This window comes from Mycobacterium novum, assembly GCF_010726505.1.
Lineage (GTDB): Bacteria > Actinomycetota > Actinomycetes > Mycobacteriales > Mycobacteriaceae > Mycobacterium > Mycobacterium algericum.
Map to the genome: position 1 here is coordinate 634,388 of NZ_AP022562.1, position 115,343 is coordinate 749,730.

100 protein-coding genes and 1 pseudogene (2 of these 101 running past the window's edge) are annotated in these 115,343 nt (G+C 69.3%); 41 read left to right on the forward strand and 60 right to left on the reverse strand.

The window, feature by feature from the left end:
- On the forward strand, positions 1–1,077 hold the 3' portion of the coding sequence (locus G6N19_RS02855; RefSeq protein WP_013828227.1) for a PPE family protein. It extends 15 nt beyond the left edge of the window; 1,077 of the gene's 1,092 nt are visible here — the last part of the coding sequence; the start codon falls outside the window, past its left edge; it ends in the stop codon at positions 1,075–1,077.
- Between the two features lie 7 nt (positions 1,078–1,084).
- On the opposite strand, the gene G6N19_RS02860 is transcribed toward G6N19_RS02855, so the two are convergent.
- Entirely contained in the window at positions 1,085–2,524 is a 1,440-nt protein-coding gene (locus G6N19_RS02860) for a DUF4185 domain-containing protein (protein ID WP_013828226.1), read from the reverse strand.
- Positions 2,525–2,761: 237 nt separating this feature from the next.
- On the reverse strand, positions 2,762–3,658 hold the full coding sequence (locus tag G6N19_RS02865) for an LLM class flavin-dependent oxidoreductase (protein WP_193466288.1): 897 nt from the start codon (positions 3,656–3,658) through the stop codon (positions 2,762–2,764).
- Between the two features lie 46 nt (positions 3,659–3,704).
- Between G6N19_RS02865 and G6N19_RS02870 the strand changes: the two genes are divergently transcribed.
- Positions 3,705–4,094, forward strand: coding sequence for a VOC family protein (locus tag G6N19_RS02870; RefSeq protein ID WP_013828224.1), 390 nt, complete (start codon positions 3,705–3,707; stop codon positions 4,092–4,094).
- A gap of 110 nt (positions 4,095–4,204) precedes the next feature.
- Here G6N19_RS02870 and G6N19_RS02875 read toward each other — a convergent pair whose 3' ends face one another.
- The 5 genes from G6N19_RS02875 to G6N19_RS02895 form a co-directional block, all read right to left on the reverse strand.
- A complete protein-coding gene (locus tag G6N19_RS02875) occupies positions 4,205–4,675 on the reverse strand; it encodes an Rrf2 family transcriptional regulator (protein WP_193465715.1) in 471 nt (156 codons plus the stop codon).
- A 37-nt stretch (positions 4,676–4,712) separates the two neighbouring features.
- Positions 4,713–5,441 carry a 3'(2'),5'-bisphosphate nucleotidase CysQ gene (locus tag G6N19_RS02880; RefSeq protein WP_013828222.1) on the reverse strand — a complete coding sequence of 243 codons (729 nt, stop codon included), beginning with the start codon at positions 5,439–5,441 and terminating at the stop codon, positions 4,713–4,715.
- Positions 5,438–7,291 (reverse strand): adenylyl-sulfate kinase, encoded by a 1,854-nt coding sequence (gene cysC / locus G6N19_RS02885; protein WP_193465716.1) that lies wholly within the window; start codon positions 7,289–7,291, stop codon positions 5,438–5,440. The genes G6N19_RS02880 and cysC overlap by 4 nt, the downstream gene beginning before the upstream one ends.
- Positions 7,291–8,238, reverse strand: a complete 948-nt coding sequence (gene cysD / locus G6N19_RS02890) for a sulfate adenylyltransferase subunit CysD (RefSeq protein WP_232062508.1) — start codon at positions 8,236–8,238, stop codon at positions 7,291–7,293. Before cysD ends, cysC begins: the two co-directional genes overlap by 1 nt.
- Before the next feature lie 224 nt (positions 8,239–8,462).
- Positions 8,463–8,954, reverse strand: coding sequence for a beta-class carbonic anhydrase (locus G6N19_RS02895; protein ID WP_013828219.1), 492 nt, complete (start codon positions 8,952–8,954; stop codon positions 8,463–8,465).
- 259 nt (positions 8,955–9,213) lie between these two features.
- Here G6N19_RS02895 and G6N19_RS02900 point away from each other — a divergent pair, with 259 nt between their 5' ends.
- The 4 genes from G6N19_RS02900 to G6N19_RS02915 are packed head-to-tail and all read left to right on the forward strand — an operon-like array spanning position 9,214 to position 14,607.
- Entirely contained in the window at positions 9,214–10,191 is a 978-nt protein-coding gene (locus G6N19_RS02900) for an ABC transporter permease (RefSeq protein WP_013828218.1), read from the forward strand.
- Positions 10,188–11,072, forward strand: coding sequence for an ABC transporter permease (locus tag G6N19_RS02905; RefSeq protein WP_013828217.1), 885 nt, complete (start codon positions 10,188–10,190; stop codon positions 11,070–11,072). The genes G6N19_RS02900 and G6N19_RS02905 overlap by 4 nt, the downstream gene beginning before the upstream one ends.
- Positions 11,069–12,898, forward strand: coding sequence for a dipeptide ABC transporter ATP-binding protein (locus tag G6N19_RS02910; protein ID WP_193465717.1), 1,830 nt, complete (start codon positions 11,069–11,071; stop codon positions 12,896–12,898). The genes G6N19_RS02905 and G6N19_RS02910 overlap by 4 nt, the downstream gene beginning before the upstream one ends.
- A 2-nt stretch (positions 12,899–12,900) precedes the next feature.
- On the forward strand, positions 12,901–14,607 hold the full coding sequence (locus G6N19_RS02915; RefSeq protein ID WP_049792864.1) for an ABC transporter family substrate-binding protein: 1,707 nt from the start codon (positions 12,901–12,903) through the stop codon (positions 14,605–14,607).
- Between the two features lie 106 nt (positions 14,608–14,713).
- On the opposite strand, the gene G6N19_RS02920 is transcribed toward G6N19_RS02915, so the two are convergent.
- Both G6N19_RS02920 and G6N19_RS02925 read right to left on the reverse strand, forming a co-directional pair.
- Complete coding sequence (locus G6N19_RS02920) at positions 14,714–17,329, reverse strand: AAA family ATPase (protein ID WP_193465718.1); 2,616 nt, start codon at positions 17,327–17,329, stop codon at positions 14,714–14,716.
- Complete coding sequence (locus G6N19_RS02925) at positions 17,326–18,471, reverse strand: metallophosphoesterase family protein (RefSeq protein ID WP_193465719.1); 1,146 nt, start codon at positions 18,469–18,471, stop codon at positions 17,326–17,328. The genes G6N19_RS02920 and G6N19_RS02925 overlap by 4 nt, the downstream gene beginning before the upstream one ends.
- A 233-nt stretch (positions 18,472–18,704) precedes the next feature.
- On the opposite strand from G6N19_RS02925, the gene G6N19_RS02930 reads away from it, so the two are divergent.
- Complete coding sequence (locus G6N19_RS02930) at positions 18,705–19,211, forward strand: SixA phosphatase family protein (protein ID WP_193465720.1); 507 nt, start codon at positions 18,705–18,707, stop codon at positions 19,209–19,211.
- A 31-nt stretch (positions 19,212–19,242) separates the two neighbouring features.
- Here the strand turns inward: G6N19_RS02930 and G6N19_RS02935 are convergent, their stop codons facing one another.
- The 7 genes from G6N19_RS02935 to G6N19_RS02965 all read right to left on the reverse strand — a co-directional run bounded on the left by G6N19_RS02935 (position 19,243) and on the right by G6N19_RS02965 (position 22,167).
- On the reverse strand, positions 19,243–19,404 hold the full coding sequence (locus tag G6N19_RS02935; protein WP_013828203.1) for an excalibur calcium-binding domain-containing protein: 162 nt from the start codon (positions 19,402–19,404) through the stop codon (positions 19,243–19,245).
- Between the two features lie 169 nt (positions 19,405–19,573).
- On the reverse strand, positions 19,574–19,978 hold the full coding sequence (locus tag G6N19_RS02940; RefSeq protein WP_197912079.1) for a type II toxin-antitoxin system VapC family toxin: 405 nt from the start codon (positions 19,976–19,978) through the stop codon (positions 19,574–19,576).
- Positions 19,971–20,219 (reverse strand): type II toxin-antitoxin system Phd/YefM family antitoxin, encoded by a 249-nt coding sequence (locus tag G6N19_RS02945; protein ID WP_083038628.1) that lies wholly within the window; start codon positions 20,217–20,219, stop codon positions 19,971–19,973. The genes G6N19_RS02940 and G6N19_RS02945 overlap by 8 nt, the downstream gene beginning before the upstream one ends.
- Before the next feature lie 362 nt (positions 20,220–20,581).
- A complete protein-coding gene (locus G6N19_RS02950) occupies positions 20,582–20,845 on the reverse strand; it encodes a hypothetical protein (RefSeq protein WP_193465721.1) in 264 nt (87 codons plus the stop codon).
- On the reverse strand, positions 20,842–21,075 hold the full coding sequence (locus G6N19_RS02955; RefSeq protein WP_193465722.1) for a hypothetical protein: 234 nt from the start codon (positions 21,073–21,075) through the stop codon (positions 20,842–20,844). Before G6N19_RS02955 ends, G6N19_RS02950 begins: the two co-directional genes overlap by 4 nt.
- 55 nt (positions 21,076–21,130) lie before the next feature.
- Positions 21,131–21,673 (reverse strand): DUF3558 domain-containing protein, encoded by a 543-nt coding sequence (locus G6N19_RS02960; protein WP_193465723.1) that lies wholly within the window; start codon positions 21,671–21,673, stop codon positions 21,131–21,133.
- Positions 21,670–22,167, reverse strand: coding sequence for a DUF3558 domain-containing protein (locus tag G6N19_RS02965; RefSeq protein ID WP_049793003.1), 498 nt, complete (start codon positions 22,165–22,167; stop codon positions 21,670–21,672). Before G6N19_RS02965 ends, G6N19_RS02960 begins: the two co-directional genes overlap by 4 nt.
- 173 nt (positions 22,168–22,340) lie before the next feature.
- On the opposite strand from G6N19_RS02965, the gene G6N19_RS02970 reads away from it, so the two are divergent.
- Together G6N19_RS02970 and G6N19_RS02975 are read left to right on the forward strand one after the other, a co-directional pair.
- A complete protein-coding gene (locus tag G6N19_RS02970; RefSeq protein ID WP_193465724.1) occupies positions 22,341–24,083 on the forward strand; it encodes an ABC transporter ATP-binding protein in 1,743 nt (580 codons plus the stop codon).
- A complete protein-coding gene (locus G6N19_RS02975; RefSeq protein WP_193465725.1) occupies positions 24,080–25,960 on the forward strand; it encodes an ABC transporter ATP-binding protein in 1,881 nt (626 codons plus the stop codon). Before G6N19_RS02970 ends, G6N19_RS02975 begins: the two co-directional genes overlap by 4 nt.
- A 173-nt stretch (positions 25,961–26,133) precedes the next feature.
- Here the strand turns inward: G6N19_RS02975 and G6N19_RS02980 are convergent, their stop codons facing one another.
- The 3 genes from G6N19_RS02980 to G6N19_RS02990 all read right to left on the reverse strand — a co-directional run bounded on the left by G6N19_RS02980 (position 26,134) and on the right by G6N19_RS02990 (position 29,988).
- On the reverse strand, positions 26,134–27,111 hold the full coding sequence (locus G6N19_RS02980; protein ID WP_193465726.1) for an Acg family FMN-binding oxidoreductase: 978 nt from the start codon (positions 27,109–27,111) through the stop codon (positions 26,134–26,136).
- 201 nt (positions 27,112–27,312) lie between these two features.
- A complete protein-coding gene (locus G6N19_RS02985; RefSeq protein WP_193465727.1) occupies positions 27,313–28,536 on the reverse strand; it encodes an IS110 family RNA-guided transposase in 1,224 nt (407 codons plus the stop codon).
- A 339-nt stretch (positions 28,537–28,875) separates the two neighbouring features.
- Positions 28,876–29,988, reverse strand: a complete 1,113-nt coding sequence (locus G6N19_RS02990; protein WP_193465728.1) for an adenylate/guanylate cyclase domain-containing protein — start codon at positions 29,986–29,988, stop codon at positions 28,876–28,878.
- A 33-nt stretch (positions 29,989–30,021) separates the two neighbouring features.
- Between G6N19_RS02990 and G6N19_RS02995 the strand changes: the two genes are divergently transcribed.
- From G6N19_RS02995 to G6N19_RS03010, 4 genes are all read left to right on the forward strand, one after another.
- Complete coding sequence (locus tag G6N19_RS02995) at positions 30,022–31,176, forward strand: MalY/PatB family protein (protein ID WP_193465729.1); 1,155 nt, start codon at positions 30,022–30,024, stop codon at positions 31,174–31,176.
- A 9-nt stretch (positions 31,177–31,185) separates the two neighbouring features.
- Positions 31,186–31,623: an HIT family protein gene (locus G6N19_RS03000; RefSeq protein ID WP_193465730.1), complete on the forward strand. Its 438-nt coding sequence runs from the start codon at positions 31,186–31,188 to the stop codon at positions 31,621–31,623.
- Positions 31,624–31,626: 3 nt separating this feature from the next.
- Positions 31,627–32,085, forward strand: a complete 459-nt coding sequence (locus tag G6N19_RS03005) for a nitroreductase family deazaflavin-dependent oxidoreductase (protein ID WP_193465731.1) — start codon at positions 31,627–31,629, stop codon at positions 32,083–32,085.
- 132 nt (positions 32,086–32,217) lie between these two features.
- Positions 32,218–35,634 (forward strand): PecA family PE domain-processing aspartic protease, encoded by a 3,417-nt coding sequence (locus G6N19_RS03010; RefSeq protein WP_193465732.1) that lies wholly within the window; start codon positions 32,218–32,220, stop codon positions 35,632–35,634.
- Here the strand turns inward: G6N19_RS03010 and G6N19_RS03015 are convergent.
- The 3 genes from G6N19_RS03015 to G6N19_RS03025 are packed head-to-tail and all read right to left on the reverse strand — an operon-like array spanning position 35,631 to position 38,425.
- On the reverse strand, positions 35,631–36,662 hold the full coding sequence (locus G6N19_RS03015) for an LLM class flavin-dependent oxidoreductase (protein WP_193465733.1): 1,032 nt from the start codon (positions 36,660–36,662) through the stop codon (positions 35,631–35,633). The two genes, G6N19_RS03010 and G6N19_RS03015, sit on opposite strands and share 4 nt — an antisense overlap.
- A 21-nt stretch (positions 36,663–36,683) precedes the next feature.
- Entirely contained in the window at positions 36,684–37,502 is an 819-nt protein-coding gene (locus G6N19_RS03020) for a uracil-DNA glycosylase (RefSeq protein WP_013828169.1), read from the reverse strand.
- Positions 37,503–37,543: 41 nt separating this feature from the next.
- A complete protein-coding gene (locus G6N19_RS03025; protein WP_193465734.1) occupies positions 37,544–38,425 on the reverse strand; it encodes a helix-turn-helix domain-containing protein in 882 nt (293 codons plus the stop codon).
- A gap of 172 nt (positions 38,426–38,597) precedes the next feature.
- Here G6N19_RS03025 and G6N19_RS03030 point away from each other — a divergent pair, with 172 nt between their 5' ends.
- On the forward strand, positions 38,598–40,556 hold the full coding sequence (locus G6N19_RS03030) for a hypothetical protein (protein WP_193465735.1): 1,959 nt from the start codon (positions 38,598–38,600) through the stop codon (positions 40,554–40,556).
- Positions 40,557–40,565: 9 nt separating this feature from the next.
- Here the strand turns inward: G6N19_RS03030 and G6N19_RS03035 are convergent, their stop codons facing one another.
- Positions 40,566–41,678 (reverse strand): hypothetical protein, encoded by a 1,113-nt coding sequence (locus G6N19_RS03035; protein WP_193465736.1) that lies wholly within the window; start codon positions 41,676–41,678, stop codon positions 40,566–40,568.
- Positions 41,679–41,765: 87 nt separating this feature from the next.
- Between G6N19_RS03035 and G6N19_RS03040 the strand changes: the two genes are divergently transcribed.
- From G6N19_RS03040 to G6N19_RS03050, 3 genes are all read left to right on the forward strand, one after another.
- Positions 41,766–43,136, forward strand: coding sequence for an FAD-binding oxidoreductase (locus tag G6N19_RS03040; protein ID WP_193465737.1), 1,371 nt, complete (start codon positions 41,766–41,768; stop codon positions 43,134–43,136).
- A gap of 113 nt (positions 43,137–43,249) precedes the next feature.
- On the forward strand, positions 43,250–44,470 hold the full coding sequence (locus G6N19_RS03045) for a cytochrome P450 (RefSeq protein WP_193465738.1): 1,221 nt from the start codon (positions 43,250–43,252) through the stop codon (positions 44,468–44,470).
- Entirely contained in the window at positions 44,470–45,072 is a 603-nt protein-coding gene (locus G6N19_RS03050; protein ID WP_083038594.1) for a TetR/AcrR family transcriptional regulator, read from the forward strand. The genes G6N19_RS03045 and G6N19_RS03050 overlap by 1 nt, the downstream gene beginning before the upstream one ends.
- 172 nt (positions 45,073–45,244) lie before the next feature.
- On the opposite strand, the gene G6N19_RS03055 is transcribed toward G6N19_RS03050, so the two are convergent.
- Positions 45,245–46,384, reverse strand: a complete 1,140-nt coding sequence (locus G6N19_RS03055) for an acyltransferase family protein (RefSeq protein ID WP_193465739.1) — start codon at positions 46,382–46,384, stop codon at positions 45,245–45,247.
- Entirely contained in the window at positions 46,381–48,126 is a 1,746-nt protein-coding gene (locus G6N19_RS03060) for a DEAD/DEAH box helicase (RefSeq protein WP_041317431.1), read from the reverse strand. Before G6N19_RS03060 ends, G6N19_RS03055 begins: the two co-directional genes overlap by 4 nt.
- Before the next feature lie 119 nt (positions 48,127–48,245).
- Between G6N19_RS03060 and G6N19_RS03065 the strand changes: the two genes are divergently transcribed.
- Positions 48,246–48,806 (forward strand): LppP/LprE family lipoprotein, encoded by a 561-nt coding sequence (locus tag G6N19_RS03065; RefSeq protein ID WP_013828160.1) that lies wholly within the window; start codon positions 48,246–48,248, stop codon positions 48,804–48,806.
- 15 nt (positions 48,807–48,821) lie between these two features.
- Here the strand turns inward: G6N19_RS03065 and G6N19_RS03070 are convergent, their stop codons facing one another.
- Complete coding sequence (locus G6N19_RS03070) at positions 48,822–50,852, reverse strand: MFS transporter (protein WP_193465740.1); 2,031 nt, start codon at positions 50,850–50,852, stop codon at positions 48,822–48,824.
- 325 nt (positions 50,853–51,177) lie between these two features.
- Here G6N19_RS03070 and G6N19_RS03075 point away from each other — a divergent pair, with 325 nt between their 5' ends.
- The 3 genes from G6N19_RS03075 to G6N19_RS03085 all read left to right on the forward strand — a co-directional run bounded on the left by G6N19_RS03075 (position 51,178) and on the right by G6N19_RS03085 (position 56,748).
- The gene (locus G6N19_RS03075; protein ID WP_193465741.1) at positions 51,178–51,960 is read left to right on the forward strand and encodes a hypothetical protein; all 783 of its coding nucleotides are present in this window, start codon (positions 51,178–51,180) and stop codon (positions 51,958–51,960) included.
- A 119-nt stretch (positions 51,961–52,079) separates the two neighbouring features.
- Positions 52,080–55,766 (forward strand): multifunctional oxoglutarate decarboxylase/oxoglutarate dehydrogenase thiamine pyrophosphate-binding subunit/dihydrolipoyllysine-residue succinyltransferase subunit, encoded by a 3,687-nt coding sequence (locus G6N19_RS03080; protein ID WP_193465742.1) that lies wholly within the window; start codon positions 52,080–52,082, stop codon positions 55,764–55,766.
- 157 nt (positions 55,767–55,923) lie between these two features.
- The gene (locus tag G6N19_RS03085) at positions 55,924–56,748 is read left to right on the forward strand and encodes an SDR family NAD(P)-dependent oxidoreductase (protein ID WP_013828156.1); all 825 of its coding nucleotides are present in this window, start codon (positions 55,924–55,926) and stop codon (positions 56,746–56,748) included.
- Positions 56,749–56,758: 10 nt separating this feature from the next.
- Here the strand turns inward: G6N19_RS03085 and G6N19_RS03090 are convergent, their stop codons facing one another.
- From G6N19_RS03090 to G6N19_RS03100, 3 genes are all read right to left on the reverse strand, one after another.
- Complete coding sequence (locus tag G6N19_RS03090; RefSeq protein WP_193465743.1) at positions 56,759–57,622, reverse strand: glycine betaine ABC transporter substrate-binding protein; 864 nt, start codon at positions 57,620–57,622, stop codon at positions 56,759–56,761.
- A gap of 7 nt (positions 57,623–57,629) precedes the next feature.
- Complete coding sequence (locus tag G6N19_RS03095) at positions 57,630–58,817, reverse strand: NAD(P)-dependent malic enzyme (RefSeq protein WP_041317426.1); 1,188 nt, start codon at positions 58,815–58,817, stop codon at positions 57,630–57,632.
- Between the two features lie 70 nt (positions 58,818–58,887).
- Positions 58,888–59,877 carry a malate dehydrogenase gene (locus G6N19_RS03100; RefSeq protein WP_013828153.1) on the reverse strand — a complete coding sequence of 330 codons (990 nt, stop codon included), beginning with the start codon at positions 59,875–59,877 and terminating at the stop codon, positions 58,888–58,890.
- Positions 59,878–60,057: 180 nt separating this feature from the next.
- Here G6N19_RS03100 and corA point away from each other — a divergent pair, with 180 nt between their 5' ends.
- Positions 60,058–61,092, forward strand: coding sequence for a magnesium/cobalt transporter CorA (corA, locus tag G6N19_RS03105; protein WP_013828152.1), 1,035 nt, complete (start codon positions 60,058–60,060; stop codon positions 61,090–61,092).
- A gap of 88 nt (positions 61,093–61,180) precedes the next feature.
- Here the strand turns inward: corA and G6N19_RS03110 are convergent, their stop codons facing one another.
- From G6N19_RS03110 to G6N19_RS03135, 6 genes are all read right to left on the reverse strand, one after another.
- Positions 61,181–61,789, reverse strand: coding sequence for a suppressor of fused domain protein (locus G6N19_RS03110; RefSeq protein WP_013828151.1), 609 nt, complete (start codon positions 61,787–61,789; stop codon positions 61,181–61,183).
- Entirely contained in the window at positions 61,786–62,928 is a 1,143-nt protein-coding gene (locus G6N19_RS03115; RefSeq protein WP_193465744.1) for an ABC transporter ATP-binding protein, read from the reverse strand. The genes G6N19_RS03110 and G6N19_RS03115 overlap by 4 nt, the downstream gene beginning before the upstream one ends.
- A gap of 4 nt (positions 62,929–62,932) precedes the next feature.
- Entirely contained in the window at positions 62,933–63,760 is an 828-nt protein-coding gene (locus tag G6N19_RS03120) for a carbohydrate ABC transporter permease (protein WP_013828149.1), read from the reverse strand.
- Positions 63,757–64,638 (reverse strand): carbohydrate ABC transporter permease, encoded by an 882-nt coding sequence (locus G6N19_RS03125; RefSeq protein ID WP_193465745.1) that lies wholly within the window; start codon positions 64,636–64,638, stop codon positions 63,757–63,759. The genes G6N19_RS03120 and G6N19_RS03125 overlap by 4 nt, the downstream gene beginning before the upstream one ends.
- Positions 64,639–64,648: 10 nt before the next feature.
- A complete protein-coding gene (locus tag G6N19_RS03130) occupies positions 64,649–66,064 on the reverse strand; it encodes an ABC transporter substrate-binding protein (RefSeq protein WP_193465746.1) in 1,416 nt (471 codons plus the stop codon).
- A gap of 73 nt (positions 66,065–66,137) precedes the next feature.
- On the reverse strand, positions 66,138–66,662 hold the full coding sequence (locus G6N19_RS03135) for a general stress protein (protein WP_013828146.1): 525 nt from the start codon (positions 66,660–66,662) through the stop codon (positions 66,138–66,140).
- Between the two features lie 95 nt (positions 66,663–66,757).
- Here G6N19_RS03135 and G6N19_RS03140 point away from each other — a divergent pair, with 95 nt between their 5' ends.
- Positions 66,758–67,387 (forward strand): DUF4190 domain-containing protein, encoded by a 630-nt coding sequence (locus G6N19_RS03140; RefSeq protein WP_232062510.1) that lies wholly within the window; start codon positions 66,758–66,760, stop codon positions 67,385–67,387.
- 87 nt (positions 67,388–67,474) lie between these two features.
- Here G6N19_RS03140 and G6N19_RS03145 read toward each other — a convergent pair whose 3' ends face one another.
- A complete protein-coding gene (locus G6N19_RS03145) occupies positions 67,475–68,443 on the reverse strand; it encodes an HpcH/HpaI aldolase/citrate lyase family protein (RefSeq protein ID WP_193465748.1) in 969 nt (322 codons plus the stop codon).
- A gap of 24 nt (positions 68,444–68,467) precedes the next feature.
- Between G6N19_RS03145 and G6N19_RS03150 the strand changes: the two are divergent.
- The 4 genes and pseudogenes from G6N19_RS03150 to G6N19_RS03165 all read left to right on the forward strand — a co-directional run.
- Positions 68,468–69,764, forward strand: a pseudogene (locus G6N19_RS03150) (magnesium transporter MgtE N-terminal domain-containing protein); the annotation flags it as partial.
- Positions 69,763–70,284: a DUF1003 domain-containing protein gene (locus G6N19_RS03155; protein WP_083038450.1), complete on the forward strand. Its 522-nt coding sequence runs from the start codon at positions 69,763–69,765 to the stop codon at positions 70,282–70,284. The pseudogene G6N19_RS03150 and the gene G6N19_RS03155, both read left to right, overlap by 2 nt.
- Before the next feature lie 118 nt (positions 70,285–70,402).
- Positions 70,403–71,788 carry a lytic transglycosylase domain-containing protein gene (locus tag G6N19_RS03160; RefSeq protein ID WP_013828141.1) on the forward strand — a complete coding sequence of 462 codons (1,386 nt, stop codon included), beginning with the start codon at positions 70,403–70,405 and terminating at the stop codon, positions 71,786–71,788.
- A 49-nt stretch (positions 71,789–71,837) separates the two neighbouring features.
- On the forward strand, positions 71,838–72,992 hold the full coding sequence (locus G6N19_RS03165; RefSeq protein ID WP_013828140.1) for an Mrp/NBP35 family ATP-binding protein: 1,155 nt from the start codon (positions 71,838–71,840) through the stop codon (positions 72,990–72,992).
- A gap of 62 nt (positions 72,993–73,054) precedes the next feature.
- Here G6N19_RS03165 and tatB read toward each other — a convergent pair whose 3' ends face one another.
- The 4 genes from tatB to sigE form a co-directional block, all read right to left on the reverse strand.
- Positions 73,055–73,438: a Sec-independent protein translocase protein TatB gene (gene tatB, locus G6N19_RS03170; protein WP_013828139.1), complete on the reverse strand. Its 384-nt coding sequence runs from the start codon at positions 73,436–73,438 to the stop codon at positions 73,055–73,057.
- Positions 73,439–73,450: 12 nt separating this feature from the next.
- Positions 73,451–74,950, reverse strand: a complete 1,500-nt coding sequence (gene htrA / locus G6N19_RS03175; RefSeq protein ID WP_041317411.1) for a serine protease HtrA — start codon at positions 74,948–74,950, stop codon at positions 73,451–73,453.
- Between the two features lie 84 nt (positions 74,951–75,034).
- Positions 75,035–75,442, reverse strand: coding sequence for an anti-sigma E factor RseA (rseA, locus tag G6N19_RS03180; RefSeq protein ID WP_013828137.1), 408 nt, complete (start codon positions 75,440–75,442; stop codon positions 75,035–75,037).
- A gap of 145 nt (positions 75,443–75,587) precedes the next feature.
- Positions 75,588–76,379 (reverse strand): RNA polymerase sigma factor SigE, encoded by a 792-nt coding sequence (gene sigE, locus G6N19_RS03185; RefSeq protein ID WP_041317407.1) that lies wholly within the window; start codon positions 76,377–76,379, stop codon positions 75,588–75,590.
- 192 nt (positions 76,380–76,571) lie between these two features.
- Between sigE and G6N19_RS03190 the strand changes: the two genes are divergently transcribed.
- The 6 genes from G6N19_RS03190 (at position 76,572) to G6N19_RS03215 (ending at position 82,610) form a co-directional block, all read left to right on the forward strand.
- Positions 76,572–77,243, forward strand: a complete 672-nt coding sequence (locus G6N19_RS03190; RefSeq protein ID WP_083038446.1) for an O-methyltransferase — start codon at positions 76,572–76,574, stop codon at positions 77,241–77,243.
- Between the two features lie 125 nt (positions 77,244–77,368).
- On the forward strand, positions 77,369–77,995 hold the full coding sequence (locus G6N19_RS03195) for a TetR/AcrR family transcriptional regulator (protein WP_013828134.1): 627 nt from the start codon (positions 77,369–77,371) through the stop codon (positions 77,993–77,995).
- Entirely contained in the window at positions 77,985–78,890 is a 906-nt protein-coding gene (locus tag G6N19_RS03200) for an ABC transporter ATP-binding protein (RefSeq protein WP_013828133.1), read from the forward strand. The genes G6N19_RS03195 and G6N19_RS03200 overlap by 11 nt, the downstream gene beginning before the upstream one ends.
- A complete protein-coding gene (locus tag G6N19_RS03205) occupies positions 78,887–80,524 on the forward strand; it encodes an ABC transporter permease (protein ID WP_193465750.1) in 1,638 nt (545 codons plus the stop codon). Before G6N19_RS03200 ends, G6N19_RS03205 begins: the two co-directional genes overlap by 4 nt.
- A gap of 10 nt (positions 80,525–80,534) precedes the next feature.
- Positions 80,535–81,209 (forward strand): methyltransferase family protein, encoded by a 675-nt coding sequence (locus tag G6N19_RS03210; RefSeq protein WP_193465751.1) that lies wholly within the window; start codon positions 80,535–80,537, stop codon positions 81,207–81,209.
- 96 nt (positions 81,210–81,305) lie between these two features.
- Positions 81,306–82,610: a DUF2599 domain-containing protein gene (locus G6N19_RS03215; protein WP_193465752.1), complete on the forward strand. Its 1,305-nt coding sequence runs from the start codon at positions 81,306–81,308 to the stop codon at positions 82,608–82,610.
- Positions 82,611–82,628: 18 nt separating this feature from the next.
- Here the strand turns inward: G6N19_RS03215 and glgC are convergent, their stop codons facing one another.
- Positions 82,629–83,843 (reverse strand): glucose-1-phosphate adenylyltransferase, encoded by a 1,215-nt coding sequence (gene glgC, locus G6N19_RS03220; RefSeq protein WP_013828129.1) that lies wholly within the window; start codon positions 83,841–83,843, stop codon positions 82,629–82,631.
- Positions 83,844–83,949: 106 nt separating this feature from the next.
- Here glgC and glgA point away from each other — a divergent pair, with 106 nt between their 5' ends.
- The gene (glgA, locus tag G6N19_RS03225; RefSeq protein WP_193465753.1) at positions 83,950–85,116 is read left to right on the forward strand and encodes a glycogen synthase; all 1,167 of its coding nucleotides are present in this window, start codon (positions 83,950–83,952) and stop codon (positions 85,114–85,116) included.
- Between the two features lie 34 nt (positions 85,117–85,150).
- Here glgA and G6N19_RS03230 read toward each other — a convergent pair whose 3' ends face one another.
- From G6N19_RS03230 to G6N19_RS03260, 7 genes are all read right to left on the reverse strand, one after another.
- Positions 85,151–85,318 (reverse strand): DUF3117 domain-containing protein, encoded by a 168-nt coding sequence (locus G6N19_RS03230; RefSeq protein WP_003885506.1) that lies wholly within the window; start codon positions 85,316–85,318, stop codon positions 85,151–85,153.
- A 166-nt stretch (positions 85,319–85,484) separates the two neighbouring features.
- The gene (locus G6N19_RS03235) at positions 85,485–86,057 is read right to left on the reverse strand and encodes a DNA-3-methyladenine glycosylase I (RefSeq protein WP_013828127.1); all 573 of its coding nucleotides are present in this window, start codon (positions 86,055–86,057) and stop codon (positions 85,485–85,487) included.
- Entirely contained in the window at positions 86,054–86,365 is a 312-nt protein-coding gene (locus tag G6N19_RS03240) for a DivIVA domain-containing protein (RefSeq protein ID WP_013828126.1), read from the reverse strand. Before G6N19_RS03240 ends, G6N19_RS03235 begins: the two co-directional genes overlap by 4 nt.
- A gap of 37 nt (positions 86,366–86,402) precedes the next feature.
- Positions 86,403–87,350, reverse strand: a complete 948-nt coding sequence (locus G6N19_RS03245) for a glucosyl-3-phosphoglycerate synthase (RefSeq protein WP_193465754.1) — start codon at positions 87,348–87,350, stop codon at positions 86,403–86,405.
- Entirely contained in the window at positions 87,347–88,171 is an 825-nt protein-coding gene (gene folP, locus G6N19_RS03250) for a dihydropteroate synthase (protein WP_232062645.1), read from the reverse strand. The genes G6N19_RS03245 and folP overlap by 4 nt, the downstream gene beginning before the upstream one ends.
- Before the next feature lie 114 nt (positions 88,172–88,285).
- Entirely contained in the window at positions 88,286–90,067 is a 1,782-nt protein-coding gene (gene fadD6 / locus G6N19_RS03255) for a long-chain-acyl-CoA synthetase FadD6 (RefSeq protein WP_193465755.1), read from the reverse strand.
- A 93-nt stretch (positions 90,068–90,160) separates the two neighbouring features.
- Positions 90,161–90,724, reverse strand: coding sequence for an LOG family protein (locus G6N19_RS03260; RefSeq protein WP_013828122.1), 564 nt, complete (start codon positions 90,722–90,724; stop codon positions 90,161–90,163).
- Between the two features lie 47 nt (positions 90,725–90,771).
- Between G6N19_RS03260 and G6N19_RS03265 the strand changes: the two genes are divergently transcribed.
- A complete protein-coding gene (locus tag G6N19_RS03265; protein ID WP_013828121.1) occupies positions 90,772–92,832 on the forward strand; it encodes an ATP-binding protein in 2,061 nt (686 codons plus the stop codon).
- Positions 92,833–92,932: 100 nt separating this feature from the next.
- Here the strand turns inward: G6N19_RS03265 and dapE are convergent, their stop codons facing one another.
- Positions 92,933–94,009, reverse strand: coding sequence for a succinyl-diaminopimelate desuccinylase (gene dapE, locus G6N19_RS03270; RefSeq protein ID WP_013828120.1), 1,077 nt, complete (start codon positions 94,007–94,009; stop codon positions 92,933–92,935).
- Between the two features lie 103 nt (positions 94,010–94,112).
- On the opposite strand from dapE, the gene dapD reads away from it, so the two are divergent.
- Positions 94,113–95,066 (forward strand): 2,3,4,5-tetrahydropyridine-2,6-dicarboxylate N-succinyltransferase, encoded by a 954-nt coding sequence (gene dapD / locus G6N19_RS03275; protein WP_085975700.1) that lies wholly within the window; start codon positions 94,113–94,115, stop codon positions 95,064–95,066.
- Between the two features lie 9 nt (positions 95,067–95,075).
- On the opposite strand, the gene G6N19_RS03280 is transcribed toward dapD, so the two are convergent.
- On the reverse strand, positions 95,076–97,961 hold the full coding sequence (locus G6N19_RS03280) for an MMPL/RND family transporter (protein WP_193465756.1): 2,886 nt from the start codon (positions 97,959–97,961) through the stop codon (positions 95,076–95,078).
- The gene (locus G6N19_RS03285; RefSeq protein ID WP_013828117.1) at positions 97,958–98,383 is read right to left on the reverse strand and encodes an MmpS family transport accessory protein; all 426 of its coding nucleotides are present in this window, start codon (positions 98,381–98,383) and stop codon (positions 97,958–97,960) included. The genes G6N19_RS03280 and G6N19_RS03285 overlap by 4 nt, the downstream gene beginning before the upstream one ends.
- 126 nt (positions 98,384–98,509) lie before the next feature.
- On the opposite strand from G6N19_RS03285, the gene G6N19_RS03290 reads away from it, so the two are divergent.
- Entirely contained in the window at positions 98,510–99,187 is a 678-nt protein-coding gene (locus G6N19_RS03290; protein ID WP_013828116.1) for a TetR/AcrR family transcriptional regulator, read from the forward strand.
- A gap of 7 nt (positions 99,188–99,194) precedes the next feature.
- On the opposite strand, the gene G6N19_RS03295 is transcribed toward G6N19_RS03290, so the two are convergent.
- Together G6N19_RS03295 and G6N19_RS03300 are read right to left on the reverse strand one after the other, a co-directional pair.
- Positions 99,195–99,482 carry a hypothetical protein gene (locus G6N19_RS03295; RefSeq protein ID WP_083038425.1) on the reverse strand — a complete coding sequence of 96 codons (288 nt, stop codon included), beginning with the start codon at positions 99,480–99,482 and terminating at the stop codon, positions 99,195–99,197.
- Between the two features lie 40 nt (positions 99,483–99,522).
- On the reverse strand, positions 99,523–100,923 hold the full coding sequence (locus G6N19_RS03300; RefSeq protein WP_083038422.1) for an acyl-CoA synthetase: 1,401 nt from the start codon (positions 100,921–100,923) through the stop codon (positions 99,523–99,525).
- Between the two features lie 131 nt (positions 100,924–101,054).
- Between G6N19_RS03300 and G6N19_RS03305 the strand changes: the two genes are divergently transcribed.
- Entirely contained in the window at positions 101,055–101,789 is a 735-nt protein-coding gene (locus tag G6N19_RS03305; RefSeq protein ID WP_013828113.1) for a helix-turn-helix transcriptional regulator, read from the forward strand.
- A gap of 21 nt (positions 101,790–101,810) precedes the next feature.
- Here the strand turns inward: G6N19_RS03305 and ctaD are convergent, their stop codons facing one another.
- Positions 101,811–103,532: an aa3-type cytochrome oxidase subunit I gene (ctaD, locus tag G6N19_RS03310; protein WP_013828112.1), complete on the reverse strand. Its 1,722-nt coding sequence runs from the start codon at positions 103,530–103,532 to the stop codon at positions 101,811–101,813.
- Between the two features lie 147 nt (positions 103,533–103,679).
- A complete protein-coding gene (locus tag G6N19_RS03315; protein ID WP_013828111.1) occupies positions 103,680–104,582 on the reverse strand; it encodes a pseudouridine-5'-phosphate glycosidase in 903 nt (300 codons plus the stop codon).
- A gap of 83 nt (positions 104,583–104,665) precedes the next feature.
- Between G6N19_RS03315 and G6N19_RS03320 the strand changes: the two genes are divergently transcribed.
- Positions 104,666–105,550 carry a GmrSD restriction endonuclease domain-containing protein gene (locus G6N19_RS03320; protein WP_193465758.1) on the forward strand — a complete coding sequence of 295 codons (885 nt, stop codon included), beginning with the start codon at positions 104,666–104,668 and terminating at the stop codon, positions 105,548–105,550.
- 13 nt (positions 105,551–105,563) lie between these two features.
- On the opposite strand, the gene G6N19_RS03325 is transcribed toward G6N19_RS03320, so the two are convergent.
- The 4 genes from G6N19_RS03325 to dapC form a co-directional block, all read right to left on the reverse strand.
- Positions 105,564–106,751: a PPE family protein gene (locus G6N19_RS03325; RefSeq protein ID WP_193465759.1), complete on the reverse strand. Its 1,188-nt coding sequence runs from the start codon at positions 106,749–106,751 to the stop codon at positions 105,564–105,566.
- 9 nt (positions 106,752–106,760) lie between these two features.
- Positions 106,761–107,060, reverse strand: a complete 300-nt coding sequence (locus G6N19_RS03330) for a PE family protein (protein WP_013828108.1) — start codon at positions 107,058–107,060, stop codon at positions 106,761–106,763.
- A gap of 356 nt (positions 107,061–107,416) precedes the next feature.
- Positions 107,417–108,541, reverse strand: coding sequence for a PPE family protein (locus tag G6N19_RS03335; RefSeq protein WP_232062512.1), 1,125 nt, complete (start codon positions 108,539–108,541; stop codon positions 107,417–107,419).
- A 393-nt stretch (positions 108,542–108,934) separates the two neighbouring features.
- On the reverse strand, positions 108,935–110,053 hold the full coding sequence (gene dapC / locus G6N19_RS03340; protein WP_193465761.1) for a succinyldiaminopimelate transaminase: 1,119 nt from the start codon (positions 110,051–110,053) through the stop codon (positions 108,935–108,937).
- 158 nt (positions 110,054–110,211) lie between these two features.
- Between dapC and G6N19_RS03345 the strand changes: the two genes are divergently transcribed.
- Together G6N19_RS03345 and G6N19_RS03350 are read left to right on the forward strand one after the other, a co-directional pair.
- Complete coding sequence (locus G6N19_RS03345; protein WP_193465762.1) at positions 110,212–110,760, forward strand: PadR family transcriptional regulator; 549 nt, start codon at positions 110,212–110,214, stop codon at positions 110,758–110,760.
- Positions 110,761–110,770: 10 nt separating this feature from the next.
- Entirely contained in the window at positions 110,771–112,801 is a 2,031-nt protein-coding gene (locus tag G6N19_RS03350) for an NADPH-dependent 2,4-dienoyl-CoA reductase (RefSeq protein ID WP_193465763.1), read from the forward strand.
- 34 nt (positions 112,802–112,835) lie between these two features.
- Here G6N19_RS03350 and G6N19_RS03355 read toward each other — a convergent pair whose 3' ends face one another.
- Positions 112,836–115,343, reverse strand: partial view of a bifunctional FO biosynthesis protein CofGH gene (locus tag G6N19_RS03355; protein WP_193465764.1) — the 3' portion only. It continues 72 nt past the right edge of the window; the window shows 2,508 of its 2,580 coding nt (coding positions 73–2,580); its start codon lies off the right edge, out of view; it ends in the stop codon at positions 112,836–112,838.

The window sequence follows — 115,343 nt, forward strand, 5'->3', positions numbered from 1 at the left end:
ATGCTTCCTCCCGAGGTCAATTCGACCTTGATGTATTCGGGCCCGGGTTCGGGTCCGATGCTGGCCGCCGCCGCGAGCTGGGACGCCGTGGCCTGGCAGCTGGAATCGTTTGCGACCGGCTACTCCTCGACGCTGTCCGAACTGCACGGCCACGCCTGGTCCGGTGGCTCGGCTGAGGCGATGATCGCCGCTGCGGCCCCCTATGTCGCCTGGGCGTCGGCCACCGCGACGCTGGCCGAGCAGACCGCCAATCAGGCCCGTGCCGCCGCGGCCGCCTACGAAACCGCTTTCGCCGCAACGGTGCCGCCACCCGTTGTCGCCGCCAACCGGGTCCAGCTGGCCACCCTGATCGCCACCAACTTCTTCGGGCAGAACACCCCGGCGATCGCCGCCACCGAGGCCGCCTACGCCGCGATGTGGGCCCAGGATGCCACCGCGATGTACGCCTACGCGGCCGGCTCGTCGGCCGCGGCCACGCTCTCCCCGTTTCAGCAGCCTCGGCAAACCACCAGTCCGGCAGGGCAATCCGGCCAGGCCGCAGCGGTCGCGCACGCCACTGCCACCGCCACGGCGACACAGTCGGACCCGATGGCCGCGCTGGTGTCCTCGACGGTCAGCACTACCGGCGCCCTCAACACCGTGACCAACCCGGCGCGTTTCACCGCCGACTCCATCCGCACCGCGGGTCAGATGGGCAACTGGATCCTGGCATTGCTTCCGGCCGCCGCGTCGGCGGCCGCCAAGGCCCCGGCAGCCGCGGTTGCGGCCGCCCAATTCGGCGCCGGCGCACCGGCGTTGGTGTTGGCCGGTGTCGGGCAGGCCGCGCCGGTGGGCGGGTTGTCGGTGCCGTCCAGCTGGCCGGCGGCGCCGGCGAACGTCTCGGCGGTGCAGCAGGTCCAACTGGCCGCAGCCACCCAGCCGTTGGCGTCATCGGAGGAACCGGGGCGCCCGTCGTCGTCGCGGCAGCTGGCGCCCGCGGCCCCGGTGCGGGCCCTGGGCGCCGGCCGCAAAGGGTATCCGGTGCTGCGCATGCGCGACCGGCGCTACCGGATGCCGCGGCCGGCGGTGGGCGGCTGAGGCGGGCTCAGCCCAGCACGGTGCGCATCAGCATCACGTCGTAGGCGTTCCACAGCGACAATGTGAAGTACACCTCTTTGCCGGTCGACCACGGGTGCACGTAGGGCGCGTAGATGCCGCCGGGGATCTGGCCGGTCGGGATCAGCGTCTGCTCGGCGCTCCAGGGGCCCTGCGGCGTCGGGGCGGTGCGGGCGACGACGTCGTTGCCGCCGTTGCCGTACAGCGCCAGGTACTGCCGGAGATAGGTGTTGTACTGCACCGACATCTCACCCACCGGGCCGGGGATCACCGGTGTCGCCGCAGCCGGGTTGTTGGGCACCCACGACCCGCTGTCACCGTTCCAGTACTGGTACGTCGTCAGATCCGGAATGGTGCGCTCGGGGACCCGCGCCAGGTACGCCGAGCCGCCGCGGCCCGCGGGTGTCCCGTAGGAGTACAGGTAGCCGTCGCCGCCACGCAGGAACGCACCCATCTGGAAGTTCTCGTTACCGGGGATGAAGCGCGCCCGGGGCACGTTCTCCGGCGAGGTCGAACGCACCGTCCCCGGATAGACACCCCATGTCTCGCCGTTGTCGTTGGAGACCGCGATAGCCGAGTAGTTGGTGGACCATTCGCCGTCACGCCCCCACTGCTTGATGGACATGAAACTCATGTACTGGTTTCCGGCGATCCCGATGGCGGCGGTGGGGATCATGCCCTCCTGGTGCGGCGCCAGTTGGACGGCGGGCAGGATCTGCTTGGAGAAGTTCGCTTGGCGCAGTGGTGAACCCGAATACTTGTTGCCGATGCCGCCGGGCCCGACCGTGATGCCGTCGGCCAGGTTGTTGTCCTGGGTGCGGAACAGCACGTTCTGCCGCCACTGGTGGCCGGGGATGCGGCAGTAGCCGAAGGTGTCGCCGAACGCCATGAGAATCTGGCGGTTGGCGGGATCACCGTTGTCCCAAGGGATTCCCAGGTCGGTGCCGGAGATGCCGAAGCGCTGCAGGGTTTGGTTGGGACTGTTGGGCCCGGTCACCCACTCCACCAGCGAGGTCTGGGAACCGGCGATGGCACCGGCGGCGTCGGCGGTCGACAGCCCCGGATCGGCGCCGGCGTTCGGAACCGGCTGAACCGGTTGGGCGGCGTTCGGCGCGACCTGGCCGTCCGGGGACGGCACCGGGGGCACCACCGCGGCCTGTTGTCGTATGGCGCCGTTGGGGTTGATCAGTGCGGCGATCAGCGGGCCCAGCTTGGGAAGCGGCGCGCTGTCGTTGGTGCCGCGGGGCCGCCGCCCGGTCGGCAGCTGACCGGCTCCGGTCGTCGGCGAGCCCGGCGGCGGTTCGATGTTGGCCTCGGGCGCATTGCAGGTTGCCGCGGAGGCCGGTGGGGCGAACTCGGTGGCGAGCACCATGCCGAGGGCGACCGCCGGCACCATCGCGGCCGAGACGATCGCACGCGTCGCCGACATGTCACACCTTTCCGGGACCGCTCCGGGCCTCGCCTGCTGCGACGATAGTGGCTGGTGAGACGGTTGTGACTAGTGAGATATCGATAGAGACGCTTCCGTGACCGTGTCGCAACCGCCTCACCGGGATGTGGGAGATGACCCATTGCCGCTGGGTTGACTGACCGCGAGCGGGAATCTGACGACACGACACGCCGCTCTCACGTCGTGGGATTCCCAGTGGGCGGCTAGGGCCGGGCCTCAGCGGTTGAACTCGGTCACCACTTCCGCCGCGCGCCGCAGCTGATCAGGGTCGGAACTGGTTGGGATCAAGTGGATCTCGTCGGCACCCACCGCTTCGAAGCTGCGCAGCACTGCGAGCAGCTCGTCCTCGTTGCCCGCCCAGCCGGTGGTCGGTGCCATCGCCTCGACGTACTCGGCGGGAATCCAGTTCATGTAGCGCAACAGGTGCTCGCGCACCTGGTTGCGCGCAGCGTCGTGCTCGCCCAGCGCGAACCAGAACGAGGTCGCCAGATACGGCTGGGCCTTGCCGGCCTCCCGCCAGGCCTGGCGGGCGACGTCGAACAACTCGTTCTGCTTGGCCACGTCGAGGTCCATGGTGATGCCGGCCAGACCCTCGGCCCAACCGGCCGCGCTGCGCAACGTCTTCGGGCCGATGGTGCCGACCACCAGCGGCGGCCCGCCGAGCTGCGTCGGCGCCGGCCCGACCGGCAGCACCGACTCGGTGGTCTTCTCCCCCGCCCAGACCCGCTTCATGATCGCGACCCGCTCGGCCATCTGCCGCATCGTCTGCGTCGCCGGGTCGGCACCGGCCGCCCGGTAGTCCTCGTGCCGGCCACCCACACCGATGCCGACGGTGAGCCGCCCACCGCTGAGCAGGTCCGCGGTAGCCAGCGCCTTGGCCAGCATGACCGGATCGTGCAGTTGCGGGACGATCACCGTCGTCACCAGCCGCACCCGGTCGGTCCAGGCCGCCAGCGCTCCCAGCAGCGTCAGGCTGTCGGGGTTGGTGAAGGCGATCCGCTCGCCCCAGGCCAGCGACGAGAACGGTCCCTCGTCGACGGCGCACGCCCAGTCCCGCAGCAGCGTCGCATCCAGATCGGGCTCCATCACCGGCATGGTCATTCCCACCTGCATGCCCGCGATTGTGGCATGCGCGCCCGCGGCGGCCGACACTTGAACCATGAGCATTTCCTTCAACCACACCATCGTCGCCGCCCACGACAAGCAGGAGTCGGCGGCTTTTCTGGCGGAGTTGTTCGGCCTGCCCGATCCCCAGCCGTTCGGCCACTTCATGGTCGTCGGGCTCGATCACGAGGCCAGCCTCGATTACGCCGAGGTGCCCGGCGACGAGGAGATCCCGCCGCAGCACTATGCGTTCCTGGTCTCCGAGGACGACTTCGACGCCATCTACGCCAAGATCGCCTCGCGGGGGCTGGCGCACTGGGCGGACCCGCGCGGTGGGCGGCCCGGTGAGATCAACCGTCGCGACGGTGGGCGCGGGGTGTATTTCCGCGACCCCAGCGGTCACGCGATGGAGATCCTCACCCGCCCGTACGGCTCGCGGCCATAGCCGGGCTGTGGGGCTGTGGGGCTGTGGGGCTGTCGCGCGAGCGTGCGTCGTTCCGGCCCCGGCACGGAGTGTCGGGCCGGGAACACGCACACTCGCGCCCGGATGGGAGGTCAGCCGTGGCCGCGCTGGCGCTCCTGGGCGCGGTAGTCGGCGGCGAACTCGGCGACGTGGGCGGGCAGTCGCCCGGTGGCGACGTCGGACAGGCTGGTCTGCTCGAGCACCGACCGCATGCTGGCCCGCAACGCCCGCCACACATCGGTCAACGCGGCGGTGGGACCGGCGTAGGGCAGATCGCCCAGGCCGATGTCGCGAACACTGGCCAGCGGGCCGTCGATACAGCGCAGCACGTCGGCGACGCTGATCTCGGAGGCCGCGCGCGCCAGCTCGTAGCCGCCGTCACGGCCGCGCTGACTGCGGACCAGCCGGTCGGTGCGCAGGTCGGACAGGATGTCGACGAGAAACTGCGGCGGGATGCCCTGGGCGGCGGCGATGTCGTCGGTCTTGACCAGGGTGCCGGCGTCGGCGGTGGCGAGCTGCACCATCGCCCGCACCGCGTACTCCGCCTTGGCCGACATCCGCATCCTGGCGATTCTGCCATCTGCGCTCGTCGCGGCGACGTCAGCCGATCGCCGCAAGCACCGCGTCAGCGTATTCGGGCCGACACACCACCAGATCGGGCAGCAGCGGGTCGGGCCGGTTGTAGACCAGCGGGGAGCCGTCGATGCGCGAGGTGTGCAGGCCGGCGGCCCGCGCGACGGCCACCGGGGCCGCGGAGTCCCATTCGTACTGTCCGCCGGCGTGCACGTAGACGTCGGCGGCGCCCTGGATGACCGCGGCGACCTTCACGCCGGCCGATCCCATGGCGACCAGTTCGCCGTCGAGGTGGTCGCGGATGGCTTGCGCAACGGCCGGTGGGCGGCTGCGCGAGACCGCGATGCGCGCCGGGCCGGGGTGCTCGGGCGGTGCGGCGACGGTCGGGGTGGCCAGCGTGATGCCGCGGGCCGGCAGCGCGACCGCGCCGGCGGTCAGTTCCCCGGCCTGCCACAGTGCGACGTGCACGGCCCAGTCGTCGCGGTCGAGTTCGGAGAATTCCCGCGTGCCGTCGAGCGGATCGACGATCCAGACCCGGTCGGCTTGCAGCCGCACCGGGTTGTCGGCGCCCTCCTCGGACAGCACCGCATCCGCCGGGCGTTCGGTGGCCAGCGCGGTCATCAGGTAATCATGAGAGCGCTTGTCGCCGGCCGCTTTACGCTCGGCTTGCGGCGCGTCGGCCAGTTCGTTGCGGACAGTCAGCAACAACCGGCCGGCATCGGTGGCGAGCTGGGCGGCCAGCTGGTGATCGTTCATGCTCGGGCGTCGATCGCCGCGATGACCTGGCGGGCCTGTTCGTCGACGTCATCGTCGGGAGTCAGCCGCACATCGGGATTGCGCGGCCGCTGATAGGGGCTGTCGATGCCGGTGAAGTGGGTGATGAGGCCGGCGCGCGCTTTTGCGTAGAGCCCCTTGGGGTCTCGCTGCTCGCAGTCTTCCAGCGGGGTATCGCAGAACACCTCGATGAATTCGAAACCGGCGTCGGTGTGGACCTGCCGGGCCAGCTGGCGGTGCTCGATCAGCGGACTGATCGCCGGCACCAGCACGATCTGTCCGGAATCGGCCAGCAGGGTTGCCACGTGCGCGAGCCGGCGCAGGTTCTCGGCGCGGTCGGCCATCGAGAAGCCGAGATCGGCGTTGAGGCCGTGCCGCAGATTGTCGCCGTCGAGAACGTAGGCGGGCGTTCCCCTTTCGAGCAGCAGCTGCTCGACGCGCATGGCCACCGAGGACTTGCCCGCGCCGGACAGCCCGGTCAGCCATACCGTGCGGCCCTTCGACAACCGGTCGGCCGCGGTGACCAGCGACTCGTGGCGCACCGTGTTCGGGCTGGGGGTGCGACCCGAGACGTCGCGCAGCACCATGCCGGCCGCGACCGTTCCGTTGGTGGACTGGTCGATGAGGATGAACGACCCGGTGGCGTCGTTGTGGCTGAACTCGTCGAGCATCAGCGGGACCTGGGCGCGCAGCGAGACCCGGCCGAGCTCGTTGAGCTGCAGCGCGTTCGCCTCCTTGTCCCGGTGCAGCGTGTTGACGTCGAGACGGTAATCCAGTGCCATCACCTTCACCCGGGTGGTGCGGGTGGTGTGCTTGATGATGTAGTCGTTGCCGGGCTGCAGCGTCGCGCCGTCGGCCATCCAGCACACGGTGGCGTCGAAATCCTGCACGATTCGCGGCTGGTTGTTGGTGCGGGCGATCATGTCGCCGCGGGAGATGTCGATGTCGTCCTCGAGACTGACCGAGACGGCCATCGGCGGGAACGCTTCGCTTACTTGGCCGCTGGGGCCCTCGATCGCCGCGACCCGGCTCGGCTTCCCGGACGGCAGCACCACCACGTCGTCGCCGGGACGCAGCACACCGCTGGCGACGGTGCCGGCGTAGCTGCGGTGGTCGGCGTGCTCGTGGGTCTGCGGCCGGATCACGTACTGTACCGGGAACCGCACGTCGACCAGGTTGCGGTCACCGGCGATGTAGACGTCTTCCAGATGTGACAGCAGCGACGGGCCCTCGTAATAGGGGGTCTTGTCGGACTTGGTCACCACGTTGTCGCCGAGCAGCGCCGAGATCGGGATGGTCGTCACGTCGTGCACGTCCAGCCGGGTTGCGAACGAGTGGAAATCATCACGGATGGACGCGAATCGCTGCTCGTCCCAGTCGATCAGGTCCATCTTGTTGACGGCCAGCACGATGTGGCGGATGCCCAGCAGCGACGCCAGGAAGGTGTGCCGGCGCGACTGCTCCTGCAGGCCGTGGCGCGCGTCGACGAGCACGATCGCCACCTGGGCGGTGGAGGCGCCGGTCACCATGTTGCGGGTGTATTGGATGTGCCCGGGCGTGTCGGCGATGATGAATTTCCGCTTGGGCGTGGCGAAGTAACGGTAGGCCACGTCGATGGTGATGCCCTGCTCACGCTCGGCGCGCAGCCCGTCGGTCACCAGGGCCAGGTCGGTGTAGTCGTGGCCGCGTTCCCGGGAGGTGCGCTCCACCGAGGCCAGCTGGTCCTCCATGACGGCCTTGGAGTCGAACAGCAACCGCCCGATCAGGGTGGACTTGCCGTCGTCGACCGATCCGGCCGTGGCGATGCGAAGCAGTGTGGTCGCCGTGCTCATCAGAAGTACCCCTGCCGCTTGCGGTCTTCCATGCCTGCCTCGGAGATCCGGTCATCCGCGCGGGTGGCGCCGCGCTCGGTCAGCCGCGACACCGCGGTCTCGGCGATGACGTCCTCGACGGTCGCCGCGGTGGACTCGACACAGCCGGTGCAGGTGACGTCGCCGACGGTGCGGAAGCGCACCGTGGTCTCGAACACGTCCTCGCCGTCGGCGGGCCGCAGGAACTCATGGTCGGCCAGCAGCATGCCGTCGCGGCGGAAGACCTTGCGCCGGTGGGCGAAATAGATGGAGGGCAAGAGGATCTCCTCGGCGCCGATGTAGGACCAGATGTCGAATTCGGTCCAGTTCGACAGCGGGAACACCCGGATGTGCTCGCCGGCCCGGTGCCGCCCGTTGTAGAGGTTCCACAGCTCGGGTCGCTGCGCCTTGGGGTCCCATTGGCCGAACTCGTCGCGGAAGCTGAACACCCGCTCCTTGGCGCGGGCCTTCTCCTCGTCGCGGCGGGCGCCGCCGAACGCGGCGTCGAACTTGTTCTCCCGGATGGCGCGCAGCAGGGTGACGGTCTGCAGCGGGTTGCGCGACGGCCCGTCGTCAATCACCCGTCCGGCGTCGATGTCGTCCTGCACGCTGGCCACCACCAGCCGCACGCCGGTGCGGGCGACCAGCTCGTCGCGCGCGGCGAGGACCTCGTCGAAGTTGTGGCCGGTGTCGACGTGCATTACCGGGAACGGCAGCCTCCCCGGCGCGAATGCCTTGACGGCCAGGTGCAGCATCACGATGGAGTCCTTGCCGCCGGAGAACAGCAGCACCGGCCGCTCGAATTCGGCGGCCACCTCCCGGATGATGTGGATGGCCTCGGCCTCCAGGGTGCGCAGATGCGTCAGCTGATACCGCCCGGCCTGCAACGGCGCCGACGGCTCCGGGGGTGCGGTGATGTTACTGGTCATGGGTTCCTCGCCAGGGATATCCGATAATCTTGGTGAGACTTACCAGATTTGTTTGTTATAGGCGGTCATGTAACCAGGCCGGCCGGGCCGCTGTCAATGTGATCTGCGCAGGCCGCCCCCTCTCGGCGACCGTGCGTGTCCCCGGCCCCGCGCTCGGCGTGTCGACCGGATCGGCGCACGCTCGCCGGCGGCGGATGGCTCAGATCGCGCGGAGACCAGGCGCGCTAGACGGTGACTTCGCCGAGCTTGCCGGTGGCGACGTCGAAGACGAACCCGCGCAGCGAGGTCGTCGCGGTGATGAACGGGCTGGCCTTGACCCGGCGCAACGACTGCTTGACGTCTTCGGCCGGGTCCGGGAATGCCTCAGGCGCCCAGCCCGGCCGGATTCCGGTCTCCTCGAGGATCGAGCGCTTGAACTCATCGTCGGTGAAGGTGAGCATCCCGCAGTCGCTGTGGTGGATCAGGATGATCTCCCGGGTGCCCAGCAACCGCTGGCTGATCGCCAGGGACCGAATCACGTCGTCGGTGATCACCCCGCCGGCGTTGCGGATCGCGTGCGCCTCACCCTCGTTGAGGCCCAATACCCGGTACACGTCGAGGCGCGCGTCCATGCAGGCGACGATCGCGACGTGCTTGCTCGGCGGCATCGGCAGCGGACCCTTGAAGGTCTTCGCGTACTCCGCGTTGTTGGCCAGGTAGTCGTCGGTGACGGTCACGGGGTTCTCCCTCTGTCGCGGTCTGACGTCTGAGACTAATCAACGAGCCGCGAGTTTCCACGGGTAATAATCATTCGAATCAATGATTCGCCAGAGGGTCTCCTGGGCGTGAGCGTGCGTAAACCCGGTGATTCCCGCGGCGTGTCGGCCGGGGACATGCACGCTCGCGGGAATGAGGCGCCGCTCGCGGGAATGCGGCGCCGCTCGCGGGAATGAGGCGTCCGGCGCGCCGCCGCGTGGGGGCTCTACCCTTTTGGCCATGATGCGGTTTCTGGCCGGCCGGGCGCTGAACTACCTGGTGCTGCTGGGCCTCGCATCCTTCCTCACCTTCTGCCTGACCTCGCTGGCGTTCGCCCCACTGGACAGCTTGATGCAGCGCAACCCGCGTCCCCCGCAGGCGGTCATCGACGCCAAGGCCGCCGAACTGGGCCTGGACAAGCCGATTCCGCTGCGCTACGCGCACTGGGCCTCGCATGCCGTCCGCGGCGATTTCGGTGTCACCGTCACCGGTCAGCCGGTCTCCGACGAGTTGGGCCGGCGCATCGGGGTGAGCCTGCGGCTGCTGCTGGTCGGCTCGCTGGCTGGCACGGTGATCGGTGTGGTGGCCGGCGCGTGGGGCGCGGTGCGCCAGTATCGGCTCTCCGACCGGGTGATCACGATGGCGGCGCTGCTGGTGCTGTCGGTGCCCACGTTCGTGCTGGCCAACCTGGTGATCCTGGGTGCGCTGCGGGTGAACTGGGCACTGGGCGCGCAACTGTTCGACTACACCGGCGAGACCTCCCCCGGGCTGGTCACCGGCTTCTGGCCCGGGCTGCTCGATCGGTTGCAGCACCTGGTGTTGCCGTCGCTGACCCTGGCGCTGGGGGCCGCCGCGAGCTTCAGCCGCTACCAGCGCAACGCGATGCTCGATGTGCTCGGCCAGGACTTCATCCGCACCGCACGCGCCAAGGGGCTGACCCGGCGGCGCGCACTGTTCAAACACGGGCTGCGCACCGCGCTGATCCCGATGGCCACGCTGTTCGCCTACGGGGTAGCCGGGTTGGTCACCGGGGCGGTGTTCGTGGAGAAGATCTTCGGCTGGCACGGCATGGGCGAATGGGTGGTGCAAGGCGTGGCCACCCAGGACACCAACATCGTCGCGGCGATCACGGTGTTCTCCGGTGCGGTGGTCCTGCTGGCCGGGCTGCTCTCCGATGTCATCTATGCGCTGCTGGACCCGCGGGTGCGGGTGTCATGACGAGCACCGAGATCGCGTTCGCCTCCCGGCGCACCCTGGTGCTGCGCCGATTTCTGCGCAGCCGCACCGCGGTGGGCGCGCTGGCGCTGCTGGCGGTGATGTTCGTCGGCTGCTACACACTGCCGAGCCTGCTGCCCTACTCCTACACCGACCTGGACTACGACGCGCTGCTGGTGCCGCCGGGCGCCAAGCACTGGCTGGGCACCAACGCACTGGGCCAGGACCTGCTGGCCCAGATCCTGCGCGGCATGCAGAAGTCGATGCTGATCGGGGTATGCGTGGCGCTGATCTCCACGGTGATCGCCGCGACGGTCGGGGCGATCGCGGGATATTTCGGCGGCTGGCGCGACCGGATGCTGATGTGGCTGGTGGACCTGCTGCTGGTGGTGCCGGCGTTCATCCTGATCGCGATCATCACCCCGCGCACCAAAAACAGCGGCAACATCTTCATGCTGGTGTTGCTGCTGGCCGGGTTCAGCTGGATGATCAGCGCCCGCATGGTGCGCGGGCTGACGATGAGCCTGCGCGAACGTGAATTCATCCGCGCCGCACGGTATATGGGAGTGTCGAGTCGGCGCATCATCATCGACCACATCGTGCCGAACGTGGCGTCCATTCTGATCATCGACACCGCGCTCAACGTCGCGGTGGCGATCCTGGCCGAAACCGGTTTGAGTTACCTGGGTTTCGGCATCCAGCCGCCCGACGTGTCGTTGGGCACGCTGATCGCCGACGGCACCGCCTCGGCGATCACCTTCCCGTGGGTGTTCCTGTTCCCGGCCGGGGTGCTGATCACGATCCTGGTCTGCGCCAACCTGGCCGGCGACGGCCTGCGTGACGCGCTGGACCCCGACGCCGCCAGCTTGCGAGGCCGCCGATGAGCGCCCTGCTGGAAGTCGCCGACCTGGCCGTGACGTTCGGCGCCGGCCGCGATGCGGTACAGGCGGTGCGCGGCATCAGTTACCGGGTGGACCCCGGCGAAGTCGTGGCGATGGTCGGCGAATCGGGGTCGGGCAAATCCGCGGCGGCCATGGCGGTGATGGGGTTGTTACCCGAGCACGCGCAGGTGTCCGGTTCGGTGCGGCTGGCCGGCACGCAGCTGATCGGGTTGGGCGACACCGCGATGTCGAAGTTCCGCGGCGCCTCGATCGGCATGGTGTTCCAGGATCCGATGTCGGCGCTGACGCCGGTCTACACCGTGGGTGATCAGATCGCCGAGGCCATCGAGGTCCACCAGCCCCGGATCGGGCGGGCCGCGGCGCGCCGGCGCGCGGTGGAACTGCTGGAGTTGGTGGGTATCTCACGGCCGCAGGAGCGGGCGCGGGCTTTCCCCCATGAGCTCTCCGGCGGGGAGCGGCAGCGGGTGGTGATCGCGATCGCGATCTCGTGTGACCCGGACCTGTTGATCTGCGACGAGCCCACCACCGCACTGGATGTCACGGTGCAAGCGCAGATCCTTGAGGTGCTCAAGACCGCGCGTGATGTGACCGGCGCCGGCGTGCTGATCATCACCCACGACCTGGGGGTGGTCGCCGAGTTCGCCGACCGGGCGCTGGTGATGTACGCCGGACGGGTGGTGGAAGCCGCACCCGTGGCCGCGTTGTACGCCGATCGTCAGATGCCCTACACGGTGGGGTTGTTGGGGTCGGTGCCGCGCCTGGACGCGCCGCAGGGCACCCGGCTGGTGCCGATCCCCGGCGCTCCGCCGTCGCTGGCCGGCATCGAGCCGGGCTGTCCGTTCGCCCCGCGCTGCCCGCTGGTCACCGACGAGTGCCGGGCGCAGGAGCCGGAGCTATTGAACGTCGGGGTTTCTCACACCGCCGCCTGCATCCACACCGACCAGGTGGCCGGGCGCAGCGCCGCCGACATCTATCGCGTGCCCACCGCGGTCACCGCACCCGCTGTCACGGATTCGGGAACGGTGCTGCGGGTTCGTGACCTGGTCAAGACCTATCCGCTGACTAAGGGGGTGCTGCGCCGCCGGGTCGGTGAGGTGCGCGCCGTCTCTCGTGTCAGCTTCGCGTTGCAGCAGGGCCGCACCCTGGGAATCGTCGGCGAATCCGGCTCAGGCAAATCCACCACCTTGCACCAGATCCTGGAACTGGCTGCCCCGCAGGCGGGCTCGATCGAGGTGCTCGGCAGCGATGTCGCGGCGTTGACACGCGACGGCCGCCGCGCGCTGCGCCGCGACCTGCAGGTGGTGTTCCAGGATCCGGTGGCCTCGCTGGATCCGCGGCTGCCGGTCTTCGAGGTGCTCGCCGAGCCGTTGCGCGCCAACGGATTCGACAAGGCAATGACCCATGCCCGGGTGGCCGAGCTGCTGGAGCTGGTGGGGCTGCGCCGCGGCGACGCGCTGCGGTATCCGGCGGAGTTCTCCGGCGGTCAGAAACAGCGGATCGGGATCGCCCGGGCGCTGGCGTTGCAGCCGAAGATCCTGGCGCTCGATGAGCCGGTGTCGGCGCTGGACGTGTCGATTCAGGCCGGGATCATCAACCTGCTGCTGGATCTGCAACAGCAGTTCGGGCTGTCGTATCTGTTCGTCTCGCACGACCTCTCCGTGGTCAAACACCTGGCGCACAGCGTGGCGGTGATGTTCGCCGGAGAGATCGTCGAACAGGGTGAGGCGGGCCAGGTTTTCCGCGACCCGCAACACGACTACACCCGCCGGCTGCTGGTCGCGGTGCCCCAGCCGGTGGTGCGCTCATGAATATGACGTTGACGCTGCGCTCATGGCGAGGTTTTGCGAGAAGGGCACGCCCTGGATGCAGTGTCAACGCGGCAGTAGCGCTGCTCCTGGCCCTCAGCGGATGCGCGGCGGTGGATATCACCGCCCCCGAAGGCGTCTCGGCGGTGGGCAGCGCCAGCGACATCAACCCGCAGGATCCGGCCACACTGCGCGACGGCGGGAGCCTGCGGCTGTCGATGAGCCAGTTCCCGCCGAACTTCAACCCGCTGCACATCGACGGCAACCTGGCTGAGAACGCCGCCATGCTCAAAGCCACCATGCCGCGGGCGTTCATCATCGGCGCAGACGGCTCGGCGACGGTGGACACCGACTACTTCACCAGCGTGGAGCTGACCGGCACCAACCCGCAGGTGGTCACCTACACCATCAACCCGAAAGCCACCTGGAGCGACGGCACCCCGCTGTCCTGGCAGGACATCGCCAGCCAGATCCACGCCACCAGCGGCGCCGATCCCGGCTACGCGATCGCCACCACCAACGGCGCCGAACGAGTCGCCTCGGTGACGCGCGGCGTCGACGACCGGCAGGCCGTGGTGCGGTTCGCCAAGCCCTACGCGGAATGGCGGGGTATGTTCGCCGGCAACTCGATGCTGCTGCCCAAGAGCATGACCGCCGACCCGGAGACCTTCAACAAGGCGCAACTACAAAGCCCCGGGCCCTCGGCCGGGCCGTTCAAGCTGGCCACACTGGACCGCACCAGCCAGCGGATCACGTTGGTACGCAACCCCGATTGGTGGGGCCGCACGCCGAAGCTGGACACCATCAACTACCTGGTGCTCGACGAGTCCGCGCGGATGCCGGCGCTGCAGAACCACACCATCGACGCCGCCGGGGTGGCCACCCTGGATCAGTTGACGATCGCCCGGCGCACCGAGGGCATCGCGATCCGCCGCGCACCGACCCCGGCGTGGAACCACTTCACCTTCAACGGGGCGCCGGGGGCGATCCTGTCCGACAAGGCGTTGCGGCTGGCGGTGATGCGCGGCATCGACCGGACCACGATCGCCAAGGTGACCCAGCGGGGCCTGACGTCTGACCCGGTGCCGCTGAACAATCACATCTACGTGGCCGGCCAGGAGGGCTACCAGGACAACTCCGGCGTGGTGGCCTACAATCCGCAGCGCGCGGCCCGGGAACTCGACGAACTGGGCTGGAAGCTGAATGGGAAATTCCGGGAGAAGGACGGTCGCCCGCTGGTGATCCGGCACCTGTTCTACGACGCGTCGAGCACCCGGCAGTTCGCCCAGGTGGCACAACACAATCTGGCCCAGATCGGGGTGAAACTGCAGTTGGACGCCAAGGCCGGCGGCGGGTTCTTCACCGACTACGTCAACGTCGGCGACTTCGACATCGCCCAGTTCAGTTGGGTCGGCGACGCTTTCCCGCTGGCCGGGTTGAACCAGATCTCGGCCTCCTACGGCGAAGCCAACTTCGGCAAGATCGGCAGCCCGGCCATCGACGCCAAGATCGAGGAGACGCTGCAGGCACTGGATCCGGCGGCGGCCCGCGCTCGTGCCAATGAGGTCGACGAGCTGTTGTGGGCCGAGGGGTTCAGCCTGCCGCTGATTCAGACCACCGGCAATGTGGCGGTGCGCAGTTCCCTGGCGAACTTCGGGGCGCCGGGACTGGCGGATCTGGATTACACCGCGATCGGGTTCATGAAGAACTGATGCGGACTTCTGCGCCGAACGTGTACTGAGCGCGACAATCCCGCGAGTTTTTCGCACTGAGTACACGCTCGGCGAACACCGGCGCGGCTAGAGTGTGCCGAAATACTCAAGCACTCAAGTCGATGCGGTGTGCATCCTTGACGCTGCGGTAGCGGTCCGGGCTGCAGGTCAACACGATCACCTGGCCTTGGGCGCCGACAGCGTCGAACACCGCACCCATCTTCTCCAGCCGGTCCGGGTCGGTGAACCCCAGCGCGTCGTCGATCACCACCGGGACACTGTCCTCCTTGGCGACCAGCGCCGCGCCCGCGAGCCGGGTCAGGATGCCGAGCTGTTCCTTGGCCCCACCCGACAACGACTCGTAGGGCACGGTGCGCCCGTCGAGGGTGCGGGCGCAGATCTTCAGGTCGGTGTCGACCTCGACTTCGAAGTCCGCGCCGAACACGTGCACGCCCAGCCGCTGAATCTCGGCGCGGAACGGTTCGACGTAGCGCAGCCGGGTGTCGTCGCGGTGCCGGATCATGGTCGACCGCAACAGGGCTGCCGCCCGGGCCCGCCGGCCGATCCGATCGTGTTCGGCCACAGCGTGTTCCCGCGCGGTCTGGGCGGCATCGAGTTGGCCCTTGCGGCCCTCGGTACCGAAGACGGCGAGTTCCACCTCCACCTGGTGCAGTTCGCGGGCGGTCTCGGTGTGCCGGTCCGACAGCGCCTGCACTTGTTGCGCCGCGTCGGCCAGTTCGGCATCGACCAGCTCCGGTGCGGCGGCGGCCAACTGCTCGGACACCTCGGCGAGGCGCTGCTGCGCGGCCTGCAGCGCCTGGCCGCTGGATTCGGCGGCGCCCGCCAGATCCTCGTCGCCGACCGATGCCCGCTCGTCGGTGAGGCGCTGGGTGACGCTCTCCAGCTCGGCGCGCTGGGTGGCGCCCTTGTTCTGCAGCAGCGTCACGCTGGTAGCGGCTGCGGTGCGTCGGGCCGCCGACTCCGAGGCGGCCCGACGCAGGGTTTCGCAGTCGGCGTGGGCCCGGGTGCGCTGCGCCTCGGCGGTGTCGCGTTCGGCGCGGGCCTCCTCGAGTGTGATCGCGGCGCCCACCTCGGCGTGTTCGCCGCGCAGCTGCGCCAGGCGGGTGCGCAGCTCCTCGACCGCGTCGTCGCCGCGCAACGCCACCAGGGTGGCGGCCAGCTGATCACGGCTGCCCTGCAACTCGCGGCGCCGCTGATCGCAGCGGCGGGCCGCCGCCAGGTCCGCGACACCGCCCGCAGCCAGCGCGGTAGCCAGTTCCTCTTGCGCCGCAGCGTGTTTGGTGCTGGCCTCGCGGGCGCTGTCGCCGGGCCTGACCCGCACGCTCAACAACCCGGGCAACGCCACCTCGGCGCCCGCGGCGACCGGCGCCGACCAGCTCTGGCCGGCGGCCAACGAGGTGTGCTCGCCGCCGATCAGCAGTTCGACGTCGGCGGCCGCGGTGACTTCCAGGGTCGCCGAGATCGCGGCCAAAGCGGCCTGGGCGCGGTCGAGGGCGGCCGCGGCGTCCTCGATCTGGCGCAGCACCGGCTCGGTCACCGTGATCGCGGCCAACTCGGCCACCGCCTGTTCGAGGTCGTGTTCGGTGGCATCGATACGCACCAACCGGGTTTCCAGCCGGTCGGCCTCGTCGCGGGCGGCGAGTTGGTCGACGATCCGCCGGGAGGTCTCGGCGTGTTCGGTGGCGGCTGCCAGCAGCCGCTCGGCCTCGGTGGCGGCGCCTTCCGCGGTGGTGGCTTCGGTGTCGGCAGTGTCGTGGGCTTGGGTGGCCTCGGCAAGCTCGCTGTCCAGCAGAGCGATCGCGGCCGCCCGGGATTCCAGTTCAGCGCAGAGCCGTTGCCGCTCGGCGTGGGCGGCCTGCGCCGCGGCGCCGGTCGCATCGGCCGCGGTCGCCACCAGTTGCGCGTCGCGCAGTTGGTCCCGCAGCGCGGCGATGGTGTCGCCGGCGGCTTTCGCAGCGCTGTGCCGAGCCTCTGCCGCTACTCGGTCGTCGGTCAGCCGGGCCAGCTGCTCGCTGAGTTCGGTGTGGCGAAGCACCCGGTCGTCGACCTCGGCGACCAAGTCGGTGCAGCGCGCCACCTCGGCGTCGGCGGTCGCCAGCGCGGCCACCGCAGCGGCCCACTCCCCCGTCGGGCGTCCGGTGGGGGTGAAGTAGCGCGCGTACTCGGCATCGATGCGTTCGATGAGAACGGGTTCGGTACCGCTGGGAGTGGCGGTGTCACCGGCGGCGACATCCAAGGCGCGAGACAGCGCATCGCAGCCGGACAGATCCACCGCGGCCGTCGAGGCGGCCTGCAGCACCCGCTGGGCCTGCCACAGCCCGGTGTCCATGGTCTCGTCCAGCATGGCACGGACCCGTTCGTGGGCCTCGTCACCGGTGAGCTGCTCACGACGGGGCTCCAGCACGGTCAGCTGCGTCCGGGGCGCCTTATGGAAGCGTTTGTGGTAGACGAAACGGTAAGGGCCGGTGCTGATTTCGGCGGTGACTTCCGCACCGACGTCGGCGTGGGTCGGCTTGACCTGTTTGACGTCCTTCTTGGCGGAGCGGTCCTTGGACTCCAGCAGCAGATCCAGCGCCTCGATCATCGAGGACTTGCCGATCTCGTTGGCGCCGGCGACCACCACCACACCGTGATCGGGGAAGTCGATCTCGCGGTGCGCCACGCCGCGATAGTTGGTCAGGGTCAGCCGGTGCAGTCTCATGCCGCACCCCGGTCGACGAGCCGCAGCAACAGTGCCAGTGCGGCGTGGGCGTCATCGGCACCGTCGGTGTCACCGGCGCGGGCGGCGGCGATGAGTTCCTCGACCGCGTCGGCGGCGAATCCACCGAGCCCGAGGTCGATGAACTCCCCGTCGGCGGGCACCACCGCCAGGTCGGTGTGGCGGTTCCAGGTGCCCGCCCAGGCGAACAGCCGTGAATACCGGTCCAGGCAGGCGTCGAGGGCGGCCCGGTCGGTGACGCTGAGCGTGCCCGTCAACGCCAACTGCACCACGGTGCGGTCCTTGTCGGGCAACTGGTCGAGGTTGATGTCGAGGTCGGCGACGTCGCGACCGGTGTCCAGTTGGCGGTGCAGCGTGACGAACCGCCACCTGCCCACACGGTGGGATTCTACGCTGACCGCACCGCTGGTCTCGTCGATGTCGACAGCCAGCACGTAGCCGGGGTCGGGTTCGATGTCGTCGTAGTTGGTGACTTCCGGTGAGCCGGAGTACCAGATCCGGCCGCCGGCGCCGACCTGGGTGCGGGAGTGCTTGTCCCCCAAGGCGACGTAGTGGATCACGCCGCGGTCCAGCGCGTCTTCCAGCGCGGCGAGCCGGATCAGCGCCGGATTGGTCGGGTCGGGGTCGAGCACGTCGACGCCGCCGTGGGCGAGCAGGATCCGGGTGGTGCCGTCGGCGGGCAGTCCCTGAACCGCCGCGGCCGCCAGGTCGCAGGTGGGCCGCTTGGAGGGCCACGGTGCGGCGACGATCTCGACCCCGGGACGCACCTGATGCGCCCCGGCGGTGCCGAGAACGACGACGTTGTCGGGGCGTTCGGCGGTGAACAACGCGCTGGTGTAGACCGATGCGGCGTTGAGCGGGTCATGGTTTCCAGGCAGCAAGTACACCGGAATCCCAATGGTGCGCATGGCTTCCAGCGACTGACTGACGACCTCCGGGGCGAGCTGATTGTCGTCGAACACATCCCCGGCGACGACGACGAACTCTGCACCCGTCTGCGCGGCGAGCGCGCCGAGGCCGGCCACCGCGTCGCGCCGGGCCGCCGAATAGCGCGGCTGGGCGTCACCGGCCAGAAAGTGCCGGGTCATACCGAGCTGCCAGTCGGCGGTGTGCAGGAATCGCATGTCGGTCGTCCTTTCATCCGGCTGGGGCCGGGCACCGCGAGTGTATGGCCGTCCACCGACAAGTCCTCGGACCCTGATCGGCAGGTCCGAGATCTCGACAGCGCGCCCGATCCCGCACGTCACACCCGACACATCCGTCACGCCCCCGGGACAGGTAGAGCATCCGCGATAACCGGCGCCGGCGACGTCGCACCGGTCACCTCACCGGCCGCAACTGGCCTAACCTTGGGCGGATGAACGCCGCACCGCGCACGCTGATCTTGCTTCGCCACGCCAAATCGGACTATCCGCCCGGGGTGGCCGATCATGGCAGGCCGTTGGCCAAACGCGGGATACGCGAGGCCGCACTGGCCGGGGACTGGTTGCGGGCCAACGCGCCGAGGATCGACCAGGTGCTGTGTTCGACGGCCACGCGCACCCGAAACACCCTGGAGCGCACCGGCCTCAACGCTCCCGTCAGCTACCTCGACGAGCTCTACGACGCCGTGCCCGGCACCGTCATCGCGACGATCAACACCGTCGGCGATGAGGTGCGCACCCTGCTGGTGATCGGACACGAACCCGCCATGTCGAGCGTCGCTCTCGGGATCGCGGGTGCGGCGGGCACCGACGCCGCTGTTGTCCAACGGATTTCGGAGAAATTCCCGACGTCGGGCATCGCGGTGTTACGCGTCGGCGGTAGCTGGTCCGGCGTGGAGCCGCGGTCGGCGGCGCTGGTCGGGTTTCACGTGCCGCGGTAGAGCTGACAGGCGGATGGCCGGCTGCCCGGCCTCAGCGCTTGGGTTCGCAGGCCAAGCCGTCGCCGTCGCGATCAAGCTTCGACGAGTAGGCGTCGTCACCTTCCGGGATGTTGTACCGGCCGTCGGCGTGAGCCTCGGAGCAGTTCTTGTACGGCGGGCCTGCCGAGACGACCGGCGCGAGGACGACGCCCATGGCAGCTGTGCTCGCGGCTGCCGCGGCGAGAAGAAGGTGACGGTTCACTGCCTACTCCTTGGGGTCTCATCGTGCGCGATGACGGTGGATCCCCCCTCCATGCCCGACTGAGTTTAGCCAGGCCGCGAAGCCCCTGGGCGGGTTTCGGCGACGGCCCCCGGACCAGCGATCAGACCGCGACGACGCGAATCAGGTCCCTGAGCCCGGCGAAATCCTGGGCATTGCGACTGTAGAGATCGAGTCGGTTGGCGTGGGCTGTCGCCGCGATCAACAGATCAGCGAACCTGCTGCGTGGCTTTCGGCCTTCGCGCACCACCGCGGCAACGACAAGCCCGTAACTGCGGGCGGCGGCCGCATCGAAGGGGATGGGCTCCAGGTGCGACTCCACCTCCTGCAACCGCGCCTGGCGTTTGGCCGCTTCGACGGCGCTGGTAGCCAACAGCGGGCCGGCGGCCAACTCCGCTGCGGTGATAGCCGAGATCGCGACCTCGTCGGGAAGCGCGACAACGACCTTCGGGTCGTGCCAGTCGATGACGACCGAGGTGTCCAGTAGCCCAGACGTCGGCTCAGACACGCTGATCAATCGCCCGGTCGAGGTCGGCGCGGAACTGGCGGTGGTCGATACGCACCGCCGCGCCCGCCAGCGCGGCGATATCACCGCGCGGGATGAACGTGCGGCGAGTGACCCGTATCGGCCGCAGTTCGGCCACCGGTTCGCCGTTGCGGGTCACGATGAACGTCGCGCCGCCCACAACGGCATCCATCACCTTGGCGTTGTCGTTGCGCAGTTCACGCTGCGGGATTGTCCGGGCCATACGGCAATCGTAGCGATATGTGCTACGGCAGGCTACGGAAGCCGCAGCGCCGCCAAGCAACACCGCCGGGCAGGCGCTGCGGATCAGTTTCGCGGCACAGCAATTAGTGAGGTTTACCCGGGCACCAAGCACGTTCGGCAACGCGCCGTCGGGCCGGACGTCGCTGGTCAGCGAGATGTCCTGGCCCGCAACACCGAAACTGCCGCTTTGAACTATCTAGTTCAAACGGAAACAGCCGATGGCGCCCGCTTCGCGCGGGGAAGGTACGTCGTCGCGATCGTCAGGAGATCAGCGCCGTCACCATCGTCGTCGTTTCGCGTGGCGCTGCCGCACCGATGTTGCCGATGGGCTCACCGAGCGCGTTATGGGGGCGGGAATATCGCTTCAATGCGGGGTCCTTCGGTGGACCAAAAGACCTTGTATGGCGGGTGCCCGATGACCGGTAGCCGCATCCGAATACCGTCGGGCGTGGTGATCGCCGTCGACAGGGATTGCGCCTGCCCAGGCAGTCGGAAGATGAGTTCTATGGTGTCAAGGACGCTGTTGAACAGGTCGATATCCGGGCCGTTTTCGAGTTCGTCGAGTTGCGTATCGGCGACTTCGGAGTAATCACCGTCGAAGCTCACGTCCGGCGAACGCGTGTCCGGCGGACCGTCGGAGACGCCGCAGCCCGGGACAGCAGGTCGCGTAGTTCGGGATCGGTATCAAATTCGTGTTGAGCGTCGGTCACCACGCGCGCCGGCTGCAATAGCAAGCTGCCATCGGGATTCTCACGCATCACATAGCGCTGGTTGGGGCGGCCGGGCAACACGACGCGGCTTCGGCCGTCGGTTTCGACAAACGCAAGTTCGTTCATCAACCAACCATAGCCCATATTCCCACAATGGGAAGATGGCACGCGCGGAGCCGTCCTACGAATTCGTCTGCAGCGTCAGTTCCATCAGCTTGATCGCCTGCTCGCACGCGTCGATGCCGGGCGCCTGCGGGTTTACCCACCAGCCGACCACGCCGGCGGCGTCACTGGCCACCCCGCAGGAACCGTTGGGATCGGCCGGACGCATCACGATCGACGGCACGCCCACGATCGACTTGTTCTCGATCTGATACTGCAAGAACTCGGCGACCTTGCGTTCGTTGTCCAGGCTGCCCTGCTCGAACCAGAACCGGGTGATGTCGATCAGCCCGGCCGGGTTGGCCGCCTGCCAGCGGCAGATCGCGCCGACGAAGGTGCTCTGGATGTCCAGCGGGTCTGCCCCCACCGTCTTGGCCAGGATGTCGGTGGTCAGCACCTCGCACTCCTTGAGCAGGTTGGGGTACTGCCGTTCGGAGTTGTTGTTGCGCTGGGTGTCACCGGCGCCGGCCTTGACCGCGGTGCCGCCCACCTGGCGGGAGCAGCCCGCCGGCGCAATCAGCAGCGCGAGCACGGCCAAAACGGTCAGGATCCGGCGGCTCATTTGGCGTTCGCAATCGACTGGCGGGTCAGTTCCTTGGCGACGTCGCACGGGTCGGGGAACGGTTTCTGGGCGAAACTGACCGACCACTCGATGAAGTCGTCCTTGAACTGGATCCCGATCTCACACAGGTTGTCGCCCATCGTCGGCGCGGTGCCGATCGCGATGAACCCGCTGTGGCCGTCGATGTTGATGTCTTCCACCGACGTGCGCGACACCTCTTCGGTCTTGCGTTCCCGCCCGATCGGGCTGCCGCGATACCAGGAGAAGGAGAAGTGCGGGCCCATGATGCCGCCGCGGGCCAGCCACTGGCAGCCCGCCGAGTTCTGTGCGGTGTTCACCAGCCCGGACACCCGGGTCAGGTTGGTGACGGTCTCGTCGCTGACGCCCCCGCACTGCGGGAACAACGGCCCGTGGGTGCTCTGATCGGAGTTCGACGCCGACGACTCGCCGGAGGAGGCTTCGGTCGAGCCGGAGTCGGAACACCCGGCGACCATCGGAATCACGGCAGCGACCGCCAAGGCCGGGACCGTCAGTTTGAGCCGCACACGATGCACTGTAGCGGCACCACCGGCCACCAACCACGACACACCGGGTGACCAGTCGGTTTGTGTCGCCGCGCGACCGTCGCTGCCGCGGCCGGCGCACCGCGGTGTGCGACAGTAACCCCATGCTTCTGGCGCTGCTGCGCTGCTACATCACGCCGTACCGGTGGCCGGTCGCGGCGGTGATGACGCTGCAGCTGATCAGCAGTCTGGCGTCGCTGTACCTGCCGACCGTCAACGCCTCGATCATCGACGACGGGGTGGTGCGCGGCGACACCGCCGTCATCATCCGGCTGGGCGCGGTGATGCTGGCGGTCACCGGCCTGCAGGTGCTGTGCGCGGTGGCCGCGGTCTACTTCGGCGCGCGCACCGGCACCGGTTTCGGCCGGGATCTGCGCCGCGCGGTGTTCACCCGGGTCATCGGGTTCTCCGAGCGCGAGACCACCCGGTTCGGCACGCCAACACTGCTGACCCGCACCACCAACGATGTCCGTCAGATCCAGCTGGTGGTGCAGCTGGGCGTGACCGTGCTGGTCGCCGCGCCGATCATGAGCATCGGCGGGGTGGCGATGGCGCTGCACCAAGACGCCGGGCTGGCCTGGCTGCTGGCGGTGGCCGTGCCGGTGCTGGCCGGGGCCAACTACGCGATCGTGGTCCGGATGCTGCCGCTGTTTCGTCGCATGCAGATGCTGATCGACAACATCAACCGGGTGCTGCGCGACCAGCTCACCGGGATCCGGGTGATCCGGTCGTTCGCCCGTGAAGCCCACGAGCAAGACCGGTTCGCGGCCGCCAACCACGCCCTGTCGGACACCTCGCTGGCGGTCGGCAACCTGCAGGCGCTGATGCTGCCGGCCACCACGCTGATCATCAACGCCTCCAGCGTGGCGCTGATCTGGTTCGGCGGGCTGCGCATCGACGCCGGGCACATGCAGGTCGGTTCGCTGATCGCCTTCCTGTCCTATTTCATGCAGATCCTGATGGCCGTGCTGATGGCCACCATGGTGGTGGCGATCCTGCCGCGCGCTTCGGTGTGCGCCGAGCGGATCACCGAGGTGCTGTCCACCGAGCCGACGATCGGCACGCCTTTGGAGCCGGTGTCGCCGCCGGCCGTCACCGGCGAGGTCCGGCTGGCCGGGGTGGGTTTCCGCTATCCCGGCGCCGACCGGGCGGTGCTGCGCGACGTGTCCTTTGTTGCGTCGCCCGGGACCACCACCGCGATCGTCGGCTCCACCGGGTCGGGGAAATCCACGCTGGTGTCGCTGATCTGCCGGCTGCGCGATGTCACCGAGGGCGCGGTGCTCATCGACGGCGTGGACGTGCGCGACCGCGACCCCGAACAGCTGTGGTCGGGCATCGGACTGGTGCCCCAGCGCGGCTACCTGTTCTCCGGCACCGTCGCCGACAACCTGCGCTACGGCGCCCCGGCCGGCGTCGAGGTCCGCGACGAGCAGCTGTGGGAGGCATTGCGGGTGGCTGCCGCTGCTGACTTCGTGGCCGCCCACCCCGACGGGCTGGCGATGCCGGTGGCCCAGGGCGGGATCAACCTGTCCGGGGGGCAGCGCCAACGGCTGGCGATCGCCCGGGCGGTGATCCGCCGGCCTTCGATCTATCTGTTCGACGACGCGTTCTCCGCGCTGGACACCCGCACCGATGCCGCGGTGCGCGCCGCCCTGGGTGAGGTGGCCGCCGCGGCGACGGTGATCATCGTGGCGCAACGGATCTCGACGGTCACCCGGGCCGATCAGGTGATCGTCGTCGACGACGGGCGGGTCGTCGGGGCCGGAACCCATCAGCAGCTGCTGGCCGAGTGCCCGGCCTACGTCGAGCTCGCCGAATCCCAGTCACTGGCAGGTGAGCCGGCGTGACTCCCCCGGTGCTGGATCCGGCCGCGCGGGCCGTCGATTTCTCGGTGACCGCGCTGCGGCTGGTGCGCCGGATGGGCCCGCAGCGCCGGTTGATCGCCGCGGTGATCGGTTTGTCGCTGGCCGGTATCGCGATCGGGGTCGCCGGACCGCGGATCCTCGGACACGCCACCGACCTGGTGTTCAACGGGGTGATCGGCCGCGGTCTGCCCGCGGGCATGACCAAGCAGCAGGCCGTCGAGGCCGCTCGCGCCGCCGGCAACGGCACCTACGCCGACATGCTGTCCGGGATGGACGTGACACCCGGCGCCGGTGTCGACTTCGCCGCGGTGGCACGCACCCTGGCACTGGCGATGGGACTGTATCTGGTTGGCGCGGTGATGATCTGGACCCAGGCCCGGCTGCTCAACGTGATCCTGCAGCGCACGCTGCGCACGTTGCGCCGCGACGTCGAGGACAAGGTGCACCGGTTGCCGTTGCGCTACTTCGACACCCAGCGCCGCGGCGAGCTGCTCAGCCGGGTCACCAACGACGTCGACAACACCGCCACGTCGGTGTCGATGACCGTCAGCCAACTGTTTTCCTCGGTGCTCACGGTGCTGGTGGTGCTGGCGATGATGCTGTCCATCTCGCCGCTGCTGGCCGCGGTCACGCTGGTCGGGGTGCCGGTGTCGCTGCTGGCGGTGCGGGCGATCACCCGGCGTTCGCAGCGACTGTTCGCCGCGCAGTGGGCCGCCACCGGGCGGCTGGGCGCCCACCTCGAGGAGACGTACAGCGGCTTCATACTGGTCCGCACATTCGGCCACCGCGACTGGGCGCAGCAGCGTTTCGATGAGCACAACGACGAGCTGTACCGGGCCGGGTTCGGCGCCCAGTTCTTCTCCGGCCTGGTGGCGCCGGCCACCGGGCTGGTCGGCAACCTCGGCTACGTCGCGGTCGCGGTGATCGGCGGCGTTCAGGTGGCCACCGGCCAGATCAGCCTGGGCAGCATCCAGGCGTTCATCGCCTACGTGCGCCAGTTCAACCAGCCGCTGGGCAACCTGGCGGGCATGTACAACACCCTGCTGTCCGGGGCGGCGAGCGCCGAGCGGGTGTTCGCGTTCCTCGACGAACCCGAAGAGCCACCGTCGGCGTCGGCGCCGTTGTCGCTCAACGGTTCCGGTGGGCGGGTGGAGTTCCGTGACGTCGGCTTCGGCTACCGGCCCGGCGTTCCGGTGATCCAAGACCTGTCACTGAGTATCGAGCCGGGCAGCACGGTGGCCATCGTCGGGCCGACCGGAGCCGGCAAGACCACCCTGGTCAACCTGCTGATGCGCTTCTACGACGTGGACCGCGGGCAGATCCTGATCGACGGGGTGGACATCGCCGGCGTGGATCGCTGCTCGCTGCGCTCGGCGATCGGGATGGTGCTGCAGGACACCTGGCTGTTCACCGGCACCATCGCCGACAACATCGGCTACGGTCGCCCCGACGCGACCGAGGACGAGGTGCTCGCGGCCGCACGCGCCGCCCACGTCGACGCCTTCGTGCGTGGTTTGCCCGCCGGCTATGCCACCCGGGTCAGCGACGACGGCGCCGGCATCAGCGCCGGGGAGAAACAACTGATCACCATCGCCCGGGCGTTTTTGGCCCGCCCGCAACTGCTGATCCTCGATGAGGCGACCAGTTCGGTGGACACCCGCACCGAGCTGCTGATCCAGCGTGCGATGCGCGAACTGCGCCGGGGCCGCACGAGTTTCATCATCGCCCACCGGCTCTCCACGATCCGCGACGCGGACCTGATCCTGGTGATGCAGGCCGGCCGCATCGTCGAACAGGGCACCCACGCCGAGCTGCTGGCCCGCCGCGGGGCGTACTGGGCGATGGCCGAGGGCAGTTGAGGATTCGGGTCAGATCTCCCATTGCTGACCAGTGGTCACCGGCGTAGATTCGAGCGCGAAGCAGGCCCGGTTATGACCGATCCGAAGAGCTGGACTCGTGGGTGACATCCAGCCGCGCAGGAAGTGTAGACGCCCCACGTTGTCAAACCGGGCCTGCCCCATGTCCCCGGTGATCAGACCTTGACGTGCAGCACCTCGGCGAGTGCACGTCGGGGTGTCGGCTCCGGCGCCTTCTCCAGCGCCGGTGCGCCGCCGATCCGGATCAAGACCTGCGGGAGGTCATCGCGACCGGCCACCCCGGCCAGCATGGCCCGCCCGGCCGGCACCTCGGTCACATGCGTCACCGGGCAGGTGGCCAAGCCGGCCATCGTGCATTCCAGCAGCACCGCCGAGAGCGCCTCGCCGCAGGCCAGCGTGTCCGACGGGCTGTCGGTGGCCGTCGACAACAGCACGATCGTCGCGTGGTCGTCGCCGACCTCGACACGACGCTCCCGATTCCGGGTGACCGGGAAGGCGCGTCCGATGTCGACCCGGTCGCTTTCGGCGGCCGACACCAGCGCGCTCTGCGGAATCCCATCCCGGACCTCGAACGGCGCCGTCCACCAGTTGATTTCGGCGTGATACGCCGCGTCGTACATGCGCAGCGCCTCGGAGAGCTGGGACACTTCGGCCAGTTTGGGGCGCACGTCGTCGCCGAGCACGCACAGCCGCACCGGATCCTCGACACTGTCATGCAGCACCGCCTCGAACGGCTCCCAGTTGCGCGGCGCCATAAACGGCAGCCGATCAGTGCGCCGTAGCAGGATCGCGTTGGCCCGATAGCGCTGCATATCGCTGACGCGCCCGCCCGGAGTGAACTCGATCGAGGCCAGGTGGTCCGGCTGCTGCGCATCCGGGAACCGCTGCACCTCAGCCGTGAACCCGGCGGCGGCCATCGCCACCCGCAGGTGGTCGAGCACCGCACCGCAACTGATCAACGCCTCGCGCGCCGACCGATCGCCGTGCACCGCCCGGGACGGTTCCAAGAACAGCTCCAGTCGGCCGCGCTCGGCAACCCATCGCCACGGCTGGCTGTTGTGCAGCGACGGCGCGCGGCACGCCAGCCGCACCGCTTCGGTGAGAACTTCGAGATCGACCATCGTGTCCGGCATCAGCCACCTCCAACAGCTCTGTTGACCCCAGGCTCCCAGTCCGGGCGCAGCCGCGACAGGGGCCGTTGGTCATCGGCCGGTCGGCTTTGGTCACGCCGCCCGCGTTCGTCGTCGCCGATTGAGGACCATATGGTCAGATGCCCGCCTCTGCGCGACAAATGGCACGCGCTGTCGCTGTGAGACATCCCAGCTTTTTAGTTGTCAAGCTGCGGCGGGGGCGCGGTGGGCCCAGGCGGTGTGTTCGTTGTAGGGGGTGTGGTGGCGTAGGCAACCATGCAGGATGCCAACGAGTCGGTTGGCCAAAGCGCGCAGAGCTTGGTGGTGGGTGTCGCCGGCAGCGCGGTGCTGGTCGTAGAAAGCGCGGCAGCCTGGGCTGCATTTCAACGTGGCGAACGCCCAGCGGTCTAGGGCATCGTAGAGGCGCTGATTGCGGACGTGGCGGGCCAGGACGGCATGTTTTCGGCCCGAGGCGACGGTTATCGGCGAGGTGGCGGCGTAGTTCTTGCGACACTTGGCATCGGTGAACCGGTTCGGGTCGTCCCCGAACTCACCGAGCACCCGGGCGCCGAGGATCACACCAAGTCCTGGCAGGGAGAGGTAGATGTCGGCGTCCGGGTGTTTCCTAAAATGCTGTGCCAGTTCAATTTCCACCGCACTGATCTGATCGGTGAGTGTGGCTACGATCGTGATTGCGGCGCTGGTGGTTGCCCCGTAAGCCGCGGTCACCTCTTGCGGTGCCGGCAATTGCTTGCTGCGGAGCAGAGTCTGGATTTGGTGGGCGCGTTCTTCGATGCCGCGTTGGCGGCCACCGCCTTTGAGTGCGGCGGCGATCTTGCTCAGACTCAGCCGAGCGCCCTGATCGGGAGTGGGGGCACGCCTGAGTACCGCCAGGGCGTCGCGGTCGCGGTCACGGTCACCGAGGTTGGGAAACGCCTCCAGCGCCGCCGGGTAGTACTCCAGTAGCGCCATCCGCAGTGCGCTGACCTGGCGAGTTCGGGTCCAGATCAGATTCTGGTGGGCCCGCGCCAGCACCTTGATCGCCTCGACCTGATTGCTATCGCCTTCGAGTTGCCGGTGGTTGTGCCGGTCGGTACGCACCAGGTCTGCCAGTAACTTCGCGTCCGCAGCATCAGATTTTGCGCCCGAGACGCTGTGTCGATCCCGGTAACGGGCCACCGCCATCGGATTGACCGCGTAGACCTGATAGCCCGACGATGCCAGCGCTGCCACCCACAGTCCGTGGTCCTTCTCGATACCGATGACGGCCTGAGCCGGGTCATCAGCATGGGCAGCGATCATCTCGTGGAGCCGACCGATACCGGCCAACCCTTCGGGCAACCGCCCAGACGCTAGTCGGGCGCCGCCCTCATCCATCAAATACACGTCGTGATGGTCTTCGGCCCAGTCATCGCCGACAAAAAACATCACCTCACCTTTCCCTCGATCACCTGGTGGCACTGCCACCCCGTCGAGCCTGCGGACACCCTGCTGCGACCTAATGGATCAGTGCTCAACTCGGCACGACATCCCAGTAGCGCTAACGGTGACCACCAGCTGATCGGGGCACGATCTCTGCAGAAGGAATCAACGATCGTTCCCGGCGGGCAAAGTGCTCACCGACCAGTGGCCCATCAACCAGCGTGTCGCCGACACACCCACAAACCGCCGACGACGCGCCGATCACACCCCATTAGGCGGGCAATTATCCTGCCCACTCCCCACTGTGACAGATGTGACGACCCCGGCCTGGAGCAAATGCCCGACTCAGCCCGGCGCAGCGCGCCGCACCCGGAACACGCTGACCTCGCCCTTGATGCCCTTGAGGTGCCGCGCCCCCGCGAACGACCAGCGGAAGGCGTCGTCGTCGACGAGGGCCGCCTGCACCGGCCCGGCGACCAGCACCGAGCCCGGACGCGCCGCCGAGGTCACCCGGCTGGCCAGGTTCACCGGGCTGCCGAACCAGTCCCCGACCCGGCTCACCGCCTCTCCCGCCGCAACACCGGCGCGCAGCCGCGGCAGGCTCTCATCGGCCGCGGCCACCTCGACCAGTCGCAGCACCGCATCGACCAACGGCGCCGGCTCCGGGCAGACGAACATCACCGCGTCACCGATGGTCTTGATGAACCGCACCGGCGGAACGGCGATCTCCCGCGCCAGCCCGGTCAGGCGCTCGGCGAGCTGGACCAGTTCCTCGGGCGGGACCATCTCGCCGAGCCGGGTGAAGCCCACCAGGTCGGCGAACGCGACGGTGATGTGCCGCGCACCGGGCAACGGTGCGCCCGCGGCCCGCTCCCCGGCGTTGACGGCGTCGGTGTCGAACTGATGACGCAGCTGCATCAGCAACATGTCCTGCACGAACGGGCCCAGCAGCGGCGCCAGCCGGCCCACCAACTCCTGGGAGCGTTGCGCGATCTGCAGTTCGGTGGCGCCCGGCTCCACGATGGCCGCCAGCATCGCCGCACGCATCGGGTCGACGGCGTGCGCCAGCCCGTCGGCCAGCACCCGCAGCGTCTGCAGGGCGTGCTCAGCATCGATCCCGGCCTCGAGGAATCGGCGCGCGTGCACCGCGACGTTGCCGTCGGCGCGCATCTGCACCGCCGCATCGGGGTCGTCCACCCAGGGCAGCCCGACCGCGCGCTGCAGGCGCTGCAACAACTCGAGGTCCACTCCGGCGGATTCGCTGATGTCACGCGCCGAGACGTAGCTGCCGTCGTCACCGATCAGTCGCCGCGACGCCAACAGCATCGGCGACGCCGAGACGCGGATCTCCTCGGCGGAGATGCCCTGCCCCAGCAGCCATTCGATCAGTTCGGCGCGTTCGGCGCGTGCCACACCGTCCAGCCCGTCGAGCAATTCATCGATCTGGGGATCAGCCACGCCCGCAAACGTATCTCCCGGCAGACTGTCGGTGTGGCTGAAGTCTTCGACTCCCTGACCGACGAGCTGCTGCGCGCCCGCAACACCATCAAGTGGAACCATTACGGCCCCGACGTGCTGCCGCTGTGGATCGCCGAGATGGACTTCCCGACCGCGCCGGCGGTGCTCGACGAGGTGCGGGCCTGCGTGACCAGCGAGGAGTTCGGTTATCCGGCGCTGGGCTCCGACGCCCTTCCAGTGGCCACCGCGCGCTGGTGCAAGCAGCGTTACGGCTGGGCCGTCCGGCCCGAATGGGTGCGCACCGTGCCCGACGTGCTCAAGGGCATGGAAGTCGTCATCGCGTTTCTCACCCGCCCGGAGAGCCCCGTGGTGCTGCCGGTGCCGGCCTACATGCCGTTCTTCGACCTGCTGCAGGTCTCCGGCCGGCAGCGGGTGGAAATCCCGATGCTGCAACAGGATTCCGGACGGTACGTGATCGACTTGGATGCGCTGGACGCCGCGTTCGCCGCCGGCGCCGGGTCGCTGATCCTGTGCAACCCGAACAATCCGCTGGGCACCGCGTTCACCGCCGCCGAGATCAGCGCGATCGTCGAGATCGCCGCCCGCCACGGCGCGAGGGTGATCGCCGACGAGATCCACGCACCGCTGGTCTACGACGGCCGCCATGTGCCCGCCGCCTCGGTGTCCGAGGCCGCCGCCGACACCGTCGTCACGCTGATGTCGGCCTCCAAGGGCTGGAACCTGCCCGGCCTGATGTGCGCCCAGGTGATCCTGTCCAACCAGCGTGACGTCGACGCGTGGCGCAAGATCAACATGCTGCACGTCATGGGCGCGGCCACCGTCGGTATCCGCGCCAATATCGCCGCCTACACCCACGGCGCCGATTGGCTCGACGGCCTGCTGGCCTACCTGCGGGTCAACCGCGACCACCTGAGCCGGGTGCTGCCCGCGGCGGTGCCGGGGCTGCGGGTCAACCGGCCCGAGGCCACCTACCTGGCCTGGGTGGACTTCCGGGAATTGGCGCTGCCGGCCGAGCCGGCCGACTATCTGCTGGCCAATGCGCGGGTGGCGTTGAGTCCCGGCATCCCGTTCGGGGCCGGCCCCGGCTTTGCGCGGCTGAACTTCGGCACCACCCGGGCGATCCTGGACCGCGCCATCGACGCGATGGCCGCCGCGCTGAACGGCTAACGTGGCGAGATGTCCTGCGTGTTCTGCGCCGTGGTCTCCGGCGACGCCCCGGCCGTGCGAATCTTCGAAGACGACGACTACCTGGCATTCCTCGACATCCGGCCGTTCACCCGCGGCCACACCCTGGTGGTCCCCAAACAGCATTTCGTCGACCTGACCGACACCCCGGCGGCCACGCTGGCCGGCATGCTCGCGGTCGGGCAGCGGGTTGCCCGGGCGGCTCGGGCCTCTGGGCTGCACGCCGATGGCAACAACCTGGCGATCAACGACGGCAAGGCGGCGTTTCAGAGCGTGTTCCACATCCACCTGCACGTGGTGCCGCGCCGCAGCGGCGACAAGCTGTCCTTCGCCAAGGGCATGCTGGTGCGCCGGGACCCGGACCGCGAGCGCACCGGCGAGCTGTTGCGGGCGGCGGTGGCACGGTTGGACGCTGCTGCGCCAGACTGAGTCATGGACATCTCCCGCTGGGTCGAAGATCAACTCGGGGTGCGACTGCTGCGCCTCCACGACAAGCTGTATCAGGGCAGCAACGGACGGATCGGGCACCGGTTTCCCGGCGTTCCGCCCAGCCTGCTGCTGCACACCGTCGGCGCCAAGACCGGCCAGGCCCGCACCAATTCACTGACCTACGCCCGAGACGGGGACACCTACCTGATCGTGGCGTCCATGGGCGGGGCGCCGCGCTCCCCCGGCTGGTACCACAACCTCAAGGCGCATCCGGACGCCGAGATCAACGTCGGGCCGCGGCGCTTCGCCGTCACCGCGCGGCCGGTGCTGCCCGACGACCCCGACTATGCCCGGCTGTGGCAGATCGTCAACGCCAACAACGCCCACCGTTACGAGGCCTACCAGCGGCGCACCACCCGCCCGATCCCGGTCGTGGTCCTGACCCCCGTCCCGTCCACTTAACCGCCCGCAATTCTGCCTGCGAAACCCACTTGTCCGTTGTTAAGTCCTTCCTTAGGTAGTACTTTGACTGGACCACGCGGTGGTGCGTGGGCCTCCGGGCAGGCTTCGCCCTCGATCTAGGCAAGGTGGGCGATGCGCCGACGTAATTCGCAGCCAAGTCACCGGCGCCGGGCTCGCACCGCGATCGGCGCCGTGCTCGCGGCCGGGGCCATCGGTGGGTCGTTCGGGCTCGGCCCCCTCAGTGCGGCACCGTCGGCACACGCCGACGTCGACCTGGACTGGCTCATCGACCTGTTCACCCCGGGGGTGGCCGCCGACTCCGACCCGTTGGACTCCGCGGCGTGGTTCGACCAACTCTTCTACGACCCGCTGCATGCGTCCATCCAGGCCTGGATCACCAGCCCCTTCGGCGAACAGATCAACGACGGCATCAACCAGATGCTCGGGTCCTACGTGATCGGCAACGGCGTCGACGGGACGGCGGAGAACCCCCACGGCGGCGCCGGCGGCCTGTGGTTCGGCGACGGCGGCGACGGCTACGACCAGAGCGCCGCCGGGGTGGCCGGCGGCAACGGCGGGGCGGCCGGCATGTTCGGCGACGGTGGGGCCGGCGGTGACGGCGGCGCCGGTGCCGCCGGGGGCATCGGTGGAGCCGGCGGGTCGATCATGGGCAACGGCGGCGCCGGCGGCGACGGCGGGATCGGTATCAACGGCGGTGTCGGCGGCGCCGGTGGGGCCGGTGGTGACGCCATCGGGTGGCTCTTCGGCAACGGCGGCGCCGGCGGCAACGGCGGGATCGGGGCCACCGGGGTGGCCGGGACGGCGGGCTTCGCCGGCGGCACCGGCGGCCTGGGCGGTGTCGGCGGTGCGGGCGGCTCCAGCCTGTCGGCCCAGTACGGCGACGGCGGCCGCGGCGGAACCGGCGGCACCGGCGGAACCGGTGGGGCAGGCGGGTCGGGGTCGACCGGGGCCGACGCGACCGTCGCGGGCGGCGCCGGCGGCAACGGCGGCAACGGCATGGCCGGCGGTAACGGCGGCACGGGCGGCAACGGCGGCGCGGGCGGCACGTCGGCACACGGCACCGCCGGCCTGCAGGGCGCCGGCGGCAACGGCGGAACCGGCGGCGCCGGTGGCAATCCCGGCGACGGCGGGGCCGGCGGCCACGGCGACGCGAGCAATCCCGACGGCGGTCGCGGCGGCAACGGTGGCCTCATCGGCGCCGGCGGCCACGGCGGCGACGGCGGCACGGGCTCCACCCAGGGACTCAGCGGGGCCGCCGGGGCGGCGCCCACCGGGCGCGCCGGAGACGGCGGCGCCGGTGGCAACGGCTACGACGCGGCATCCGACCCGAACGCCCTGCCCGGTGCCAACGGCGGCAACGGCGGCGACGGCGGAACCGGCAGTCTGCACGGCAACGGTGGCGCCGGCGGGGCCGGCGGCAACGGCGCGAACGGCGCGAACGGCGTCGCCGCTGTCAACGGCGGCAATGCCGGTGACGGTGGCAACGGCGGGGCCGGCGGCAACGGCGGCAACTCGCTGGGCGACGGCAACGGCGGCGCGGGCGGGGCCGGCGGCACGGCCGGTGACGGTGGCCGCGGTCTGGACCAATCCCAGCTCCCCCCCAGCGCCACGCTGCCCGGCAGTGGTGGCAACGGCGGGGCCGGTGGGGCAGGCGGGGCCGGCGGCAGCAGCGTCAGCGCGCATGGCGCCGGCACCGGCAACGGCGGTGCCGGCGGCGCGGGCGGGGCCGGCGGCAACGGCGGTGGCAACGGCATCGCCACCCTCGACGTCGCCAACAACGTCCAGTACGGCAGCGGTGGTGATGGCGGGGCCGGCGGTGTGGGCGGCAATGGCGGGCTCGGCGATGTCGGCGCCTCCGGCGGTGGCACCGGCTTCGATGGCGGCCACGGTGGTGCCGGCGGCACCGGTGGCGCGGGCGGCTCGTCCTACCAGGGCAACGCCGCCCTGGGCGAGCACGGCCGGTTCGGCACCAACGGCGACGGCGGTGCCGGCGGCAGCGGCGGGACCGGCGGCGGCGGCGGCAGCGGCGGCGTCGGGGTGGCCAGTTCGGGTGGCACCGGCGGCACCGGCGGCAACGGCGGGGCGGCCGGCGACGGCGGCGCCCCCGGGTCGGGCTCCTTCGCCCAGCCCGGAATCAACCGGGCGCCGGTCGGGATCGGCGGTGCCGGCGGGAACGGCGGAGCGGCAGGAGCCGGCGGGACCGGCGGCGTCGGCGATACCGGATTCAACGGCGGCACCGGTGGCAACGGCGGAGTGGGCGGTGCCGGGGCGAACGGCGGGGACGCCGCCGGCGACTTCTACTCGCAAGGGTCCAGCGGTGGTGACGGCGGCGACGGCGGGGCGGGCGGCAATGCCGGTTCCGGCGGGGTCGGCGGTTCGGGTGCCCACGCGGGCACCGGCGGCAACGCCGGCGCGGGCGGCGACGGCGGCGACGGCGGTCACGGCGGCGACACCACCCTGGCCTCCACCAACGTGCATGGTGGGGCGGCCGGCGACGGCGGCGACGGTGGAGCCGCGGGCAGTGTGGCCGCCGGCGGTGCCGGCGCCGCCGGAGGCGACGGCGGCAACGGCGGTACCGGAGGCGACGGCGGACCGGTCGGCAGCAACGGGGCCAACGGCGCCGGCGGCAGCGGCGGCGCCGGCTCGGGCAGCGCGTCCGACGGGATTGCCGGCGGGCCCGACGGCCCGGTCAACGCGACCATCCCGCTGTATCTGCAAAGCGGCGGGATCAGCCCGATCGTCTACATCTCGATCAACGGCGGGCCGCCGGTGCCGGTCCAGATCGACACCGGTTCCACCGGATTGACCATCCTGGGCAACAGTCAGGGCTTGGGCGACTCGGTCTTCTCCGGCAGCGCCAGCTACGCGGGCCTGGGCAATCAGTCCTACAGCTACACCACCTACGACACCACGGTCGGGTTCTGCGACAAGGCGGGCACCTGCTTCGAGGATCTGGTCACCGATCCCACCGCGGTCAATATCGTCGACCCGTCGTCCACGGCGCTGATGACGCAGTACTTCAACCAGTACAACATCGTCGGGGTGCTGGGCATCGGGCCGAACAACGGTTTCTCCGGGACCTCGACGATCATCTCGGCGCTGCCGGGCGCACTGAACCAGGGTGTGCTCATCGACGCCACCCGCGGCGAGGTGGTGTTCGGCCCCAACCCGCTGGACCCGGAGCTGTCGGTGCCCGGTTCACCGTTCGTCGACACCATGGTGTCGATCAACGGCGGTGTGCCGCAGCCGGTTTCCACGTCGATCGACTCCGGCGGCATGTTCGGCAGTGTCCCGCAGTGGCTGGTTCCCAGTGCCGGCATCGGCTCGCAGCTGCCGGCCGGCACCGAGATCTCGGTGTACACCGCCGACGGCCAGACCCTGCTGTACTCCTACACGACCACCTCGTCCAACAGCCCGTGGGTGTGGTCGAACTCCTCGATGAACAGCGGCTACTTCCCGTTCTCGGAGAACCCGATCTACATCGACTACCGGCCCAGCGGTTTCGGGACGACGATCTTCAGCGGCTAGAACAGCTCTTTGGCGAGCAGTTCGCACGTCTGCTCGCGCCCGGGCGCGGTGGCCGGGTCGGTGCCGCGCCGAGCCGAGGCCACCGGGTTGACCATCACCTCGTCGACGTCGAAGTGCGCGGCCAGCGCCTTGAGCTGATCGGCCGCCTCGGCCGGTGCGCCCACCACCGCGCGCCGCAGTCCGCCGTCGACGATGCGCTGTTCGGCGTCGGAGATGCGCGCGGCCTGCGCATCCTCGACCAAATCGACCGCCCCCAGCGGCCGTCCGGTCCGCAACCGGGCCATCATCTGCAGGTTGGGCAGCATCAATGCCGTTGCCTCGTCGTAGGTTTCGGCAACCGCGGCGTTCACGGTCAGGAAGGTCGTCGGCTCGGGGCACACCTCACTGGCGGTGAAATGCTCCCGGTAATAGGTCAGCGCCTCCTCGGTGCCGTGGCCGGAGAAGTGGTGGGCGAACACGTACGGCAGGCCCTTGGCTGCGGCCAGCCGCGCCGAATACATGCTGGAGCCCAACAGCCACAGCCGCGGCTCGCTCGTGGCGGCCGGGGTGGCCTTGAGCAGGTAGTCGCCGTCGCGCAGCTGGACCTGCACGCCGCGGCTGCTCATCATCGCCCGCACCTGGTCGAGATAGTCGGGGAAGTTCGCGATGTCTTCGTCGCCCCGGCCGGAGCGCAGCATGAACGAGGTGACCGGATCCGAGCCGGGCGCCCGCCCGATGCCCAGGTCGACACGGCCGGGCGCGGCGGCCTCAAGCAGCGCGAACTGCTCGGCGACGGCCAACGGGGCGTGATTGGGCAGCATCACCCCGCCCGAGCCCAGCCGCACCCGTGCGGTCTGCGCGGCCAGGTAGGCCAGCAACACCGGTGGGCTGGTGGCGCCGACCGAGGGCATGTTGTGGTGCTCGGCCACCCAGTAGCGGGTGAAACCGAGCCGGTCGGCGGCCTGGGCCAGTCGCACCGTGGCGGCCAGCGCGTCGGCGGTGGACTGGTCGGTGCGGACGGGGACGAGGTCAAGAACGGATAGGCGCACGTTGATAGTCAACGCGGCGGTTCAGCCGGATAGTCCCGCCAGCTCAGCGGCCCGGCCGAAGACGTCGTCGAGCATGGCCGGCGTGAGTCTGCCGGTGAACATGTTCTGCTGGCTGGGGTGATAGCAGCCCAGCAGCCGCAGCGTCGGGCCGAGTTCGGCCAGGGCGCCGTGACCGAATTTCGGTTTGGGCTTGAGCGGCTGCTCGGTGGCCACCCGCAGCGCGATCTGCCAGGCGAAACCGCCGAGGGCCACCATCACCCGCACATGCGGGGCGATCAGCCGCCATTCGGCATCCAGCCACGGCGCGCAGGTGTTGCGTTCCACCGTCGTCGGCGCGTTGCCCGGCGGGGCGCAGCGCACCGGGGCGACGATGCGGATGGTGCTGGTCTGCAGACCGTCGGCGGCGTCGACACTGGTCGGCTGGTTGACCAGACCGGCCCGGTGCAACGCCGCGTAGAGTTGGTCGCCGGAGCGGTCGCCGGTGAACATCCGCCCGGTCCGGTTCGCGCCGTTGGCGGCCGGCGCCAATCCGACAATCACGATCTTCGGCTCCGGCGCCCCCCAGCCGGGCACCGGACGCCCCCAATAGGGTTGGTCGGCAAAGGATTTCCTTTTGGTGACGGCCACCTCTTCGCGCCAGCTCACCAACCGCGGGCAGGCCCGGCACACGCTGATCAGCGCATCGAGTTCGGCGATCGACTCGGTTTGGCCGGCCAGCCGGGCCACCCGCGCGGCGTCGGCGGCTTGCGGGGTTTCCGGGGTGGCCGGGTCGCCGGGCCAGCCGGTACCCGCAGGCACCGGGGAGTCGAAGAGCTGACCGGTGCGCGGGTGGGCGAGCATGACACCATCCTGCCGCCGACCGATCGGCCACGAGAAGCGGGTCAAGAAGACAGCTGTTGGGCGGTCGCCCGGATCTCGCGGATGTAGCGGTCCCGATCGGCTGCGCTCACGTCCCGCCGCAGCGGCCCCAACTGCAATTCGTAGGTCGCCTCGCCGTTGTCGAAGACCGGCGCCGCCAGATAGCTCACCGACAGCGGCTCGGCCGCCGCCAGTTGTGTTGCGGTGTAAGGGTTCCCGTTAACACCGGTGAGCAGCTCGAAGACCCGCTGGCGCAGCGCCGCGCGACGGGGATGCTCGTCGAGCAGATCCACCACCTCGGCCAGCACATCCAGCGCCGCCAGTCCCGGACCACCCAGGCCGAACACCACGACGCCGTTGCCTCGCACCTGCGCCAGCACGTCGTCGAGCACGTCGCGGCCGACCCCGTGCGCCGACTCCAGCCACGCCTGCTGCGCCGACGCATCCCGGTGGGCGACCACGGTGGCGCCGACCGGGGCGATCAGCGGCAACCGGACCCCGACACCGACGCCGGCCGGGATACGGCCGCGGCCACGCACCAACGTCAAGAAACTCAACTCCGCAGGCCCCACCAGGGCCAGCCCCGCGCCGCACCCGGCCCGCTCGGCCAGTTGCTCGATCACGTGCGTGCTCTCGGTCGACAACGGCCACAGCCGCCGGACGGTGTCGGCGACGCCGATCAGCCCCGGCCCCAGGGTGTAGCTGCGGTCGGCCCGGCGGACCGCCCAACCCGCCTGCTCCAGCGCCAGCAGGATCGACGTCACCGTGGCACGGTTCAACTCCAGCCGCGAGGCGATCGACGCGATCGAACTGGGTTGCGACTGAGCGGCCAATAACCCGACGACGGCGACGACCCGATCAGTGGGAGGAGAACCTCCCCGCTTCTCGTCGTCTCGCCCGCCCATCGCCCTCCTTAGCTCTCCGGCATATGCCCGGGTCTGCGGGGAATCACCGATGGTACGGCGTCGGATCGACCCCTTGCGCTCACGCCCACCCAGCGGTAGCGTCCCGTCTCATCCTATTTTCAGTTGTCATTCAAATGACAAATATTTGTCATTTGGGCGCAGAGGAGTCGCCGTGGCCACCGAACAAGGTAAGAAACGCAGCCAGGCGCTCTATGCGGCCGGACTCGCGATGGCCGTGGCGGGCGGTGGTCTGGCGATCACGATGCAGCCCACCCGCCCGGCACAGCCGCGGCCGGTGGCCCTGACGGCGGTGTCGGCGGAGGTCCAGCAGGCGATCGATGCGCTGCTGGACGTGATGAAGCAGGCGGCGGCCGACGACGCGGCACTGCCGTTTGCGACCCCGGACGGCGTCGCGTCGCTGATGACGAGTCTGCAGAACACCAATTACGAACTGCTGATGTCCGGGGTTTCACGGGTCACCGAGTTGTTCGACGGATGGTTCTTCCAATCCCCGGAGGTGATCGCCGGCGACGCCGCCAGCCCGCGGCAGTACTTCCAGTTCTTCACCCCGGACATCTATTACCACGTGACCGCCGGCTTGGCCCCGGGCGCGACCTATGAGCTCACCGGCACCCTCGGTGGCGGAACCGAGGCGTTCGCCATCGCCACCGAGCAGATCACCGGTTCCCAGGCCGTCAGCAAGGAGAGCTTGGAACTCGGCCACGATCTGGTGGTCAACCCCGACGGCACCTTCACCGTCTATATCGGCCCGGAGGCGCCCAGCGGCGCGGTCAACTTCATCGACGACGACAGCGCCACCATCCAGGGGGCGGCTTCGCTGTTGATCCGGGACATGCTGGGCGACTGGGCGAAAGGGCCCAGCGACGTCAGCATCCACTGCGTGGCCGACTGCCCACCGTTCTTCGCCATCCCCGAAGGCGGCTTCTTCCCCAGCGACGACACGGTGGCGCCACCGAAGATCACCTCGATCGACGACGCACTGACCACGCTGTTCAGCGCCTTCGCCAAGATCGCCGGGCCGTTCAACACTCAGAACATGGGACTGGCCCAGATCGCCGGGATCCAACAGCCCGCCAACACCATGAGCCCGCTGACCACCGAGACCAGCCTGTTCGCCACCGGTCTGCCCAGTGCTGATGTGTCCGCGGGAAATTTCGACCTGGAGCCCGGCCAAGCCTTGATCGTCAAAGTGCCGGACGTGGAGGCCGCCTACAAAGGCATCGAGCTGATGAACGTCTACGGCGCGGCCTTGCCGTTCACACTGGCGCAGACCACGTTGAACAACACCACGGCATTTCACTCCGCCGACGGCTACACCTACTACGTGGTCAGCGCCACCAACCCCGGTGTGGCGAACTGGCTGGACACCGGCGGCATCCCCAACGGCGAGATCTTCGCCCGGTTCGAAAACCTCCCCGACGGAACCGACCCGACCGGTACGGAGGTGACCACGCAGGTGGTGCCGGTGGCCGATGTGGCCCAATACCTGCCCGACGACACCCCGACCGTCAGCGCAGCCGAATACGCCGCCGACATGACCCAGCGGGTGCTGTCGTATGACTACGCCCTGGACGTGTCCCGGATGAGCGCCCAACCCAGCTGGCTGATACAGCAATTGCTGTTCTCCGGGCTCAAGGGGCTCATCGGTGACGACAATTTCGCGGCGGTGTTCGGCGCGGAGCCGGAAACGCCGCTGGAGCTGCGATTCACCGACGCGCTGAGCCCGGATTGGGACGCGGTGTGGCACGGCTTCGCAGCCGACCCGTTCGGCAGCCTGACCGCGGTGGTCGACAACCTGCCGCTGCTGTGGAGTGACATCAGCCTGCCGTTCCAGCTGGCGGCGGCGCAATCCGTGCTGTCGCTGCTGTTGCCCGGCACGGCCGGCTCGCTGCTGAATGACGCACTGCTGGACCCCAACAGCGGCATCGTCGCGGGACTGCTCAATGCCCGCGACGACCTGGCCACCGTGATCCTGACCGCCAACGACGCCTGGCCGACGGAGGTCGGTGAGACCGCCGCCCAGCAGTGGGCGAACATGTCCGAGCTGGTCGAGCAGACCGCCCCCACCGACCTGGGCTCGTTGTTCGCCTCGCTGTTCGACGCCGGCTGAGCACGCCCGTCACAGCTCGACGGTGTTGGCCCCGGGATTCGGCGTGGCTCCATAGAAGGTCATCGCCCCGCCGTCGGTATTGGAGATGTACACCGGGTTGTGCAGGAACGCGGCGTTGCCGGTGTTGACCACGCCGTCGATGTTCAGCAGCATCTTCATCAGCCAGTTCGGCATGACCGTCATGGCGGAATCCTGCGTGACGTAGGAGTAGAGCAGCGTGCCGTCCGGCGCGTACACCGAGACCGGTAGCCCGCCCGGGACGAAACCGATCTCGAACTGCTCCAGCAGCCGGAACACATCGGGGTCCGGCGGCGGGTTCTCCGCGAGCAAATAGTCCATAAACGCGTCCGAGGTCACCCAGCCGCCCTTGCCACCGCTGTCGAAGACCGCTCCGGTCTCCACTAACGGCCCGTCGCCGAACTGGATCTTGATGGGGTCCAGGTCGCGCGGAGCACCGGGGAACGGCGCACCCTGGATGGTCGTGATCGGGCTCATTCCGTCCACGGTGTCGGGTTGTGCGCCGAAGACCAGACGCCCGCCGGGCTCGTCGATCAACACTCCCTGGCCGAGCTCACCGGGCAGGTCCGCGGTCACCAGGTGACTGCCACCGGCGTTGGGGCCGATGCCCAGAATGCCGTCCACGGGCGCACCGGCTTGCGCCTGGGCGTCGATGGCCGAGAACGGGAAACTGAACAGCAGTCCGTTGACGATGGTGTGCTCGGCGACGATGCCGTTGCCGAAATCGACCGAGGTGGGGATGTCCAGCCCGACGGTGAAGCCGGCCGGGAACGCCCCGAAGTTGATGTCGTCGAAGCTGAAGTGCTGCAGCTCGTTGAGGATGTCCTGCCAGGGCACGTCCCAGATCGAGACCACCAGCCCCCGCGAGCCGGTGTCGAGCGCGACCGAAATCGCTTCTCCCCCACCGATGGAGAGGTCGATGGTGGGCTGGCCGAATCCGTCACCGGCGACGGTCAGCGGAACCGAGGCGGCGTCGGCGACACTGTCGATCAGGTCGTCGATCTCAGCCCGGGCAGCCGTGGCGCCGGCCAGCGCGCCCAGGGGCAGCGTCACCGCCAGGCCCGCCAGTGCCGCCCTGCCGATCGTGCCTCTCAGGTTAAACACAGGAAAAGTTTAGTGGCAGCAGGAAAGCGGGTCAATGTCGGAAAAAGCGCGCTTTCTCGGATCGGCTGCCGGCTGCCGCTCCGTAGGATGACCCGCGTGGATGCCCTGGCCCAGCTGATCGCCGACCTGCCCGACGGGACGGTGGTGACCGATCCGACGATCACCGCGGGCTACCGGCAGGACAACGCCTTGGATCCGTTGGCCGGCACGCCGCTGGCCGTGGTGCGCCCGCTGCGCACCGAGGAAGTGCAGACGGTCATGCGGTGGGCCGCCGAGCACCGGGTTCCGGTGGTGACCCGGGGTGCGGGCACCGGTCTGTCCGGCGGTGCCACCGCCGTCGACGGCGGGATCGTGTTGTGCACCGAGAAGATGCGCGACATCACCGTCGACCCCGTGACGCGCACCGCGGTCTGCCAGCCGGGCCTGTTCAACGCCGAGGTGAAGAAAGCCGTCGCCGAACACGGGCTGTGGTATCCCCCGGACCCGTCGTCGTTCGAGATCTGCAGCATCGGCGGCAACATCGCCACCAATGCCGGCGGGTTGTGCTGCGTCAAGTACGGCGTCACCACCGACTACGTGCTGGGCCTGCAGGTGGTGCTGGCCGACGGCACGGCGGTGCGACTGGGCGGGCCGCGCCTGAAGGACGTCGCCGGGCTGTCGCTGACCAAACTGTTCGTCGGCAGCGAGGGCACCCTCGGGGTGATCACCGAGGTGACCCTGCGGCTGCTGCCGGCCCAGCCCAATTCCGCGGTGGTGGTGGCCACGTTCGACTCGGTGGCCGCGGCGGCCGACGCGGTGCTGGATGTCTCCGGGCGGTTGCGCCCGTCGATGCTGGAGTTCATGGACCGCGCGGCGATCAACGCCGTCGAGGACCAGCTGCGCATGGGGCTGGACCGCGACGCCGCCGCCATGCTGGTGGCCGGCTCCGACGAACGAGGCCACGCCGGCGCGGAGGACATCGAGCTGATGGCCCGGGTGTTCTCCGAGCACGGCGCCAAGGAGGTGTTCTCCACCGACGACCCGGTCGAGGCCGAGGGTTTCATCGCGGCGCGGCGATTCTGCATCCCGGCGGTGGAGGCCAAGGGGCCATTGTTGCTCGAGGACGTCGGGGTGCCGCTGCCCAGGCTGGCGGAATTGATCACCGGCATCGAGCAGATCGCCGAGGACCGCCGGCTGATGATCTCGGTGATCGCCCACGCCGGCGACGGCAACACCCACCCGCTGATCGTCCACGACCCGAACGACCCCGACCACGTGCAGCGCGCCGAAGCCGCCTACGGCGAGATCATGGATCTGGCGCTGTCGCTGGGCGGCACCATCACCGGGGAGCACGGCGTCGGGCGGCTGAAGCGGCCGTGGCTGGCCCAGCAGTTGGGCCCGGACGCGATGGCACTCAACCAACGGGTCAAGGCGGCGCTGGATCCGCTGAACATCCTCAATCCCAGCTCGGGGATCTAGCCGAGCCCCCGCCCGCCGCGAGCGGGAATCCTGCGACGCTCCCCCGGCGTGTCGCGTCGCAGATTTCCCACTCGCGGATTGACAGCTGACCACTCGTGTCGTATGAATGAGACATGACGACGATGATGTCTCGCCCGAAGTTCGTGCCGTGCAATGCCGAGACGTGGCCGAATCCCTACCCGATGTACGCCGCGTTGCGCGAGCACGACCCGGTCCATCACGTGATCCCCGACGGCCACCCCGACCAGGACTACTACGTGCTGTCCCGGCACGCCGACGTCTGGGCGGCCGCCGCCGACCATGAGACGTTCTCCTCGGCCAAGGGCCTGACGATCAACTACAACGACCTGGAGATGATCGGCCTGGCGGACAACCCGCCGATGGTGATGCAGGACCCGCCGCGGCACACCGAGTTCCGCAAGCTGGTGGCGCGCGCGTTCACCCCCGCACACGTCAAGCGCCTGGAGTCGCAGGTCCGGGAGTTCGTCGTCGAGCGCATCGAGAGGTTGCGTGCGGCGGGCTCCGGCGACATCGTCACCGAACTGTTCAAACCGCTGCCGTCGATGGTCGTCGCGCACTTCCTCGGCGTGCCGCAGGCCGACCGCGCCCAGTTCGATCGCTGGACCGATGCCATCGTGGCGGCCACCGTCAGCGAAGACGGGGTCGCCTCCGCCGGTGACGCGGTCGTCGAGATGATGACCTACTTCAGCGGACTGATCGAACGGCGCCGCACCGACCAGGAAGAGGACACCATCTCGCACTTGGTCGCCGCGGGCATGGGCGCTCCGGGCGACGACGCCGGCATCTTCGCGATTCTGGCGTTCGCCTTCACCATGGTCACCGGCGGCAACGACACCACCACCGGAATGCTCGGCGGCTCAGCGCAATTGCTGCACCGGCACCCCGACCAGCGCCGGCTGCTGATCGACGACCGGTCGTTGATCCACGAGGCCGTCGAGGAACTGCTGCGGATGACCTCGCCGGTGCAGGGTCTGGCGCGCACCGCCACCCGCGACGTCACGATGGGCGACACCACCATCCCGGCCGGGCGCCGGGCGCTGCTGCTGTACGGCTCGGCCAACCGCGACGAGCAACAGTTCGGGCCGACCGCCGGGGAACTCGACGTGCTGCGCAAGCCCCGCCAGATCCTCACCTTCGGCTACGGCGCCCACCACTGCATCGGCAACCAGGCCGCACGCATGCAGGCGCGGGTGGCGCTGGAGGAACTGCTGGCCCGCTGCCCGGACTTCACCGTCGACGAAGCCGGGATCAGGTGGGCCGGCGGCGCTTACGTGCGCCGGCCGCTGTCGGTGCCGTTCACCGCGGGGGCGTGATGGCCGGGCGGTCCTGGCTGGCGGATCAGCGCGGCGAACTGGCCGCCGAGAAGATTCTCGACGCGGCCGAGAAACTGTTCGCCGACCACGACCCCGGATCGGTGGGCATGAACGAAATCGCCCGCGCCGCAGGCTGTTCCCGCGCCACGTTGTACCGCTACTTCGAGAGCCGCGACGCGCTGCACACCGCCTACGTGCACCGCTGGGCCAACGCGCTCTACCACGAGCTCACCGAACGGCTCGACGGCGTCGACGACCCGGCGCAACGGCTGATCACCGGAATCACCGAGTCGCTGGCGCTGGTGCGCGGCAACCCGGCACTGGCGTCGTGGTTCGCCGAGACCGGGCCGCCGATCGGCACCGCGATGGCCGAACGATCCGACGTCATCACCGTGATGGTCACGACGTTCCTGTCGGGATTGGGCGGCAAGGACGCCGAGACCGAGCAGCGCGCCCGTTGGGTGGTGCGGGTGATGACGTCGCTGCTGAGCTTTCCGGGGCGCGACGCCGACGACGAGAAGGCGATGCTGGCGCAGTTCGTGGTCCCGGTGGTCGTTGCGCCGGACCGGCTCGGGTCGGCGCGGGCAAGATCAGGGATATAGGAGAGTTGCCCGCCTTCGAGCGACAATTGACATTATGTCCGTCCCGGCGCCGGGTGGCTCCGAGCTCTGGGTTGACATAACCAACCTTGTCGCTCACAGGCGGGCAACTATCTCCATGGGTCCGCCGGCTCGATGGGGCCGCCGGCCTCTATCGGTCCGCCGGGAACGCGGCTCAGGACCTCACCCGGGTGAACCGGTGCAGTAGCCACGACACCGGGATCGTGACCACCATGGTGAGCACGAACAGGTTCAGCATCGATCCGGTGTAGACCGGGGCGCGCAGCACTTCCACCATCACCACCTCCATGAGCACCAGGTGGACCAGGAAGATCTCATACGAGACCTCCCCCAGCCACACCATCGGCCGGCTGGCCAACAGGCGCGCGTACCAGCCTTCGTTGCCCAGCGCCAGCGGCGCCACCGCCAAGGTGGCGATCGCGGCGTAGAACACCGCTTTGACCAGTGCCTCCGACGTTCCGGTCGGTGACGTGGTGGGCTCCCCGGCGATCGGGGTCGATGCGATCAGATAACAGATGAGCGCCAACGGAATCGCCACGAAACCGTAGCAGCGCACGCCCATGGCCTGCAGCACCGCCAGTGCCATGCCGCCCAGGAACCACAGCAAATAGGTCGGCAGCCACAGCCGGGCGCCGTCGGGCAGGAAGTCGGTGGTATGCACCAAGACCAGCCACGCCGGGCTGATCAACGCCAACGCCGCCAGCGTCGCCAGCAATCGCACCGGCCGCCACTGCCGCCGGCACAGCCACACCAGCGTGAGGTAGGCCAGTCCCGGCAGCACCACATAGAAGGCGACCTCCACCGCCAGGCTCCACATCTGGGTGAGGCCCTGATGCAGGTAGCCGAACATGTAGTTGTCGGTGTAGATCTGGGTCAGCGTCAGGTTGCGCAGCAGGCCGATCCAGTTGTGGCCGGGATTCGGGCCGGCGGTGCGGAAGTGATAGATCAGGTAGGCCAGCGCCACCGTCACGACGTAGGCGGGCATGATGCGCCGCACCCGGTGCCAGGCGTAGCGCCGCACCGACGGCGCCGGGCGGCCGAATGCGGTGGCCCGTACCCAGGGCCGGAACAACAGAAAACCGGAGAGCACGAAGAAGATCGGCACGCCGATCTCCATCCGGGAGCCCAGCAGGCCCGCGTAGCCGTGGGTGTATTTGCCGGTGGTGTAGGCCGCATGGGTGCCGACGACCAGGATCGCGGCCACCGCGCGCACACCGGTCAGCGAGGCGACCCGATCGACGTGGGCGACCTGTTCGAGCCCGCCCTGGGCGACCTCCTCCTTCGGCAGCGTCATCCCATCCGTTTCCGGTGCGTCCCCCCGTCGCCGTGGCGGGCGGGCTTGCCGGACGGCCGGTCCCGGCGCAGATTGATCAACTGGCCCTGGATGCGGGTCTGCTCCAGCGCCTTGAGCGTCTTGCCCGACAGCTTGGCGGGCAGTTCCACCAGCGAGTGGTCCACCCGGATGCTGATGTGGCCGAAGTCGCTGCGGTTCAGCCCGCCCTCGTTGGCCAGCGCCCCCACGATCGCGCCCGGGTTGACCTTGTGGCGCTTGCCCACCGCGATCCGGTAGGTGGCAAACCCCTCCTTGGGTGGACCCTTGCGGTCGCTCTTGCGGTCGGGCCGCTCGGATTTGTCGCGTGAGCGGCGTTCTCGGGCGGGCGGTTCCGGCGCCATCAGGAACGCCTCCCCGTCGCGGGACTGCAACGCCAACGCGGCGGCGATGTCGGCCATCGGCACGTTGTGTTCCCGGCTGTACTCCTCGACCAGGCTGCGGAACAGATCGGTGCCGTCCGCACCGAGGGTGGTGGTGATCGAGTCGGCGAACTTCGCCACTCGCTGGGCGTTGACGTCCTCGACGGTGGGCAGTGTCGACTCGGTGAGCTTCTGGCGGGTCGCCCGCTCGATCGCCTTGAGCAGGTGGCGTTCCCGCGGGCTGACGAACAACAGCGCGGTCCCCGATCGACCGGCCCGCCCGGTGCGGCCGATGCGGTGCACGTAGGCCTCGGTGTCGTGCGGGATGTCGTAGTTGACCACGTGCGAGATGCGTTCGACATCCAGGCCGCGGGCGGCGACATCGGTGGCCACCAGGATGTCGATATTGCCGCTCTTGAGCGACGCGATGGTCCGCTCCCGCTGCGCCTGAGCGATGTCACCGTTGATCGCCGCGGCGGCAAACCCTCGGGCGCGCAGCTTTTCGGCGACCTCCTCGGTGGCCTGCTTGGTGCGGACGAACACGATCATCGCCTCGAACGTCTCCACCTCGAGCACCCGCGTCAGTGCGTCCATCTTGCGCGGACCGGCGACCTCGATGTAGCGCTGCGAGATGTTCTCCGCCGTGGTGGTTTTCGCCTCGACGGTGACCTCGACCGGATCATGCAGATAGCGCGTGGTGATCCGGCGGATCGCCGGCGGCATCGTCGCGGAGAACAACGCCACCTGCTTGTACTCCGGGGTGTCGGCCAGGATGCGCTCGACGTCCTCGGCGAAACCCATCTGCAGCATCTCGTCGGCCTCGTCGAGCACCAGATAATCGAGGTGCGACAGGTCCAGGCTGCCCCGCTCCAGGTGGTCGATGACCCGGCCCGGGGTGCCGACCACCACCTGGGCGCCGCGTTTGAGACCCGACAGCTGCACGGTGTAGGACGCGCCGCCGTAGATCGGCAGCACGTTGACGCGCGGCAGGTGCGAGCCGTAGCGCCCGAACGCCTCGGCGACCTGCAGCGCCAGCTCGCGGGTGGGCGCCAGCACCAGCGCCTGGGTGGCCTTGCTGGCGGTGTCGATGCGCGACAGGATCGGGATGGCGAACGCCGCGGTCTTACCGGTGCCGGTCTGCGCCAGCCCGACCACGTCGGAGCCCGCCAACAGTGCCGGGATGGTGGCGGCCTGAATCGCCGATGGCGTCTCGTAGCCGACGTCGACGACGGCCTGCAGCACCGAAGGGTGTATCTGCAGGTCGGCGAACGTAGTAACAGGTGCGTTTGCGGGCGGGGCCGGCGAGTCCGGGATCGGCCCGGCGGGGGCATCAGGCGAGGTCATGACGCCTAGCAGTCTACGGCCAACCAGGCCTGCGATTCGCCACCACTGATTCGCAGCCGCCGACGCCGGTCGGCCGCGCCTCCCGAAGTTCTCGGCCGCGCACCGGTACGGTGCCCGATGTGTTTGCCGCAAGACCGTTAGGACTGTTCGCCGGCCTGGGCGCACTGTCCGCGGCGCTGCTGGCCGGTTGCGGTTCGGGCGACTCGACCGTCGCCAAGACCCCGCAGAACACCAGCCCCACCGCCACGGCTGCGCCGCCCGTCACCACGTCGACACCGGCCGGCAGCCCGGCGCCGGCCGACCCGTGCGCGGTCGACCTGGCCGCCCCGGCGATCGCCAAGGCCGTCTCGGAGCTGCCCAAAGACCCGCGCAGCGGCCAGCCCTGGAGCCCGGAACCGCTGGCCGGCAACTACAGCGAGTGCGCCGACCTGTCCGCGGTGATCGTGAAAGCCAACACCAACGCCGAGAAGCCGAGTACGCGTGCCGTGCTGTTTCACCGCGGCGCGTTCCTTCCGCAATCGGTGCCGGACACCTACGGGTTCAACGGAATCGACCTCGCGCACTGCACCACCGACACGGTGGCCCTGCAGAACGCCAGCGGCATCGCCGGGTTGACGGGCCTGGTGAAGTTCCACTGGAACGGCGCCGGCGTCGAGATCATCGGCAACACCACCCGCTAGGCCGCGGCCGCGCGATCAATCGTCGCGGTGGGAGTATCGCCCGAGTTCGTCGGTGTCGTCGGCGTCGTCCCGATAGTGCCGGTTGCGGCGCCCCGGACCCCCGCCGGTGATCCCGAACTTGGCCAGCACATCCGGCACCGGTTCGCCGTTGACGACCCGACGGTAGCGCCGTCCGGTACCGACATGAAAGCCGTTGTGCTGCAGCGGCGTCGGGTCCTCACCCCGCGGCAGGGCGGTTACCGGCGGAAGCTCGACGGTCAGCGGCTCAGTGGCGGGGTCCTCATGCCGGATCGGTGGGCGGACTTCACGCCGGACCGGCCGGGCCGACGGGGCAGGCCGGACAGGCCAGGGCACCTGAGGTGCGTCGTGGCGGCCGGGGCGGCGCGATGCCGGGCGGATACCCCGCCGACTCGGGACGACGACCGGAATCAGCTCGGTCGGGTCATCGTCTTCGCCGACTTCATCGGCTTCGTCGCTGCGGGGAGTCCTCAACGCCGCGAAGTGACGCGGCAGGCTGACGCGTTCCACGACGGGGGCATCCGAACCTCGGCGGCGGTCAGCGAGTCCGTCGAGGTCATCAAAGTCGTCGCAATCGTCACCATCGGGGTAATCGTCGTCGTCGAGATCCGCGATCGGCCGGGCCGTCCGGCGAGCCGGCGCGATGACGAAGCCGACCATGAACAGCGCCGCGACCACGCCGAACAGCGTGACGAACGCCGGTAGCAGCGTCGACTCCGACATCGCCGCCGCGAACGGCTCGTGCAGGAAATCGGGCAGGTTCCGGTTACCGGACCCGGGGTGCAGACCACCCGGCATCGGCGGCAGATTGGTGGAGATCCGCGACGTCATGAACGCCGCCATGCCGGCGCTGCCCAGCACCGCCCCGATCTGGCGGGTTGCGTTGTAGACCCCGGAGCCGGCGCCGGCCAGGTGCGGCGGAAGGTTGCGGGTGGCTGTCGCCGCCAGCGGCGACCAGATGAACGCCATTCCGATACCGACGGCCGTGAACGGCAGCAGCAGCCGCCAGACCGGCGTGACCGGCGTCATCTCGAGCGACAGCCACGTCAGCGCGATCGCCAGCATCGAGAAGCCGAACCCGACCATCGTCCGGGGGTGGGCCCGGTCGACGATCTTGCCGACGACGGGGGCCAGTACCCCGCTGGCGATCGCCATCGGTGCGGTCAGCAGCGCCGCACGGGTCGGCGACATGCCGCACACCGCCTGCGCGTAGAACATCACCGGCAGCACCATCGCGGTGGCCGCGAAACCGATGACGGCTACCCCGATGTTGGCCAGACCGAAGTCGAGGTCACGAAAGATGTGCAACGGGACCAGCGGCTCGCCCCCGGTGACCGCCTGCCAGTACACGAACAGCGCCAGGCAGCCGACGCCCCCGACGATCAGCGCCCAGATCCACGGCGCCCAGCCCTGCGACTCGCCCTCCTGGAGCGCGAAGACGAGCAGGAACATGCCGATTCCCGACAGCGCCACCCCGATCAGGTCGAATCGATGTCGGTGGACCGGCAGATCGGGGATGAGCACGTACGCCAGGACCAAGCCGAGCACACCGACCGGCACATTGACGAAGAAGATCCACTCCCAGCCCAGCCCGTCGACCAGCACCCCGCCCGCCAGCGGCCCGACCAGCGTCGCCACCCCGGCCGTCGCTCCCCACACGCTCATCGCCATCCCGCGGCGGTCGGCGGGAAACGTCCGGGTGATTACCGTCAGGGTCTGCGGCGTCAACAGCGCGGCCCCGATCCCCTGCACCGCGCGCGCCGTGATCAACATGTCGATCCCGCCGGCCAGACCGCACCACAGTGAGGCGCCGGTGAACACCGCCAGCCCGGCCAGGTAGAGATTCTTCGGGCCGAACTGATCGCCGAGCCGACCGGTGACCAGCAGCGGCACCGCGTACCCCAGCAGGTAGGCGCTGGTAACCCAGATCACCGTGTCGTAGCCGACGTCGAGCGCCGCCATGATGCTGGGATTGGCGACGGCCACGATCGTGGAATCCACCAGGATCACGAAGAATCCGAGCATCATCGCCCACAACGCGTTCCACGGATTGGCCGAATCCCCCCGACCGACCGGTCGCGGGATCGTGAAACGCCCACCACCGGGGCGTCTCGGTTGGTCGCCGGGGCGAGTCCGGCTGCTCGTAGCGCTCAAGCGCCGCCCCTCCCCTCGCTGCGCTCTGCGGTTCCGGGCTGTAGCCACCTCATGCGACGCTACGGACAGAAGTTGCCTTGAACAACTCGCAGCGCCGGTGCCCTGATTCGCTGCCGAACGGCTAGCGGCCCGTTGAAGCGGGTAAACCCCCACCGGAACGTTAGCCTGAACAACTACGGAGTCGGAATGGGAGGCAACCATGGGCATCTTTCGGCGACGGCGGTCGGCGCAGGAGCCGGCGCCGGCCCCCGGCGGTGAGAAGCCCGGCATGACGGCCCGGGTGTTGTCGCGGGTCATCGAGAGCAGCGAGAAAGTGCAGGGCCCGGCGGTGCGCGCCTACGTCGAGCGGCTGCGCCACCGCGATCCCGGTGTCGGTCCGGCCCAAGTGGTGAAGAAGCTGGAGCGGCGCTACCTGGCTGCGGCCACGGCCAGCGGTGCCGCCGTGGGCGCCACGGCGGCGGTGCCGGCGATCGGCACCCTGCTCGCGCTGTCGGCGGTCGCCGGCGAGACCGCGGTCTTCCTGGAGGCCACCGCGTTCTTCGTGCTGTGCGTTGCCGAGGTGCACGGCATTCCGGTCGACAACCGGGAACGGCGGCGCGCCCTGGTGCTGGCGGTGCTGGTCGGCGACCAGGGCAAGGGCGCCATGGCCGACCTGCTCGGCTCGGGCCGCACCAGCGGCGCCTGGCTGGCTCAGGGGACGGCGGCGCTGCCGCTGCCGGCGGTATCGGAGCTGAACTCACGGTTGCTGCGGTACTTCGTCAAACGCTTCACCCTGCGGCGGGGGGCGCTGGCGTTCGGCAAGCTGTTGCCGGTCGGGCTGGGCGCGGTGATCGGGGCCCTGGGCAACCGCTTCATCGGCAAGAAGATCGTCGGAAACGCCCGCAAGGCGTTCGGCCCGGCCGCCGACCGCTGGCCGGTCACGTTGCACCTGCTGCCGGCCCTGCCCGACGACGATGTAAGACCCGCGCAACCGTCGGCGTGATCAACCGAACACCGGTGGCGGAATAACGCGAAGGGGCTAGCCTTTATGCAGGCAGGCGGGCGCCGGTCGGGCGCCCGACCGGACGATCGGGAATACAGGAATAGAGGCGAGTAGCTGTCGTGAGCGGTATGAGTTCACCTTTCGGTCAGAACGAGTGGCTAGTCGAGGAGATGTACCGCAAATTCCGCGACGATCCCTCCTCGGTGGACCCGAGCTGGCACGAGTTCCTGGTCGACTACAAGCCCGGCGCGCAGCACGATGACGGCGCGGCCACATCCCCGCCTGCGACCGCCACGGCGCCACCGGCTCCCCCGGCTGCACCGCCCGCGGCGCCGGCACCCACTGCGAAGCCCGCAACGACCGCCCCAGCCGCCAAGCCCGCCAAGGCCAGCGCCCCCGCTCCGGCCGCCGACGCCGAGGTACAGGTGTTGCGCGGGGCCGCCGCCGCGGTGGTCAAGAACATGGCCACCTCGCTGGCGGTGCCCACGGCCACCAGCGTGCGCGCCGTGCCGGCCAAGCTGATGATCGACAACCGCATCGTCATCAACAACCAGCTCAAGCGCACCCGTGGCGGCAAGATCTCGTTCACGCACCTGCTGGGGTATGCGCTCGTGCAGGCAGTCAAGCAGTTCCCCAACATGAACCGGCACTTCGCCGAGATCGACGGCAAACCCAACGCCGTCACGCCGGCGCACACCAATTTGGGGCTCGCGATCGACCTGCACGGCAAGGACGGCAAGCGCTCCCTGGTGGTGGCCGGCATCAAGGAGGCGGAGTCGCTGCGGTTCGCGCAGTTCGTCGCCGCCTACGAAGATATCGTGCGCCGCGCCCGCGACGGCAAACTGACCGCCGAGGACTTCGCCGGTGTGACGATCTCGCTGACCAACCCCGGCACCATCGGCACCGTGCACTCGGTGCCCCGGCTGATGGCCGGCCAAGGGGCGATCATCGGCGTCGGCGCCATGGAGTATCCCGCCGAGTTCCAGGGGGCCAGCGAGCAGCGCATCGCCGAACTCGGGGTGGGCAAGCTGATCACGCTGACCTCGACCTACGACCACCGCATCATCCAGGGCGCGGAATCGGGTGACTTCCTGCGCACCGTGCACGAGTTGCTGCTCTCCGACGCGTTCTGGGACGAGATCTTCTTCGAGCTGTCCATCCCCTATGAGCCGGTGCGGTGGCGCACCGACAACCCGGACTCGGTGGTCGACAAGAACGCCCGCGTCGTCGAGTTGATCGCCGCGTACCGCAACCGCGGTCACCTGATGGCCGACGTCGACCCGCTGCGGCTGGACAACACCCGGTTCCGCAGCCACCCCGACCTGGACGTGCAGAGCCACGACCTGACGCTGTGGGATCTGGACCGGGAGTTCAAGGTCGAGGGCCTGCCCGGCGGCGACTTCCGCAAGCTGCGCGAGATCCTCTCGGTGCTGCGCGACGCCTACTGCCGCCACGTCGGCGTGGAGTACACCCACATCCTCGAGCCCGAACAGCAGCAGTGGCTGCAGGAGCGCGTCGAGGTCAAGCACATCAAACCCACTGTGGCGCAGCAGAAGTACATCCTGAGCAAGCTGAATGCCGCCGAGGCGTTCGAGAGCTTCCTGCAGACCAAGTACGTCGGGCAGAAGCGGTTCAGCCTGGAAGGCGCCGAGTCGGTGATCCCGATGATGGACGCGGCGATCGACCAGTGCGCCGAGTACGGCCTCGACGAGGTCGTCATCGGCATGCCGCACCGCGGCCGGCTCAACGTGCTGGCCAACATCGTCGGCAAACCCTATTCGCAGATCTTCACCGAGTTCGAGGGCAACCTCAACCCGGCCGAGGCGCACGGTTCCGGTGACGTCAAGTATCACCTGGGCTCCACCGGGGTGTACCTGCAGATGTTCGGCGACAACGACATTCAGGTATCGCTGACGGCCAACCCATCGCACCTGGAGGCCGTCGACCCGGTGCTGGAAGGACTGGTGCGGGCCCGCCAGGACCTGCTGGATCGGGGCGCCTCGGAAAACGGTGAACGGCCGGCGTTCTCGGTGGTGCCGATGATGCTGCACGGCGACGCCGCGTTCGCCGGCCAGGGTGTGGTGGCCGAGACGCTGAACATGGCGATGCTGCCCGGCTATCGGGTCGGCGGCACCATCCACATCATCGTCAACAACCAGATCGGGTTCACCACCGCACCGGACCACTCCCGCTCCAGCGAGTACTGCACCGACGTCGCCAAGATGATCGGCGCCCCGATCTTCCACGTCAACGGCGACGACCCGGAGGCCTGCGACTGGGTGGCCCGGCTGGCGGTGGACTTCCGGCAGAAGTTCCACAAGGACGTCGTCATCGACATGCTGTGCTACCGCCGCCGCGGGCACAACGAGGGCGATGACCCGTCGATGACCAACCCCTACATGTACGACGTGATCGGCACCAAGCGCGGCGTGCGCAAGAGCTACACCGAAGACCTGATCGGCCGTGGCGACATCTCGATGAAGGAGGCCGAGGACGCGCTGCGCGACTACCACGGCCAGCTGGAGCGGGTGTTCAACGAGATCCGTGAGCTGGAGAAGCACGCCGCGCAGCCCAGCGAGTCCGTCGAGTCCGAACAGCAGGTGCCGCGCGGGCTGAACACCGCGGTGGACAAGGCGATGCTGGCCCGCATCGGCGAGGCGTTCATGTCGATTCCCGAGGGCTTCACCGTGCACCCGCGGGTGTTGCCGGTGCTCGAGCGGCGCAAGGAGATGGCCTACGAAGGCAAGGTCGACTGGGCGTTCGCCGAACTGCTGGCGCTGGGTTCGCTAGTGGCCGAGGGCAAGCTGGTGCGACTGTCGGGGCAGGACACTCGCCGCGGCACCTTCTCGCAGCGGCACTCGGTGATCATCGACCACACCAACGGCGCGGAGTTCAGCCCGTTGCAGCTGCTGGCCACCACCCCCGACGGCACCCCCAGCGGCGGCAAGTTCCTAGTCTACGACTCGCCGCTGTCGGAGTTCGCCGCGGTCGGCTTCGAGTACGGCTACACCGTCGGCAACCCCGACGCGATGGTGCTGTGGGAGGCGCAGTTCGGCGACTTCGTCAACGGCGCGCAGTCGATCATCGACGAGTTCATCAGTTCCGGCGAGGCCAAGTGGGGCCAGCTGTCCAACGTGGTGCTGCTGCTGCCGCACGGCCATGAGGGCCAGGGCCCCGACCACACCTCCGGGCGCATCGAGCGCTTCCTGCAGCTGTGGGCGGAAGGCTCGATGACCATCGCGATGCCCTCGACCCCGTCGAACTACTTCCACCTGCTGCGCCGGCATGCCCTCGACGGGATCCAGCGGCCGCTGATCGTGTTCACCCCGAAGTCGATGCTGCGCAACAAGGCGGTGGTCAGCGACATCAAGGACTTCACCGACGTCAAGTTCCGCTCGGTGCTCGAAGAGCCCACCTACGGCGACGGCGAGGGCGACCGCAACAAGGTCACCCGGGTGCTGCTGACCAGCGGCAAGCTCTACTACGAGTTGGCGGCCCGCAAGGCCAAGGACGGCCGGGAGGACATCGCGCTGGTGCGCATCGAGCAGCTGGCCCCGCTGCCCAAGCGGCGCCTGGCCGCCACCTTGGACCGCTACCCCAATGCCGAGCAGTTCTTCTGGGTGCAGGAGGAGCCGGCCAACCAGGGGGCATGGCCGCGGTTCGGCCTGGAGCTGCCGGAGTTGCTGCCCGAGAAGCTCACCGGTATCAAACGGATCTCGCGCCGCGCCATGTCCGCGCCGTCGTCGGGTTCGTCGAAGGTGCACGCCGTCGAGCAGCAGGAGATCATCGACCTCGCCTTCGGGTAGGCGTTCGGTTGACCTCGTCCCCTTCCCCGCGAGTGGGCGTGTCTGTACGTCGCAACGCGGCGTGTCGCGTACAACTCCGCACCCTCGCCGGGGCACTGATGGCGGTACCGCCGGTACCGGATAGGCTCTGATGGTCAATCGACTGCGGGGAGGACACATGCAGGGATTCGCCGGGAAAGTCGCCGTCGTCACCGGCGCCGGCTCGGGTATCGGCCGTGCGCTGGCCGTCGAGCTGGCCCGCGCCGGCGCGCAGTTGGCGATCAGCGATGTCGACACCGAAGGCCTGGCGCAGACCGAGCAACGGTTGACCGCGCTGGGCGTGCGGGTGAAGGCCGACCGGCTCGACGTCACCGAGCGCGAGGTGTTCATCGGCTACGCCGACGAGGTCAAAGACCACTTCGGCAAGGTCAACCAGATCTACAACAACGCCGGGATCGCGTTCAGCGGCGATGTCGAGGTCAGCGAGTTCAAGGACATCGAGCGGGTGATGGACGTCGACTTCTGGGGTGTGGTCAACGGCACCAAAGCCTTCTTGCCGCACCTGATCGCCTCCGGCGACGGCCACGTCATCAACATCTCCAGCCTGTTCGGGCTGCTGTCGATGCCCGGCCAGGCCGCCTACAACGCGGCCAAATTCGCGGTCCGCGGCTTCACCGAGGCGCTGCATCAGGAGATGGCGATCGCCAAGCACCCCGTCAAGGTCACCACGGTGCATCCCGGCGGCATCAAGACCGCGATCGCCCGCAACGCCACCACCGTCGAAGGAGTGGACCACGCGGCGATGGCCGACTTCTTCGACCGGCGGCTGGCCTCCACCAGTGCGGAAGAGGCCGCCCGGGTGATCCTCGACGGGGTGAGCAAGAACCGGGCCCGGGTGCTCATCGGCAACGACGCGCGGGCGCTCGACCTGCTCGTGCGCCTCACCGGTTCGCGCTACCAGCGGCTGTTCTCGTTCGTCATCCCCAGGTTCGGGCCCCGGTAGTTTCGCGGCGCTACCGCCCGAGCGGGTGCTCCTCCAGGAAGGCATCCACGACCGACTGCGGATCGGCGCCGTGAGCCACCCGCCGGCGCATGTCGGTCAGGGCTTCGGTATCCAGCACACCGGCGACCTGATTGATCGCCAGCAGTTGGGATTCGGTCAGCTCGTTGCGCCGATACAGTGGCACCACATTCTCGGCGCGCACCAACGCCGGCCTGCCATCGGTGAGCAGTACAGTCGCGTCCTCGGGCGTCGACGGATCGGCCGTACTGGTCCATGCCGCGGTGATCTGGCGGGCCCGCAGCGCGGCGAACAACGCTGCGCTATCGGGGAATTCGCGCAATCTGGGCAACGTGCACCGTCCCACCGCCGCCGGCGCCCGCACCCCGGCGACAGCACCGACGACCAGCCCGGAGCAGTGCCGCACCAGCGCGGACAGCTCGGTTCCGCCCCAGGCGTCGGCCGTTGCCGTCGTCACGGCCAACGCCGGCTTGTCAGCGGCGGTCATGGCGTAGTCACCGAGCGCAAGACCCTCCGGCAGCGCACCGGCCAACGCCCAGTAGACCTGCCGGTCGGAGCGTGCCGTGGAGTCGGGTGAAAACACCGCCAGCAGGCGGCCGGTGAAACCAGGAACCAGGGTCAACTGCCCGGCGTCCAGCGCCGCGACCGGGTCGGCCACCGATTCGATGCGCACCGCGGCTCCGGCACCGCGCAGGGCGCTCGCGTACAGCTGCGCCAAAACCTGCGATTGCGGGTCGGGCGCGGTTCCCACGCCCAGCGGCGCCGGCCCCGGGCGATCAGCGCACCCGGCGATCAGCAGGGCGGTGATCAGTGCCAGCGCCAACCGGCGCAGCTGATGTCTCGGCGGCCGCGGCACCGTGCGCTCAGGACGACGAACCGGCGGCCGCCGCGACCGCTGCCGCAACGGCCGGTTCGACACGCGGGTCCAGCGGGCTCGGCACGACCCGCTCCGGCGCCAGGTCGTCGGCGACCACGGAGTAAATCGCCTCCGCGGCAGCCAATTTCATCTCTTCGGTGATGCGTTCGGCACCGGCGTCCAGCGCCCCGCGGAACACGCCGGGGAAGGCCAGCACGTTGTTGATCTGGTTGGGGAAATCGCTGCGGCCGGTCGCCACCACCGCCGCATACTTGGCGGCCAGCTCGGGGTGGATCTCCGGGTCGGGGTTGGACAGGGCGAACACCACCCCGCCCGGGTTCATCGACGCGATCAGCTCCTCGGGCACCACCCCTCCGGAGGCACCCAGGAACACGTCGGCACCGACCAGCGCCTCGGCCAGACCACCGGTGCGGCCACCGGGGTTGGTGCGCTGCGCCAGCTCGGTCTTGACGTCGTTCATGTCGGTACGTTCCGGATGCAGCACGCCCTGCGAATCGAGCACGATTATCTCCGAGATACCCACCGACATCAGGATGTTGGCGCAGGCCACGCCCGCGGCGCCGGCACCGGAGACGACCACCCGCAGCGACGAGATGTCGCGTCCGAGCACCTTGGCCGCACCCATCAGCGCCGCCAGCGCCACGATCGCGGTGCCGTGCTGATCGTCGTGCATCACCGGGCAGTCCAGCGCCTCGATCACGCGGCGCTCGATCTCGAAGCAGCGCGGCGCGGAGATGTCCTCCAGGTTGACCGCCCCGAACGACGGACGCAGCCGCACCAGCGTCTCGACGATCTCGTCGGGATCCTTGGTGTCCAACACGATGGGAATGGAGTCCAGGCCGGCGAAGGTCTTGAACAGCGCGGCCTTGCCCTCCATCACCGGCAGCGACGCCGACGGACCCAGGTCACCCAGCCCGAGCACCGAGGTGCCGTCGCTGACCACCGCCACCAGCCGGTGCGCCCAGGTGTAGCGGGCGGCCAGGGTGTGGTCGGCGGCGATGGCGCGGCTGACCTGCGCCACCCCGGGCGTGTAGGCGATCGACAGCGCGCGCTGGCTGTCCAGCGGGGCTTTCAGGTCGACGGAGATCTTCCCGCCCATGTGGGCTTCGAAGATCTCTTCGTCTCCAATGACAATCGGCGAGTTGTCCACCGTGTTCGCAAGGTTCTCAGGCATCGATAGTCCAGGGTACTGCGCTGGCGCATCTCGATCGGCAACGGCCAGCGCCGGTGGGCGCCGGCCGCGCTCAGATCAGGCCCAGTCCCTTGACGGCCTCGCGCTCTTCGGCCAGCTCAGCGGTGGAGGCGTCGATCCGGCCACGGGAGAAGTCGTCGATCTCCAGGCCGCCCACGATGCTCCAGTCGCCGCCGGAGGTGGTGACCGGGAACGACGAGATCAGGCCCTCGGGCACCCCGTAGGAGCCGTCGGAGACCACCGCCATCGACACCCAGTCCCCGTCCGGGCTGCCCAGCAGCCAGTCCCGGGCGGCGTCGACGGTGGCCGATGCCGCCGAGGCGGCCGACGAGGCGCCGCGGGCGTCGATGATCGCCGCGCCGCGCTTGGCGACGGTGGGGATGAAGTCGTTCTCGATCCAGGCCTGGTCGCCCACGACCTCGGCCGCGTTGCGACCGCCGACCTCGGCGTGGAACAGGTCCGGGTACTGGCTGGCCGAGTGGTTGCCCCAGATCGTCATCTTCTTGACGTCGGTGACCTTGGCGCCGGTCTTGGCCGCCAGCTGCGAGATCGCCCGGTTGTGGTCCAGGCGGGTCAGCGCGGAGAACCGCTCCTTGGGGATGTCGGGGGCGTTGGTCATCGCGATCAGCGCGTTGGTGTTGGCCGGGTTACCGGTGACACCCACCCGGATGTCGGATGCCGCGACCGCGTTGAGCGCCTTGCCCTGCGCGGTGAAGATCGCACCGTTGGCCTCGAGCAGGTCGCTGCGCTCCATGCCCGGCCCACGCGGGCGGGCGCCGACCAGCAGCGCCAGGTTGGCGCCGTCGAAGATCTTGTTGGCATCCGAGCCGATCTGCACGCCCGACAGCAGCGGGAAGGCACAGTCGTCGAGCTCCATCACCACACCCTCGAGCGCCTTGAGCGCGGGCTCGATCTCCAGCAGCCGCAGTTCGATCGGCCGATCGGGGCCCAGCAGCGAGCCACTGGCCAGGCGGAAAAGCAGGCTGTAGCCGATCTGGCCGGCGGCGCCGGTGACGGCAACCTTGAGTGGGGTTGTGCTCACGTCAAGTGCTCCTCGAACGGGTTCGGCTTGGTCTGGATTGGTCTGGATTGGTCCGGGTCGAAACTAGCGCACCGGCGCGGACCCGAAAACCCCGGACCCCGCGGCGACCGCGCTGACCGGTCACTTTGGGTTCGGGCGCGTAACATTTGACCGGCGTATGCGCCGGGAGGGAGGGCTGCCATGACGGCGTTGCGAGGCCCGGTTCCGCGGGTGCTGGTCGACTGCGGCGTCTACGACGGAGGTGACCGGGTTCCCGGCGACTTCACGCCCGCCGGTGCGATGGCCAAGGTGCGCGAGATCGAGGCGAGCGGCCGGGACGGGTTCGTCTGGGTGGGCCTGCACGAGCCCGACGAGTCCCAGATGCAGGCCGTGGCGGCCACGTTCGACCTGCACGAACTGACCGTCGAGGACGCCGTGCACGCCCACCAGCGGCCGAAGCTGGAGCGCTACGACGAAACGCTGTTCCTGGTGCTCAAGACCGTCAACTACGTCCCGCACGAATCGGTGGGGCTGCCGCGGCAGATCGTCGAGACCGGCGAGATCATGATCTTCGTCGGCAAGAACTTCGTCGTCACCGTCCGGCACGGTGAACACAGCGGACTGTCCGAGGTCCGCAAGCGGATGGACGCCGACCCCGAGCACCTGCGGCTGGGACCGTACGCGGTGATGCATGCCATCGCCGACTATGTCGTCGACCGCTACGTCGAGGTGACCAACCTGATGGAGACCGACATCGACGCCATCGAAGAGGTGGCGTTCGCTCCGGGCACCCGCACCGACGTCGAGCCGATCTACCAGATCAAACGCGAAGTCGTCGAACTGCGGCGCGCGGTGGCACCGTTGTCGATTCCGTTCCAGCGGATGCAGACCGACTACAAGGATCTGATCTCCAAAGAGGTGCGGCGTTACCTTCGTGACGTCGCCGACCACCAGATCCGCGCCGCCGAACAGATCGCCAGCTACGACGAGATGCTGAGTTCGCTGGTGCAGGCGGCGCTGGCGCGGGTGGGGATGCAGCAGAACACCGACATGCGCAAGATGTCGGCGTGGGCCGGCATCATCGCGGTGCCCACCATGATCGCCGGCATCTACGGGATGAACTTCGATCACATGCCCGCGCTGCACTGGACATTCAGTTACCCGACGGTGCTGCTGGGCATGGCCGGCATCAGCACGGTGCTCTATCGCGCGTTCCGCCGCAACGGCTGGCTCTGATCAGCGCGTCGCTTCTATCGCCGAGCAGACATGAAAGCCCCTAAATTGCCCCGCGAGAGGGGGCTTTCGCGTCTGCTCGCGCAGTTAATCAGCGCGGTTGGGAGGCGGGGCGGTCCGGATCGAGCACATCCACCCCGTCGGCGCGCCAGGCGTCGCGCATCGCGTCGGCGCCCTTGAGCCGCACCCAGGCCGCCTCGGTCGCGGTGATCGGGATGGCCGACAAGAACCGCACCGGCTCGCGCGGTGCCGCCAGCGCCAACTCGGCGATGTCACTGTCGCCCAGCAGCATCGCGGTGAACGGCACGCCGCCCGACTGCCGGGTCCACAGCGGGCCGCCCAGGTCCATCAGCGCGTCCGCCGCCAGCACCACGCCCTCCACCACCGGCGCGGCGGCCACCATCGCCAGGCTGCGCGCCAGCCCGGCATCAGAACCCGAGATCCGCAGCCGCAGCACGACCTCGGCACGCGGACCGTGCACCGGGTCGGCCAACACCTGACCGGGGTCGCCCATCGGGTGCCGCGAACAGCCCACCGAGACGTAATGCACCATCCGGTCGGGCCCGGGCCCGAACCGCAGCACCTCGATGGGCTCGACGCCCAGGAACGTCACCCGCGCGGCGCCGGGCTCCGACGCGATGCCCGCGGCCGCGTAGTGCGCTTTCAGGTGCGCCCGCACCCGGTCCAGGTCGTCGCTCACCGTTCGGCCGGCGGGACGGTCAGGTTCACCCCGGACGCGGCGTCGAACACCACCACCTTGGCCGCGTCCAGGGCCAACTCGATCGGCTGCCCGCCGGCGGCCTTCGACGCGGCGGGAACCCGTGCCACCAGACCGTTTTCGGTCGACGTGCCGGCGGCTTCGTTCGGGGTGAAGTACAGGTACTTGTCGGCGCCCAGCGATTCGACCAGATCGACGCGCGCGGAGAAGGTCACCGCCCGGGCACGCTCGGCGTCGCCGAGCAGTCCGGCGTCGCCGAGATATTCGGGCCGCACGCCGATGACGACGTCGTTGTGGGATCCGGGATGCCGCCCGATGGTGTCGCGGACCGCCGCGGCCAACGGGACCTCACCGAACGGCAGTCGCGCACCGGTCGAGGTCAGCGTGCCGGGGAAGAAGTTCATCGCCGGCGAGCCGACGAAACCCGCGACGAACAGGTTGGCGGGCCGCTCGTAGAGCTCATCGGGGGTGCCGATCTGTTGGGCGATCCCGCCGTGCATCACCACCACCCGGTCGCCGAGCGTCATCGCCTCGGTCTGATCGTGGGTGACGTAAACGGTGGTGGTGCCCAGCCGGCGCTGCAGCCGGGCGATCTCGCTGCGCATCTGCACCCGCAGCTTGGCGTCCAGGTTCGACAGCGGCTCGTCCATCAGAAACGCCTTGGGCTGCCGCACGATCGCCCGTCCCATCGCTACCCGCTGACGTTGCCCACCGGACAACTGCGACGGCTTGCGGTCCAGAAACTCCGACAGGTCAAGGATTTTCGCGACCTCGGCGACCTTCTCGGCGATCTGCGGCTTCTTCATCTTGGCCAGGGTCAGCGGAAAGGCGATGTTGCCCCGCACCGTCATGTGCGGGTAGAGGGCATAGGACTGGAACACCATCGCGATGTCGCGGTCCTTGGGGGCGCGCTCATTGACGCGCTCACCACCGATGCGCAACTCCCCCGAGCTGATCTCCTCCAGGCCGGCGATCATGTTCAGCGTGGTGGATTTTCCGCAGCCGGACGGTCCCACCAGGATGATGAACTCGCCGTCGGCGATGGTCAGCGACAGGTCCTTCACCGCCACGGCGCCGTCGGGGTAGCTCTTGGTGATGTGGAGGAGTTCGATCTCTGCCATCGGCCTATCCCTTCACCGCGCCGGAGGTCAGTCCCGCCACGATCCGTCGTTGGAAGATTAGAACAAAGACGATGATCGGCACCGTGATCACCATCGCGCCGGCGGCGATCGAGCCGGTCGGCTCCTCGAATTGCGAACTGCCGGTGAAGTTGGCGATGGCCACCGGCGCGGTGATCGACGCCTTGGTCGCCGTCAGCGACAACGCCAGCAGCAGGTCGTTCCAGGCGAAGATGAACACCAGGATCGCCGCGGTGACGATTCCCGGCGCCGCCAGCGGCGCGATCACCTTGCGGAACGCCTGGCCCGGGGTGGCGCCGTCCATCTTGGCGGCCTTCTCCAGGTCCCACGGGATCTCGGAGAAGAACGCCGAGAGCGTGTAGATCGCCAGCGGCAGCGCGAAGGTGATGTAGGGAATGATCAGTCCCGGCCAGGTGTCGAACAGCCCGATAGCCCGTTCGATGTTGAAAATCGGTGTCACCAGCGATATCTGGGGGAACATCGCAATGAGCAGCGCCGCCCCGACCAGCAGCCGCTTGCCGGGGAAGTCCAGCCGGGCCACCGCGTAGGCGGCCATCGCACCGATCACCACCGCGATCACGGTGGTGATCAGGCCGATGCCGACCGAGTTGATCAGCGCCGACCCGAACACATCGCCGGCAAAGATGCCGCGGTAGTTGTCGAGGGTCACCGACGACGGGATCAGCTTGCCGTCCTTCACCGTTGACGTCGGCTTGAGCGACAGCGAGAAGATCCACAGCACCGGCACCAGCGCGTAGACCACTACGGCCAGATCGATGATCAGCCATGCCGCGCGGCGTCGAACGTCGGTCATTTCTGTTCCGATCCCGGCGCCGCGGCACCGAACACCTTGACGAACAGCACCGCGATCAGCGCCACGCAGACGAAGATCAGCACCGAGATCGCCGAGCCCAGGCCGACGTTGAAGCCCTTGAACAGGTTGTCGTAGCCCAGGATCGACACCGAGCCGGTGTTGTTGGACCCGTTGGTGAGCACGTAGATGTTGTCGAAGATCCGGAACGCGTCGAGCGTGCGGAACAACAACGCCACCAGGATGGCCGGTTTCATCATCGGCAGGATGACGCTGACCAGACGCCGCCAGGCGCCGGCGCCGTCAACCTGTGCCGCCTTGAGCAGATCGTCGGGCACCAGCGCCAGCCCGGCCAGCAGCAGCAGCGCCATGAACGGGGTCGTCTTCCACACCTCGGCGAGGATCACGATCCCCAGCGACGGCAGCTGCTGGGTCAGCGGCGCACTACCGGCGGGCAGTAGATTCGCCAGATAGCCGGTGCCCGGTGTCCAGGCGTAATACCAGCTGTAGGCGGCGGCCACCGTGACGATGCCGTAGGGCACCAGTACCGCGGTGCGCACCATGCCTTTTGCGAACAGGCTGCGGTGCATCACCAGTGCCAGCGCAAGACCCAGCACGAATTCGATGGCCACCGAGACGACGGTGATGCCCAGCGTCACCGCGAACGCCGTCCACCAGTAGGAGTCGGTCAGCGTGGTCTGGTAGTTGGCCAGGCCGACGAAGGCGGTGTCGTCGGGGGTGGCCAGGTTGTAGCGCAGCAGGCTCAGCCAGATCGCATACCCGATCGGATAGGCCGTCACGGCCAGCATCAGCACCACCGCCGGGGCGATGAGCAGCAACGCCAGCCGCCGCTGCGACCGCTCGTCGGCGCGAGACGTCATAGCGCACCGCTCACGGGATCAGCCCCTTGCCGTCGATGGCCTTGCGCACCTGCACGGTGAGCTCGTCGGCGGTGCGCTCCGGGTCGATGGCGGTGATCGGCGCCAGCGTCGCCGATATCCGGGTCGACACCGCCTGGTAGACCGGTGTGGCCGGGCGCACCGCCGCTTCGGTGAGTTGGTCGCGAATCAGGTTGTGGTGCGGGTATTTCTCCTGAAGCTGCGGATCGGAGTACAGCGAGGCGCGCACCGGGGGCAGCCCGCCGTCGATCGCAAGGTACTTCTGGTTGGCGACGTCGCGCAGGCATCGCACCGCTTCGAATGCCTCGGCGCGGTGCCGGGTGGTGCGGGCCACCGCCAGGTTCATCCCGCCGAGCGTGACCTTGGCCGGCCGGCCGGGCGACACCGACGGATACGATGCGAACCCGAGCACGTCGCGACTGGCCTCGTAGGCCAGCCGGTACTGGGCGTCGCTGGGGGCGAACATGCCGAGGTCGTTGATGCTGCCGGTCAGATCCGCACGCCGGTCCAGCGGCAGGAACCCGACGCCGCCCTTGACGGCGTTCTCCAGCATCGACGGCAGCACGAACGGCCAGTTGACCTCCAGAGCCGCCTTGCCCTGCTCGAACGCCAGCCGGGCGGTGCCCTCGTCACTCTGGGTGACCGACGGGTCAGCACCCGGAGCGGTCGCCACCGCGCGCATGATCCGCAGCGCCGCAACGGTGGCGGCCCGATGCTCGGCGGTGTCGGTCAGGGTGACGGTCTTGCCGTCGTCGTCGAGCACCCGGCCGCCGGCACTTGCCAGCAGCGTGTTGAACCACACCACCAGGCCCTCGTACTGCTTGGCCTGCACCGCGATCCAGCTCGGCTCGCCGGCGGCATGCAATCGGCCCGCCTCGGCGACCACCTGATCCCAGGTCGACGGCGCAGCGTCCATCAGATCCGGCCGGTACCAAAGCAATTGGGTGTTGGTGATGATCGGGGCGGCGTAGAGCCGCTGTTGCCAGCGGGCGGTCGCCAGCGGACCGGGCAGCGTGTCGGCGACCGCGTCGGCCTCGGCCACACCGGCCGGGTCGTCCGACAGCGGCAACGCCCAGCCGGCCTCGGCGAACTCGGCGGTCCACACCACATCCAGGCCCATGATGTCCAGCGTGCGGTCGTTGCCAGTGAGCCGGCGGGCCAGTTGCAGGCGCTGGTCGTCGGCGGCGCGCGGCAGGCTGAACTGCTCGACGCGGTAGCGGCCACCGGACTGCTCGGTACAGCGCCGTGCCAGCACCTGGAACGTCGCGGTGTCGTTGGCCGGGGTGTACACGCTGACCACCAGGCCGTCGTCGTGCCCGGACCAACCGCAGGCCGACCCGGAGGCGAGGGTCAGCGCCGCCAGCGCAGCCGCGCCCAGCCGCCGAACGCGACCGCGCCGACTCGCCACGCCACCCGCCTCCTGTTGCCGTTCTGTGCCAGAACGGTAAGGCCGGTCGGCCGCGCTGTGCAACAACGCCGAGTCAGAGCGTCAGCTTCGCCAACAGATCCCGGCCCTGCTCGGCGCTCTGCGGGTCGCAGAGCACGTCGTAGCGCCCCGCGACCAGCTGCATGGTCGAGCTGAAATCCCTTGTGCCGCGGGCCATCGCATACGGCACCGACGACGTGATCAAACCGAAGAACACGCCGGCGATCAGACCGGTCACCAACGCCTGTGCCGGGTTGTCGCTGAAGATGCCCAGCACCAGGCCGATGAACAGACCCAGCCAGGCCCCGGTCAGCACCCCGCCGCCGAGCACCTTGGGCCAGGTGAGCCGGCCGGTGACCCGTTCGACCTGCATCAGGTCGACGCCGACGATCGTCACCTGGTGCACCGGGAACTGTTGGTCGGACAGATAGTCCACCGCACGCTGCGCCTCGGCGTAGGTGGGGTAAGCCCCGATCGGCCAACCTTTGGGCGGCGTGGGCAACCGGGCCACGTCTCGCCGACCCGCGGCCGCCGCACCGAGCGGATCGGGAGCCTGTCCGGACTGAAAAGGGCTGGTCATGGGGCTTCTCTCTCCTTGTTCCGGGATACTTCCGGGGTGGCGGACCGGCACTCCGCGCGGATCTGGCACCCGACGCATCCGCTAGGTTGAACAGCATGACAGCTCCCGGCGGGGATTCTGGCGAGAATCCACGACCCAATGCCGACCAACCCTGGCCCGAGGCGGGTGCGCCCGGGCCCGAGCAGGGCGGCTGGGCCAACCCGTCGGGTTTCGATGGCTATCCTCCCCCACCGCCCGGTTACCCGCAGGGCCCTCCGCCCGGTTACCCGCCGAGCGGCTTTCGCCCACCCTCGGCCAGCGGCGGCTACCCCCCGCCGCCGACCGGCGGATTTCCCCCGCCGCCACCACCGGGCTACGGCGCGCCGCCCGGCTACGGCCCGCCGGCCGACTATCCGGGTGTCGGCACGCCGCCCGGTTACCCCCCGGGCTACGGCGCCCCGCCCGGGTATCCGCAGCAGGGCTACGGCACGCCGTATCCGGGCGGCTACTTCAATCCGGGCCAGCCGCAGAAGACGAACGTCTTGGCGATCTGCTCCCTGGTGGTCGCGCTGCTGGGCCTGCTGTTCTGGCCACTGGCCGTCGTCGGCGCCACGCTGGGCGTGATCGCCCTGGGCCAGATCAAGCGCACCGGTGAGGCCGGCCACGGCATGGCGGTGGCCGGCACCGCGGTCGGCGGCGCCGCGGTGGTGCTCTCGTTCATCCTCGCGATGGTCGCCCTGCACTGAGCCGGGGCGGACGTAGGCGCCCAGTGGGAATGTGACGACGTGACGTAGGTGTGTCGCGTCGTCAGATTCCCCCTCGCGGGCAGATCGCTAGGCCGACGGCGGCTCGAACGGCGGTGCTTCACGGCGCATCCCGGCCGCCCGGCCCTTGCCGGCCACCACCAGCGCCATCTTGCGGCTGGCCTCGTCGAGCATCTCGTCGCCGAGCATCACCGCGCCGCGCGCCCCGCCGGCCTGCGAGGTGTGCCAGGCGTAGGCCTCCAGGATCAGCTCGGCATGGTCGTATTCGGCCTGCCGCGGACTGAAGATCTCGTTGCCCGCCGCGATCTGGTCGGGGTGCAGCACCCATTTGCCGTCGAAACCCAGGGCGGCCGAGCGCCCGGCCACCCGGCGGAACGCCTCGACGTCGCGCACCTTCAGGTAGGGCCCGTCGACGGCGGCGATCCCGTGGGCGCGCGCGGCGACCAGGATCGTCATCAGCACGTGGTGATAGGCGTCGCCCTCGGTGTAGCCCTCGGGCTGCTCGCCGACCTCCAGGGTGCGGGTGTTGAGGCTGGCCATCAGGTCGGCCGGGCCGAGCACCAGCGCCTGCACCCGGGGCACGGCGGCGATGGCGTTGATGTTGGTCAGCCCGCGGGCGTCCTCGATCTGGGCGTCGATGCCGATCTGCCCGGCCGGCAGCCCGTGGACGGTCTCCAACTGGGTCAACAACAGATCCAGGGCCTGTACATGCGACGCGTCGGACACCTTCGGCAGCACCACGACGTCAAGGCGGGCCCCGGCGGCGCCGACGGCCGAGACCACCTCGATCAGATCGGCGTGCGTCCACGGCGTCGTCCAGTCGTTGACCCGCACGCCCAGCAGCGGCGCACTCCAGTCCGATACCGTCAGCGCCTCGGCCACCCGGGCCCGGGCCTGCTCCTTGGCGGCCGGCGCGACGGCATCCTCCAGATCCAGGAAGATCTGGTCGGCGGGCAGGCCCTTGGCCTTGTCGATCATTTTCTGGCTGCTGCCCGGCACCGACAGACAGGTACGGCGGGGGCGATATGCGTTGGTCACCTAACCACTCCTACCCTTTCAACCATGGCGTCGAGCAACAGGGTTTACGCAGCGCGCCTGGCGCGGATGCTGGTGCTGGGCCCGTTCGGCGAATCGGTGGGGCGGGTCCGCGACGTCGTCATCAGCATCAGCATCGTGCGGCAACAGCCCCGCGTTCTGGGCCTCGTCGTCGAACTGCCCACCCGCAGACGCATTTTCGTACCCATTCTCCGAGTCGCGGCGATCGAGCCCAATGCCGTCACCCTCAACACCGGAACCGTATCGCTGCGCAAGTTCACCCAGCGACCCGGTGAAGTGCTGGTGCTCGGACAGGTGCTGGACACCAAGGTCCGGGTCAACGACCCCGAACTGCCGGAGCTGGCCGGCGTCGACGTGGCGATCACCGACCTGGCCATCGAGCAGAGCCGCACCCGCGACTGGCTGGTGACGCGGATCGCAGTGCGCCACTCCCGGCGGCTGGGCCGCCGCGCCGCGGTGCACATCGTCGACTGGCACAACGTGCAGGGGCTGACCCCCTCCGCGCTGGCCATGCCCGGACAGGGCGTGGCGCAGTTGCTGCAGCAATTCGAGGGCTGGCGACCGATCGAAGTGGCCGACGCCATCCGCGAGCTGCCACCCAAGCGGCGCTTCGAAGTGATCAACGCGCTGGACAACGGCCGGCTGGCCGACATCCTGCAGGAACTGCCCGAGGAGCGGCAGGCCGCGGTGCTGGGCCAGCTGGGCACCGAAAGGGCGGCCGACGTCCTGGAGGAGATGGATCCCGACGACGCCGCCGACCTGCTGGGGGCGATGAACCCCAACGACGCGGAGCTGCTGCTGGCACGGATGGACCCCGACGACTCCGATCCGGTCCGCCGCCTGCTGGAGCACTCCCCCGACACCGCCGGCGGGTTGATGACGTCCAACCCGGTGGTATTGACCGCCGACACCTCGGTCGCCGAGGCACTGGCCCGGGTGCGCGACCCCGACCTGACCCCGGCGCTGTCGTCGCTGGTGTTCGTGACGCGCCCCCCGACCGCCACCCCAACCGGCCACTACCTGGGCTGCGTGCCGCTGCAACGGCTGCTGCGGGTGCCGCCGGCCGACCTCGTCGGTGGAATCGTCGACTCCGACCTGCCGGCGCTGAACGCCGAAGTCTCGCTGGCCGAGCTGACCCGCTATTTCGCCGCCTACAACCTGGTCTGCGGCCCGGTGCTCGACGAACAGAATCACCTACTGGGGGCCGTGACCGTCGACGACGTGCTGGATCACCTGCTGCCGCATGATTGGCGCGAAACGCCCGAGCCGGACCTGGGCCCCAAATTCGCCGGGAGGCCGTCGTGACCGACCGCTCGCCACTGCAGCGGCTGTCCACCCCGCGCACCTCGCGCTTCCCCGCCCTGCGAATGGACCCCGATGCGCTGGGCCGGTTCACCGAGTCGGTGGCACGTTTCTTCGGCACCGGGCGCTATCTGGCCATCCAGACCATCTTGGTGGTGGGCTGGATTCTGCTGAACGTCTACGCGGTCAGCCTGAAGTGGGACCCCTACCCGTTCATCCTGCTCAACCTGGCGTTTTCCACCCAGGCCGCCTACGCTGCGCCGTTGATCCTGCTGGCCCAGAACCGGCAGGAGAACCGCGACCGGGTCAGCCTGGATGAGGACCGCCGGCGCGCCGCGCAGACCAAGGCCGACACCGAGTACCTGGCCCGGGAACTGGCGTCGTTGCGGTTGGCGGTCGGGGAGGTCCCCACCCGCGATTACCTGCACCATGAGCTCGAGCGGGTCCGCGAACTGCTCGACGAATTGCGCCCCAAGCCCGACCCCGCCGGCGGGGATTCGGGGACCGGCCGCCCGGTTTGACCTCGTGGCGGACCGGCATAACCGACACCAGCGGGACCAGTGTTGGGTATGGTGACCTAGTTCACGAAGCCAAGACGGTTTCATCAAGGCTTGATAACGGCGGACAAGGGGCGGTCGAGTGCCTACAGGGGGCGGCGCAGCCGAACACCCGTCGCGCGCGGCCAGATGGCGGCGCGCGGCGCGCGCCGCGCTGCGCCCGGCATTCGGCCTGACGTTCATCACCCCGCTGGTGTTCGCCGGTGCCGTCGGCGCGACTCCGCGCTCCCCGTCGACCTCGCTTCCGCTGCGCAATGCCGCGGTGACGCCCCTGGCGGCGGCCATAGACACCGCTTCGGGCCGCTCGTCGGGTCCGGCCGTCGTCGCGGTGCAGCGCCCGCAACCGAACCTGCACGTCGCCGCGGGCGCACCGTCGGCGCCGCCTGCGGCGGTCGTCTACGCGCCGGGCACGTTGGGGATTCCCAAAACGGCGCTGGCGGCCTATCGCAATGCCGAGCATCAGATGGCCGTCGCCGCCCCGGGCTGCGGGGTCAGCTGGAATCTGCTGGCCGGGATCGGCCGCATCGAGTCCCAACACGCCAACGGCGGCGCCACCGATGCGCGCGGCACCGCGCTGCAGCCGATCTATGGGCCGTCACTGGACGGGACGCTGCCCGGAAACGAAGTCATCGTGGCCAGCAGTGGCCCCGGGCGGGTCGTCTACGCCCGCGCCATGGGGCCGATGCAGTTCCTGCCCGGAACCTGGTCGCGCTACGCCGCCGACGGCGACGGCGACGGCAAAGCCGACCCGCAGAACGTCTACGACGCGACGCTAGCGGCCGCACGGTACCTGTGCAGCGGCGGGCTCAACCTGCGCGAACACTCCCAGGTGCTGACCGCGATCCTGCGCTACAACAACTCGATGGCCTACGCGGAGAACGTGATGGGCTGGGCGGCGGCCTATGCCACCGGGGTGGCGCCGGTTGATCTGCCTCCGATCATCGGACCTGCCCCGCCGATCGCCGACCTGCACCTGGAGCACCTGGAGCACCCGGAGGGGTTGGGGCCGGAGTCGCTCAGCATGCACGGCTTGTCGCCGGTCCACGAGACCGCCGGATCGTCGCTGATCAACCTGGGGCAGTCGTCGGGCGCCGACGGCCCGATGGCGAACCTGCCCTGGCTCGCGCCCTGGATGAACGCCGCCGAGCAACAGCAGCAGCAGTTGCCGCGCCCGTCGGCGGCCTGCCGGATGATCTGCCTGGAGCCGCAGGCTGCTGCCCCGGGCGCGTCCGTCCCCCCGGCACCTTCCGGCCCGCCGGAGGCATTCGGTCCCCCGGCGCCGTTCGGTGCCCCGGCGCCGTTCGGCCCGCCGGATGCGGCACCACCGCCCCCCGCGCCGATGCCGGCTTACGCTGTCGCGCCGGCTCCCCCGGCAGATCCGGCGGCGCTGCCGCCCCAGGCCGCCCCGCCCCAGGCACCGCCGATCCCGGCGGCGCCGGATGGTCCGCAGCCCGGCCCGCCCGCCTGACAGACATCACAGTTCAGGGGCACGAGCCGCTGGCCTAGACTCGGTTGCGATGTCCAAGACACCTGACGACACCGCAGCCCTGCATGAGGCGATCTACGCCGCTTTGGGCACCGTGTTGGACCCCGACATTCAGCGTCCGATCACCGAGCTCGGCATGGTCAAGAGCATCGAGATCGCCGACGACCACAGCGTGCACGTCACGATCTACCTGACCATCGCCGGCTGTCCGATGAAAGCCGAGATCACCAACATGGTGACCCGCGCGGTCAACGATGTGCCCGGCACCGGCCCGGTCAAGGTGAGCCTGGACGTGTTCAGCGACGAGCAGCGCGCCGAGTTGCGCAAACAGTTGCGCGGCGACGCCAAGGAACCCGTCATCCCGTTCGCCCAGCCGGGTTCGCTGACCAAGGTCTATGCGATCGCATCGGGCAAGGGCGGCGTCGGAAAATCCAGTGTCACCGTCAATCTCGCGGTCGCACTGGCCGAGCGCGGGCTGTCGGTCGGGGTACTCGACGCCGATATCTACGGCCATTCGGTGCCGCGGATGATGGGCGTCACGGCGCTGCCCACGCAGGTCGACTCGATGATCATGCCGCCGATCGGATACGGCGTGAAGGTGATCTCGATCGCGATGTTCACCAAGGGCAACACCCCGGTGGTGTGGCGCGGCCCGATGCTGCACCGCGCGCTGCAGCAGTTCCTCGCCGACGTCTACTGGGGCGACCTGGACGTACTGCTGCTGGACTTGCCGCCGGGCACCGGTGACATCGCGATCTCGGTGGCCCAATTGGTTCCGCCGGCCGAGATCCTGGTGGTGACCACCCCGCAGCAGGCGGCCGCCGAGGTGGCCGAGCGGGCCGGGGCGATCGCGCTGCAGACCCGACAGCAGGTCGTCGGCGTGGTGGAGAACATGGCCGGGCTGGCCATGCCCGACGGATCGACCATGCACCTGTTCGGCGAGGGCGGCGGCGAGCAGGTCGCCGAGCGACTGACCAGGGCGATGGGGCGCGACGTTCCGCTGCTGGGCCAGGTGCCGATCGACAGCGAGATGGTGACCGGCGGCGACTCGGGATCGCCGGTGGTGCTCTCGCCGGACTCGGTGGCCGGCAAGGAGTTGCGTCGCATCGCCGAGCAGTTGGCCACCCGCGGCCGCGGACTGGTGGGGATGTCGCTGGGCCTCAACACCGGCAGCACCCAGCGGTGATCGCAAGCGCGGCGGAGCCGCGCGCGGCGGGTCACCGCCATCAGCCCAGCGGTGATCGCGGTCTAGGTCGCGTCGGAGTCGAACGGGGCCGGCCCGGCAGGCTTGGGCGTCACGGCCGGTGCCGGCGCCACGGTGCGCGGATCTTCGGCCAATGAACTGACCGCGGTGAACAGCGAGTCGTCCCCGTCGAGCAGATGCTTGGTCAGGGCGGCCCGCGGCGTCATCCCGCGCAGCTTCTGCAACTCGCTCAGCGGCTCGCGCAGATCTTCGAACTCGGGACCCATCTCGTCGCGCAGCTGATCGGTGGCGCTGGTGACGTACTCGCGGGCCTGACGCAGCGCGCCGGCGGTCCAGCGGATGGCTCCGGGCAGCCGCTCCGGGCCCAGGATCACCAATCCGAGCACCACGAGAACCAACATCTCGCCCCAGCCGACATTCGCGAACATCGAGGCGAACTGCTAACCGTCGGGGGTGGGGGTCACCATCAGCGTCACGTGGCGCCCGTCGCGGACCACCTCGACGGGCGCTTCCTTCCCGATGGTCAGATTGCGCACCGCCACCACGAATTCGTCGGCGTTGGCCACGGTACGGTCGCCGATCTTGACCACCACGTCGTTCTCCAGGATGCCGCCCTTCTCCGCGGGGCTGCCGACCTTGACGTTGGCGATCTGCGCACCGGACGCGATGGCGTTGCTGACCGACCTCGCACTCACCCCCAGCGTGGGGTGCACAATCTTGCCGTCCCGGATCAGTGCTTCTGCCACGATCTTCATCTCGTTCACCGGGATGGCGAATCCCAGCCCGCTGGCGCTGTCGGACAACGACTTTCCGGCGGTGTTGATCCCGACCAGCTGCGCGTCCATGTCGATCAGCGCGCCGCCGGAGTTGCCGTGGTTGATCGAGGCGTCGGTCTGGACAGCGTCGATGACCGTGTCGGTGTCGGAGTCCTCACCGGACAGCGGCACCGGCCGGTGCACGGCGCTGATGATGCCGTGGGTCACGGTGCTGCGCAGGCCCAGCGGGGCGCCCGCGGCGATCACCTCGTCGCCGACCCGGATCTTGTCGGAGTCACCGAGGCGGGCCACGGACAAGTTGTCGACGTTGTCGACCTTGAGCACGGCCAGGTCGGTCTTCGGGTCGCGGCCGACCAGGTTGGCCAGCACCTCTTTGCCGTCGTTGAACACCACGGTGGTCTTGAACTTGCTGGGGTTGTTGGCGGCTTCGGAGATCACGTGGTTGTTGGTGACGATGTAGCCCTTGCCGTCGATGACAACGCCGGAGCCCTGCATGCCCTGGTCGTCGCTGACGGACTCGATGGTCACCACGGAATTGGCGATGGCCTCGGCCACCTTGGCGAACCGCCCGGCCGGCTCCTCGGCGTTGCCCTTGGTCGACAGCGTCACCTTGGAGGAGGTGAAGGCCTCGACGACCTGCGCCGTGGTCCGCCCGACCCAGCCGCCGACCATGCCGATCGCCAGCGCGATCGCGGCCAGCGTGGCCAGCGCGCGGTAGGAGATCCGGTCGCCGAACAGCACGTCACGCACACCGAGCCGACCGCCCACCTCGCCGCGCGCCAGCGGCGCCGGCGGAACCACGGCGGGGCCGCCGAGCGCGACACCGGCCGCGGGGTCACGCCACGGATCGTCGGTCTCGGTGAACTCGTCCGGCTTGCCGTTGCGCTGCAGCGCGCCGGCATCGGCGGGATGACGCTGCAACGACGGACCGGAGCCGAAGGGACGGCCGAACGCCTCCCGGAGCACCGGGTCCGGCGGCAGGTCACGCGGGGTGAACTCGCCCTGTTCACGGTATTTCTTGGGCCTCACCTCGGCCGGGATGAACGACCCGGGCACCCCGTCGGGACGGCCGAAGGCCTTCTGGGAGGCATTGTCCACGGGGGGCCGGTAGACGGGCCGCGGCGCCAGGCGGTTACCGCTGGCGTTCTCGTTGTTGGAACTCACCTATTCCTCTTCCGGTCCCGCGTCGGCTTCCAGGCGCCGCAGGCGAAGCGCTTACACGCGCGCTGACGCCGCGTCGCATCCACCTTACCGACGTTTACGGCGATCTTGCGGCTTGCCGTCGGTGAAGCGAGCGGGCATCGGCGTCGTCGCCTCATCAGGAGGATCGTCGGCGGGGCAGTCGGGGATCTGGGACAGCAGGCCCAGCAGAGCCGACGGGATCCGGATCGGGTGCGAATCGCGCAGCGCCGAGCGGGCGCGGCCCTGATACTCCACTTCGGCGGCGCAGTCCGAGCACAGCGACAGGTGGTGAGCGGCGCGCAGGTGGGCGTTCATCCGCAGCTCGCCGTCGACGTAGGCGGCGACCGCCTCACTGCAAAGGTGCTCGGTGGAGCCGAACTGGCGCGGGGCGCCGACCGGCGCGTCACTCTGCGAGGCGAACTGTGACGGAAGCCAGGAGAATGCGCGCCGGAAGACACCTCCCCGGTCCGTCACCACCGGACTCCTTCCGTCACACGCCCGTACGCCAGGGCGTTCGCAGCGACGTGCGCTTGATGTGCGCTTGATTAAGGATCGCCCTTATAAGAATGTAGCGCGAGTTGACGCGCCAACGCGGCAACCCGGGAGCCGGCGGCCAGACTCAGCCGGCCGCAACACCGCCGAACGCGGCACCGTCGCGCTGGCCGGAGCGGTTCGCGAGATAGTCGCGCAGCGCCTGGCGGCCGCGGTGGATGCGGCTGCGCACGGTGCCCAACTTCACCCCGAGGGTGGCCCCGACCTCCTCGTAGGACAGCCCTTCGATGTCGCACAGCACGACGGCCGCCCGGAACTCCGGCGCCAGCGAGTCCAGCGCCGCCTGCAGGTCGGGGTCCAGCCGCGCGTCATGGTAAATCTGCTCGGGGTCCGGCTCGTCGGCCGGAACCCGGTCGTAGTCCTCCGGCAGGGCCTCCATCCGGACGCGGCCGCGCCTGCGCACCATGTCCAGGAACAGGTTGGTGGTGATGCGGTGCAGCCAGCCCTCGAACGTGCCGGGCTGGTAGTTGTGCACCGAGCGGAACACCCGGATGAACGTCTCCTGGGTCAGGTCCTCGGCGTCCTGCTGGCTGCCGGACAGCCGGTAGGCCAGCCGGTACACCCGGTCGGCGTGCTGGCGCACCAACTCATCCCAGGACGGCATGGCCGCCACATCGCCGGTGGCGTCGAACACCGCGGTCCCCTGCGGCTCCTCAGACGGCTCGACCCATTCGGTGTCAGAGTAGCGGTCCGAGTGGGTGGTCGGGTGCGACATGGCGACCGGGGGCAGCAGGGTGGTTATGGTGACATCCTCCGTCTCAGATCCGCCGTCGGGCGACGGCACTGCGGTATCGCGATCAACGTGCGACAGGCCCCCGGTATTCCGGGTGCCTCGAGGCGGGTTGCTACCTCGTTCCATGCGGCTACCGTTGCCTATCCCGGTATGTCGGCTCTGTGCCGGCCCTGAACGTCGACTGTGAACTTGTGTTCGAATGGGCCGCACGGTGCGGGTACGACTCCAGGTAACGGTTCGGACACGGGCCGCGTCCCGGGCGTGTCGCGCGGGCGAGCCTGTGCACCGCCGATCGCGGGTGTGACTTACGCTGCGCATATGGCCAGCACCGACGACACTTCCGGGCCGCAGTCGCCGCCACCCAGCCGGGCCGAGGCCCTGCTGGCGCACGCCGAGGGCTCGATGTCCGAGGACGCGGTGCTGACGGCCGCCCGCGACCGGGCCGGCGAGATCGGCGTCGGGTCGATCAGCGCCGCGGTGGGCGCGTTGCTGAGCCTGCTGGCCAAGCTCAGCGGCGGCAAGGCCGTCGTCGAGGTCGGGACCGGGGCCGGCGTCAGCGGGCTGTGGCTGTTGTCGGGCATGGGCGAGGACGGTGTCCTGACGACGATCGACATCGAGCCCGAGCACCAGCGCACCGCCAAACAGGCGTTCGGCGACGCCGGCATCGGGCCCGGCCGGACCCGGTTCATCAGCGGCCGCGCCCAGGAGGTACTGACCCGGCTCGCTGACGAGTCCTACGACCTGGTTTTCGTCGACGCCGACCCGATCGACCAGCCCGATTACGTGCTGGAGGCGGTGCGGTTGCTGCGGCCCGGCGGGGTGGTGGTGATGCATCGGGCCGCGCTGGGCGGCCGGGCCGGAGACCCGGCGGCCAACGACGCCGAGGTGGTCGCGGTGCGCGAAGCGGCCCGGCTGATCGCCGAGGACGAGCGGCTGACCCCGGCGCTGATTCCGCTGGGCGACGGACTGCTGGCCGCCGTCCGCGACTGACACACCCATCCCCCGCTCGCGAGCGTGCGCGGTTGTACGCGACACGCCGCGTTCTGACGTGCAAACACGCGCGCTCGCGCCAGGACGGTTGACGGACGACTGAACACACGTTTAGCATATTGAACATGCGTTCAGCGGACTTGACGGCCAGCGCGAAGATCCGCGACGCGGCGATCGAGCAGTTCGGCCGCCACGGCTTCGGGGTGAGCGTCCGGGCCATCGCCGAGGCCGCCGGGGTGAGCGCCGCCCTGGTGATGCACCATTTCGGCTCCAAGGAGGGGCTGCGCCGGGCCTGCGACGAGTTCGTCGCCGAAGAGATCCGCAGCGGGAAGTCCGAGGCGATGCGGTCCGCCGACCCGGCGACCTGGTTCGCCGCGATGGCCGAAATCGAGTCCTACGCACCGCTGATGGCCTACCTGGTGCGCACCATGCAGTCCGGCGGTGAACTGGCGACCACGCTGTGGCGGCGGATGGTCGACAACGCCGAGGAATACCTCGACGAGGGCGTGCGGGCCGGCACCCTCAAACCCAGCCGCGATCCCAAGGCCAGGGCCCGCTACGTGGCGATCACCGGCGGCGGCGCCTTCCTGATGTACCTGCAGATGCACGAGAACCCGACGGATCTGCGTGCGGTGTTGCGCGACTACTCCCGCGACATGGTGCTGCCGTCGCTGGAGATCTACACCGAGGGCCTACTGGCCGACCGCACCATGTACGACGCCTTCTTGGAGAGGGAGACCGATGCGACCTGAGGACCGTTGGCCGGCAATCGAAGTCCGGGGACTGCAGAAGAGATTCGGACAGGTCACCGCACTCGACGGGCTGGACCTGACGGTGCACAGCGGCGAGGTGCACGGCTTCCTCGGCCCCAACGGTGCCGGCAAGTCCACCACCATCCGCATCCTGCTGGGACTGGTGAGAGCCGACGGCGGAACCGTGCGCCTGCTCGGCGGCGACCCGTGGGCCGACGCTGTCGACCTGCACCGCGAGATCGCTTACGTGCCGGGAGATGTCACGTTGTGGCCATCGCTGTCCGGCGGCGAGATCATCGACCTGCTCGCCCGGATGCGCGGCGGAATAGACGAACGCCGCCGCGACGAGTTGATCGAGCGCTTCGACCTGGACCCGACCAAGAAGGCCCGCACCTACTCGAAAGGCAACCGCCAGAAGGTATCGCTGATCTCGGCCTTCTCCTCGCGCGCCCGGCTGTTGCTGCTCGACGAGCCCAGCAGCGGCCTGGACCCGTTGATGGAGAACGTGTTCCAGCAGTGTGTGGCCGAGGCGAGCCGTCGGGGGGCCACCGTGTTGCTGTCGAGCCACATCCTGGCCGAGACCGAGGCACTGTGCCAGCGGGTCACGATCATCCGGGCCGGACGCGTCATCGAGAGCGGCTCACTGGATTCGCTGCGCCACCTGCACCGCACCTCGATCCAAGCCGACCTGATGCGCGATCCGGGCGATCTCACCCGCATCCCGGGCGTCGCCGACGTGCGCTACCAGGGCACCGTGCTGCACGCGCAGGTCGACAGCGCCAGTCTCGCTGAACTGATCGCCGTGCTCGGCGCCGCCGGGGTGCGCAGCCTCACCAGCCGTCCACCCACGCTGGAAGAACTCTTCCTGCGGCATTACGACACGGCGCGGGCATGACCACCGCCGCTGCGCCCCAGGCGTCGCCGGCATCCGGGCCATTCCGGCGCGGGCGGGATTTCGCCGGCACGCTGGGCATGCTTCGGCTTTATCTGCGGCGCGACCGCATCGTCGCGCCGCTGTGGGTACTGCTGTTATCGCTGCCGTTGGCCGGCGTCTACATCGCCAGCGTGGCGGCCGTCTACCCCACCGCGGCCGATCGCGCCGGTCTGGCGGCGACCATCATGGCCAGTCCGGCGCAGCGCGCGATGTACGGCCCGGTCTACAACGACACCCTCGGTGCGGTGGGCATCTGGAAGGCCGGGATCTCGCACCTGCTCATCGCGATCGCGGTGATCCTGACCGTCATCCGGCACACCCGCGCCGACGAGGAGGCCGGCCGCACGGAGTTGATCGACTCGACCGCGGTGGGCCGATACGCCGGACTGACCGGCGCGCTGCTGCTGGCGTTCGGGGCGTCGGTGGTCACCGGCGTCATCGGGGCGGCCGGCCTGCTCACCGCCGACGTGCCGGCGGCGGGATCGTGGGCGTTCGGGGCGGCGCTGGCCTGCTCGGGGCTGGTGTTCGCCGCCGTCGCAGCGGTGGCCGCGCAGTTGTCCCCCGGCGCCCGGTTCGCCCGCGGTGCCGCGTTCGGCGCACTGGCCGCGGCATTCACCTTGCGGGCGGTCGGCGACGCCGGATCCGGCGGCCTGTCGTGGCTCTCTCCGCTCGGATGGTCGCTGCAGGTACGTCCCTACGCCGGTGAGCGGTGGTGGGTGCTGCTGCTGCATCTGGTCACAACGGCCGCGCTGACCTGGTTGGCCTACCGCCTCGCGGCCCGCCGGGATGTCGGCGCCGGGCTGCTGGCCGATCGTCCGGGCCCGCGCCGGGCCGCGCCGACGCTGGCCGGGGCGTTCGGGTTGGCGTGGCGGCTCGATCGCGGCGCGCTGCTGTTGTGGACGACCGCCCTGCTGCTCTACGGCCTGCTGGTCGGCAGCGTGACCCACGGGATCGGCGACGAGCTCGGCAGCGACAGCGCCCGCGACATCGTCATCCGGCTCGGTGGCACCGAAGCGCTCGAGCAGGCATTCGTCGCGGTCGCGTTCGCCATGCTGGGCATGGTCGCCGCGGCCTTCGCGGTGTCACTGGTGCTGCGGCTGCACCAGGAGGAGTACACGGCGCGCGCCGAGACCTTACTGGCCGGATCGATTTCCCGGAACCGGTGGCTGGCAAGCCGCCTGGTGATCGCGCTGGCCGGGTCGGCGATCGCGATGCTGGCCGCCGGAGGGGTGGCCGGGATCGTCTACGGGACAGCCGCCGGCGACGTCACCGGACAACTGGGCACCGTGGTGGGCAGCGCCGCGGTGCAGCTGCCGGCGGTCTGGTTGCCCGCGGCGGTGGCGGTGGCGCTGTTCGGTCGGGCGCCCAGGTTCGCTCCCGCCGCCTGGGCAGTACTGATCGGATTCGTCGCGCTGAATCTGCTGGGCACCATCGCCGGATTGCCGCAGTGGATCCTCGACCTCGAGCCGTTCGGCCATGTCCCGCTTGTCAGTAGCGGGTTCAGCGCCCTGCCGTTGGCGGTGCTGCTGGCGATCGACAGTGCGTTGATCACCTTCGGCGCCTTGACGTTCCGTCGCAGAGACCTCGACACCTGAGGAGGAGATCGTGAAAACCTTTGGCAAGGGTCTGCTTTCAGCATCGTTGGGCCTGCTGGCCTTCGGGCTGTTGTTGTTCGTCCCGGCCGGGACGCTGCACTACTGGCAGGCGTGGATGTTCCTCGCGGTGTTCGCGGTGTCCACCTGGATTCCCAGCATCTATTTGATGCGGACCAATCCCGCTGCGTTGCAACGGCGGATGCGAGCCGGCCCGCTGGCCGAGAGCCGACCGCTGCAACGGCTGGTGATCACCGCCGTGTTCCTCTGCTTCGCGGCCATATTCGTGCTCAGCGCCCTCGATCACCGCTTCGGATGGTCGATGGTGCCGACACCGGTGTGCCTGCTCGGCGATGCGCTGGTGGCGATCGGGCTCGGCGTCGCCATGGTGGTGGTCATCCAGAACGGTTATGCGGCCGCCAACGTCACCGTGGAAGCGGGCCAGACGCTGGTCTCCACCGGGCTGTACGGGTGGGTGCGGCACCCGATGTACACCGGCAACGTCCTGCTGATGATCGGGACGCCGTTGGCGCTCGACTCCTACTGGGGACTGGTCTTGCTGCTGCCCGGAATGGTCCTGCTGGTGCTGCGGATCCGAGACGAGGAACGCCTGCTCACCGCTGAACTCAGCGGCTACCGGGAGTACACCAAGAAGGTCCGCTACCGCCTATTTCCGTATTTCTGGTAGCCAATATTCCACTTTTTAGTCCCCTTGGCTTACAGTTCCCTAAGCAGAGGCTGTTAAACGCGGCGGTCAACGTGACTTAGGGAGGCTGGTCGAGCCATGCGCGCACCCCGGCGAGGCAGTGGCGGTATTCGGGCGCTCTCCGCCGGTCGGGTGGCCGGCGCGCTGGGCGCCGCGGCCGTGCTCGGGCTCACTCCGGCGACGCCCGCCTCGCCCGCCCAGGCTGACTGGGATTGGGGCATCGACCTGATCGCGCCGATGGCAGCCGTCGACACCAGCGAGCCCGGCCTCGACCTGGGCAGCCTGATGGAGCTGGCGCAGACCTGGGTGGACCAACTCGACCCGGCGACGAACGCGTTCTTCTCCACCACGATCGACGCGGTACTGGCGCTGCCGGGCCCGGGGCAGGCCTTCGACGCGGCCGCATGGCTGGACCAGTTCTTCTACGCCCCGTTGCACGCCAGCCTGCAGGAGTGGATCACCAGCCCGTTCGGGGAGTTCAGCCTCGGCCTGATCAACGCGCCGTTCGTCACGTTGTTCGGCCGCGACCTGATCGGCGACGGTATCGACGGCTACGACGGCGTCAACGACAGCGTGTTCGGTCAGTGGGGCGGGTTCGGCGACGCCGGCGACGGCGGGTTCCTGTTCGGCAACGGCGGAGCCGGTATAGACGGTGCCGGCGGTGCCGGCGGTGACGCCGGGTTCTTCGGTCACGGTGGCGCCGGCGGCATGGGCGCCATCGGTGCCGTCGGCGGCGACGGTGGCGCCGGCGGGTGGTTCATGGGCATCGGCGGCACCGGCGGGGCCGGCGGCGACGGTGATCTCGGCGGTGACGGCGGCAACGGCGGAACCGGCGGTGCCGGGGGATGGTGGCTGGGCAGCGGCGGCTCCGGCGGCGCGGGCGGTGACGGCGGTGCCGGATGGGCGGACATCGAGGCGGGGAACGGCGGTGCCGGCGGCGACGGCGGCGCGGGCGGGCTGCTGTTGGGCCGCGGGGGCGACGGCGGTCTGGGAGGCGAGGGCGGCGCCGGTGGTCTCGGCGGCCCAGGCGGTTGGCTCGGCGCGTCGGGCATCAGTGCGTCGCCCTACGTCGAGCGCACCCAATGGGTGGAATATGGCGACGGCACCAGTCTGCGGGTCTATCCGACCGACACCGGGCGAACCGAGGCAGGCGAGACCGGGACGCTACGCCAAGGCGAGCAAGCCTGGTCGGAGGTGGTGAACCGAAACCCGGACGCCAACACCGCCGGCATGCGCGAACAGTTCCTGTGCCACTGGCAGTTCGCCGAGTTCATCCTCCCCGGCAAGACCAGTTGGAACCTGGAGCCGTGGCGCCCGGTCGTCAGCACGCTGAGCATGTTGGCCAACGGCTGTAACCCCGGTGGCGCCGAGGAACCGTTCTAACCCTGGGACGACGGCCCGTTAGATCCAGACACCCTTGCCGACCGCGACCACGCCGTCGGCGCTGATCGAGAACCGCTCACGGTCCTTCTCCAGGTCGACACCGATCATCTCGCCGGGACCCACCACGACGTTCTTGTCCAGGATCGCGTGACGCACCACCGCACCGCGCCCCACCCGGGTCCCGGGCATGATGACGCTGTCCTCCACGATCGCGCCGTCGTCGATCACGACGTTGGACGACAACACCGAATTGCGCACCGAGCCGGCCGAGATGACACTGCCGGCGCCGACCACCGATTCCTGCGCGGTGCCGCCGTTGACGAACTTCGCCGGCGCCAGGTTCTCGGTCGCGCCGTGGATCGGCCAGCGCTTGTTGTACAGGTTGAAAACCGGGTGCGCCGACACCAGATCCATATGGGCGTCGTAGAACGCGTCCAGGGTTCCCACGTCCCGCCAGTAGCCGCGGTCACGTTCGGTGGCGCCGGGCACCTCGTTGTCGGAGAAGTCGTACACGGCGGCCATGCCGTCGGCCACCAAGCGGGGAATGATGTCGCCGCCCATGTCGTGGTCGGAGTGGTCATCGTCGGCGTCGGCGCGGATCGCGTCGATGAGCACCTTGGTGGTGAAGATGTAGTTGCCCATCGAGACGTAGGTGCTGTCCGGGTCGTCCGGCGTGCCGGGCGGGTTCGCCGGCTTCTCCAGGAAGCTGCGGATCCGTCCGGACTCGTCGGCGTCGATACAGCCGAACGACGACGCCTCGGCGCGCGGCACCCGCACCCCGGCGACCGTCGCACCGGCGCCGCTGTCGACGTGGAAACGCACCATCTGTTCGGGATCCATCCGGTAGACGTGGTCGGCGCCGAAAACCACGATGTATTCCGGATCTTCGTCGAAGATCAGGTTCAGCGACTGATAGATCGCATCGGCGGACCCGGTGTACCAGCGGGGCCCGAGCCGCTGCTGGGCCGGCACCGGGGTGATGTACTCCCCCGCCAGGCCGCTCAGCCGCCAGTTCTGCGAGATGTGCCGGTCCAGCGAGTGCGACTTGTACTGCGTCAGAACGCAGATCCGCAGGTAACGCGCATTGACCAGATTCGACAACACGAAGTCGATGAGCCGGTAGGCGCCGCCGAACGGAACAGCCGGCTTGGCCCGGTCGACGGTCAGCGGATGAAGCCGCTTGCCCTCTCCTCCGGCCAGCACGATGCCCAGAACGTGCGGCGCTTCCCTCATAGCCCCAAACCTATCGGCCGTTTCGAGGACCTGCCAGTGGACAGCACGATTGGTGACTGGTCATCCGCCACGCGCCCACCCGCCGCCGACCGCTACGGTGCGGGTTATGCGGGTGGCGATGCTGACCCGGGAGTACCCCCCGGATATCTACGGTGGCGCGGGCGTCCACGTGACGAACCTGGTGGAGGCATTGCGCCGGTTGTGCCACGTCGACGTGCACTGCATGGGCGCGCCCCGGCCGGGTGCGACGGCGCATCAGCCGGATCCGGCACTGCGGGATGCGAATCCGGCGCTGGGCACCCTCTCGGCAGACCTGACGATGGCCGACGCCGTCGGCACGGCCGACATCGCTCACTCACACACCTGGTACACCGCTCTGGCCGGCCGACTGGCGGCACTGCTCTACGACATCCCCCATGTGCTCACCGCGCATTCGCTGGAGCCGCTGCGCCCCTGGAAGGCCGAGCAACTGGGCGGCGGCTACCGGGTGTCGTCCTGGGTGGAGCAGCTGGCGACGACCGCGGCCGACGCCGTGATCGCGGTCAGCTCGGCTATGCGCGACGACCTGCTCCGGTTCAACCCGGAGTTGCGGCCCGACCGCGTCCACGTCATCTACAGCGGCATCGACACCGAGGTGTGGTGTCCGCAGCCGGCCACGACGGCGTCGTCGATGCTGGCCGAACTCGGCGTGGAGCCTGACCGGCCCATGGTGGCGTTCGTCGGACGGATCACGCGGCAGAAGGGGGTCGCCCATCTGGTGGCCGCCGCGCATCGGTTCCATCCGGAGGCGCAGTTGGTGTTGTGCGCCGGCGCGCCCGACACCCCGGAGATCGCCGCCGAGGTGAGCGCCGCCGTCGCGGCTCTGGCCGCCACCCGCAGCGGGGTGTTCTGGATCCAGGAGACCCTGCCGGCGCGGCAGATCCGCGAGTTACTCTCGGCAGCAACCGTGTTCGTCTGCCCTTCGGTCTACGAGCCGTTGGGCATCGTCAACCTCGAGGCGATGGCCTGCGGCACGGCCGTGGTGGCCTCCGACGTCGGCGGCATACCCGAGGTGGTCACTGACGGCGTCACCGGGTCGTTGGTGCACTACGACCCCGCCGACCCGGACGGCTACTGCACCGGCCTGGCCGCGGCGGTCAACGCGCTGATCGGCGACCCGACAACCGCCCGGCGTTACGGCGAGGCCGGCAGGCTCCGCTGCGAGGAGGTCTTCTCGTGGCCGCGCGTCGCCGAGCAGACCCACGCCGTGTATCGGCAACTGGGCGCCGGCTGACAGTCCGCCGGCAGGCGGACAGCCCGTCAGCTCGTCAGCTCGTGACGGCTTTGAGTTCGTCGCCCAGTGCAGCGGCCTCGTCCGGAGTCAGTTCGACGACCAGTCGTCCACCACCCTCAAGCGGTACCCGCATCACGATGCCGCGCCCCTCTTTGGTCGCTTCCAGTGGACCGTCACCGGTCCGGGGCTTCATCGCCGCCATCGAGTGCTCCCTTCAGGTACCAGCCCACCGGCCGTGCCCTTGATCTGCGCCGGCTGTGCACCGCGATCGCAGCATCCGGCATCGAACTGCAGTTTCACCACGCCATTCTTCCCTATCAGCGTCGCCGCGTGCACAAGACCCGATTCCGGAGTGCATTTTAATGGATCTAGGCGGTCACCGTCGGCACCCAACAGGACTGAAGGTGATCGTCGACCATGCCCGTGGCCTGCATCAATGCGTAGGCGGTCGTCGGTCCCACGAATCGGAACCCGCGCCGCTTCAATTCGCGCGCCATCGCCGTGGATTCTGGCGTGACGGCCGGAATTTCCGACAGATCGGCGGGCCGGGGGCGCGCCGGCGGGGCGAATGACCACAACAGCTCCGCCAAATCGGTGGATCCCAGGGCGATGGTGGCCCGCGCGTTGGCGATCGTCGCCTCGATCTTGGCCCGGTTGCGCACGATGCCGGCATCGGCCATCAGCCGGGCCACGTCGGCATCGGTGTAGCGCGCGACGGTCTCGACATCGAAGTCGGCGAACGCGCGCCGGAAATTCTCCCGCTTGCGCAGAATCACCAGCCACGACAGCCCGCTCTGGAAGGCCTCCAGGCTGATCCGCTCGAACAGTGCGGTCGCCTCACGCACCGGACGGCCCCACTCCCGGTCGTGGTAATCGCGGTACAGCGCCGATCCATCGGACCAGGCGCACCGCACCAGGCCGTCGTCGGGCGCGCCGGTCAATTCTGCTCCGACGGATCCGCGGCAAGCGCCTGCGCCGCGGCCAGCTGCCCGCGCAGCTGGTCGAGTTCTGCGCCTAGGCGCTCCAGCACCCAGTCGACCTCGCCGGTGTTGTAGCCGCGCAGCACCTGGGAGAACTTCACCGCCTCGACGTCGGCGCCGGTGACCCCGGAGGCCGGCAGCATGGTCGCCGTCGTCGCCCGGGGCAGCGGCGGCAGCTGCTCGCCCCGGCCGAACAGCACGCTGGCCACCCCGAACAGCAGCAGCGCGATCAGGACGAGCACCACGAGATACAGCAACACCAGTGTCACGGGATCGATAGTGCCTCATTCGGCCGCACGTGGGTGCTCAGCGCTGGCGCAACGTGTTCATCGGCGGCCGGTCCACCAGCGACAGCGGCGTGGTGCGCGGCAGGTAGTCGGTGCCGTCAGGGCCGGCGGCGAAGAACTGGGTCAGCCCCACCCCCGAGTCGGGGACACCGCACCGCGACAACAAGGTGGCCACGACCTGGCGGCTCATCACCGCAAGTTCGGCCAGCGGACGGTTGCGGTGGGCCCGCACTCCCAGGTTGACCTGAGCGATCGCATCCAGGCCCAGCCGGTCGTAGGTGTCGATCAACAGGCCGATCTCCACGCCGTAGCCGGGCGCGAACGGCACCGACGCCAGCAGCTCGCGACTGCCGGCGTACTCCCCGCCCAGCGGCTGCAGCACCGCGCCCAGATCAGGCCGCAGCGCGGTCAGCAGCGGGCGGGCGACCAACTCGGTGACCCGGCCGCCGCCGGTGGCGTCCTCGGTGCCGTTGACCTTCAGCGGCCGCCGGTAGAAGCCCTTGACCAGATGGACGTTGTCGCCGGTGAGCAGCGGCCCGACCAGGTTGGGAACGAACATCGGGTCGGGGTCGATGAGGTCGGAGTCCACGAATACCACGATGTCGCCGCTGGTCGCGGCCAGCGAGCGCCACAGCGCTTCGCCCTTGCCGGGCTGCGGCGCCACCTCCGGTACGGCCTGTTCGCGGCTGACGACGCGAGCGCCCGCGGCGATGGACCGGATCTCGGTGTCGTCGGTGGACCCGGAATCCAGCACGATCAGTTCGTCGACCAGGTTGTCGAGCAGCGGGGTGATGCTGTCGATGACCGATTCGATGGTCGCCTGCTCGTTCAACGCGGGCAGCACCACCGAGACGGTGCGCCCGGTCTTGGCCTTGGCCGCCAGCAGCTCGGCGACCGTCCAGTCCGGACGGTTCCAGGTGCGCCCGGCCAGCCGGGTGTCACCCAGCCCCGCGACCAGGTCGGTCATGCAAGTCCCCTTACTGTGCGGGTCGGGGCCCGCACGCCCTGGATGGATGCCACCATCTCCAGGACGCGCCGGGTCGGCCCGACCTCGTGCACCCGGAACATCCGGGCTCCCGCGGCCGCCGCCAGTGCGGTGGCCGCCAACGTTCCCTCCAGTCGTTCGGTCAGACCCACACCGAGAGTCTCCCCGATGAAGTCCTTGTTGGAGAGCGCCATCAGCACCGGCCATCCGGTAGCGACCAGCCTCTCCGTGTGTCGCAACAACGCTAGCCCGTGGAAGGTGTTCTTGCCGAAATCGTGGGTCGGGTCGATCAGCACCTTCTCGCGCGGCACCCCGGCCGCCACCGCCCGCTGCGCGGCCGCGGTGACCTCGTCGATCACCGCGTCCACCACCCCGTCCACGGTGGTGCCGTAGCTCACCCGGAACGGGCGGGTCCGCGGCGCGGCGCCGCCGGTGTGCGAGCAGACCAGGCCGACACCGAACTCCGCGGCGACCGCCGGCAGCTGCGGGTCGACACCACCCCAGGTGTCGTTGATCAGGTCGGCGCCCGCGACGCAGGCGCGTTTTGCCACCTCCGAGCGCCAGGTGTCGACACTGATCAGCTGGTCGGGGTAGGCGCCGCGCAGCCACTCGATGAAGGGAACCACCCGGGCGGTCTCGGCATCGGCGTCGACGGTCTGCCCCGGCCCGGCCTTGACCCCGCCGATGTCGATGACGTCCGCCCCGTCGGCCACCGCCTGGTGCACCGCCGACTTGGCCGCGTCGTCGTCGAAGGTGGCGCCGGCGTCGTAGAAGGAGTCGGGGGTGCGGTTGATGATCGCCATGATCAGCGCGCGATCGGCCGCCACCGGACGACCGCAGAGGGTGGACTGCACGGTTCTATGGTGCCCGGTCGGTGCCGCGACGCGGTGCTCAGCCCTGACCCGCCGAACCCGACCTCAGCCCCGCGGTCGCTTCCCCGCGGCCACTTCCCCGGGGTACTCGGCGTAGTAGGGCACATAACCCTCGTCGCGACCGGCCAGCACATACAGCGGCTCGTCGATGCCGGCGTCACCGGCGCCGTAGCCCTGCTCACGCAACTCCACCTTGCGGCTCTTGAATGTGGTGGTGTGCGCCATCGTTTCCACCAGCCGCACGAACAGCGGAACCGCATACGACGGCAGCCGGTCGTAGACTGTGGCGGCCAGCCGGGCCCCGTCGAACGACGCACCGTCACGCAGTTTGACCGCGGCCATCCCGGCACGGCCACCGGTGTCGGGCACCTCGACGCCGTAGACGGCGCATTCCTCGACCGATTCGTCGGCGGACAACGCGGCCTCGACCTGGGTGGTGGCGACGTTCTCGCCCTTCCACCGGAAGGTGTCGCCGAGCCGGTCGACGAACGCGGCGTGGCCCATACCCTGCGGGCGCATCAGGTCACCGGTGTTGAACCAGCAGTCCCCGTCCCGGAAGGCGTTGCGCACCAGCTTCTTCTCGTTGGCCTCCGGATCGGTGTAGCCGTCGAACGGCGACAGCCTGTTCACCGGGCTCAGCAGCAGCCCGGGTTGCCCCGACGGCACCCGGCGCACCCAGCCGTCCTCGCCGCGCAGCGGTTGCCCGGTGTCGTGGTCGTACTCCACGTAGGCCAGCGGCAGCGGGTACAACCCGGTGCTGCGCGGCACGTTGAGCACGTTGAGGAATGCACTGTTGCTCTCGCTGGCGGCGTAGAACTCGCAGACCCGCTTGATGCCGAACCGGTCGGTGAACTCGTCCCAGATCTCCGGCCGCAGCCCGTTGCCGGCGATCACCCGCACCTTGTGGGCCCGGTCGGTCGGCTTGGCCGGCTGGTTGAGCAGGTACCGGCAGACTTCGCCGATGTAGACGAACGCGGTGGCGTCCGCGGCGATCACCTCATCCCAGAATCGTGAGGCGGAGAACGATTTGCCCAGCGCCAGTGTCGCGCCGGAGTTGAGCACCGAGGACACCGCGACCGTCAGCGCATTGTTGTGGTAGAGCGGCAAGCAGCAGTACAGCGTGTCGCTGCCCCGCAACCGCAGCCCGATTCCGCCGAACGTGGCCAGCGCCCGCAGCCACCGGTAGTGCGTCATCACACTGGCCTTGGGATAGCCGGTGGTACCGGAGGTGAAGATGTAGAACGCGGTGTCCTTGGCCAGCACCGCCTCGACCGAGACCGGGTTGTCGGCGGGCGCGGTGGCGGCCAGCCGCTCGAACTCCTCGATGGTGACCGGCTCGGCGGTCGCGCCGCTGTCGTGCACGGCGCTGACCAGATCCGACTCGACGATCAGCAGTTTGGCTTCCAGTAGGCCGAGGCTGTGGACCAGCACGTCGCCGCGCTGGTGGTAGTTGACCATCCCGGCGATCGCACCGCATTTGACGACGGCCAGCATCATCAGCACCGCATTGGGTGAGTTGCGCAGCATCACCCCGACGACGTCGCCGTGGCCGACGCCGCGAGCGGCCAACACCGCGGCAAAGCGGTTGACGGTCGCATTGGCCTCCCGGTAGGTCAGCTGCTGATCACCGAACCGGATGAAGACGCGGTCGGCGTGTTTGGCGGCGCGGTCCTGAAAGACCTTGCCGATCGACGCCTTGGAGGTGGGTCGGGCCAGCAGGCCGGTCCGCATCCCACGCAGCATCGCCGGCAAGTCGGCGACGAGCACGGGCAGCCGAGTCGCGATGTCGGTCAGCCCGATCCGGGTCCCGGAATTGTGATCGGACACGGTATCCCCTCGGGGTCGGCAGGTGCTGAAGGCAGCCCAGACGACGCCAGCACGGCGGCGCCGGGCGCAGCGGGTCGGCTGCGAAAATACAGCCTAGTCGGTACCGGCAGTACCGGGTGCGCAGGCGTCCAGTGCCGTCTCGAGCTCGTCGACCACCAGCAGCCGGTCCATCGCACGCTGGGACACGAACCCGGCGTCGAGCAGCCCCGACATCCAGGCCCACAATCCCGCGTAGTGGCCGTCCGGATCCAGCAGCACGACCGGTTTGTCGTGCAGTCCCAGATACCGGCCGGTCCACGTCTCGAACAGCTCCTCCAACGTGCCGATCCCGCCGGGCAGGGTCAGAAACGCGTCCGCGCGTTGGTCCATGACCTGTTTGCGCTCCCGCATGGTGTCGGTGACGATCAGCTCGTCGGATTCGACGTCGGCCACCTCGCGGTGCAGCAACGCCTTGGGGATCACTCCGACCGTGCGGCCACCGTGCTGCCGGACGGCCACCGCCAGTGCGCCCATCGCCGAGATGTTGCCGCCACCCCACACCAGCGTCCAGCCCCGTTGCGCGATCGCCGCACCGACTTTGGCGGCCAGCGCCAGCAGCGCCGGGTCGGTCGGGCCGGACGCACAGTAGACGCACACCGCCCATTCGCTGCCCCGCACACCCGAAAGGCTAACCGGCGGATGGCGCAGACCGTAAAATCTGCGCGATGCCGATCCGGTGGAACGTCCCCGAGCATTCGGCCGCCCTGCACCGACTGACCGAAGCGCTCGACGCAGCCGGGGTCCGCGCGGGTGCGGTGGTGCTCGGCCCCGACGGCTGCGGCAAGTCCACGCTGGCCCGGCTGGCCGCCGAGGACCGCGCCCGCCGGCACCCGACCACTCGCATCCGCTGGGTGATCGGCACCCCCGCGGAGCGCACGGTGCCGTTCGGTGCCCTGAGCCATCTGATCCGGGTCGCCGACATCGGCAAGCCCGCCGCGCTGCTGCGGGCAGCACGCGAATCGCTGGCCGAGGAGGCTCGCGACGGCGGCGAGCTGCTGCTGGTGGTCGACGACGCGCATCAGCTCGACATCCTCTCGGCGACGCTGGTCTACCAGCTGGCGCTGACCGGCGCGGCCCGGATGATCATCACCGGCTGCGCCGACGCCGCGCCCATCGCGGCGCCGCCCGTGGCCGCGTTGTGGGGCGATGAGTTGCTGGCCCGCATCGACATCGCGGCACCGGACGAGGTAACCGGTGCGGGTGACGTCGACGCCTTTGTGGCCGAGTTGCCGGCGCCCGCACGCGCGGTGCTGGATTACCTGGCTGTCATCGAGCCGCTGCCGTTGGCCGATCTGACCCAGCTGACCAGTGCCGGCGCCGTCGGCCAGGCCGAAGAACTCGGCGCGGTCGAGATCCGCAGCCGCGGCGGTCACGGCCCGGACCCGGTGGTCTACACCGCCCACCCGCTGTTCGGCGAGCGGGCGCGCGGAGCACTGGGCGCCCCGGACGGCGAGGCCGCCCGCCGGCTGCGCACCGAGGTGGTCGCGGTGCTGTCGAACCGGCCGTGCGAGCACGTCGGTGAGCAGTTGCGGCTGGCGGCGCTGACCGCCGACAGTGACGCGCCCCAGCCCGTCGGGGAGCTGGTGGGCGCCGCCCAGCAGGCACTGCGACTGGGGGATCTGAAGCTCGGTGAGCGGCTGGCCCGCAGTGCGCTCGACCGCTCCGGAGGTCTACCGGCCCGGCTGGCGCTGGCTCACGCGCTGGGCTGGCAGGGCCGCGGGCGCGACGCCGACGCGGTGCTGGCGGCGGTCGACCCGGCCGAGCTGACCGAACCGGAGTTGATGGCCTGGGCGCTGCCGCGAGCCGCCAACCAGTTCTTCATGCTGGGCGAGCCCGAACGCGCCGCGGCGTTTTTGGCCGCCACCCGCGGCCGGGTCACCGGCACGACCCCGCGCATCACCCTGGACGCACTCGGCGCAACCTTCGCGATGAATGCCGGCAACATCGGCCGTGCCGCCGAGGCCGCGGCCGCGGTGCTGGCCGACCCGGCCGCCGACGACATGGCGGTGGCCTGGGCCGGCAGCGCCGCGGCACTGTGCGCGGCGAGGGCCGGCCGGTTCGACGACGTCGGGGCGCTGGCCCGCCGCGCACTGGACGCCGAACATCCCGGCCTGCTGCGGTTCACCATCGGGCTGGCCGAGATCACCGTGCTGCTGATGACCGACCGGCTCACCGAGGCACACGAAACTGCCCGCCAGTTCACCGATTTCGCTGAACTGGCCCAGCCCGGCCGGGCGATCGGCGAGGTGCTGGTGGCGCAGGTGCTGATCGCGGTCGGCGAATTCGACGCCGCGGCCCAGCTGCTGGCGCCGGCCGCGGCGACCTTGGAGCGGACCGGGTATTCGTGGGGTCCGCTGTCGCTGACCCTGCTGGCCACCGCCCTGGCGCGGCAGTCCGACATCGCCGGGGCGGCAAAAGCGTTGAGCCGAGCGGAATCCCGACACGGAACCAAGTCGGCGCTGTTCGCCCCGGAGTTGGGTATGGCGCGCGCCTGGCAGCGGGCCGGCATGCGGGACCGACACGGCGCGGTCACCGCTGCCCGCGACGCCGCCCGGATGGCCGAACGCAGCGGGCAGTACGCGGTTGCACTGCAAGCCTGGCAGGTGGCGGTCCAGCTCGGTGATGCCCGGGCCGTCGACCCGCTGGCCCGGCTGTGCGAGGAGGTCGATTGCGCGTTCGGCAGGGAGGCGCTGGCCGCCGCCCGCGCGCTGACCGCCGGAGGCTAGGCGCCTTCCCGGGCCTGCGGCGGGAGCTGGGTTCCCTGGGGGAATTTCACGACGTGACACCGGCGTGTCGCGTCGTGAAATTCCCACTCGACGAGCCCACCTAACCGACGAGGAACCGGCGCAGCAGGTCGGTCACCGCGCTGATCTGGGAGACCGGCACCCGCTCGTCGACGCAGTGCGCCAGGTTGGGGTCGCCGGGCCCGTAGTTGACCGCGGGAACGCCGCGGGCGGCGAACCGCGAGACGTCGGTCCAGCCGTACTTGGCGCGCACCTGTCCGTCGGCGGCGGCCACCAAGGCGGCCGCCGCGGGCGCGGTGAGCCCGGGCAGGGCGCCGGCGGCGACGTCGGTCTGTTCGATCGCGACGTCGAGCCCGTCGAAGACCTCCCGCACATGGGTCAGCGCCTGCTCGGGCGAGCGGTCCGGCGCGAAGCGGAAGTTCACCGTGACACTGGCCGCGTCCGGAATCACGTTGCCGGCCACTCCGCCGTCGATACGCACCGCCGAGAGTCCCTCGCGGTAGACGCAGCCGTCGATGTCGACGCTGCGCGGCCGGTAGGTGGCGAGCCGGTCCAGCACCGCGCCCAGTTTGTGGATGGCGTTGTCGCCCAGCCAGGACCGCGCCGAATGCGCCCGGGTGCCGCCGGCGGTCACGACGACCCGCAACGTGCCCTGACAGCCGGCCTCGATAAAGCCGCCGGTGGGCTCACCGAGGATGGCGAGGTCGGCCACCAGCCAATCCGGCAGGTTGCGTTCGATGCGGTTCAGCCCGTTGGCGGCCGCGTCGATTTCCTCACAGTCGTAGAAGACGCAGGTCAAGTCGTGTGCCGGTTCGGCGATGGTGGCTGCCAGGTGCAGGAAGACGGCGTCGCCGGATTTCATGTCGACGGTGCCGCAGCCGTGCAGGACATCACCTTCCGCCTCGGTGGTGCGGCGGCTGGGCAGATTGCCGGCCGCCGGGACGGTGTCCAGATGCCCGGCCAGCAGCACCCGAGTCGGTCGCCCCAGCCGGGTACGAGCCAGTACCGCGTCGCCGTCGCGGATGATCTCGAAGCCGGAGGTTTGGGCCCGTAGCGCGGCTTCCACCTCGTCGGCGATTCGTGCCTCGTGCCGCGATTCACTGGGGATGTCGACCAGCGCCGCGGTCAGCGCGATCGGGTCGGAGCGCAGGTCCAGCACCGCCCCAGCGTAGCGGGTCGCCTTTTCTGGCGAGCAGACGTGAAAGCCCCCAATTCTCGGGCGCGCAGGGGGCTTTTGCGTCTCGTCGCCGGGGGAAAGTAGCCTGACCGGCGTGACTGGAGCTTCGGGCGTCGGCGTGGCGACGCTGGCCGCAGACGGATCGGTTCTCGACACCTGGTTTCCCACACCGGAGTTGGACGGCTCGGGCGACCCGGGCACCGCCCGCTTGGCGGCTGCCGACGTGCCCGCCGACCTGGCCGGGCTGCTCGGGCGGGACGAGGACCGCGGCACCGAGACGGTGGCGGTGCGCACCGTGATCGGTGCACTGGCGGACAAGGCCGCCGACGCCTACGACGCCTACCTGCGGCTGCATCTGCTGTCGCACCGACTGGTGGCGCCGCACGGACTCAACGCCGACGGGTTATTCGGGGTGTTGACCAACGTGGTGTGGACCAATCACGGGCCGTGCGCGGTCGAGGGCTTCGAGGCAACCAGGGCCCGGTTGCGCCGGCGCGGCCCGGTCACCGTCTACGGCGTGGACAAGTTCCCGCGGATGGTCGACTACGTGCTGCCGTCCGGGGTGCGCATCGCCGACGCCGACCGGGTGCGGCTGGGCGCGCACCTGGCGCCGGGCACCACGGTGATGCACGAGGGATTCGTCAACTTCAACGCCGGCACGCTGGGCACCTCGATGGTGGAGGGCCGCATCTCGGCGGGCGTGGTGGTCGGCGACGGCTCCGACGTCGGCGGCGGCGCATCGATCATGGGCACGCTGTCCGGCGGTGGCACCCAGGTGATTTCGATCGGCCAGCGCTGCCTGCTGGGAGCGAACTCCGGGCTGGGCATCCCGCTGGGTGACGACTGCGTGATCGAGGCCGGACTCTATGTCACCGCCGGCACCAAGGTCGCCATGCCCGACGGCACGACGGTCAAGGCCCGGGAGCTGGCCGGCGGCAATAACCTGTTGTTCCGCCGCAATTCGTCGACCGGGGCGGTCGAGGTGGTCGCCCGCGACGGTCAGGGCATCGCGCTCAACGAGGACCTGCACGCCAACTAGTGGGCCCCGTCAGACCAGCGCCTGCTCCTCCTTCGCGGGCTGGACCGGTTGCGGCCAGGGCCGCGGACGCGGGCGCGGACGCACGACCTGCGGCCACCAGAACCAGCGCCCGAGCAGGGTGGCGATCGACGGCGTCATCAGGGACCGAACGATCAAGGTGTCGAAGAGCAGACCCAGTCCGATGGTCGTGCCGACCTGGCCGATCACGATCAATGCGCTGACAGCCATGGAGGCCATGGTGAAGGCGAACACCAGACCGGCAGCGGTGACCACGGCACCGGTGCCGACCATGGCGCGAATCAGCCCGGTGTGCAGGCCGGCGTGGATCTCCTCGCGGATGCGCGAGACCAGCAGCAGGTTGTAATCCGCGCCGACACCAAGCAGCACGATGACCGACATCGGCAGCACCATCCAGTGCAGCGGGATGCCCACGAGGTGTTGCCAGAGCACTACCGACACGCCGAACGCCGAGCCCAGACTGGTCACCACCGTGCCGATGATCACCGCTGCGGCCACCACGGCTCGGGTGAGGACCATCATGATGATGAAGATCAGCACCAGCGCGGCCGTCACGACGATCAGCAAGTCGTAATTGGCGCCCTGTTGCATGTCGTAGAACGTGGCTGCGCTGCCGCCGAGGTAGATCCTGGCGCCCTCGAACGGTGTCCCCTTGATCGCGTCGGCCGCGGCGACCTTGAGCGATTCGATGCGCGATATTCCCTCGGGCGTCAACGGATCGCCCTGGTGAATGATGGTGAACCGCACCGCATGTCCATCCGGTGACAGGAACAGCTTGATACCCCGCTTGAAATCGGCGGTGTCGAAGGCTTCGGGCGGGAGGTAGAACGAGTCATCGTTCTTGGCAGTGTCGAACGCCTCGCCCATCGCGGTGGAATTCTCCTGCATCGCCATGTTCTGGTCCTGCTGGGCCTTCTGCACCTGATACTGGTTGAGCAAGGTCTGCTTCTGGTTCTTCATCGACTGGATCTGCGCCGGCATCACGGCGACCATCCGTGGCATCAGCTCGGCCATCCGCTGCATGTCGGGAACCAAGTCGTCGAAGTCGGCGGACATGGTGTCAACGCCGTCCAGGGCGTCGAAGATCGACCGCAGCGACCAGCAGATGGGGATGTCGAAGCAGTGCGGCTCCCAGTAGAAGTAGTTGCGGAACACCCGGAAGAAATCGTCGAAATCGGCCATGTGATTCCGCATGTCCCCGATGTCGACCGCCGTGTTCGCCATCTTGTCGGCCATCCGCTGGGACACCTCGGCCAGATCCTGCTGGATATTCATCATCTCGGTCATCGAGTCGATGCTGGCCTGCAGATCGTCGGCCTGATTGAGCAGGTTCTCCAGGTTGGTCTGCATGTAGTCGTTGTTCATCAGTGCGGCGGTGCCACTCTGCCCGATGGTGTAGGGGATCGTCGAATGTTTGATCGGATCGCCGTCGGGCCGGGTGATGGTCTGCACCTGGGCGATACCGTGCACGTTCTTGAGAGCCTTGGCAATCTTGTCGATCACCAGAAAATCTGCCGGGTTGCGCAGATCCCGGTCGGTTTCGATCATCATCAGGTCCGGGTTCATCTTCGCCTCGGAGAAGTGCCGGGTTGCGGCCGCGTAGCCGACATTCGCCGGGACGTCATCGGGCAGGTAGATGCGGTCGTTGTAGCTCGTGTGGTAACCCGGTAGCGCCAGCAGACCGATCAGCGACGCCGCGACGGCGACCACCAGAACTGCCCCGGGCCAGCGGACGGTTGAGGTGCCGACCCGATGCCAGCCACGCGATGCGGTGATGCGCTTGGGCTCCAGTAGACGACCGAACCGGCTGCACACCGAAATGACGGCGGGCCCTAGCGTCAAGGCGGCCGCCACCACGATCACCATGCCGACCGCCAACGGGATACCCATCGTCTGGAAGTACGGCAGCCGGGTGAAGTGCAGGCAGAACGTCGCCCCGGCGATGGTCAGCCCGGAGGCCAGCACCACATGTGCGGTGCCTCCGAACATGGTGTAGTAGGCGGCTTCTCGGTCCTCCCCGGATCTCCGCGCCTCCTGATACCGGCCGATCAGGAAGATCGCGTAGTCGGTGGAAGCCGCGATGGCCAAGGTCACCAGCATGTTGGTCGCGAAGGTGGTCAACCCGAACAGGTTGTGGAATCCCAGGAATGCCACCAGTCCTCGGGCGGCGAACAGCTCCAGTACGACCATCACCAACACGATGAGGGTGGTGAGGACGGATCGATAGACGGTCAACAGCATCACCGTGATCACGGCGAAGGTGAGCCGCTCGATGAGCTTCATACTCGCGTCGCCGACGTGGTTCTGATCGGTGCTGGTGGCCGCGGACCCGGTGACGTAGGCCCTCACCCCGGCGGGGGCGGGACTGTCGGATGCGATGTGGCGCACCGCGTCCACCGATTCGTTGGCCAGCGTCTCGCCCTGGTCGCCGGCGATGTAGACCTGAACGTAGGCGGCCTTGCCGTCGACACTCTGGGCGCCCTTGGCGGTCAGCGTGTCGCCCCAGAAGTCTTGCACATGCTGCACGTGGGCGGTGTCGGCGCGCAGATCACGCACCATCTGGTCGTAGAACTCGTGTGCGGCGGCGCCCAGCGGCTCGTCGCCCTCGAGCACGATCATCACCGAACTGCTGGTGTCGTACTCCTCGAACACCTTGCCGACGCGCTTGGTGGCGATCAGCGACGGTGCGTCGTTGGGGCTCATCGAAACCGCGCGCAGCTTGCCGACGTCCTCAAGTTGCGGGACGACGATGTTCAGCGCGGCGATCAACCCGATCCACGCCAGGATGATCGGCACCGCGAATTTCCGGATGAACCGGGGTATCCCCGGGCGCGCCACGCGACTCGTCACCGGAATCGGCTCGGTCGGCGCGGTCATGCTGCCTTCACAAAGCAGAAGGTCTCGGCATTCACTCCGGTAGCCGTCCTTTCCTGTTTGACCTCGTCGTCGACGGTGACCCGGCAGCTGATGCTGTCGCCGTCGCTCTGGGCCAGGATGTTGGGCATCACCGAAGGCAGGGTGGTCTGCAGTGTCAGCGTCCACGGCAGCGCGGCACTCGGGATGCGCTGGGGCTTGCCTTCGAGGTCCATGTAGTTGATGACGGCCGTGGTGCCCGAACCGAAGACCTCGTAGGTCACGAACTTGGGGTTGAAGTCCTCCGCGTTGTCCGAGGAGATGTCGGTGATGACGACGGGATGCGACCCGAAGACGGTCCGCAACTGGGCGACCGTGACGGCGCCTGCCGTGACTGCCGCCACGATCACGACGGGCAGCCACACCCGACTGATCAGCCTTTTCATCGTCACCTTCCCCGACGCTGACCGGGTTCGGCCGACGACGCAGTTCCAGGTAGCTAAGCTAATTATGTAAGTGGATTAAGTCAATCCGGTTTACGTGTTGTTCGCATTACACTCGGAGGGGTGAGTGTGAGTGAGGACACCGCCCGCCCGTTGCGCAAGGACGCCGAGCGCAATCGGGCGCGCGTCCTGGAAGCGGCCCGCGAGCTGTTCGCGAGCAAGGGCTTGGAGCCCAACCTCAACGACGTCGCCCACCATGCGGGCGTCGGAGTCGGGACCGTCTACCGCAGGTTCGCCACCAAGGAGGAGCTACTCGAGGCGATCTTCGAAGATGGCATCAACCAGCTCGCGGACCTGGCGGAAACCGCTCTGCAACAACCGGATCCATGGCAGGGGTTCGTGTGGTACGTCGAGCAGATGTGTGCAATCACGGCGACCGACCGGGGCCTGCGAGAGATCTGCTTCAGCAAGGCCTACGGGGGCGATCGGGTGACGGCCGCCCAGCAGCGACTTGTGCCCGTTGTGAAGAGACTCGTCGAGCGAGCGCGAACAGACGATCACCTGCGGCCCGGACTGTCCGATACCGACATGCCGATCTTCGGGCTGCTGGCCGGCACGGTGAGTGAGTTCGCCGGCCACGTCGACGCAGACCTGTGGCGCCGTTATGTGGCCATCCTGCTCGACGGGATGCGTTACCGCGGTGATCAATCACCGCTACCGGTGGCTGCACTCGACGACGAGGGAATCGAAGCCGCAATGGAGACCTGGGAGCCTGCCGGCCCCTGCGGTGAACGCGGCAACGGATGAGCTGGCGCTACAGCATCGCGTTGCTGATCTTGTCGCTGTCCTTGCCGATGGTCTTGCAGTAGGCGCTGACCGCCACCCGCGTCGCGGACAGCTCCATGTTGGACGGCTCGTTGCCGTTCTTGTCCTTGAGCATCTTGGAGACTTCCGAGCGCTGCTTCTCGTCGTCGTGGCTGTTGAACTCCTGACAGGTGGTGTCGCCGCCCTTGTTGACGACCTTGCTGACCTCCGAGCATCCACCGAGCAGGAACGTCGCACCGGCGAGGAGCGCGCCGACGGCAAGAGTCCAATTTTTCACAGCGCCACTCCTTCTGGTTTCGGTTCGCGCAAGCGCGAGCCTACGGCAGCAACGCCTTCTTGAGTACCTTTCCCATTGCGTTGCGCGGCAGCGCATCCACCATCCGCACTTCGCGCGGGCGTTTGTGGGCCGACAGTTGTCGGCCGACGTAGTCGATCAGCTCATCGGATGTCGCCGTGTCGTCCGGGGCGGCGACCACGAACGCGACGATGCGCTGGCCCAGATCCTCGTCGGGCAGCCCGACGACGGCCACCTCGGCCACCGCGGGATGGCCGAGCAGGGCGGTCTCGATCTCACCGGCCCCGACCCGGAAACCGCCGGTCTTGATCAGGTCCACCGATTCGCGGCCGACGATCCGGTGCATCCCGTCGGCGTCGATGACCGCGACGTCCCCGGTGCGGTACCAGCCGTCGGCGTCGAAGGCCGCCGCGGTCGCCTCGGGCAGGTTGAGGTAGCCGTCGAACAAGGTCGGCCCGCGCACCGCCAGCCGCCCGATGGTCGCCCCGTCGTGCGGGACCGGTTCGCCGTCCTCGCCGATGAGCTTGGTCTGCACCCCGTGCAGCGGCAGCCCCACCCAGCCGGGTCTGCGTTCGCCGTCGACGCGGGTGCTCACCGTGATCAGCGACTCGGTGCTGCCGTAGCGTTCGATGGGCTGGTGGCCGGTCCTGGCGACGAGCGCGTCGAACACCGGAACCGGTAGCGCCGCACTGCCCGAGACCAGCAGCCGGGCCGGCCGCAGCGCTTCGGCCGCACCGGCATCGGCCACCACCCGCGACCACACGGTGGGCACCCCGAAATACAGCGTGCCGCCGGCGGCCGCGTAGGCCTGCGGCGTCGGCTTGCCGGTGTGCACGAAGCGGTTCCCGACCCGCAGTGAGCCCAGCAGTCCCAACACCAGGCCGTGCACGTGATACATCGGCAGGCCGTGGACCAACACGTCCTCGGGGCTCCACTGCCAGGCCTGGGCCAGCGCGTCCAGGTCCGCGGCCAGCGCCCGCCGGCTCAACTGCACACCCTTGGGCGGGCCGGTGGTGCCGGAGGTGTAGATGACCAGCGCGGCGTCGTCCCCCGCCGGTTCGGGGGGCGGCTGGGCCGATCCGGCACCGCGCCGTACCGGCACATGCGGCAGGCCGGCGAGTTCGGTGGGCCGCTCCCCCAGCCAGGCCTGCGCGTTCGAGTCACGCAGGATGTGGGCGCGTTCGGCGACGCCGACGTCGGCGGGGACCGGGACCACCGGCAACCCGGCGAGCAGACAGCCGGCGACCGCGAGCACGGTCGACGCCGTCGGGGTGGCCAGCACCGCCACCCGCCCCGCCCCGCCGAGGTCTTCGTGCGCCGCTGCCGCCGCAGCGCGCAAGTCGGCCCGGCTGAGCGCGGTGTTGTCGATGCGTACCGCATCGGCGATATCGTCGACGTGGGTGTCCAGCGAGGTCAGCAGCACCCGGGGGACGTTACCGGTTGCCTGCCCGGCCGGCGTTGGCCGCTCAGCCGGTCCACCGGCCACCGTCGTGGCTGGTATCAAGGAGCTTGTTCCATTAAATTTGTGGGGACGGGATCACGAGAGGCATACCGATGCACGACCAGTCCGACCAGCGGCGCGGGGCCAATCGCACCCGGCGGTTGCCGCGCAACCAGCAGCGGGAACGGGTGCTGCGACTGGTCACCTGCGCCACCGGCGCGGTGGATGCCTCCGAGATCGCCACCCAGATGGGCTTACACGTCACCACCGTGCGGTTCCACCTCGACGCACTGTGTGAGGACGGCTCGGTCGCGCGCACCCGGATCAAGCGGGACGGCGTCGGTCGCCCCCGCACCGGCTACGTCGCGGTGCGCGACCGGCTGGATTACCGGGGTCTGGCCGAGATCCTCGCGATGGAACTCGGCGACACCGCCGCCGAGCGCCGGCAGCGCGCCGAACGAGCCGGCCGGCGCTGGGCAGACCGGATCATGGCCCAGGACGGCTCCGACGAGTCCGCTGACGCCGCCCGGAACGGCGAACCGGCACCGGCACTCGACGACCGCACCGGCCGAATCGCCGACGCCTTCGAGCGAATGGGGTTCGGGCCGGAGATCACCGCGCCGGCCGACGTCGGCGACGGCCACCGCGAGTGCGCGATCCGGCTGCACGCCTGTCCGGTCCGCGACCTGGCGCGCTCCCATCCGGAAGTCAGCTGCGCCATGCACCTGGGTCTGCTGCGCGGGCTGCTCAGCACCGATGCCGACGGCGACGAGAACACTGCGCTGCACGCCGAGTTGGAGCCGTTCGTCGAGCCGGAGTTGTGCATCGCCAGGGTGATCGGTCGCTGACCGGTCCCGGCACCGGCACGATCAGTCGCGCGATGCGAGCGGCTCGGCGACCTCACGGCGCCCGATGTGCAGCTCGTCGCGGAGGCGCGGCACCATGTGCGGGTAGTGCAGTTCGAATGCCGGCCGCTCCGAACGGATTCGGGGCAGTTCGGTGAAGTTGTGGCGCGGCGGTGGGCAACTGGTCGCCCACTCCAGTGAACTGCCGTAGCCCCACGGGTCATCGACGGTCACGACCTCGCCGTAGCGCCAACTGCGAAACACGTTCCACAGGAACGGCAGCACCGATGCCGCCAGGATGAACGCCCCGATGGTGGAGACGATGTTGAACGGCTGGAACCCGTCGGTGGAAAGGTAGTCGGCGTAACGGCGCGGCATCCCCATGTTGCCCAGCCAGTGCTGCACCAGGAACGCGGTGTGGAAGCCGATGAACGTCAGCCAGAAGTGCAGCCTGCCCAGCCGCTCGTCGAGCAGCCGGCCGGTCATCTTCGGGAACCAGAAGTAGATCCCGGCGAAAGTCGAGAACACGATGGTGCCGAACAGCACGTAGTGGAAGTGCGCCACCACGAAATAGCTGTCGTGGACGTGGAAGTCCAGCGGCGGACTGGCCAGCATCACCCCGGTCAGCCCGCCGGCCAGGAACGTCACCGCGAACCCGAGCGAGAACAGCATCGGCGTCTCGAACGTCAACTGGCCCCGCCACATCGTGCCGATCCAGTTGAAGAACTTGATACCGGTCGGCACCGCGATCATGAAGCTCATGAACGCGAAGAACGGCAACAGCACCGCGCCGGTTGCGAACATGTGGTGCGCCCACACCGCCGTCGACAGGCCGGCGATGCTCATCGTCGCGTACACCATCTGGCTGTAGCCGAACACCGGCTTGCGGGCGAACACCGGGAAGATCTCGGTGACGATGCCGAAGAACGGCAACGCGACGATGTACACCTCGGGGTGGCCGAAGTACCAGAACAGGTGCTGCCACAGCAACGCTCCGCCGTTCGCTGCCTCGAAGATGTTCCCGCCCAGGTGACGATCGACTGCCAGGCCGAGCAGCGCCGCGGTCAACAGCGGGAAGACGATCAGCACCATGATCGAGGTGATCAGCACGTTCCAGGTGAAGATCGGCATCCGGAACATCGTCATCCCGGGGGCGCGCATGCAGACCACGGTGGTGATCATGTTCACCGCGCCCAGGATGGTGCCCAGCCCAGAGACCGCCAGCCCCATGATCCACAGGTCGGCCCCGGCGCCGGGGGCATGGACGACGCCGCTCAGCGGCGCGTAAGCGGTCCAGCCGAAATCTGCGGCACCGCCCGGCGTCAGGAACCCGGCGACGACGATCAGCCCGCCGAACAGATACAGCCAGTAACTGAAGGCGTTGAGCCGCGGGAAGGCCACATCCGGCGCCCCGATCTGCAACGGCAGCACCAGATTGGCGAAGCCGAACACGATCGGGGTGGCATACAGCAGCAACATGATGGTGCCGTGCATGGTGAACAGCTGGTTGTACTGCTCATTGGACAGGAACTGCAGGCCCGGCGCAGCCAGCTCGGTGCGCATCAGCAAGGCCATCAGTCCGGCGATCAGAAAGAAGCTGAACGTCGTCACCATGTACAAGATGCCGATCAGCTTGTGGTCGGTGGTGGCGATCACCCGGTAGACCAGCGCCCCGCGGGGGCCGGCCCTGGGCGGATACGGGCGCAGCGGTAACAGTTGCTTGCCGGGAATGCTCGTCAGGCTCATGCGGCACCCCGGCTGACCACATCTGCCATCGGCACGCCTCCCGCCGAAGTCGTAGCCCCGTCGGCAGCGCGTGCCGGCCAGACCAGCGGATATAACGACCTATGGTACGGGAAATCCCTGCGACGCGTCGGCCGCTCACCCGGTCGCTCACCGAGCCGCGAAGGCGACCGCGACCTCCCCGGCCAGCCGGGCATTGGCCAGCACCAGCGCGACATTGGCGGCGACCGACGCGCCGTGGGTGCCCCGGTGGAAGTGATCGAGCAGGAAGGGGGTGACGTCTTTGCCGCGCACCCCGGCCGCCTCGGCGGCGGCCAGCCCATCGGCGAGCACCCGGTCGTGCAGTGCGCGGTCGAGTTCGGCGTCGGCGGGGATCGGGTTGGCCAGCACCAGTCCGCACCCGTCGGTGCGCAGTCGGGTGCGGGCACGCAGCACCGCGGCGGCCTGTTTCGGGGTCTGGACCCACCAATCGAGCGGGTAGCCGGAGTCGGTGAGGTAGAAGGCTGGGAAGCGGTCGGTGCGGTAGCCGATCACGCCCACCGACAGTGTCTCCAACCGCTCCAACGTCGCACCGATGTCCAGGATCGACTTGACGCCCGAGCACACCACCAGCACCGGGGTGCGCGAGAGCGTGACCAGGTCCGCGGACTCGTCGTAGCTGTCCCGGGCACCGCGGTGCACGCCGCCCAGCCCACCGGTGGCGAACACCGTGATGCCGGCTGCCGCCGCCAGGTGTGCGGTCGCGGCGACCGTGGTCGCACCATCGCCGCCCATGGCGGCCACCATCGCGATGTCGCGGACGCTGACCTTGATCGCCGTGCCGCCGGTGGCGATGCGGTGCAGCGCCGGTTCGTCCAGGCCGATGTGCGGGCGGCCGTCGACGATCGCGATGGTGGCCGGTACCGCACCGCCGGCGCGTACCGCGTCCTCGATCTCACGGGCGATGCGCAGGTTGTCCGGCCGCGGCAGGCCGTGGGTGATGATCGTGCTCTCCAGCGCCACCACGGCCCGGCCGGCGGCAAGCGCATCGGCGACTTCGGGGTGAACGCGCACGGCTTCAACCGTAATCGGCCGGGCCCGTCGCAGGGCGCTGATAGCGTCCGCCGTAGTCCACCAAGAGGAACCGGAGGCTAGTTGTGGTCGACCGTCGGATCCCGGCCGTCGCGCTGGCCGTCGCGCTCGCTGTGGGCCTGCCATCCGACGCTGCGGTCCGAGCGGAACCCGGTGTTGCCGGGCCAGTGGAACTCGCCGCACTCGACACCCTGCCGATCAAGGGCCGTGCCCCCAAGACCGGCTATGACCGCGCACTGTTCGGACAAGCCTGGAGCGATGACGTCACGGTGCCGGGCGGGCACAACGGCTGCGACACCCGCAACGACATCCTGCGCCGCGATCTGGTCGACATCGAGATCAAGCCGGGTACCAACGATTGCGTGGTGCTCGCCGGGGTTCTCAACGATCCCTACACCGGTACCGCGATCGCCTTTCAGCGCGGCCCGGGCACCTCCCGGGCGGTGCAGATCGACCACGTCGTGGCGTTGTCGGACGCCTGGCAGAAGGGCGCCCAGCAGTGGGACGAGCCGACTCGCCGCAACTTCGCCAACGACCCGCTGAACCTGCAGGCCACCAGCGGCCCGATCAACCATCAGAAAGGTGACGGTGACGCCGCAACCTGGTTGCCGCCCAACAAGTCCTACCGCTGCGAGTATGTCTCGCGCATCGTGGAGGTGAAGTCCGGCTACGGCCTGTGGGTCACCCAGGCAGAACATGATGCGATCGCGCGCATCCTGACCGGCGAGTGCGGCGCGCCCGCCGACCCGCAAGCCCCGCCGGAGAGCGAGCCCCCGATCGAGCAGCCTCCGGCCGAACCGGTGCCGTTCGTCGACTCGACCGACGGCCTGCCGGGGTATTTCCCGAACTGCGCCGCCGCCCGGGCGGCCGGCGCCGCGCCGATACTGATCGGGCAGCCCGGGTATCGGCCCGGGTTGGATCGCGACGGCGACGGCATCGCCTGCGAATAGCGCGCGGCATCGGTCACCCGGCGGAGAACGGGCGGGCCATGACCTTGGGCGCGAATCCGTACCTGGGACCGGATCCCCTCCCGCCGGCCCCGGCACCGGCCAGCGGCATCCCGCCCAGCAGGTTTCCGGAGCCCTCCGCGTCTGGGCTGATGGCCGAGACCGTGCTGACCGGGATCGGCGGGACCGCGCCTACTGCCGGGCCAGCCGCGGTCCAGCCGGCCGGCACCGACAGGCGTCCGGCCGCCGCGGCATTGCCCAGGGCGGCGGCCACCGGTGACCCGCCACCGAGCGGGGCGGCCAAACCGGCGGCTGGCAGCGCCGCGGGCAACGCCCCCGCAGCCGCCTTGGCGCCGTCGCCGGCAGCCTTCGTCGCAGCGGCAGCCGGCGCCAGTGCCTTGGACAACGACACCCCGCTGTTGATCGCACCCGTGGAGAAGTGCGCGATCGCGATGCTGCTTTGTGCCGGGACGACATAGGACGTCCACGGCGCGAGCAGGTTGGCTATCGGACTTTCGGGGGTGTACTTCAGGCCCACCATGGCGTAGAGATCGCCCAGCAAGTCATCGAGCGGTGACGTCGACGCATCCGCTGCACCCGCCGCCGATGAGGCGGGTGCGGTCAAGTTCGCCAATGCCGACTGGACCGTGGAAACCAGGTGCGAGGACGGTGAATTGCCGGTGGTGGTCGGGTCGGGGCCGCTGAACGGCACCACCTGCGACGCCGATGCCGACTCACCGGCGTATTGGTACATGGCGGCGGCATCACGCGCCCACATCTCGCCGTAGTCGGCCTCGGTCACCGCGATCGCCGAGGTGTTCTGTCCCAGAACGTTTGTCGACAACAGCGACGATAGCTGGATGCGGTTGGCGTCGACGTCGGCGGGATGCACCGTGGCCGCCACGGCGCAGTCGTAGGCCGCGGCGGCCTCCCGGGCCCGCGTTGCCGCCTGCTCGGCTCGCGCCGCGGTGGCATGCATCCACTCCAGGTACGGCGTGGCCGCTTGCGCCATCGAGGCCGATGACGGCCCAAGCCAATCCTCGCCGACCAGGCGCATCACGATCGCCTCGTAGCCGGTGGCGGCCGAGGTCAGTTCGGCCGCCAGCCTGCTCCAGGCCGACGCGGCAGCGATCAGCGGCGACGAGCCCGCCCCGGAATAGATTCGCGCCGAGTTGACCTCCGGCGGCAACGCCCCGAAATCCATTGTCGTGAGCTAACTTGCCGCAGCGGCGTTGACCGCCTCGGTTGCCGCATACGACTCGGAGCTGAGCGCCAATGTCCGCACGAATGCCTCGTGGATGGCGGCGGCTTGAGCACTGACCTCTTGGTATGCCTGTGCGTGAGCGGAGAACAGCGCCGCCGTCAACGCCGACACCTCGTCGGCCGCCGCCGGCGGCAACACCGTGGTCGGCCCGGCGGCTGCCATGTTCTGCGCCGCTACCACCGATCCGATGCCCCGCAGTTCACTGGCAGCGCTGGCCAACGCTTCCGGCTGGGTGTTGACGAACGACATCTGCCACCTCCTGATCATTGTCTGCGCCATGGCACTTCGCGAATCTTGCTGATTGTGAGATTAGGAGATTTTTCGGACCTGCTGTTACCGGCGCCCGGCCACGCAATCACCGCACCTCGGCGTCGTTCGCACGCACCCGGGGATTCACTTCTGGCCCGTGGGTGTCGCTCAAGTGCCCCTGACCACCGCAAACCCCGCTCGAAGACCGAAACGCATCGGCTGGTGATCACCCGCTCAGTGTGCGGTGTGAGAAAAAGAATCCCGTCGCGGTTAAAGTCCGGTATCGACCGACATCGGATTCTGCTACGGCGCAACGGAAGTGGGTCGGGCGGCGATGTCAGAAGGAGACCGGCCGCTCAGCCACCGGCCGGATGGCGCGTCAACACGCTGTACCGGAAGCCGTATCGGTTGACGTAGCCGTCGCTGCGGCGAGCGGCACCCCCGCCGCTGATCGGCATCCCCCGCAATATCCCCCGAGGCTGGCTCTCGCCGGACGAGGTGGCGGCAGCCGGCGGCGGCAGGGGCTGCGGAGTCGTCTCGGTTACCGCGCCGGACCAGCTGGGAGGCACCGACAACCGGCCGATGGTGCCTGCGCGTCCGACACCCGCTGCGGGCACTCCGCCCACGCCGGCCGTCACCGGCGGGATCGGCCCGCTGGGCACCGGCGGCACCGCGGTGGCGCTGGAAGCGGGCGGCAAGATCCCCTTGGCGATGTTCATGATGTTCGTCGGGGTCGAGGCCAGTCGCTGGACGATCTGCACGGTGCTGGTGGAGCTCTTCAGCATCTGCGGCAGGTTCGCTTTGAGGTCCTCCCATACCGCATACTGCGACGGCGATGCGGAGAGGTGCTGCAGCCATTGTCGGATGGCCTCGACCAGATCGGTCGAGACCTGTTGTTGTGCCGCCGATCCCACGGCTCGAGTCACGGCGTCCCGCTGGTGTTCCTCGCCGCCCGCGGCAGTGGTCTCCGGTGGTGTCTGGAAGGGTGTCACCATGGTGGCGACCCGTGAGGCCGCCGCGTAGCCGTACATCACCACGGCATCCTGTGCCCACATCTCGGCGTAGTGCGCCTCAGTGGCCGCGATCGCGGAGCTGTTCTGCCCCAGCAGGTTCGTCGCCACGAGCAGGGCCAGCAGGCTGCGATTGGCGGCGACTTCGCTCGGGGGGACCGTTGCCGCGTAGGCGATCTCATACGCGCCGGCGGCGGCGCGGGCGTAGTCGGCGGCCTGCTCGGCTTCGGTGGCGGTCGCGGTCATCCACGACACGTAGGGGCCTACCGCTGTCAGCATCGTCGTTGCGGACGGTCCCCACCACGAGGCCTCGACGATCTGGGAGATCAGCGATCCGTAGAGCTCGGCCGCCGAATACAGTTCCTTCCCAACAGCGCTCCACGCGGTCGCCGCTGCCAGCAGCGGCGCCGACCCGGCGCCGGAATACATTCGCGCCGAATTGATTTCCGGCGGCAACGCTGCGAAGTCCATCACCACAACCCTTCGCGCATATCGCCGGACCGATCCCCGTCATCCGTCGGCCTTTCAGCGGCAACGGAGCTCATCTTTGGGAGAGCCCTGCGTCGCCGTCCACGGCCGGCGGTTTGAGGCGAGGTTAGTACGACGACCGCGCACCTCCCGCCGGCCGGCGACGGCGTATACCCGGCGACACCCGGCGGGTGCCGGTTCGCGACCGCGATCTGCATCGGCCACGCGGCGAGCCTGTTCTACGGCTTTCACCTGCGGCAATGCTCGTTGTGACGGTACTCGCGGGCCAGGTTCGTCCGCCGCGATATGTCGGCCCCGAGCCGCTGGACGCAGATAGAATCTCGCAGCCGCTAAACCGACGGGTGACCGTAGCGACGCGCTGGTCGGTAGTGCGGCCTAGCGGTCCGGATCGAGCCGGTCGACCGCCGCGGCGATTCGCTCGTCGGGGGCGGTGAGCGCCACCCGGACGTGCTGGGCGCCGGACGGCCCGTAGAACTCGCCGGGCGCGACCAGGATGCCGCGCTCGGCCAGCCATCCGAGGGTCTGCCGGCAGGCTTCGCCGCGGGTGGCCCACAGGTACAGCCCGCCCTGCGAGTGGTCGACGGTGAATCCGGCCGCACGCAGCGCCGGCAGCAGCAACGCGCGGCGGCGCGCATACCGGTCGCGCTGCTCGTGTTCGTGCTCGTCGTCCTCGAGGGCGGCGGCCATCGCCGCCTGCACCGGGGTCGGGACCATCATCCCGGCGTGCTTGCGCACCGCGAGCAGTTCGGCCACCACGGCAGCGTCGCCTGCGACGAATCCGGCCCGGTAGCCGGCCAGCGACGACGTTTTCGACAACGAGTGCACCGCCAGCAGACCGGTGTGGTCGCCGTCGCACACCTGCGGGTGCAGCACCGACCGCGGTGCCGTGTCGTCCCAGCCCAGCCCCAGGTAGCACTCGTCGGAGACCAGCAGCACCCCGTTCTCGCGGGCCCAGCCGACGAGGGCGCGCAGCTCACCGGCGGTCAGGATGGCTCCGGTCGGGTTGCTCGGCGAGTTCAGGTACACCAGGGCCGGCGGCGCGCCGTCGAGGCGCTGCGGCGCGTCGCTGCGCACCCACGACGCTCCGGCGAGCCGGGCCCCGACCTCGTAGGTGGGATACGCCAATTCGGGTATCACCACCACGTCGTCGCCGCCGAGACCGAGCAGCGTCGGTAGCCAGGCAATGAGTTCCTTGGTGCCGATCACCGGCAGTACCGCCGACGCTGCGACGCCGGTGATGCCGTAGCGGCGGGCCAGCGCCGCGACGGCCGAGGCCCGCAGGCCCGGTGTCCCGGCGGTGGTCGGATATCCCGGCGCCGACGAGGCCGCCGCCAATGCGTCGCGAATGACCGGGGCGACCGGGTCGACTGGGGTGCCGACCGATAAGTCGACGATGCCGTCGGGGTGGGAGTTGGCCAGCGCCGTCACGTCGGACAGCGTGTCCCACGGGAAAGTCGGCAGCGCGGCCGATCTGCCGCCATACACGGGACTCATGGGGCTGCGGCGGGGCTGCGGGGCGGCGGCGGATTCATCGGCTTCTGATAGTAGCCGCGGCGGTACAGCGCGCCGCCCACCAGCATAACCGAGGCTATGCGCGCAGTTGCACTGCAACTAGTTGCATAGCCGGCCACGGGGTGCCTATCCTTGCCGTCGTGGCCCTTCCCCACGCGATCCTGGTGTCGCTGTCCGAGCAGGCCGGCTCCGGTTACGAACTCGCCAACCGATTCGATCGTTCGATCGGCTACTTCTGGAGCGCCACCCACCAGCAGATCTATCGCACGCTGCGCGGCATGGAAGCCGACGGCTGGGTGGTCGCCACCGAGGTTGCCCAGCGCGGCCGCCCGGACAAGAAGGTCTACACCGTCGCCGAGGCCGGGCGTGACGAGTTGGCCCGTTGGCTCGCCGCACCGCTCGCCGGTCGCGGCAGCTCGATCGTGGACAACCGGCTGCGGGAACTGGCGGTCAAGGTCCGCGGCGCCGGGTACGGCGACGCCGCCGCAGTGCGCGAACAGGCCGTTATGTTGCGCGCCGAACGTTCCGCGCGACTCGACGTCTACCGCGCCCTGGAGAAGAAGCAGTTTCCGGATCCCGGCTCACTGTCCGGAGCCGCGCTGCACCAGTACCTGGTGTTGCGCGGCGGCATCCGGGCCGAGGAAAGCGCCATCGACTGGCTCGACGAGGTGAAAGAGGCACTGCGGTGAAGGCGGCACTGTGACAGCGCAATACCCGATGCTGTTGTCCCCGTTGGATCTCGGGTTCACGACGCTGGCCAACCGGGTGGTGATGGGTTCGATGCACACCGGCCTGGAGGACCGGGCCTCCGACATCGGCAAGCTGGCCGAATACTTCGCCGAACGCGCCCGCGGCGGCGTGGGGTTGATCATCACCGGCGGATACGCCCCGAACCGGACCGGCTGGCTGCTGCCGTTCGCCTCGGCCATGATCAGCTCCGCCGATGCCCGCCGCCACCGCCGGGTCACCGACGCCGTGCACGATGCCGGCGGCAAGATCCTGCTCCAGGTGCTGCACGCGGGACGCTATGCTTACCACCCGTTTTCGGTCAGCGCCTCGGCGATCAAGGCTCCGATCAACCCGTTCCGGCCGCGGGCGCTGTCGTCGCGCGGCGTCGACTCGACCATCGACGACTTCGCCCGGGCGGCCGAACTGGCCCGCGAAGCCGGCTATGACGGTGTCGAGATCATGGGCAGCGAAGGGTATCTGCTGAACCAATTCCTGGCGCCGCGCACCAACAAACGCACCGACCGCTACGGCGGAACCGCGGCCAACCGGCGCCGCTTCCCGGTGGAGATCGTGGCACGCACCCGCGCCGCGGTGGGACCCGACTTCATCATCTGCTACCGGATGTCGCTGGCCGACTACGTCGAAGAGGGGCAGAGCTGGGACGAAGTCCTCGCGCTGGCAACCGAAGTCGAGGCGGCCGGGGCCACCATGATCAACTCCGGCTTCGGCTGGCACGAGGCCCGGGTCCCGACCATCGTGACGTCGGTGCCCAACAGCGCATTCGTCGACATCTCCCACGCGGTCGCCGATCACGTCACGATCCCGGTGGTGGCGTCCAACCGGATCAACATGCCACAGACCGCCGAGCAGGTCCTCGCCGAGACCTCGGTCCAGCTGATCTCGATGGCCCGCCCGATGCTGGCCGACCCCGACTGGGTGCGCAAGGCCGCCGCCGGCCGGGCCGACGAGATCAACACCTGCATCGCCTGCAACCAGGCCTGCCTGGACCATGCCTTCGTGCACAAGAAGGTCTCGTGCCTGGTCAATCCCCGGGCCGGCCATGAGACGACGCTGGTCTTGCGCCCGACCCGGCGCCGCCGGCGGGTCGCGGTGGTGGGCGCCGGACCGGCCGGGCTGTCGGCGGCGGTAACGGCCGCCGAGCGCGGCCACGACGTGACGCTGTTGGAGGCCAACGAGTTCATCGGCGGCCAATTCGACCTGGCCAAGCGGATTCCCGGCAAAGAGGAGTTCGCCGGGACGATCCGCTACTACACCACGATGCTGGACAAGTTCGCGGTGACCGTACGACTGGGCCATCGTGCCGGGGTCGAGGAATTGACCGCCTTCGACGAGGTGATCCTGGCCACCGGCGTGAAGCCGCGGATCCCGCAGATTCCCGGTATCGACCATCCGATGGTGCTGTCGTATGCCGAGGCGATCAACGGCCGGCCGGTGGGTGACGCGGTGGCGGTGATCGGCGCCGGCGGAATCGGGTTCGACGTCAGCGAATTCCTGGTCGTGGCCAACCCGGAGTCCTCGCCGACACTGAATCTCAAAGAGTGGCGGGCCGAATGGGGCGCAGCCGACCCCTGGGACGCCCGGGGTGCGCTGATGACACCAGATCCGGCGCCGCCGGCCCGGCAGGTGTACCTGTTGGCACGGACGGCGGGCGCGCAGGGCCGCAACCTCGGCAAGACCAGCGGATGGGTGCACCGGGCGTCGTTGAAAGCCAAAGGCGTCCAACAGCTCTCCGGTGTCAACTACGAGCGCATCGATGACGAGGGGTTGCACATCAGCTACGGCCGGAACAGGTCGCGCCCGCAGCTACTGGCCGTGGACACCGTGGTGATCTGCGCCGGGCAGGAATCGGTGCGTGACCTCGAGGACGGCTTGCGGCAACGCGGGATGCGCCCGCACGTCATCGGCGGGGCCGCGCTGGCGGCCGAACTGGATGCCAAGCGGGCCATCAAACAGGGCACCGAGCTGGCCGCGCGCCTGTAGTCCACCCGCCGGCGACCGTGCGCAAATCCGGTTGTCAGCCCGGCGTGTCGGCCGGGGACGCGCACGCTCGCGGTAATAGGGGCGCGTAGTCGGTGGTGCGCTGGCGAGCCGGGCGGCCGATGCCCTCGGCGATGCCCACCAGTTCAGCGATGGTCTTAGCCGAGCCGTGCTCGGAGCCCGCCATCCGGGAGATGGTCTCCTCCATCAGAGTGCCGCCCAGATCGTTGGCGCCACCGTTGAGCATCACCTGGGTGCGATCCACCCCCAGCTTGACCCAGCTGGTCTGGATGTTGGGGATGCGCCCGTGCAGCATGATCCGGGCCAGCGCGTGCACCGCACGGTTGTCGCGGTGACTCGGGCCGGGCCGCGCGCCGCCGGCCAGGTACAGCGGCGAGCTCTGGTGCACGAACGGCAGCGGTACGAACTCGGTGAATCCACCGGTGCGGTCCTGGATGTCGCGCAGCACCTTAAAGTGCCCGATCCAATGGCGCGGCGAATCGATGTGGCCGTACATCATCGTCGAACTCGACCGCAGCCCGACCTCGTGCGCGGTGGTGACGACCTCGACCCACATCGAGGTCGGCAGCTTGCCCTTGGTCAGCACCCAGCGGATCTCGTCATCGAGAATCTCCGCGGCGGTGCCCGGGATGCTGCCCAGGCCGGCCTCGCGCAGGCTGATCAGCCACTCCCGAATACTCAAGCCGCTCTTGGACACCCCGTTGGTGATCTCCATCGGTGAGAAGGCGTGCACGTGCATCGACGGCACCCGGGCCTTGACCGCGCGCACCAGGTCGGCGTAACCGGTGACCGGCAGTTCCGGGTCGATCCCGCCCTGCATGCAGACCTCGGTGGCGCCCGCCAGGTGCGCCTCGTAGGCGCGTTGGCCGACCTCGGCATTCGACAGCGAGAAAGCGTCGGCATCGCCCTTGCGCTGGGCGAACGCGCAGAACCGGCAGCCGACATAACAGATGTTGGTGAAGTTGATATTACGGTTGACCACGTAGGTGACGTCGTCGCCGACAGCCTCGCGACGCAATGAATCCGCCAGGGCAGCAACGGCTTCCAATGCCGGACCGTCCGCGGTGGCCAGTGCCAGGTACTCGGCGTCGGTGCAGCCGGCCGGGTCGCGTTCGGCGGAGCGCAGCGCGGCCAGCACATCGGTGTCGACGCGTTCGGGGGCGCGGGCGGCCAGTTGGTGGATCTGTTCGCGGATCGACTCCCAGTCCCCGAAGGCGCTACCCAGATCACTGCGGGTCTCGGTGGCCCGGCCGTCGACATCGATGGCGGTGTGCAGGTCCACCCGGCCGGCCGAGACCACCTCGTCGGGTTCCTGCCAGGCCAGCCCGACCGGGTTGACGTCGCGCGCCCACCCGGTGTCCGGGTCGGCCAGCGCCGCGACGTGCGGGCGCACCCGCGGGTCGATCCACGCCGCGCCGGCCTGCACGTAGTCGGGCTGGGCGGTAAGCCGCTGCACCAGGTCGTAGCCGGCCTGCTCGGTGACCGCGGCCAGATCGTCCAGCGCCGGCCAGGGCCGCTCGGGATTGACATGATCGGGGGTCAGCGGCGACACCCCGCCCCAATCGTCGACCCCGGCGCCGATCAGCGCCAGACACTCCTGGGTCGAGACCAGGTTGGGCGGCGCCTGCACCCGCATCTTCGGTCCCAGCACCAGCCGGGTCGCCGCCACCGTGGCCAGGAATTCCTCGAAGCCGGCGTCCGGCGTCGACGCCATCGCGGTGTGCTCTTTGGCCCGGAAGTTCTGCACGATCACTTCCTGGATGTGCCCGAACTCCTTGTGCACCTTGCGGATCGCGTGCACGGTGTCGGCGCGCTCGGCCAGCGTCTCGCCGATGCCGACCAGCAGGCCGGTGGTGAACGGGATCGAGAGGCGGCCCGCATCGGCCAGGGTGCGCAGCCGTACCGCCGGATCCTTGTCGGGGCTGCCGTAGTGTGCCTGCCCCTTGGTCTCGAACAGCCGCCGCGAGGTGGTCTCCAGCATCATGCCCATGGACGGTGCCACCGGCTTGAGCCGCGACATCTCCGACCAGCTCATCACCCCGGGGTTCAGGTGCGGCAGCAGGCCGGTCTCCTCCAGCACCCGGATGGCCATGGCTCGCACGTAGGCCAGCGTGCTGTCATAGCCACGCTCGTCGAGCCACTGCCGCGCTTCGGGCCAGCGCTCCTCGGGCCGGTCCCCGAGGGTGAACAGCGCTTCCTTGCACCCCAATTCGGAGCCTCGGCGGGCGATCTCGAGGATCTCGTCCGGCCCGAGATACATCTGCTTGCCCTGCGCCCGAAGCACGCCGGGAACGGTGACGAACGTGCAGTAATGGCAGGTGTCCCGGCACAGGTGCGTGACCGGGATGAACACCTTGCGCGAGTAGCTGACCGGCAGCCTGCCACCCGGCCCGCGCCGGCCGCCCGAGACCAGGCCGGCGTCGCGGACCCGGGCCGCGCTGGCGCACAGGTCGGCCAGGTCGGGACCGCGGGCACTCATCGCGATGGCGGTCTCCTCGATGTTGAGGAGCACGCCGTCGCGGGC

Bases quoted from the DNA above. Each gene is read 5' to 3' on its own strand.
- G6N19_RS02860 (WP_013828226.1), bottom strand. From the start codon at position 2,524: ATGTCGGCGACGCGTGCGATCGTCTCGGCCGCGATGGTGCCGGCGGTC.
- G6N19_RS02865 (WP_193466288.1), bottom strand. From the start codon at position 3,658: ATGCAGGTGGGAATGACCATGCCGGTGATGGAGCCCGATCTGGATGCG.
- G6N19_RS02870 (WP_013828224.1), top strand. From the start codon at position 3,705: ATGAGCATTTCCTTCAACCACACCATCGTCGCCGCCCACGACAAGCAG.
- G6N19_RS02875 (WP_193465715.1), bottom strand. From the start codon at position 4,675: ATGCGGATGTCGGCCAAGGCGGAGTACGCGGTGCGGGCGATGGTGCAG.
- G6N19_RS02880 (WP_013828222.1), bottom strand. From the start codon at position 5,441: ATGAACGATCACCAGCTGGCCGCCCAGCTCGCCACCGATGCCGGCCGG.
- cysC (WP_193465716.1), bottom strand. From the start codon at position 7,291: ATGAGCACGGCGACCACACTGCTTCGCATCGCCACGGCCGGATCGGTC.
- cysD (WP_232062508.1), bottom strand. From the start codon at position 8,238: ATGACCAGTAACATCACCGCACCCCCGGAGCCGTCGGCGCCGTTGCAG.
- G6N19_RS02900 (WP_013828218.1), top strand. From the start codon at position 9,214: ATGATGCGGTTTCTGGCCGGCCGGGCGCTGAACTACCTGGTGCTGCTG.
- G6N19_RS02905 (WP_013828217.1), top strand. From the start codon at position 10,188: ATGACGAGCACCGAGATCGCGTTCGCCTCCCGGCGCACCCTGGTGCTG.
- G6N19_RS02910 (WP_193465717.1), top strand. From the start codon at position 11,069: ATGAGCGCCCTGCTGGAAGTCGCCGACCTGGCCGTGACGTTCGGCGCC.
- G6N19_RS02915 (WP_049792864.1), top strand. From the start codon at position 12,901: ATGACGTTGACGCTGCGCTCATGGCGAGGTTTTGCGAGAAGGGCACGC.
- G6N19_RS02920 (WP_193465718.1), bottom strand. From the start codon at position 17,329: ATGAGACTGCACCGGCTGACCCTGACCAACTATCGCGGCGTGGCGCAC.
- G6N19_RS02925 (WP_193465719.1), bottom strand. From the start codon at position 18,471: ATGCGATTCCTGCACACCGCCGACTGGCAGCTCGGTATGACCCGGCAC.
- G6N19_RS02930 (WP_193465720.1), top strand. From the start codon at position 18,705: ATGAACGCCGCACCGCGCACGCTGATCTTGCTTCGCCACGCCAAATCG.
- G6N19_RS02935 (WP_013828203.1), bottom strand. From the start codon at position 19,404: ATGGGCGTCGTCCTCGCGCCGGTCGTCTCGGCAGGCCCGCCGTACAAG.
- G6N19_RS02945 (WP_083038628.1), bottom strand. From the start codon at position 20,219: ATGGCCCGGACAATCCCGCAGCGTGAACTGCGCAACGACAACGCCAAG.
- G6N19_RS02955 (WP_193465722.1), bottom strand. From the start codon at position 21,075: ATGAACGAACTTGCGTTTGTCGAAACCGACGGCCGAAGCCGCGTCGTG.
- G6N19_RS02960 (WP_193465723.1), bottom strand. From the start codon at position 21,673: ATGAGCCGCCGGATCCTGACCGTTTTGGCCGTGCTCGCGCTGCTGATT.
- G6N19_RS02965 (WP_049793003.1), bottom strand. From the start codon at position 22,167: ATGGTCGCCGGGTGTTCCGACTCCGGCTCGACCGAAGCCTCCTCCGGC.
- G6N19_RS02970 (WP_193465724.1), top strand. From the start codon at position 22,341: ATGCTTCTGGCGCTGCTGCGCTGCTACATCACGCCGTACCGGTGGCCG.
- G6N19_RS02980 (WP_193465726.1), bottom strand. From the start codon at position 27,111: ATGCCGGACACGATGGTCGATCTCGAAGTTCTCACCGAAGCGGTGCGG.
- G6N19_RS02985 (WP_193465727.1), bottom strand. From the start codon at position 28,536: ATGTTTTTTGTCGGCGATGACTGGGCCGAAGACCATCACGACGTGTAT.
- G6N19_RS03000 (WP_193465730.1), top strand. From the start codon at position 31,186: ATGTCCTGCGTGTTCTGCGCCGTGGTCTCCGGCGACGCCCCGGCCGTG.
- G6N19_RS03005 (WP_193465731.1), top strand. From the start codon at position 31,627: ATGGACATCTCCCGCTGGGTCGAAGATCAACTCGGGGTGCGACTGCTG.
- G6N19_RS03010 (WP_193465732.1), top strand. From the start codon at position 32,218: ATGCGCCGACGTAATTCGCAGCCAAGTCACCGGCGCCGGGCTCGCACC.
- G6N19_RS03020 (WP_013828169.1), bottom strand. From the start codon at position 37,502: ATGCTCGCCCACCCGCGCACCGGTCAGCTCTTCGACTCCCCGGTGCCT.
- G6N19_RS03025 (WP_193465734.1), bottom strand. From the start codon at position 38,425: ATGGGCGGGCGAGACGACGAGAAGCGGGGAGGTTCTCCTCCCACTGAT.
- G6N19_RS03040 (WP_193465737.1), top strand. From the start codon at position 41,766: ATGACCCGCGTGGATGCCCTGGCCCAGCTGATCGCCGACCTGCCCGAC.
- G6N19_RS03045 (WP_193465738.1), top strand. From the start codon at position 43,250: ATGACGACGATGATGTCTCGCCCGAAGTTCGTGCCGTGCAATGCCGAG.
- G6N19_RS03050 (WP_083038594.1), top strand. From the start codon at position 44,470: ATGGCCGGGCGGTCCTGGCTGGCGGATCAGCGCGGCGAACTGGCCGCC.
- G6N19_RS03055 (WP_193465739.1), bottom strand. From the start codon at position 46,384: ATGACGCTGCCGAAGGAGGAGGTCGCCCAGGGCGGGCTCGAACAGGTC.
- G6N19_RS03060 (WP_041317431.1), bottom strand. From the start codon at position 48,126: ATGACCTCGCCTGATGCCCCCGCCGGGCCGATCCCGGACTCGCCGGCC.
- G6N19_RS03070 (WP_193465740.1), bottom strand. From the start codon at position 50,852: ATGATGCTCGGATTCTTCGTGATCCTGGTGGATTCCACGATCGTGGCC.
- G6N19_RS03075 (WP_193465741.1), top strand. From the start codon at position 51,178: ATGGGCATCTTTCGGCGACGGCGGTCGGCGCAGGAGCCGGCGCCGGCC.
- G6N19_RS03085 (WP_013828156.1), top strand. From the start codon at position 55,924: ATGCAGGGATTCGCCGGGAAAGTCGCCGTCGTCACCGGCGCCGGCTCG.
- G6N19_RS03095 (WP_041317426.1), bottom strand. From the start codon at position 58,817: ATGCCTGAGAACCTTGCGAACACGGTGGACAACTCGCCGATTGTCATT.
- corA (WP_013828152.1), top strand. From the start codon at position 60,058: ATGACGGCGTTGCGAGGCCCGGTTCCGCGGGTGCTGGTCGACTGCGGC.
- G6N19_RS03115 (WP_193465744.1), bottom strand. From the start codon at position 62,928: ATGGCAGAGATCGAACTCCTCCACATCACCAAGAGCTACCCCGACGGC.
- G6N19_RS03120 (WP_013828149.1), bottom strand. From the start codon at position 63,760: ATGACCGACGTTCGACGCCGCGCGGCATGGCTGATCATCGATCTGGCC.
- G6N19_RS03125 (WP_193465745.1), bottom strand. From the start codon at position 64,638: ATGACGTCTCGCGCCGACGAGCGGTCGCAGCGGCGGCTGGCGTTGCTG.
- G6N19_RS03135 (WP_013828146.1), bottom strand. From the start codon at position 66,662: ATGACCAGCCCTTTTCAGTCCGGACAGGCTCCCGATCCGCTCGGTGCG.
- G6N19_RS03140 (WP_232062510.1), top strand. From the start codon at position 66,758: ATGACAGCTCCCGGCGGGGATTCTGGCGAGAATCCACGACCCAATGCC.
- G6N19_RS03165 (WP_013828140.1), top strand. From the start codon at position 71,838: ATGTCCAAGACACCTGACGACACCGCAGCCCTGCATGAGGCGATCTAC.
- tatB (WP_013828139.1), bottom strand. From the start codon at position 73,438: ATGTTCGCGAATGTCGGCTGGGGCGAGATGTTGGTTCTCGTGGTGCTC.
- sigE (WP_041317407.1), bottom strand. From the start codon at position 76,379: ATGGAACGAGGTAGCAACCCGCCTCGAGGCACCCGGAATACCGGGGGC.
- G6N19_RS03190 (WP_083038446.1), top strand. From the start codon at position 76,572: ATGGCCAGCACCGACGACACTTCCGGGCCGCAGTCGCCGCCACCCAGC.
- G6N19_RS03195 (WP_013828134.1), top strand. From the start codon at position 77,369: ATGCGTTCAGCGGACTTGACGGCCAGCGCGAAGATCCGCGACGCGGCG.
- G6N19_RS03200 (WP_013828133.1), top strand. From the start codon at position 77,985: ATGCGACCTGAGGACCGTTGGCCGGCAATCGAAGTCCGGGGACTGCAG.
- G6N19_RS03205 (WP_193465750.1), top strand. From the start codon at position 78,887: ATGACCACCGCCGCTGCGCCCCAGGCGTCGCCGGCATCCGGGCCATTC.
- G6N19_RS03215 (WP_193465752.1), top strand. From the start codon at position 81,306: ATGCGCGCACCCCGGCGAGGCAGTGGCGGTATTCGGGCGCTCTCCGCC.
- glgC (WP_013828129.1), bottom strand. From the start codon at position 83,843: ATGAGGGAAGCGCCGCACGTTCTGGGCATCGTGCTGGCCGGAGGAGAG.
- glgA (WP_193465753.1), top strand. From the start codon at position 83,950: ATGCGGGTGGCGATGCTGACCCGGGAGTACCCCCCGGATATCTACGGT.
- G6N19_RS03230 (WP_003885506.1), bottom strand. From the start codon at position 85,318: ATGGCGGCGATGAAGCCCCGGACCGGTGACGGTCCACTGGAAGCGACC.
- G6N19_RS03245 (WP_193465754.1), bottom strand. From the start codon at position 87,350: ATGACCGACCTGGTCGCGGGGCTGGGTGACACCCGGCTGGCCGGGCGC.
- folP (WP_232062645.1), bottom strand. From the start codon at position 88,171: ATGGCGATCATCAACCGCACCCCCGACTCCTTCTACGACGCCGGCGCC.
- G6N19_RS03265 (WP_013828121.1), top strand. From the start codon at position 90,772: ATGCCGATCCGGTGGAACGTCCCCGAGCATTCGGCCGCCCTGCACCGA.
- G6N19_RS03280 (WP_193465756.1), bottom strand. From the start codon at position 97,961: ATGACCGCGCCGACCGAGCCGATTCCGGTGACGAGTCGCGTGGCGCGC.
- G6N19_RS03285 (WP_013828117.1), bottom strand. From the start codon at position 98,383: ATGAAAAGGCTGATCAGTCGGGTGTGGCTGCCCGTCGTGATCGTGGCG.
- G6N19_RS03305 (WP_013828113.1), top strand. From the start codon at position 101,055: ATGCACGACCAGTCCGACCAGCGGCGCGGGGCCAATCGCACCCGGCGG.
- ctaD (WP_013828112.1), bottom strand. From the start codon at position 103,532: ATGAGCCTGACGAGCATTCCCGGCAAGCAACTGTTACCGCTGCGCCCG.
- G6N19_RS03325 (WP_193465759.1), bottom strand. From the start codon at position 106,751: ATGGATTTCGGGGCGTTGCCGCCGGAGGTCAACTCGGCGCGAATCTAT.
- G6N19_RS03330 (WP_013828108.1), bottom strand. From the start codon at position 107,060: ATGTCGTTCGTCAACACCCAGCCGGAAGCGTTGGCCAGCGCTGCCAGT.
- G6N19_RS03335 (WP_232062512.1), bottom strand. From the start codon at position 108,541: ATGGACTTCGCAGCGTTGCCGCCGGAAATCAATTCGGCGCGAATGTAT.
- dapC (WP_193465761.1), bottom strand. From the start codon at position 110,053: ATGAGTCCCGTGTATGGCGGCAGATCGGCCGCGCTGCCGACTTTCCCG.